This is a genomic window from Vibrio fortis, assembly GCF_024347475.1.
Taxonomy (GTDB): domain Bacteria; phylum Pseudomonadota; class Gammaproteobacteria; order Enterobacterales; family Vibrionaceae; genus Vibrio; species Vibrio fortis.
Map to the genome: position 1 here is coordinate 1,614,801 of NZ_AP025487.1, position 115,343 is coordinate 1,730,143.

The 115,343-nt window shown below is 44.1% G+C and carries 98 protein-coding genes (2 of these 98 cut by a window edge); 48 read left to right on the forward strand and 50 right to left on the reverse strand.

Annotation, left to right across the window (positions count from 1 at the left end):
- Window positions 1-1,982 carry the 5' portion of a sensor histidine kinase gene (locus OCV50_RS06940; protein WP_261904085.1) on the reverse strand. The gene continues 49 nt to the left of window position 1, outside the view, so only the first 1,982 of its 2,031 coding nucleotides appear in the window; its start codon is at window positions 1,980-1,982; its stop codon lies off the left edge, out of view.
- Entirely contained in the window at window positions 1,972-3,438 is a 1,467-nt protein-coding gene (locus OCV50_RS06945) for a sigma-54-dependent transcriptional regulator (RefSeq protein WP_261904086.1), read from the reverse strand. Before OCV50_RS06945 ends, OCV50_RS06940 begins: the two co-directional genes overlap by 11 nt.
- Before the next feature lie 291 nt (window positions 3,439-3,729).
- On the opposite strand from OCV50_RS06945, the gene OCV50_RS06950 reads away from it, so the two are divergent.
- The 5 genes from OCV50_RS06950 (at window position 3,730) to OCV50_RS06970 (ending at window position 8,469) form a co-directional block, all read left to right on the forward strand.
- On the forward strand, window positions 3,730-4,536 hold the full coding sequence (locus tag OCV50_RS06950) for a substrate-binding domain-containing protein (protein ID WP_261904087.1): 807 nt from the start codon (window positions 3,730-3,732) through the stop codon (window positions 4,534-4,536).
- Window positions 4,537-4,676: 140 nt separating this feature from the next.
- Window positions 4,677-5,375 carry an ABC transporter permease gene (locus tag OCV50_RS06955; protein ID WP_150872452.1) on the forward strand — a complete coding sequence of 233 codons (699 nt, stop codon included), beginning with the start codon at window positions 4,677-4,679 and terminating at the stop codon, window positions 5,373-5,375.
- Window positions 5,376-5,385: 10 nt separating this feature from the next.
- Window positions 5,386-6,105, forward strand: a complete 720-nt coding sequence (locus OCV50_RS06960) for an energy-coupling factor ABC transporter ATP-binding protein (protein WP_261904088.1) — start codon at window positions 5,386-5,388, stop codon at window positions 6,103-6,105.
- Window positions 6,083-6,667 carry a molybdenum cofactor guanylyltransferase MobA gene (mobA, locus tag OCV50_RS06965; protein WP_261904089.1) on the forward strand — a complete coding sequence of 195 codons (585 nt, stop codon included), beginning with the start codon at window positions 6,083-6,085 and terminating at the stop codon, window positions 6,665-6,667. Before OCV50_RS06960 ends, mobA begins: the two co-directional genes overlap by 23 nt.
- Complete coding sequence (locus tag OCV50_RS06970) at window positions 6,667-8,469, forward strand: bifunctional molybdopterin-guanine dinucleotide biosynthesis adaptor protein MobB/molybdopterin molybdotransferase MoeA (RefSeq protein ID WP_261904090.1); 1,803 nt, start codon at window positions 6,667-6,669, stop codon at window positions 8,467-8,469. Before mobA ends, OCV50_RS06970 begins: the two co-directional genes overlap by 1 nt.
- 57 nt (window positions 8,470-8,526) lie before the next feature.
- On the opposite strand, the gene OCV50_RS06975 is transcribed toward OCV50_RS06970, so the two are convergent.
- A complete protein-coding gene (locus OCV50_RS06975; RefSeq protein ID WP_261904091.1) occupies window positions 8,527-10,701 on the reverse strand; it encodes a sensor domain-containing diguanylate cyclase in 2,175 nt (724 codons plus the stop codon).
- 182 nt (window positions 10,702-10,883) lie between these two features.
- Here OCV50_RS06975 and OCV50_RS06980 point away from each other — a divergent pair, with 182 nt between their 5' ends.
- On the forward strand, window positions 10,884-11,150 hold the full coding sequence (locus OCV50_RS06980; RefSeq protein WP_239840875.1) for a DUF2960 family protein: 267 nt from the start codon (window positions 10,884-10,886) through the stop codon (window positions 11,148-11,150).
- 129 nt (window positions 11,151-11,279) lie between these two features.
- Here the strand turns inward: OCV50_RS06980 and nagK are convergent, their stop codons facing one another.
- The gene (gene nagK / locus OCV50_RS06985) at window positions 11,280-12,188 is read right to left on the reverse strand and encodes an N-acetylglucosamine kinase (RefSeq protein WP_261904092.1); all 909 of its coding nucleotides are present in this window, start codon (window positions 12,186-12,188) and stop codon (window positions 11,280-11,282) included.
- 153 nt (window positions 12,189-12,341) lie between these two features.
- On the reverse strand, window positions 12,342-13,082 hold the full coding sequence (locus OCV50_RS06990) for a tRNA-uridine aminocarboxypropyltransferase (RefSeq protein WP_261904093.1): 741 nt from the start codon (window positions 13,080-13,082) through the stop codon (window positions 12,342-12,344).
- A gap of 74 nt (window positions 13,083-13,156) precedes the next feature.
- On the opposite strand from OCV50_RS06990, the gene OCV50_RS06995 reads away from it, so the two are divergent.
- Window positions 13,157-13,948 (forward strand): sterol desaturase family protein, encoded by a 792-nt coding sequence (locus OCV50_RS06995; protein WP_261904134.1) that lies wholly within the window; start codon window positions 13,157-13,159, stop codon window positions 13,946-13,948.
- Window positions 13,949-14,029: 81 nt separating this feature from the next.
- Here OCV50_RS06995 and OCV50_RS07000 read toward each other — a convergent pair whose 3' ends face one another.
- Window positions 14,030-16,075 carry a methyl-accepting chemotaxis protein gene (locus OCV50_RS07000; RefSeq protein WP_261904094.1) on the reverse strand — a complete coding sequence of 682 codons (2,046 nt, stop codon included), beginning with the start codon at window positions 16,073-16,075 and terminating at the stop codon, window positions 14,030-14,032.
- 144 nt (window positions 16,076-16,219) lie between these two features.
- Between OCV50_RS07000 and OCV50_RS07005 the strand changes: the two genes are divergently transcribed.
- Complete coding sequence (locus OCV50_RS07005) at window positions 16,220-16,663, forward strand: C40 family peptidase (RefSeq protein ID WP_390905146.1); 444 nt, start codon at window positions 16,220-16,222, stop codon at window positions 16,661-16,663.
- Between the two features lie 101 nt (window positions 16,664-16,764).
- On the opposite strand, the gene OCV50_RS07010 is transcribed toward OCV50_RS07005, so the two are convergent.
- Window positions 16,765-17,109 carry a DUF3802 family protein gene (locus OCV50_RS07010; protein ID WP_239840879.1) on the reverse strand — a complete coding sequence of 115 codons (345 nt, stop codon included), beginning with the start codon at window positions 17,107-17,109 and terminating at the stop codon, window positions 16,765-16,767.
- 494 nt (window positions 17,110-17,603) lie between these two features.
- On the opposite strand from OCV50_RS07010, the gene OCV50_RS07015 reads away from it, so the two are divergent.
- A complete protein-coding gene (locus tag OCV50_RS07015; RefSeq protein WP_261902571.1) occupies window positions 17,604-18,470 on the forward strand; it encodes a fructosamine kinase family protein in 867 nt (288 codons plus the stop codon).
- A gap of 22 nt (window positions 18,471-18,492) precedes the next feature.
- Window positions 18,493-18,696, forward strand: coding sequence for a CPXCG motif-containing cysteine-rich protein (locus OCV50_RS07020; protein WP_239840881.1), 204 nt, complete (start codon window positions 18,493-18,495; stop codon window positions 18,694-18,696).
- 98 nt (window positions 18,697-18,794) lie between these two features.
- On the opposite strand, the gene OCV50_RS07025 is transcribed toward OCV50_RS07020, so the two are convergent.
- Window positions 18,795-19,406 carry a riboflavin synthase subunit alpha gene (locus OCV50_RS07025; protein ID WP_261902572.1) on the reverse strand — a complete coding sequence of 204 codons (612 nt, stop codon included), beginning with the start codon at window positions 19,404-19,406 and terminating at the stop codon, window positions 18,795-18,797.
- 161 nt (window positions 19,407-19,567) lie between these two features.
- Here OCV50_RS07025 and OCV50_RS07030 point away from each other — a divergent pair, with 161 nt between their 5' ends.
- Entirely contained in the window at window positions 19,568-20,938 is a 1,371-nt protein-coding gene (locus tag OCV50_RS07030; protein ID WP_261902573.1) for an MATE family efflux transporter, read from the forward strand.
- A gap of 53 nt (window positions 20,939-20,991) precedes the next feature.
- Here OCV50_RS07030 and OCV50_RS07035 read toward each other — a convergent pair whose 3' ends face one another.
- A complete protein-coding gene (locus OCV50_RS07035; protein WP_239840884.1) occupies window positions 20,992-21,834 on the reverse strand; it encodes a DNA ligase in 843 nt (280 codons plus the stop codon).
- 314 nt (window positions 21,835-22,148) lie between these two features.
- Here OCV50_RS07035 and OCV50_RS07040 point away from each other — a divergent pair, with 314 nt between their 5' ends.
- The 24 genes from OCV50_RS07040 to OCV50_RS07155 all read left to right on the forward strand — a co-directional run bounded on the left by OCV50_RS07040 (window position 22,149) and on the right by OCV50_RS07155 (window position 52,060).
- On the forward strand, window positions 22,149-22,478 hold the full coding sequence (locus OCV50_RS07040) for an STAS domain-containing protein (RefSeq protein WP_239840885.1): 330 nt from the start codon (window positions 22,149-22,151) through the stop codon (window positions 22,476-22,478).
- 56 nt (window positions 22,479-22,534) lie between these two features.
- The gene (locus tag OCV50_RS07045) at window positions 22,535-23,368 is read left to right on the forward strand and encodes an OmpA family protein (protein WP_261902574.1); all 834 of its coding nucleotides are present in this window, start codon (window positions 22,535-22,537) and stop codon (window positions 23,366-23,368) included.
- Entirely contained in the window at window positions 23,365-25,464 is a 2,100-nt protein-coding gene (locus OCV50_RS07050; RefSeq protein WP_261902575.1) for an SLBB domain-containing protein, read from the forward strand. The genes OCV50_RS07045 and OCV50_RS07050 overlap by 4 nt, the downstream gene beginning before the upstream one ends.
- Window positions 25,464-26,153, forward strand: a complete 690-nt coding sequence (locus OCV50_RS07055) for a P-loop NTPase family protein (RefSeq protein ID WP_261902576.1) — start codon at window positions 25,464-25,466, stop codon at window positions 26,151-26,153. Before OCV50_RS07050 ends, OCV50_RS07055 begins: the two co-directional genes overlap by 1 nt.
- A gap of 395 nt (window positions 26,154-26,548) precedes the next feature.
- Window positions 26,549-27,538, forward strand: a complete 990-nt coding sequence (locus OCV50_RS07060) for an ABC transporter substrate-binding protein (RefSeq protein ID WP_239840889.1) — start codon at window positions 26,549-26,551, stop codon at window positions 27,536-27,538.
- A 126-nt stretch (window positions 27,539-27,664) separates the two neighbouring features.
- Window positions 27,665-28,564 (forward strand): ABC transporter permease, encoded by a 900-nt coding sequence (locus OCV50_RS07065; protein ID WP_239840890.1) that lies wholly within the window; start codon window positions 27,665-27,667, stop codon window positions 28,562-28,564.
- Window positions 28,557-29,786, forward strand: coding sequence for a quaternary amine ABC transporter ATP-binding protein (locus OCV50_RS07070; protein WP_261902577.1), 1,230 nt, complete (start codon window positions 28,557-28,559; stop codon window positions 29,784-29,786). The genes OCV50_RS07065 and OCV50_RS07070 overlap by 8 nt, the downstream gene beginning before the upstream one ends.
- Window positions 29,787-30,049: 263 nt before the next feature.
- Window positions 30,050-30,421, forward strand: coding sequence for an Hpt domain-containing protein (locus tag OCV50_RS07075; protein WP_261902578.1), 372 nt, complete (start codon window positions 30,050-30,052; stop codon window positions 30,419-30,421).
- Between the two features lie 101 nt (window positions 30,422-30,522).
- On the forward strand, window positions 30,523-32,010 hold the full coding sequence (locus OCV50_RS07080) for a sigma-54-dependent transcriptional regulator (RefSeq protein WP_261902579.1): 1,488 nt from the start codon (window positions 30,523-30,525) through the stop codon (window positions 32,008-32,010).
- On the forward strand, window positions 31,991-33,073 hold the full coding sequence (locus OCV50_RS07085; protein ID WP_261902580.1) for a glycosyltransferase family 4 protein: 1,083 nt from the start codon (window positions 31,991-31,993) through the stop codon (window positions 33,071-33,073). The genes OCV50_RS07080 and OCV50_RS07085 overlap by 20 nt, the downstream gene beginning before the upstream one ends.
- A 257-nt stretch (window positions 33,074-33,330) precedes the next feature.
- A complete protein-coding gene (locus OCV50_RS07090) occupies window positions 33,331-34,503 on the forward strand; it encodes a glycosyltransferase (RefSeq protein ID WP_261902581.1) in 1,173 nt (390 codons plus the stop codon).
- 21 nt (window positions 34,504-34,524) lie between these two features.
- A complete protein-coding gene (locus OCV50_RS07095; protein WP_261902582.1) occupies window positions 34,525-35,754 on the forward strand; it encodes a glycosyltransferase family 4 protein in 1,230 nt (409 codons plus the stop codon).
- The gene (locus tag OCV50_RS07100) at window positions 35,747-37,204 is read left to right on the forward strand and encodes a lipopolysaccharide biosynthesis protein (protein WP_261902583.1); all 1,458 of its coding nucleotides are present in this window, start codon (window positions 35,747-35,749) and stop codon (window positions 37,202-37,204) included. Before OCV50_RS07095 ends, OCV50_RS07100 begins: the two co-directional genes overlap by 8 nt.
- A gap of 30 nt (window positions 37,205-37,234) precedes the next feature.
- Entirely contained in the window at window positions 37,235-38,623 is a 1,389-nt protein-coding gene (locus OCV50_RS07105; RefSeq protein ID WP_261902584.1) for an O-antigen ligase family protein, read from the forward strand.
- A 78-nt stretch (window positions 38,624-38,701) separates the two neighbouring features.
- Window positions 38,702-39,475, forward strand: a complete 774-nt coding sequence (locus tag OCV50_RS07110) for an acyltransferase (RefSeq protein WP_261902585.1) — start codon at window positions 38,702-38,704, stop codon at window positions 39,473-39,475.
- Window positions 39,468-40,586: a glycosyltransferase gene (locus tag OCV50_RS07115; RefSeq protein ID WP_261902586.1), complete on the forward strand. Its 1,119-nt coding sequence runs from the start codon at window positions 39,468-39,470 to the stop codon at window positions 40,584-40,586. Before OCV50_RS07110 ends, OCV50_RS07115 begins: the two co-directional genes overlap by 8 nt.
- The gene (locus OCV50_RS07120; protein ID WP_261902587.1) at window positions 40,583-42,007 is read left to right on the forward strand and encodes a GumC family protein; all 1,425 of its coding nucleotides are present in this window, start codon (window positions 40,583-40,585) and stop codon (window positions 42,005-42,007) included. Before OCV50_RS07115 ends, OCV50_RS07120 begins: the two co-directional genes overlap by 4 nt.
- Before the next feature lie 292 nt (window positions 42,008-42,299).
- Window positions 42,300-43,400: a glycosyltransferase gene (locus OCV50_RS07125; protein WP_261902588.1), complete on the forward strand. Its 1,101-nt coding sequence runs from the start codon at window positions 42,300-42,302 to the stop codon at window positions 43,398-43,400.
- On the forward strand, window positions 43,397-44,584 hold the full coding sequence (locus OCV50_RS07130) for a glycosyltransferase family 2 protein (RefSeq protein WP_261902589.1): 1,188 nt from the start codon (window positions 43,397-43,399) through the stop codon (window positions 44,582-44,584). The genes OCV50_RS07125 and OCV50_RS07130 overlap by 4 nt, the downstream gene beginning before the upstream one ends.
- Window positions 44,585-44,593: 9 nt before the next feature.
- Window positions 44,594-45,247 carry a sugar transferase gene (locus OCV50_RS07135; RefSeq protein ID WP_172974231.1) on the forward strand — a complete coding sequence of 218 codons (654 nt, stop codon included), beginning with the start codon at window positions 44,594-44,596 and terminating at the stop codon, window positions 45,245-45,247.
- Between the two features lie 148 nt (window positions 45,248-45,395).
- Entirely contained in the window at window positions 45,396-46,274 is an 879-nt protein-coding gene (locus tag OCV50_RS07140) for a LysR family transcriptional regulator (protein WP_261902590.1), read from the forward strand.
- Window positions 46,275-46,373: 99 nt separating this feature from the next.
- A complete protein-coding gene (locus OCV50_RS07145) occupies window positions 46,374-47,453 on the forward strand; it encodes an efflux RND transporter periplasmic adaptor subunit (RefSeq protein ID WP_261902591.1) in 1,080 nt (359 codons plus the stop codon).
- Window positions 47,454-47,462: 9 nt separating this feature from the next.
- Window positions 47,463-50,528, forward strand: a complete 3,066-nt coding sequence (locus OCV50_RS07150) for an efflux RND transporter permease subunit (RefSeq protein WP_261902592.1) — start codon at window positions 47,463-47,465, stop codon at window positions 50,526-50,528.
- Between the two features lie 11 nt (window positions 50,529-50,539).
- Window positions 50,540-52,060 (forward strand): efflux transporter outer membrane subunit, encoded by a 1,521-nt coding sequence (locus OCV50_RS07155; RefSeq protein ID WP_261904135.1) that lies wholly within the window; start codon window positions 50,540-50,542, stop codon window positions 52,058-52,060.
- Between the two features lie 64 nt (window positions 52,061-52,124).
- On the opposite strand, the gene OCV50_RS07160 is transcribed toward OCV50_RS07155, so the two are convergent.
- From OCV50_RS07160 to artP, 10 genes are all read right to left on the reverse strand, one after another.
- On the reverse strand, window positions 52,125-52,370 hold the full coding sequence (locus OCV50_RS07160) for a PnuC protein (protein WP_261902593.1): 246 nt from the start codon (window positions 52,368-52,370) through the stop codon (window positions 52,125-52,127).
- Window positions 52,371-52,419: 49 nt separating this feature from the next.
- Window positions 52,420-53,085, reverse strand: a complete 666-nt coding sequence (locus OCV50_RS07165; RefSeq protein WP_261902594.1) for an HAD family hydrolase — start codon at window positions 53,083-53,085, stop codon at window positions 52,420-52,422.
- A 129-nt stretch (window positions 53,086-53,214) separates the two neighbouring features.
- Window positions 53,215-53,823, reverse strand: coding sequence for a sugar O-acetyltransferase (locus OCV50_RS07170; RefSeq protein ID WP_261902595.1), 609 nt, complete (start codon window positions 53,821-53,823; stop codon window positions 53,215-53,217).
- Between the two features lie 415 nt (window positions 53,824-54,238).
- The gene (locus OCV50_RS07175; RefSeq protein WP_261902596.1) at window positions 54,239-54,733 is read right to left on the reverse strand and encodes a GNAT family N-acetyltransferase; all 495 of its coding nucleotides are present in this window, start codon (window positions 54,731-54,733) and stop codon (window positions 54,239-54,241) included.
- Between the two features lie 10 nt (window positions 54,734-54,743).
- Window positions 54,744-55,277, reverse strand: a complete 534-nt coding sequence (locus OCV50_RS07180; RefSeq protein WP_261902597.1) for a DUF6817 domain-containing protein — start codon at window positions 55,275-55,277, stop codon at window positions 54,744-54,746.
- 71 nt (window positions 55,278-55,348) lie between these two features.
- The gene (locus tag OCV50_RS07185; protein ID WP_261902598.1) at window positions 55,349-56,077 is read right to left on the reverse strand and encodes a hypothetical protein; all 729 of its coding nucleotides are present in this window, start codon (window positions 56,075-56,077) and stop codon (window positions 55,349-55,351) included.
- A 216-nt stretch (window positions 56,078-56,293) separates the two neighbouring features.
- The gene (artM, locus tag OCV50_RS07190) at window positions 56,294-56,962 is read right to left on the reverse strand and encodes an arginine ABC transporter permease ArtM (RefSeq protein ID WP_261902599.1); all 669 of its coding nucleotides are present in this window, start codon (window positions 56,960-56,962) and stop codon (window positions 56,294-56,296) included.
- A complete protein-coding gene (gene artQ, locus OCV50_RS07195; protein ID WP_032548972.1) occupies window positions 56,959-57,645 on the reverse strand; it encodes an arginine ABC transporter permease ArtQ in 687 nt (228 codons plus the stop codon). The genes artM and artQ overlap by 4 nt, the downstream gene beginning before the upstream one ends.
- A 1-nt stretch (window position 57,646) precedes the next feature.
- Entirely contained in the window at window positions 57,647-58,378 is a 732-nt protein-coding gene (locus tag OCV50_RS07200) for a lysine/arginine/ornithine ABC transporter substrate-binding protein (protein ID WP_239840914.1), read from the reverse strand.
- Between the two features lie 105 nt (window positions 58,379-58,483).
- Window positions 58,484-59,212, reverse strand: coding sequence for an arginine ABC transporter ATP-binding protein ArtP (gene artP, locus OCV50_RS07205; protein ID WP_315974596.1), 729 nt, complete (start codon window positions 59,210-59,212; stop codon window positions 58,484-58,486).
- Between the two features lie 459 nt (window positions 59,213-59,671).
- Here artP and OCV50_RS07210 point away from each other — a divergent pair, with 459 nt between their 5' ends.
- Both OCV50_RS07210 and OCV50_RS07215 read left to right on the forward strand, forming a co-directional pair.
- On the forward strand, window positions 59,672-61,477 hold the full coding sequence (locus OCV50_RS07210) for an ABC transporter ATP-binding protein/permease (RefSeq protein WP_261902601.1): 1,806 nt from the start codon (window positions 59,672-59,674) through the stop codon (window positions 61,475-61,477).
- Window positions 61,478-61,626: 149 nt separating this feature from the next.
- Window positions 61,627-62,091 carry an acyl-CoA thioesterase gene (locus tag OCV50_RS07215; protein ID WP_032548968.1) on the forward strand — a complete coding sequence of 155 codons (465 nt, stop codon included), beginning with the start codon at window positions 61,627-61,629 and terminating at the stop codon, window positions 62,089-62,091.
- 350 nt (window positions 62,092-62,441) lie between these two features.
- Here OCV50_RS07215 and OCV50_RS07220 read toward each other — a convergent pair whose 3' ends face one another.
- The gene (locus OCV50_RS07220) at window positions 62,442-64,721 is read right to left on the reverse strand and encodes a peptidase U32 family protein (protein WP_261902602.1); all 2,280 of its coding nucleotides are present in this window, start codon (window positions 64,719-64,721) and stop codon (window positions 62,442-62,444) included.
- 155 nt (window positions 64,722-64,876) lie between these two features.
- Between OCV50_RS07220 and OCV50_RS07225 the strand changes: the two genes are divergently transcribed.
- Window positions 64,877-65,479, forward strand: coding sequence for a glutathione S-transferase (locus tag OCV50_RS07225; RefSeq protein ID WP_261904136.1), 603 nt, complete (start codon window positions 64,877-64,879; stop codon window positions 65,477-65,479).
- An 81-nt stretch (window positions 65,480-65,560) separates the two neighbouring features.
- Here the strand turns inward: OCV50_RS07225 and OCV50_RS07230 are convergent, their stop codons facing one another.
- Genes OCV50_RS07230 through OCV50_RS07240 form a run of 3 tightly spaced genes read right to left on the reverse strand, consistent with a single transcriptional unit; the run spans window position 65,561 to window position 66,557 of the window.
- Entirely contained in the window at window positions 65,561-66,010 is a 450-nt protein-coding gene (locus OCV50_RS07230) for a GyrI-like domain-containing protein (RefSeq protein WP_261902603.1), read from the reverse strand.
- A 52-nt stretch (window positions 66,011-66,062) separates the two neighbouring features.
- Window positions 66,063-66,296 carry a hypothetical protein gene (locus tag OCV50_RS07235; RefSeq protein ID WP_239840919.1) on the reverse strand — a complete coding sequence of 78 codons (234 nt, stop codon included), beginning with the start codon at window positions 66,294-66,296 and terminating at the stop codon, window positions 66,063-66,065.
- A 9-nt stretch (window positions 66,297-66,305) separates the two neighbouring features.
- Window positions 66,306-66,557 carry a Rho-binding antiterminator gene (locus tag OCV50_RS07240; protein WP_239840920.1) on the reverse strand — a complete coding sequence of 84 codons (252 nt, stop codon included), beginning with the start codon at window positions 66,555-66,557 and terminating at the stop codon, window positions 66,306-66,308.
- A gap of 230 nt (window positions 66,558-66,787) precedes the next feature.
- Between OCV50_RS07240 and OCV50_RS07245 the strand changes: the two genes are divergently transcribed.
- The gene (locus tag OCV50_RS07245; protein ID WP_261902604.1) at window positions 66,788-67,966 is read left to right on the forward strand and encodes a BamA/TamA family outer membrane protein; all 1,179 of its coding nucleotides are present in this window, start codon (window positions 66,788-66,790) and stop codon (window positions 67,964-67,966) included.
- Between the two features lie 34 nt (window positions 67,967-68,000).
- On the opposite strand, the gene catB is transcribed toward OCV50_RS07245, so the two are convergent.
- From catB to OCV50_RS07260, 3 genes are all read right to left on the reverse strand, one after another.
- A complete protein-coding gene (gene catB / locus OCV50_RS07250) occupies window positions 68,001-68,627 on the reverse strand; it encodes a type B chloramphenicol O-acetyltransferase (RefSeq protein ID WP_261902605.1) in 627 nt (208 codons plus the stop codon).
- A gap of 42 nt (window positions 68,628-68,669) precedes the next feature.
- Window positions 68,670-68,831 carry a hypothetical protein gene (locus tag OCV50_RS07255; protein WP_261902606.1) on the reverse strand — a complete coding sequence of 54 codons (162 nt, stop codon included), beginning with the start codon at window positions 68,829-68,831 and terminating at the stop codon, window positions 68,670-68,672.
- 165 nt (window positions 68,832-68,996) lie between these two features.
- On the reverse strand, window positions 68,997-69,383 hold the full coding sequence (locus tag OCV50_RS07260; protein WP_261902607.1) for a SpoIIAA family protein: 387 nt from the start codon (window positions 69,381-69,383) through the stop codon (window positions 68,997-68,999).
- A 324-nt stretch (window positions 69,384-69,707) separates the two neighbouring features.
- Between OCV50_RS07260 and OCV50_RS07265 the strand changes: the two genes are divergently transcribed.
- The 4 genes from OCV50_RS07265 (at window position 69,708) to OCV50_RS07280 (ending at window position 73,941) form a co-directional block, all read left to right on the forward strand.
- Window positions 69,708-70,130: a universal stress protein gene (locus OCV50_RS07265; protein WP_239840925.1), complete on the forward strand. Its 423-nt coding sequence runs from the start codon at window positions 69,708-69,710 to the stop codon at window positions 70,128-70,130.
- Window positions 70,131-70,315: 185 nt separating this feature from the next.
- Complete coding sequence (locus OCV50_RS07270) at window positions 70,316-71,662, forward strand: DASH family cryptochrome (RefSeq protein WP_261902608.1); 1,347 nt, start codon at window positions 70,316-70,318, stop codon at window positions 71,660-71,662.
- A gap of 9 nt (window positions 71,663-71,671) precedes the next feature.
- Entirely contained in the window at window positions 71,672-73,219 is a 1,548-nt protein-coding gene (locus OCV50_RS07275; RefSeq protein ID WP_261902609.1) for a cryptochrome/photolyase family protein, read from the forward strand.
- A complete protein-coding gene (locus OCV50_RS07280) occupies window positions 73,219-73,941 on the forward strand; it encodes an SDR family oxidoreductase (protein ID WP_261902610.1) in 723 nt (240 codons plus the stop codon). Before OCV50_RS07275 ends, OCV50_RS07280 begins: the two co-directional genes overlap by 1 nt.
- Before the next feature lies 1 nt (window position 73,942).
- Here the strand turns inward: OCV50_RS07280 and OCV50_RS07285 are convergent, their stop codons facing one another.
- The 3 genes from OCV50_RS07285 to sbcD all read right to left on the reverse strand — a co-directional run bounded on the left by OCV50_RS07285 (window position 73,943) and on the right by sbcD (window position 79,207).
- Window positions 73,943-74,092 (reverse strand): DUF2256 domain-containing protein, encoded by a 150-nt coding sequence (locus OCV50_RS07285; RefSeq protein WP_261902611.1) that lies wholly within the window; start codon window positions 74,090-74,092, stop codon window positions 73,943-73,945.
- Between the two features lie 153 nt (window positions 74,093-74,245).
- On the reverse strand, window positions 74,246-77,965 hold the full coding sequence (locus OCV50_RS07290; RefSeq protein WP_261902612.1) for an SbcC/MukB-like Walker B domain-containing protein: 3,720 nt from the start codon (window positions 77,963-77,965) through the stop codon (window positions 74,246-74,248).
- 6 nt (window positions 77,966-77,971) lie between these two features.
- Window positions 77,972-79,207, reverse strand: coding sequence for an exonuclease subunit SbcD (gene sbcD, locus OCV50_RS07295; protein ID WP_261902613.1), 1,236 nt, complete (start codon window positions 79,205-79,207; stop codon window positions 77,972-77,974).
- Between the two features lie 241 nt (window positions 79,208-79,448).
- On the opposite strand from sbcD, the gene OCV50_RS07300 reads away from it, so the two are divergent.
- On the forward strand, window positions 79,449-81,209 hold the full coding sequence (locus OCV50_RS07300; protein WP_261902614.1) for a polysaccharide lyase family 7 protein: 1,761 nt from the start codon (window positions 79,449-79,451) through the stop codon (window positions 81,207-81,209).
- Between the two features lie 204 nt (window positions 81,210-81,413).
- Here OCV50_RS07300 and OCV50_RS07305 read toward each other — a convergent pair whose 3' ends face one another.
- The 5 genes from OCV50_RS07305 to OCV50_RS07325 all read right to left on the reverse strand — a co-directional run bounded on the left by OCV50_RS07305 (window position 81,414) and on the right by OCV50_RS07325 (window position 88,223).
- Complete coding sequence (locus OCV50_RS07305; RefSeq protein WP_261902615.1) at window positions 81,414-82,982, reverse strand: polysaccharide lyase family 7 protein; 1,569 nt, start codon at window positions 82,980-82,982, stop codon at window positions 81,414-81,416.
- A 385-nt stretch (window positions 82,983-83,367) separates the two neighbouring features.
- Window positions 83,368-85,227 (reverse strand): hypothetical protein, encoded by a 1,860-nt coding sequence (locus OCV50_RS07310; RefSeq protein ID WP_261902616.1) that lies wholly within the window; start codon window positions 85,225-85,227, stop codon window positions 83,368-83,370.
- 135 nt (window positions 85,228-85,362) lie between these two features.
- A complete protein-coding gene (locus OCV50_RS07315; protein ID WP_239840933.1) occupies window positions 85,363-86,229 on the reverse strand; it encodes an oligogalacturonate-specific porin KdgM family protein in 867 nt (288 codons plus the stop codon).
- Window positions 86,230-86,928: 699 nt separating this feature from the next.
- Window positions 86,929-87,249 (reverse strand): cupin domain-containing protein, encoded by a 321-nt coding sequence (locus OCV50_RS07320; RefSeq protein ID WP_239840934.1) that lies wholly within the window; start codon window positions 87,247-87,249, stop codon window positions 86,929-86,931.
- 194 nt (window positions 87,250-87,443) lie between these two features.
- Entirely contained in the window at window positions 87,444-88,223 is a 780-nt protein-coding gene (locus OCV50_RS07325) for an SDR family NAD(P)-dependent oxidoreductase (protein WP_261902617.1), read from the reverse strand.
- Window positions 88,224-88,464: 241 nt separating this feature from the next.
- Between OCV50_RS07325 and OCV50_RS07330 the strand changes: the two genes are divergently transcribed.
- Complete coding sequence (locus OCV50_RS07330; RefSeq protein ID WP_261902618.1) at window positions 88,465-90,324, forward strand: DUF294 nucleotidyltransferase-like domain-containing protein; 1,860 nt, start codon at window positions 88,465-88,467, stop codon at window positions 90,322-90,324.
- A gap of 30 nt (window positions 90,325-90,354) precedes the next feature.
- Window positions 90,355-91,035 carry a 3'-5' exonuclease gene (locus tag OCV50_RS07335; protein ID WP_239840998.1) on the forward strand — a complete coding sequence of 227 codons (681 nt, stop codon included), beginning with the start codon at window positions 90,355-90,357 and terminating at the stop codon, window positions 91,033-91,035.
- Between the two features lie 232 nt (window positions 91,036-91,267).
- Here OCV50_RS07335 and OCV50_RS07340 read toward each other — a convergent pair whose 3' ends face one another.
- Window positions 91,268-93,052, reverse strand: coding sequence for a sodium:solute symporter family transporter (locus tag OCV50_RS07340; protein WP_261902619.1), 1,785 nt, complete (start codon window positions 93,050-93,052; stop codon window positions 91,268-91,270).
- Between the two features lie 943 nt (window positions 93,053-93,995).
- Between OCV50_RS07340 and OCV50_RS07345 the strand changes: the two genes are divergently transcribed.
- Window positions 93,996-95,867, forward strand: a complete 1,872-nt coding sequence (locus OCV50_RS07345) for a methyl-accepting chemotaxis protein (protein WP_315974642.1) — start codon at window positions 93,996-93,998, stop codon at window positions 95,865-95,867.
- Between the two features lie 113 nt (window positions 95,868-95,980).
- Here OCV50_RS07345 and OCV50_RS07350 read toward each other — a convergent pair whose 3' ends face one another.
- From OCV50_RS07350 to OCV50_RS07360, 3 genes are all read right to left on the reverse strand, one after another.
- Window positions 95,981-98,707, reverse strand: coding sequence for a glycoside hydrolase family 3 protein (locus tag OCV50_RS07350; protein ID WP_390905070.1), 2,727 nt, complete (start codon window positions 98,705-98,707; stop codon window positions 95,981-95,983).
- A gap of 205 nt (window positions 98,708-98,912) precedes the next feature.
- The gene (locus OCV50_RS07355; RefSeq protein ID WP_261902620.1) at window positions 98,913-99,509 is read right to left on the reverse strand and encodes a LysE/ArgO family amino acid transporter; all 597 of its coding nucleotides are present in this window, start codon (window positions 99,507-99,509) and stop codon (window positions 98,913-98,915) included.
- Window positions 99,506-99,970, reverse strand: coding sequence for a GNAT family N-acetyltransferase (locus tag OCV50_RS07360; RefSeq protein ID WP_261902621.1), 465 nt, complete (start codon window positions 99,968-99,970; stop codon window positions 99,506-99,508). The genes OCV50_RS07355 and OCV50_RS07360 overlap by 4 nt, the downstream gene beginning before the upstream one ends.
- 296 nt (window positions 99,971-100,266) lie before the next feature.
- On the opposite strand from OCV50_RS07360, the gene OCV50_RS07365 reads away from it, so the two are divergent.
- On the forward strand, window positions 100,267-101,019 hold the full coding sequence (locus OCV50_RS07365; RefSeq protein WP_261902622.1) for a class I SAM-dependent DNA methyltransferase: 753 nt from the start codon (window positions 100,267-100,269) through the stop codon (window positions 101,017-101,019).
- Window positions 101,020-101,117: 98 nt separating this feature from the next.
- On the opposite strand, the gene OCV50_RS07370 is transcribed toward OCV50_RS07365, so the two are convergent.
- The 12 genes from OCV50_RS07370 to OCV50_RS07425 all read right to left on the reverse strand — a co-directional run.
- Window positions 101,118-103,148: a TonB-dependent receptor domain-containing protein gene (locus tag OCV50_RS07370; protein WP_261902623.1), complete on the reverse strand. Its 2,031-nt coding sequence runs from the start codon at window positions 103,146-103,148 to the stop codon at window positions 101,118-101,120.
- 191 nt (window positions 103,149-103,339) lie between these two features.
- Window positions 103,340-104,260 (reverse strand): LysR family transcriptional regulator, encoded by a 921-nt coding sequence (locus tag OCV50_RS07375; protein ID WP_239840943.1) that lies wholly within the window; start codon window positions 104,258-104,260, stop codon window positions 103,340-103,342.
- Between the two features lie 181 nt (window positions 104,261-104,441).
- The gene (locus tag OCV50_RS07380; protein WP_261902624.1) at window positions 104,442-105,695 is read right to left on the reverse strand and encodes a BatD family protein; all 1,254 of its coding nucleotides are present in this window, start codon (window positions 105,693-105,695) and stop codon (window positions 104,442-104,444) included.
- Entirely contained in the window at window positions 105,682-107,280 is a 1,599-nt protein-coding gene (locus OCV50_RS07385) for a vWA domain-containing protein (protein WP_261902625.1), read from the reverse strand. The genes OCV50_RS07380 and OCV50_RS07385 overlap by 14 nt, the downstream gene beginning before the upstream one ends.
- The gene (locus OCV50_RS07390) at window positions 107,270-108,325 is read right to left on the reverse strand and encodes a VWA domain-containing protein (RefSeq protein ID WP_261902626.1); all 1,056 of its coding nucleotides are present in this window, start codon (window positions 108,323-108,325) and stop codon (window positions 107,270-107,272) included. Before OCV50_RS07390 ends, OCV50_RS07385 begins: the two co-directional genes overlap by 11 nt.
- Entirely contained in the window at window positions 108,322-108,858 is a 537-nt protein-coding gene (locus OCV50_RS07395) for a DUF4381 domain-containing protein (RefSeq protein ID WP_239840953.1), read from the reverse strand. Before OCV50_RS07395 ends, OCV50_RS07390 begins: the two co-directional genes overlap by 4 nt.
- Complete coding sequence (locus tag OCV50_RS07400; RefSeq protein WP_261902627.1) at window positions 108,851-109,783, reverse strand: DUF58 domain-containing protein; 933 nt, start codon at window positions 109,781-109,783, stop codon at window positions 108,851-108,853. Before OCV50_RS07400 ends, OCV50_RS07395 begins: the two co-directional genes overlap by 8 nt.
- A gap of 78 nt (window positions 109,784-109,861) precedes the next feature.
- The gene (locus OCV50_RS07405; RefSeq protein ID WP_261902628.1) at window positions 109,862-110,896 is read right to left on the reverse strand and encodes an AAA family ATPase; all 1,035 of its coding nucleotides are present in this window, start codon (window positions 110,894-110,896) and stop codon (window positions 109,862-109,864) included.
- A gap of 57 nt (window positions 110,897-110,953) precedes the next feature.
- Window positions 110,954-111,988 carry a tetratricopeptide repeat protein gene (locus tag OCV50_RS07410; RefSeq protein ID WP_261902629.1) on the reverse strand — a complete coding sequence of 345 codons (1,035 nt, stop codon included), beginning with the start codon at window positions 111,986-111,988 and terminating at the stop codon, window positions 110,954-110,956.
- A complete protein-coding gene (locus OCV50_RS07415) occupies window positions 111,981-112,568 on the reverse strand; it encodes a hypothetical protein (RefSeq protein ID WP_261902630.1) in 588 nt (195 codons plus the stop codon). Before OCV50_RS07415 ends, OCV50_RS07410 begins: the two co-directional genes overlap by 8 nt.
- A 10-nt stretch (window positions 112,569-112,578) precedes the next feature.
- On the reverse strand, window positions 112,579-113,886 hold the full coding sequence (locus tag OCV50_RS07420; protein ID WP_261902631.1) for an anaerobic sulfatase maturase: 1,308 nt from the start codon (window positions 113,884-113,886) through the stop codon (window positions 112,579-112,581).
- A 262-nt stretch (window positions 113,887-114,148) separates the two neighbouring features.
- Window positions 114,149-115,343, reverse strand: the 3' portion of a protein-coding gene (locus OCV50_RS07425) for an arylsulfatase (RefSeq protein WP_390905071.1). 386 nt of this gene lie beyond the right edge of the window; the window shows 1,195 of its 1,581 coding nt (coding positions 387-1,581); the start codon falls outside the window, past its right edge; it ends in the stop codon at window positions 114,149-114,151.

The following is a 115,343-nucleotide window of genomic DNA, read 5'->3' on the forward strand; positions in this document are numbered from 1 at the left end:
TAAACACTAAAACGGCTGCCTTTACCTAGTTCAGAGGTGACACGAATTTCCCCACCAGTTTGAGAAAGAATACTCTGAGAAACTGATAACCCTAAACCTGTCCCATCCCGTTTAGTGGTGTAAAACGGTGAAAAGATACGTTGAAGTTGCTCTTCTTTAATCCCGCACCCTTCGTCTTCAACATGAATGACAGCGCCTTGAACCACATCGTCTTCAATCCAATCTTCACTTGAAATGGTTAGGTTACCTTCTCCGTCCATTGCGTGAATCGCGTTCATTTGTAGATTCACTAAGATCTGTAGTAACTGATTTCGATTCACTTCAACAGACGTTTTGGCATCGAGAGATGAGTGATAAACGATTCCTTTCTTCTTGGCACCAGTTTTCACAAGTGTAATGCTCTCATCAACGATTGGGTTGATGTGTTGCCAAGTGATCTCATCTTGGACACCACCATGGCGACTGTACTGGAGCAGACTGCGCGTGATGTTTCGAATACGATCGATCTGCTCCATGATCGCTTGGATCTCTTCATTCACTCGGTCGGTCTCTTCGCCCAGTTCAAACTTCATTAACTCGACGTTTCCAAGAATCACAGCGGTTGGGTTGTTGATTTCGTGCGCAATACCCGCCGTCAGCTCACCAAGCGCAGCTAATTTTTCATTAACCACTAGTTTGTCGCGAGCTTGATTCAACAGCGTAATATGGTGTTCAAGTTGTTCGGTCTTCTCTTTAAGGCTAGCGGTACGCGAATGAACCTTACACTCCAATTCCAGTGCAGCTTTCTGGATTTCTTGATTTCGTTCATGCAGAAGATCCAACATTTTATCGAACTGTTTCGCCAACTGCGTCAATTCATGCTGATCATCAAGACCCAGAGTACCAATACGTTTGTCTTGTCCCATCTGAACTAGTTTCACTACTTTGTGAATGCGTTCAATTGGGTTGAATAGATCGCGCGCGCCGCGGTGCACAATAAATCCAGACAGCAATAAAAGCGCGACAATGGTTACGCTGATCTCGCCAAGATTGGTTAAGTACGTCTCGATAAGTGGCCAAATCAGATAACCGGTATAGAGCATACCAATGACTTGTTCATGATGATCATGGATAGGTTGGTATGCAGTGATGTACCAAGCATCATAAACATAAGCGCGATCCAGCCACTCTTTGCCTTCGTTGAGAACTTTACTGTGCACTTCATGAGAAACACGGGTGCCGATAGCTCGGCCTTCACTGGCGTCGCTGTTGAGAGGCACATTGGTACTAACACGTAAATCATCTAGAAAGACGGTTACAGTACCAACACGACGAGAAAAACCTTCTGGTCTTGGGTAGATCAAGTTACTGATCTGATCAACAAGCTGAGAACTGTTATTCAGTAAAATTCCGCCATCAAGGAAACCGACAACGCGATTATCACCATCATAGATCGCGACGACTGTGCGACTCACCAAACCGCGAGTCTCGACCTCCGAACCATTGAGCAACGGCACTTCTGCTCTTTTAGCTAGGGTGCGATCTAGTTCATCGAGTTGACTGCGTGTTAGCACGCTAAAGAACGATTGTTTACTTGTGAGATCAAGGAGTTCTGTTGTGTCTTTCAAAGAATGGGCGTTGTACCAGCGTAAAAAATCGAGCTCATAGCGACTTTTGTTTTCAGATACCCATTGAATGAGCTGCTCTTCGGTAATATCACTCTCAAGTTTATTGCGAAAACGATAAGATTCAGAGAATGCTCTCACGTTATAGGCTTGCTGATTTTGGATAAGGTGAATGCTGTTGTCAGCAACATCCAAGCGCTCATCAACATCAATCAATGCGCCCTGCCAGGTGTAATGCACAGACCAATAGAGCGTAATTGCGATCAAGGCGCAAAGCGTTAGAATAATTGGTGCAGAGGTCAAAAACAGAAGACGATAGCGAACCATCGTCTTAAATCTAAAACGCCATTTTCCCCACCAATGACGACTAGTTGGCATATTGCGAATCCTCAGCGTTCCAATCTTTGTATTTACGCTCTAGCGTTTTACGAGCAACGCCTAAATCACGAGCGGCAGCGGATTTATTTCCATCATGATAAGAAACGACCTGTTCAATGTGGGCTTTCTCTACCTCTTTGAGTGTCCAGCTATTTGGATAGCCTTCTGCAGCGTCATTAGGATCCATCCCAGGCAGTTCTGAACCATGTGACACCGTCACTGATACGCGAGTCGGTACGTTACTCTCGCCGTTTAGCTCACGCCAATAGTGCGCTGGTGGCTTGCCCAGTAAAATACAACGCTCCATTAAGTTCTTTAGCTCACGGATGTTTCCTGGCCATTGATACTCGTTCATCGCGAGAATATCTTCATGTGCCCATGTTGGTTCAGGCATGCCGAGTTCATGAGCCAGCATGCGTGTGAAATACGGAACCAAATCCATTAAGTCTGATACACGTTCACGCAGCGGAGAGACATCGATCTTCAACACATTGAGACGATAGAAAAGATCGCGTCTGAAATTGCCTTTCTCGACCTCTTCTTGAAGATTACGGTTGGTCGCAGCGACGATGCGCACATCAACGGTTATCTCTTTTTCGCTACCTACTGGGCGAATTGTACGCTGTTCCAAAACACGCAGCAGTGCAGCCTGCATAGGTAGTGGCATTTCACCTATCTCATCAAGAAATAGAGTGCCGCTATTGGCTACACGAAACAGACCTTCACGATTCTTTTTTGCACCCGTAAACGCGCCAGACGTATGACCAAACAGTTCACTTTCCAAAAGTTCTGGTGCAATTGCGCCACAGTTAATCGGTACAAATGGTCCTGTGCGTTTGCTCGCTTCATGAACGCCACGGGCTACTAGCTCTTTACCAGTACCAGACTCGCCTTCAACCAACACAGACGCACGAGATGGAGCGAACTGAGTAATCAGCTGTTTTAGAAGTCGAGTTTTATCAGAGTTACCGATGATTTCTGTTTTGATATGACGGCTAACATCACGCTTAAGCGCATATTGCATTCGTTGTGCGAGTCGTTTGTCCATGCAGCGAAGTACGGCTTGAATCATCTGTTCGAGATTGAACGGCTTTAAGATAAAATCTGAAGCGCCAAGTTTAAGAGCTGAAATTGTCATCTCTAGGTCAGCGTAACCCGTCATAAAGATAACGTCTGAGCGTTTTTCGCTATCATTGAATGCTTCTTCCCACTCAATGCCAGAACGTCCTGGTAAATTGATATCTAACACGATCAAATCAAAGTGTTCAGCACTGCGGATTGTCTCCGCCTCTTCTACTGAACCCGCGCACATAACCTTACCAAACAGTTTGCCCAGTGCCTTTTTCAAAATTGCCTGCATTCCTATTTCATCGTCAACAACCAAAACAGAGAAAGCTTGGTATTGAGTTAAGGAGTTCAGAGTCTTGTTTGTGACATTTGAGCTGGTAAGAGACATAAAAACACACCGGTGAGGAAATTTGGGACAGAGTGTACCAACTCGCCTCAAGTACAACAGGTTCAATATGCGACATTTTGTCCTAGCTCATATTTTCTTTAAATTTAATTTCGAAAATGGTGCTATTTTGTCCGAAATAACAGACATTTAATGAACCTAGTTACCTATCCTTGTTGGCATTAAGTTTGCTTATAGGGAGAGGATAATTAATTTATACCCTTTGGCCCAGGAGCCATAAGTCGTGCATCTCTACTTATGGTGGTCTATTCATAACTCATGGACATAATAATAATGAAAGCAATTCCTTTAACTATTGCAGCACTTTCTATCGTCAGTTACTCAGCGAGCAGCGCTGAAGATACTCAACACATCAAACTCGCAACAACAACCAGTACTTATCACTCTGGCCTACTCGATTTCCTTTTGCCTGAATTTGAAAAAGACTCAGGTATCAAGGTTGACGTTATTGCAGCGGGTACGGGTAAATCACTTCGCATGGGCGAAAACGGCGATGTGGATCTCGTGATGACACACGCTCCTAAAGCGGAAGCAAACTTTGTTGAGAAAGGCTACGGCGTTCTTCCTCGCAAACTGATGTACAACGATTTCGTTATCGTGGGTCCACAAAAAGATCCTGCAAAAATCGTGTCACAAAGCAACGTTGCTGAGGTGTTCAAATCTATCGCAACCAACAATGTGACGTTCGTTTCTCGTGGTGACGACTCAGGTACACACAAAAAAGAGATGGGCATCTGGGCTCAAACTAAAATGGAACCTAACTTCGGTGGTTACCGCAGTGTAGGCCAAGGTATGGGACCAACACTGAACATGGCTTCAGAGATGCAAGGTTACACCATGACTGACCGCGGTACTTGGCTGGCTTATCAAAATAAACTTGATCTAAAAATCCTATTCCAAGGCGACAAGAACCTTTTCAACCCGTACCAAGTTATTCTTGTTAACCCAGAGCGTTACCCAAGCATTAATTATCAAGCAGCAAAAACATTCAGTGACTGGTTGGTAAATCCGAAAGGACAAAAGCTAATTAACGAGTTTAAGCTTCATGGTAAGCAGCTATTTGTCGCGAGCGCTGAATAAAATAGTCAGGTTTTCTCAGGTTGCGGTATGAGCATTTGAAAAACGCTCATATCGTAACGGGTAAATTCGCGACTGAATGTTCGCAACTGACAAAGCTATACTGAATTATACGCGGAGCCTCCGCACAAAAGAGATACATCATGACCTTATGGCAAACAACGCTTGATGCACTGAACTTACTCGTGAGCTTTGACCACGAATTGTGGCAAATTGTCGCAGTGTCATTTAGCGTTTCTCTGTCGGCAATTTCATTGGTTATTGTGCCTGCAATTGTCATGGCCTTTTTACTCGCTTATACAGAGTTCCCCGGTAAATGGGGATTGTTATCCATCATTAATACCTTGCAAGCGATCCCTACAGTCGTGATTGGTTTATTGATGTATATGATGTTATCTCGCTCTGGCCCTTTGGGTGACTGGCAAATGCTGTTCACCCAAAAGGCTATGATTCTAGGTCAGATGCTAATCTGCTTCCCTATACTTGTCTCTATGATGCATGGCGCACTTCAAGCAAGTGACCGACGTGCCGTTGAGACAGCTCGTACTCTAGGGGTTTCAACTTTCCGTATCGCGTCAACATTGATTTGGGAAACACGCTTCCCACTTCTGGCTGCGACCATTGCTGCCTTTTCACGAATCGTTACAGAGGTAGGCTGTTCTATGATGGTCGGCGGTAATATCATGGGTATGACAAGAAATATCCCAACCGCAATCGCGATGGAAAGTCATAAAGGCGCATTTGCACAAGGCGTTGCGCTGGGCATGGTGTTGCTAGCATTGGCACTGGTTTTAAACTTTTTCCTTTCGAGTGTGAGAGGAAAAGGCTACTTAAGAACATAGGAATGCTGTCATGAGTATAAAAATAACAACGCAGCAAGTTTCAATGCGCTACAAAGAGCGCGTTCTTTTTCACATTCCGGAACTGTCCATTGGGCCTAACGATGCAATCTATCTAAAAGGCGACAATGGCGTAGGTAAAACAACGCTATTAAAAATTCTATCTGGCTTGATTAAACCGACTTCAGGAAGAATCCAAACGGCTCATCACAGTTGGAAAGGTACCCTATTCCCTCGCTCAAAGTTCAAAGACATTATCTACCTACACCAAACGCCTTATCTGTTTGATGGTACTGTGTATCAAAATGTCGCTTACGGCATTCGATTTAACAAAGAGTCGCAAAAAGATAAGCGAGCTCAAATAATCAATGCGTTGAGAATGGTAGGTTTAGAGACCCTAGCGGACGAACACATCTCTGTACTGTCTGGTGGGGAGCGTCAACGAGTCGCGATGGCTAGGGCTTGGATTCTAAAACCTTCTATCCTACTTATGGACGAACCAAGTGCATCATTAGATAAAGAATCTATTGAAAGATTGGTCGTTATGGCCGAAGATCTTCTTCAGCGCGGTGCAAGTTTGGTGATAACAAGCCACCAAACCAATGCCTTAACCGATCTATGCAAAAAACAGTGGTGGATTAAAGATAACTCTTTAACTGAATCACCATTGCTGCAAATTATTAAAAAAGACAAAGCACAAGAGAATATTTATGCTGCTTCCAACGCAAACTAGTTGGGTTATCTTAGCTGGCGGACAAGCCAGCAGAATGGGTGGACGTGACAAAGGTCTCGTCGAATTGAACGGTCGTCCACTCATTCAATACGTTATCGACAAATTGTCTCAACAAAACGTATCTATCACCATTAACGCCAATCGAAACCAAGAGCGTTATCAAGATTTCGCGCCTGTGGTTTCTGACTCTTTTCCTGATTATCCAGGGCCGCTAGGCGGTATTCACGCTGGATTAAAAAATGCCGACACCGACTGGGTCGGCTTTGTTCCTTGTGACAGCCCACAAATCAACGAAGACTTAGTGGCTCGCTTTTGTGAGGCAGTAAACCCAGACAGCGATATTTTGGTTGCTCACGACGGTGAATTTAAACAGCCAGTATTTACCCTATTCCATAAGCGCGTATTACCTAGGTTAGAAGCATTTTTAGAGCGTGGCGATCGCAAGATCATTCTGCTCTACAAAGATTGCGTTACCGAGTTTGTTGATTTCAGCGACTCGCCAAACTGCTTTGTAAACCTTAATACACCAGAAGAACTCACCCAATTTGGTACGCTTCAATAATGAATGATTCAAAACAACGCCCTAACCTTCCGTTACTCGGTTTTGCTGCCTACAGCGGTACTGGAAAAACAACACTACTTGAAGCGCTGCTGCCAATGTTAACCGAGTCCGGTTTGCGCATTGGTGTACTTAAACATGCGCACCATGACTTTGACGTCGACAAGCCTGGTAAAGACAGCTACCGATTACGTAAAGCAGGTGCTGGCCAGATGCTGATTTCTTCTAGAAAGCGCTATGTGTTGATGACTGAAACACCAGAAGCTGAAGCAGACTTTGATTACTTACTGACTCGCTTTAATACTGAGAAGTTAGATCTAATTCTGGTTGAAGGGTGTAAGAATATCGCATTTCCTAAGATTGAACTGCATCGTGAAGAAATTGGTAAACCTTGGTTGTACTCTAACGACAACAACATCATTGCCATTGCTGCTGATACGCAAGTGGAGTCGGATCTTCCTCAAATGTCGATCAATGATTTGGAAGCGATTCGCGACTTTATCATCAACTACACCAAAGATTTCAAACCAACCTTCGTTAGCTGCCAATCAAAAGCAGAGAAAGCACCTGCTGTTTGCTGTGATTCCTTCTCTCCTGCTGGTCTGAGCGTAACGCAAGGTCAGGAGAAAATCTTAGAGAGCATCACTAAAGAACAGCTTGGTGAGAGCGTTGCGGTTGAGTCTGCATATGGTCGAGTGTTAGCAGAAGACATTATCTCTCCGATCAATGTTCCACAAAACACCAACTCTGCAATGGACGGTTACGCTATCCGTGGTGATGACCTTGACCAAGAGCAGTACCAAGTTGTAGCTGAAGTTCTTGCAGGACACAGCTACGACCAAGAAATCCAGAAAGGCCAAGCAGTTAAGATCATGACTGGTGCGCCAACACCAATTGGTGGTGATACCGTTATTATGCGTGAGCAAGCCGTTCAAGATGGTGAGTTTGTTCGTTTCCCTAACGCAAAAATCGATTTAGGCCAAAACGTTCGTATGGCCGGTGAAGATTTGTCAGTTGGCCAAGCTGTATTTACCCAAGGTACTCGTATTGAAGCACCTGAAATGGGTATGATGGCTTCGTTAGGTTTCGCTACTTGCCCTGTTCTTCGTAAGGTTAAGGTTGGTATCTTCTCTACTGGTGATGAAGTTCAAGCGCCGGGCACACCTCAGCAGGCGAATTCTATTTATGACTCAAACCGTTTCACTATCATTGGTATGCTCCAGAAGCTAGGGTGTGAAATTGTCGATTACGGCATTATTGAAGATGATCAGCAGAAGATGACAGAAGTTCTTCACTCTGCAGCGTTAGAGACAGACATGGTTCTGACTTCAGGTGGCGTATCGGTGGGTGACGCCGATTACATCAAGCTTGCGCTGGATGAGCTTGGTGAAATCAATTTCTGGCGAATCAACATGCGTCCTGGTCGTCCGCTTGCTTACGGTAAGATTGAGCAAACACCGTTCTTTGGGTTACCGGGTAACCCTGTGGCGGTAATGGTATCGTTCATCAACTTTGTTGAGCCTGCGATTCGCAAACTGCAAGGTCAAACAAATTGGACACCAGTTAAAGCGAATGCGATTGCGACAGAGCAACTTCGTTCTCGCCAGGGACGTACCGAATTTAGTCGTGGCGTGTTCTCTATGAATGACCAAGGTCAACTTGAAGTGCGTACAACAGGTAAACAGGGTTCTGGCATTTTACGCTCGATGAGCGAAGCAAACTGTTTGATTGAGATCTCCCCTTCCGTTGATACGGTTAAAGTGGGTGAAACCGTTACCGTTATTCCACTCCAAGGGCGCATCTAACTTTAATCATAAAAGCGAAGCTGTTTTATAGCTTCGCTTTTTTAACCTCTTTCACTGCTAATAAATCAACGCTTCTGTTGGCAGGCTATTAAGCGCTTTAAGTTTCACGTCGTTTCGACCACACGCCTTGGCAAGGTAAAGCTGTTTATCAGCTTGATCACAGATGTTCTTGAAACTTGGCTCTTGCATCGAATCACCAAACCTCATGTTTACCCCACCAATGGAGACTGTCAGTCTGTCTGCGCGTAATGCGGAAGGGTTATCTAGGTTGGCATCATTCAATGCAACTCTTAACTCGTTGACCTTTTTCTCAATGGTTTTCATCGACTGGCCGTAACACACCGCCATAAACTCATCACCACCGTACCTAAACAGTGAATCATGCTCTTCGCTAAACACGCTTTTTAAAATTTGACTGATGATACGCAGCGCTTCATCACCTTGCAGGTGACCGTGATAGTCGTTGTAGGCTTTATATTCATCCAGATCAATCATCAGTACCGCCAAGGTTTGAGCATTCAAGCTCGCTTGTCGAATAAGCGTTGGGGTGATGCTATCCAGCTGATATCGATTATACAGACCCGTCAATGGTTCAATTTTGTAGAGGTGCTCTAACTCATTGTTCGCCGTTTCTAACCTGAGACGCTGCTTTTGATTCTCTAGTGATACAGCGATGAAGCTCGCTAAGTGCTCAATCAGATATCTATGATGAGTTTGATACTGATTAGCTTGACTATGTTGAACAGAAAGCAAACCAATTACCTGGTCGTTCAGAAGTATTGGTGTCAAGATGATCGAGTTGGTGTCAGGTTTATTGTTCACGATAACCGCTTGAGTACCACCTTGTGATTGGCTTTCGATGTATGGCGCAAGTGACTCAGGCGTAACACTGTTAAGGTGCACCGTGGCACGCTGCTTAATTACATAACTGCCGACAGTGGTACTTTCTGCGCACACCACTTGCATTGGTTCAACTAACCCCATGGTATCAACGAAGTAACGGTAATCCAGTACATCGCTGACGTGATCATAGAGCGCGATACCAAACTCAAACGTGGGCAAGATACTGTTAATTTTGGTCAGTATCTCCGGTAACACGCTGTCTAAGGAATGGGTTGTCGCGATAAACTGTCCAATCTCAGTAATAGACCCCATGTGCTTTTGAATTTGGTTTAGCACATCCGCATGTTGAGTGTCTCTTACTGTGTCGACTTTTTTTACAATATCGCAGCTTTGTTTGGCCTTATGTTGTTCAAGACTCGCCTCGCCTAAAACAATATGTTGCGATTGAATATTTGCTAGTGATTGCCAATCGTTGTCGCGGCGATACAAATTAGCCCGTGTTTTCGCGTAAACACTGTAAGTCTGAAAGCTTGCCTTAATGTCGAATTCGCTTTCTAGCTTTGTGCACAACTTTTTTGATGCTTCAAGTTTCTCGACCGACTCAAGGTATTTCGCCCAGTGTGCGAGGTTTTCAACGCGGTTATGCTCGTCTACAACCTTGGTATAGTAATCTTCAGCCAGAGCAAACGCTTGAGTTACCTGTTGTTCGGTGAACCTATGATCGTTTTTTGAATCGATACATTGCACCATGATCTGTGCTTTATAGCCGTAATAGAGCGCTAAGGTTCTATCACTTTTCATTTGAATACCGATTTGCTTGGCTTGGTGCAATGCTTTGAGGCCTTTATCAAATTCACCGATGTGCGAGTAACTGAAAGCAAGGTTGAGTGAGCAAATCGCGTAGTCTAGAAAACGACTGGCATTTTGTGCCGCTTTAGCACCGAGTTTAGCGTAGAGAATGGCATCGTGATATTGACCTAGCGTGAGGTAAAGATCGCTTATATTGCAATAGATCAGTGCACTTACGTTGTCATCCACACGATGCAAGTTTCTGAGTGCTCTTTCGTAACAGTGATAACCACGTTGAAACTCTTCAAAGTCGACATAGATAGACGCCAGCAGGCCATTGATAAAGACTTCGAGTTGAACATCATCATCGCCAAGCTCTGATAGGCTCTTTTCGTATAATTCAATGGCTTTCGGTAAGTTATCCTGACGGTCAAAGGCGTAACCTTCTAGAAAGGTTTTTACTGGTGTAGGAAATTGAGCTTGATGCTGGTTACAAATGGCGCTGATCTTTGATTCGATTTCACGTAACCCTTTGAGCCCAGGATAGTTTTGGACTCGTGTAATAATGCCTAGAATTTGAGAATTAAGTGTGTTGTTCATTTAAATTATGAGCGTGCCATCGGGCAACATCGCCCGCAAGAATAGTGTACTATAAAATGATTTTTCCGCACTATATTTCGCCCAGCTTTGCTTTACTAAACAACTAATTCCGCCTTATCCTTGAGAGTAAGGCAGATTTTCTGTAGAGTTCGCGAAAATCCTAGATTCGACTGGAGAGCACCATGGCTCGTACTATTCTGTATACCTATAAAGATGAAGAAAAAGAGTTGCTGTTTTCAAAACAACAACACCGCACTATTCAAGAAGCTGTTGCCGCGGCTGAAGGTATCGACATCTCTGAGTATTTAAAAACAGAGCAACAACTTGAGTTGATTTCAGATACGAAAGCGGTTCGTAACTATCAAGATAATTACTTCCGTAAGCTTGGCTTCACAAAGCTTACATTGAAGCAAAAAGAAAACCTGGGTGTTGGTAAAAAGAAAAAGTAACCTTTCGTTTCTTTATTCTGATTGCTCGATTGAGTAACCAACACATTAAACATAAAAAAATGCCGCAACCTCTTCAGAGATTGCGGCATTTTTATCTAATTGGTGTAAATCCGCTAAGCCTAAGTTAAATTACTTAAGGTTTAGGAATGCTGCACCACGAACACCGCCTGAATCGCCGTGTTTCGCTTTAATGATCTTCGGACACTTCGCTACTGAAAGCAGGTATTTTGGAATTCGCTTTGGCATCTCTTCGTAAATAAGTTCGAAGTTTGATAGACCGCCGCCCAGTGCAACGACATGTGGATCCAAAGTAGTAAATAGGTTCGCGAAACAGATAGCCAATAGCTCCATAAAGCGCTCTACGTGCTCAACGGCTTTCTCTTCACCTTCAGCATGTGCTTTGATGATATCAATCGCTTTCTTCTTCTCACCATAGTAGTGCTCGTAGATAAGCTCAAAACCACGACCAGAAAGGTAGCTATCCAGACAACCTTTTTTACCACAACCACAACCTAATAAAGGTGCATTGTCACCTAGATGGAGCCATGCATCTAACGGTAGACGCATATGACCAACTTCACCCGCAACGTGGTTGCGACCCGAGAATACTTTGCCGTCAAAGATCAAACCGCCGCCAAAGCCTGTACCTAGAATCAGACCAGCAACTGATGGCTCATCTTGTAGTTCTTCATCCCAAGCTTCAGAAAGCGCAAAACAGTTTGCGTCGTTTTCAATCTTAACGCTACGGCCAATACGAGCTTCCAAATCTTTACGTAGTGGCTTGCCTGTTGAGGCTGGAACGTTAACAACCAACATTGTGCCGTCATCAGCGTTTTCCATACCCGGTAGACCTAGACCGATCTTACCTTCGCAAGCGAACTCGCTGTCGTATTTCTCAACAAGTCCTGCGATCGTGTTGATCAGTTGCTCATAAGAGTCAGTAGGCGTTGGTACACGCTCAGTTGCCACACGTTCTAGTTTCTCATTGAATGCACCAAATTCAATCTTAGTGCCGCCAACATCAAAGCCGTAATACATCAAATCTCTCCAATTTTTCCCTAAATCTGGGACAATATAAAAGTCACTGTGAGCCATTATCCATAACACTCCCCCTACAAACCGTGATAGATGACAAACTTATTCTCTGATTGAGTTCGTTTGAACAAGTTGTCAGCACATACGGTGTCAGGCTTAGAGCGACGTCTCACTTTCATGATAATCGATATAAGCATTTAAGCTTGGTTTTGTTTGATCGGATTTGTAGCGAGTTTTACTGAGCATGTAACTCTCTCTAAACGCTTCAAACCACATCTGAAGTGTTTTTGCCCCCTGCTCTTCACCTGCTTGCTTCAACACCAAACTTGCTACTTCAGCTGTCGACAAATGCTGCTCATTATCCGATTTACGCATCATATACTGAGACACCGACTCAGGCTCAATTGATAACACAGGTAGGTGTTGCAGATATTCTGAACGGCGGAAAATACGACGAGCTTCGCGCCAACTACCGTCAATAAAGATGAGTAACAAGGTTTTGTTTGAATCACGCATCGCTGGAAGATCTTGAACCACTCGGCTCTTATCGTCCGTATAGTCTTCAGGGAACACGATGACTGGTTGGTATTTCTCGTCTTTTAAGACAGCAAGCATCTCTGGATTTGGCTCGGTTCTGTGCCAAAGGTAGACGTGACTGTCTTTGACTGTATCTACGATCAATCGACCAGTATTGCTTGGCTTGAGAACTTCGTTATCCGATAAGATCAACATACTCGCTACATTCGTTTTAATGTCGGGTTGATGTTCGCAGATACAATGACCTTGCTCGATCTTACAATACTCGCAGCGAACCACCTTACAGCCTCGCGCTTTAAAAGGTCGAGTAGAAAGGGACAAACGATGTTGATAAAGGTGGTGAAAAGCGTGAATTCTCATGGTGTTTAACGATAGCTCTAGAAAAGTGGTGCGATTGTACTTAGAGTGAGTGGATAATGATAGAAGGAATTCCTATGCAAGACCCCTCTTTACTTCGGCTTGCCTGCTTTGTCACCGCTTTTATCGGTTGTGCTTTGTGGGAAGCGTATTCTCCGCGAAAGAAGCTGACTCAGAATAAATGGTATCGTTGGACTAACAACTTTGCTTTGGTTGCGCTCAATAGTGTGTTGCTAGCAACATTGTTTCCAATCGCCGCTTTCCAATCCGCGTTGATTGCTGAACAAAATCAATGGGGATTGTTCAATCAACTGTCGTTGCCTGTTCCCATTGTCATCATTGTGAGTGTTTTTCTGCTCGACTGCGCTATCTATCTTCAACACTTGGTGTTTCATCGAGTTCCAATACTATGGCGCTTACACCGTGTTCATCATGCCGACTTAGATATTGATGTCACCACAGGAACGAGATTCCACCCGATAGAGATGATTCTATCGATGTTGATTAAGATAGCCCTAGTAATGATGCTTGGTGTGCCTGCGATAGCTGTGGTTGTCTTCGAAATTGTATTAAATGCTAGCGCGATGTTTAATCACAGTAACGCCAAGTTGCCCCTTCAAGTAGACAAAATTTTACGTAGATGGATAGTGACACCAGATATGCATCGAGTGCACCATTCCGTGATTGTTAAAGAGACCCACTCTAATTTTGGTTTCTTTCTCTCTGTTTGGGACAGATGGTTCAAAACCTATCGTGAGCAACCAAAACTTGGCCATGACAATGTTCAAATAGGCGTTCCTGAGATTCAAGATGGCAAGGAGCAGCGACTAGATAAAATGTTGCGCCAACCCTTTATCAAACAAAGCTAACTGCTACTCATCACAATAGAAAAAGGACCGATTATCTCAGAGATTAATTGGTCCTTTTTTGCTTTATTGTCTTTGGCAGACTCAGCTTAAAACATACTTATGTAGCATCGCTTGTTGGTGGCCTGCGATATCTGCAACTTGCTCTGAGCTTTCAATCATCGACTCTAATTGCATCTTGGTGTTGTCACCCTGTTCAGATATACGTGTAATGGATTGTGACACATCAACCGTTGCCCGTGCCTGCTCTTCAGTCGCGACCATGATCTGTTCAACACGACCTTTGATGTGAGCGACAGCGACTTCGATTTTATCGAATGCTTGCTTAACATCATTACTCGTTTGAAGTGCATTCACCATTTCGTTGCGTGACTCAACAACTGACTCTTTCGAGCGGTCAGCGGCAGCGATCAGTTCCGTCATCATGTTACGTATATTGGTTGTCTGCTGAGATGTACCGCTAGCAAGTTTACGAACTTCATCGGCGACAACGGCAAAGCCTCTGCCTTGTTCACCCGCTCTTGCAGCTTCAATGGCCGCATTGAGTGCCAAAAGATTGGTATTTTCAGCAATCCCACTGATCATATCCACCATCTCTCTGATCTGTTTTACACGACCATCGAGCTCATCCATAGATTGTTCATTTACACTGAGTGTTTTCTCTAGGGCATGCAGTCGCTGTTGATTTAAACCGACTACATGGCTGCCATTCACCGATTCCGTTTCAGCTAGTAGCGCATCATCGTTTGACGCATTCGAGATTCGTGCGATTTCGCTAATAGATGCTTCAAGTTCAGTAATCGTCGTAATCATGTTTTGCAGTGATTCATTTTGTGCGTTCAAACTTTTGTTAGTTTGCTCTGCTGCGTCATGACTGACTTCCGCGGTTTGATAAAGGGTTTCACAGTTACGAGTAACTGAGCTCACTGACTCAGCTGTTGATTCCACCACTATGTTGAGTTTTGAAGTGATGACTTGGAGTTCGTATGGGCCTTTAGGCTCTGATTTTTTGGAAAAGTCATGTTCTGCGAGAAGAGCCAAATGCTGTTTAATGTTCTTAAGCCCTTTGTTGACCCAACGTTGAAGCACAAAACCAGAAATCAAGATGATCATAGTGATAACCGAACCACTGATAATCAGAACCCTGTCGATATTGCTAATGGTGTTGTTTACCACCGACTCACTTTCTTCAATCAAGCGTGAAGCCTTGTCCGATAATGTGTTAAGACTAACAATGACCCGATTAGCAGTACTCATGACTTTCGCTAACTCTTGCTTTTGCTCTTCAGTCAGCATTAGCTTAGCGAATATGTTTTTGATAATCCCCTGATCTTCAAACCCATCAGAAACCATTTGATAAGCGGCGACAAGGCTAGTGAAATCTTTGACATCTGGGTGCCACTCAGAAAAATCATCATAGGCTAAGTTCATACCCGCTAGGCGGTTACGTAACTGTCGATATTCTGATTCCGCTTTGTCTATATCTTCATACATCATCAGCATTAAGAATGAACTTTCCATCGCGCTCACACTAGAGACAAATCGATTCGCTGCGTCAGTAGATTCCGGGTTTCCTTCGGCTAAGAATGAGCTAATACGGCTCATTTCTGGCCCAGCAGAGCTCACACCGTAACGAAATGCTTCTATTTGTTTATTGATGTCACTTTGTTTTGATTGGATATCTATCTGTATCGTGAGCACATTCGATGTCAGTGTTCGCAGCCTCGTCATGTCCGCGACAAGCTGTTCTCTCTCTTGCGGCGAGATCGCATCAGGAAAGTGCTCGGTAATCACCAACAACTCTTGCAGCATTGAGTTTGATCCATCAGCAAGAGTCTGAATTGACGATTTGGTTGAATTGAGTTCTGCTAAATCAGAAGACTGAGTGCTGTAACCCAATAATTTAACTTGCTCTAGTACATTTTGAGTCAGCTTGGCATTATTAAGAGCAAGCGGTAATACTTGTTCAGAAAGCGCATCAAAATGACCGCCAACTCTGTCGACGCCTTTTATACTGACCATAGATAAAAAGACAACCAGCAGTAAGATTACACAAAAGATACTGGTTACGGTTTGTATGAGAGAAAAAGTGAAACGAGCGGGTTGATTAGTTACATTTTTATCAGGCATTGTTGTTCCGATTTAGGTACGGTGTGTGGCATCCTTTCTAAGCTCGGTATACTAAGTTTCACCTATGACACTTTTATTTCATTAATTTTTCAGAAGAGTTACAGATTGCAATTAATTCAAAGAGTTATATTAACAGTCACAATAATGGGTGTCGTTGGGTGCTCTTCGTCACCTGATTTTCAAGATTCTGCGCCCAGCAACCAAACGCTCTCCCCGTTAGAGAAGCAGACAACTCAAGCGTATATGAGCGTTTATAAAGAATGGCAAGGGGTGCCCTATCGTTTTGGCGGTACGTCTTTTAACGGTGTGGATTGTTCAGCATTTGTTCAAATTGCGGTGCTGAATGCAACACAGCAGGCGCTACCGAGAACAACGCTGGATCAAAGTAAACATGGAATCGAGATCGCTTACGAACATGCTAAAAGTGGTGATTTGGTGTTCTTCAAAACGTCACCAAAGGTTAGACACGTAGGCGTATATTTAGGCAATAAGCAATTCTTACATGCTTCGACATCAAAGGGTGTGATTATTTCTAGGCTGGATAACCCTTACTGGGCTTCAACTTTTTGGCACTTTAGAAGGATCTAACTACCCGACCAAGTTGTCAGGTATGAGTATTGGCGAATGTTAGTATAACGATTCGCCAATTACACAGAGCGAGCTGTTTCTCGCTTGAACTATCGACCTATTTAGTCGTACTTAGCAACAGCCGTATCGAACAAGTTCTTCACCAGAGCAATATACTCATCTAGAAAAACGATCTGTTCATTAGTAGCTTTTTTAGCCCAAACACCCGCTAACACTTCACCTAGGTCAGCAACAACGGCATCGGCTTCTTTAAGCAACTGAAAACGAACACTGGAATGCAATTCAGGGTTTTGTTCGAAGATCGCCATGATGTTCGTAGAAATCATGTCAGTCACGATATCTTCAACACTCTCTGTGCCTGTATCACCTTTACCACCTGTAAATACATCCAAATTAAACGACAAGTGTTCAATCAAAGCTAAATAACCATCGGTTTCTACAACCACAATACATCTCCGTTTAAGCTCAATGGTAAATTTGTCACTACAATACTAGGCGAACTCTCAGTATTGTCATTAACTAATTGTTTGATTTGCTAATAAATCGCTAGACCTTGCGTCTAACTGCTCAAAATTAACTCATAAGTCGAACTTTTATCTTACGTTGAGCTAAGCGATCGTCTGGAAGAGCAAATCAAATTTTCATTTCTTAACGTGACTTGACCCATTAGAGCAAAGTTTTTTAATTCACAAACTGATTTACAACAATATCAATTGATTAAAGCTTTAACAGTATTCTGGTTTATAGGTCGTCTCAAATGTGAGATTGATTCCATTCTCACATTTATCGAACATTGTTTAAGATCGAGGCTAAAGGTCACAATTCTCGTAATTGCTCGGCTAGAGTGCTAATAACAGCTAAGAACATTGACGCATACGCCTAAAAATAGTGGAAATTTATCCTAAACTATTGCCATACCCATGTTCTTTGAGGATTTCCTATGTGGCAGGCCATTTCTCAACAACTTTCAGACACCCTTCTTTTTAACTTCCCGATCACCGAGCGCGTTAAGTTATCAGGTGGCGATATCAATGATTGCTACATGATTACCGATGGCAACGAGCGTTACTTCGTAAAAGTGAACCAAAGAGAGTTTATTAATAAGTTCGAAATTGAAGCTGAAAACCTACGATTGTTACGAAATACTTCCACAGTATATGTCCCAGAATTGGTACTGATAGGTACGACTAAAGAGTGTTCCTTTATTATCCTCAACTACCTACCGACCAAACCATTAGATACTGGCAACAACGGCTTTGACTTTGGCGTTTCGCTGGCCAAGCTCCATCTTTGGGGAGAACAGAAAGAATTTGGCTACGATCAAGACAACTACATAGGAAGTACCCTTCAGCCCAACCCGTGGCATAAAAAGTGGGGACGTTTTTTCTCTGAGCAACGTATAGGCTTCCAACTGCAACTACTTAAAGAGAAAGGCATCGAGTTCGGTGATATTGATGAGATTGTTGATGTTGTAAACACCAAGCTGTCTGGACACAATCCAACCCCTTCTCTACTACATGGCGACCTTTGGCATGGTAACGTTGCGACTTCAGCATTCGGCCCTATCTGCTATGACCCTGCGTGTTATTGGGGCGACCGAGAGTGTGATATTGCTATGTCTGAATTGTTTGGTGGTTTTCCAAAAGAGTTCTATCAAGGCTATCAGAGCGTCGCACCGCTCGACGTCGACTATAATGTTCGAAAAGACCTTTATAACTTGTACCATCTTCTCAATCATTGCAATCAGTTTGGCGGTAGTTATCTAGAACAAACAGAAGCGCATATTCAGAAGATTCTGGCTGTTTAAGTTGCTGTGAGGAGAATTGACTATGAACAATTACACTGAAAAGCACGTGTCTTGCCCACACTGCGGACACTCTATCGGGATAACACTTGATGCTTCAAATGGAAGCCAAGACTTTTATGATGACTGCCCTGCCTGTTGCAATGCCATTCATCTAGACATGCAAGTTGATGAAGTTAGGAACACCATCAACTTGTCGATTGACGCAGATGACGAACAAGTTTTCTAGTGCAGAATCAGAGCTACTGAGCTTTCCGATATTAAAAGAGCACGTACTGACGTGCTCTTTTTGATCCTGAAATCGTTAGAGTTCTTAGAAATGCTGACTTATTTGTTTTGGCTCGCCAATACACGCTCAACCGTGTCGACGATTGCTTGTGTTTGCGGGTCGAATTCGATATTCACTTGGTCGCCCACTTCTCTTCGTCCAAATAAAGTTCGATTGAGCGTTTCTGGGATAAGATGGACTGAGAAGCGGTTGTCCACTACTTCACCAATCGTCAGTGAACACCCGTCGATGCCGATATAACCTTTGCTCAACACGTACTTCATCGATTCTTGAGGCAGTTCAAACCAAATCGTTCGGTTGTTTTCTGTTTTAATGACGTCAACGATGTTGGCCATCAGAGAGATATGTCCCGACATGCTATGTCCGCCAATTTCATCACCAAATTTTGCTGCGCGCTCAACGTTAACCAAATCACCTTCTTTCAAACGACCTAGATTTGTCAGCCTTAGTGTTGCTTGCATTAAGTCAAAAGAAATTTGTGAACCGTTTATCTCTGTTACTGTTAAACAACAACCGTTGTGAGCCACAGACGCACCAATTGCTAGGCCTTGAGCCATCTCACCGTCCAGTTCGATAACATGAGTCTGGAACATCTCTTTCTTTTTTATAGCAACCAAGGTCGCCATACCTTGCACGATACCTGTAAACATAATATTCCCGTTTTGTGCCGTCACGTCACAGTTTTTCATAGCAGTTGTAGTGACATTTCTTTATTATTCGCCCAGTGGCGCATAACGATCAGTATCTCTGATTCAGTCTGAATGTCCATCCCTAAGTATCTAATCTTATTATCTTCTAGCTGGAGTCATTTGTGCATCGTTACAAAACAGAAGCATCAAACTTAATAAAACTTGCGACACCGGTATTGATTGCCTCTGTTGCCCAAACGGGTATGGGCTTTGTCGATACCGTCATGGCCGGTGGTGTCAGTGCAATTGACATGGCTGCGGTATCTATCGCTGCAAGTATTTGGTTGCCTTCTATTCTGTTCGGTGTCGGCTTGTTGATGGCTCTAGTTCCTGTGGTTGCACAGCTGAATGGTTCTGGTCGCCAAGAGAAAATCTCATTTGAGATTCAACAAGGCGCTGTTATGGCTTTGCTTATCTCGGTGCCAATCGTTGGTGTTTTGTTTCAAACCCAAGGCATTCTTAACTTGATGGATGTTGAGCCTTTGATGGCAGCAAAAACCAACGGTTACATGCATGCAGTAATGTATGCAGTACCTGCGTTCCTGTTGTTCCAGACTCTTCGAAGCTTTACAGATGGTATGTCACTAACCAAGCCAGCGATGGTTATTGGGTTCATAGGCTTACTGCTCAACATCCCACTTAACTGGATGTTCGTGTACGGCAAATTAGGAGCACCTGCGCTTGGCGGTGTGGGTTGTGGTGTTGCAACAGCCATCGTTTACTGGGTGATGTTCGCTCTCTTACTTGGCTATGTGATGACGTCAAAACGTTTAGCTAAAATTAACTTGTTTGGTCAGTTCCATAAACCACAATTAAAAGCTCAGATACGCTTGTTTAAACTTGGCTTCCCTGTCGCAGCGGCTCTATTTTTTGAAGTGACGTTATTTGCGGTTGTTGCGCTATTGGTCGCACCGCTTGGTCCTATGATCGTTGCCGCACACCAAGTTGCTATTAACTTCTCTTCTTTAGTGTTCATGTTACCAATGAGTGTTGGCGCGGCCGTAAGTATTCGTGTTGGGCATAAGCTCGGGGAAAACAGTACCGAAGGTGCAAAAATCGCAACGCATGTTGGTATTCTAGTCGGGTTAGCGATGTCGCTTTGTACTGCATTAATAACCGTTCTATTCCGAGAGCAGATTGCTCTTCTCTACACCGAAAACCAAGCTGTAATTACTATTGCTATGCAATTACTGTTGTTTGCAGCGGTTTACCAATGTACTGATGCGATTCAAGTGATAGCAGCGGGCGCACTCCGCGGCTACAAAGACATGCGTTCGATTTTCAATCGCACTTTCATTGCTTATTGGATTTTAGGTTTACCGCTTGGTTACATTCTAGGTATGACTGATTGGATTGTTGAGCCGATGGGCGCTCACGGTTTTTGGACAGGCTTTATTGTTGGCCTCTCTTCCGCAGCCTTGTTATTAGGACTGAGACTGCGTTGGATGCACAAGCAAGAAGACAGTGTGCAAATGGCCTTTAGCGAGCGCTAAGAGCGATATTCCTAGACTTCATGACAACAAAGAGCCCTGTACCAAGGGCTCTTTTAGTATTCGTCTTTCTCTCTAACAAAGCGGGCAAATTTGGGTTTCCCATTTTGCGTGAACCCATTGTAGCGGAAAGTGATTCGACTTCCGATTTGTGGTGGATCTAACCGCATCTCATCAGTGAACCCAGTACCAATATAGAATTGCACGCCTTTCTCTGTATGAACTAACAATGAGCCCATCATTCCCGAATACTTCCCAGTACCACTCTTATAGCCAACCACAATCGCTTCTGCATCATGATGACGTTTTAGTTTGAGAAGATCGTTGCTGCGTCCGCCTTGATAGCGACTAGTAATTTTTCTCAACATAATACCCTCACCCTTTTCGTTATCGATATTATCGAGTTGGGTATACAGCGCGGCTTCGCTCTCTATTGGGTAGTGTTCGACATAATGGATGTGTTTTCGATTGATTCGTTTGACCCAATCAATGATGTTGTAATAGCGCTTCTGGTAATCGCCCGCTGCACCTGGCATATCAAACAGCATGAACTCTATCTGACCCCAAGCTTGATCAACGGGTGTCGTATCCAGAACGGTTGACTGGACAATGTGAAACCGATCCCTTCCCGCCCAAAGCTCTCCTTCCAAACGTATTGGTGGTAATGGGTCTGTAAACCAAGAAGGCGCATAGATACGATTCCCATTTCTCGTATAAAGGTGCTGACCGTCCCAAATTGCCCTGACTCCATCAAGCTTTTCACTTTGCCAATACTCATTGATGTCGATGTGTTGATCGTAATGGTTGGCCAACATCACTTGATAGGTCGGTTGGATTCCTGCACTGAGGTGGGGTGAAAGAGCAAGCAAGGTGGCGATCGTCAATTTGTTTAAAGTCATTGTCATTCCATGATTGAACGTCCTTCTCCAATTTAAGAACCCCCTGCATTAACTTTCACTGCCTGAATGGTTCCGATGCGACACACTCACCAAAACTATAATCACCGTCGTTTCATTTTCATTTTGGATGTGTTGTTGCCCCCATGAAGCCCACTCTTTTTCATTCTCATATTGAGAAAACGCCATTTCCTATTCTGAGAAATACCAAACCATACAGCTAAACTATTGAAAATAATGGGAAATAAAATTGGCACAGAGTCTGCAATGTAAGAGAAAACTAAAAAAGAAAAGTAACAGCTTCAAGGAGAGACATCATGGAACTACGTAAAATTGAGCTAAACAATTCAACTCTAACTCTTTCAATCTTTGGCGACCTAGATGCTTCTGGCAGTCGCAAAGTACAACCAGACATCGATGATGTAATTACAAACGACCTTCATCCGGAAGTAGAGATCGACTTCAGTCAAGTTCAGTTTCTTGACTCATCAGGTGTTGGCGCGATTGTTTACATGTTCAAGCGACTAACGGAACGCGAACGTAATATGCGTTTAGAAAACGTAACAGGTCAACCACTGGAAATCATGAATCTGCTTCGAATCGGTCACGCGATCCCTGTTAACTCAAAAAAGGCTGCGAATTCATAAAGTTCCACTAAGCTAAAGATAGACATAACTATAATAAAAACTCAAAGGACGTTGGCATGAATAAATGGAATTACTACATAGCCCTTCCCCTGTCTGCCCTTGTTGTGGGTTGCAGCAGCTATCCAGAACATGGCACAGGAGGCTTGGCAGAAAGTTATGACTCAATTAATTATCAAAACGCCGATTTTTCTCCAGTAATGCCCGATGAGCCACTAGGCCCAGAGCATGGTCTGAGATTCGACTGGCAGTTAGCGAAACTTCATTTAGATTCCCTCATTCAAGAAGGTGCGCGTTGGTGTTTCCCTGCAGCGGTGGTTCAAGCGATAGAAAAGCAAAACCGCATTGCACGTGAGCTTCAAGGTGGCCTTCTTCTTGATGCCGCCAATGACCTAGTGATTCAGCGCAAACGCCTAAACGACTTAGAGACTCGCTTAGATTACGTAACTTCACAAGCGCGATGTGCTCCGCCTAAAAATGAATCCCAATTCAGATTGCAACTGTCCGTTATTGAACAGCTTTACGACTTACTCAATGTAGATAATCAGTTTGCTCGTAACTCCACGGAAGTTAACCCGAAATACATAGGTCACCTAGCCGAGGCAAGTGCGATCTTAAAAGATCATCCAACGCTAGATTTAATCGTGACAGGCCATGCTGACGCGACAGGTACTGAAGAATACAACGATAAGCTGGCTTTAGGCAGAGCTCAACAAGTAGAGCGTTACCTGACCATTTTCGGATTGAGCCCAACTCGCATTAAAGCAGTCTCTGTTGGTGAGACGGTGCCATTGTTCGAGGGTCAATCTGAAGGCACTCGTCTGACTAACCGCCGTGTGAGTATTGAGGTTGTCTCTCCAGATAATGCTGAAATGATGGGAGATTCGCTATGAAAACTCTAATCACTACGCTTCTATGCTTCTTTGCTTTCATCTTTACATCTGTACACGCGGAAGAGGAGTTCAGCGACGCAGTTCAAGTTGGTGACCTCATTCAAGTTAACGTACCTGGTGAAGAGAGCTTGAACAGAGGGTTCCAAGTTGATAAACGTGGACGCATTACGCTTCCAGAAGTGGGCGCTGTGTTTGTTGCTGGCTATGACAACCAACAATTAGAGAAAGTGGTCATTGACGCTCTAAGCACAACTTATCGTGACCTTTCGACAGCGACGGTATTTATCAAAGAACAACAAATCCTAATTTCTGTGCAAGGCTATGTAGAACAGCCCGGCGAATATACATTATCGCTTGGCTCTAGCGTTCAAATGGCGTTATACGCGGCTGGCGGTTTAAGACCAGGTGCGCAGTTGGACAAATTGATTCTTAAACGTGGTGCGGATAGAAAAGAGTTTAACTATAAACGCTTTCTAGACTCGGGCGATGATTCTCAGTTACCCCAATTACAATCCCTAGATTCGATCTTCGTACCTGCGTCTCCACTCGTCGGCAACATTGAGCAAGAGTTTGATGCGGCCAAGCTTGCTAACTCTGGTGACAGTGCCGACTCTCGCAACTCAATCAAAGTGTTCGGTGAAGTAAATGCACCAGGCTCTTTTGCCTACAAAGATAATACCGATCTTGTTGATGTGATCATGCGTTCTGGCGGCGTAACTCGTTACGCGGGCGTTGAACAGATTCGAGTTATCTCAAACAACACACCCACCCTATTCAACCTAAAACAGTACTTGGATTCGGGCGATGAATCCCTGCTGCCTGTGTTACGTCCTGGTTCAACAATCTTTGTACCTAAACAAGAGGTGGAGATTAAGTCAGGCGCAAATACCGTTTACGTTATGGGTGAGGTCGCCGAGCCGGGTGCATACGACGGCAAAAAAGGCGCGACCTTCATGGACATCCTAGCTAATGCAGGTGGCCCAACTCGATTCGCCGAGTCACGCCAGATCCGCGTAATTAAAGCCAGCGGTCAAGTTCTTAAGTTCGATTTAACCGCTTACACAGAAGGTTTACTTGGAGTGAAGCCGCCAGCAATCCAACCGGGCGACGCTATCTTTGTTCCAGAAAAAACTGACATGAATGAGAAGTCTTGGCTCAAGATTTCACCAGACCGCGCTGTGAATGTGATAGGTGAAGTCGTTCGCCCAGGGCGTATTGAATGGTCTGACGAAATGGATCTTATGGATCTTCTTGCTCACGTTGGCGGTCCAACTCTTCGTGCAGACACAACGAAAATTGAAGTTGTAAACGGGCGCAAACTTACCGTTTTCGATTTAGATGCCTACATCAAAAACGGTGCACCACGTGAAGACCTGCCATTCATCCGAGCTGGGGCTATTGTGCGTATCCATGACTTACCTCAAGACCCATCCGACAACAAATCTCAGTGGGTTCGTCAAAGCTCAGACGCGTCTATTTATGTGTTTGGACAAGTAAATGCTCCGGGTCGTTACCGCTTCACCAAAGATATGCACTTTTTAGATATCTTATCGGCGGCTGATGGCCCAACCAAAGACGCTGATATTCACAACATTCGTGTCACTCACAGAGACAAACCTTATGCGAAAGTAAGCAAACTAAACCTATCGCTTTACTTTGAAACCGGTGACGAGTCTATATTACCTCGCGTGACCACGGGTGATACGATCTACATCCCTGAGAAAGACAAGAACTGGCTAGATACATCTAAAGAGTCAACGGTACGAGTATTGGGTGCAGTCAACAAGCCTGGACGTTACGTGTTTAACGACAACATGACGATTCTTGACCTATTAGCAGAAGCCGCAGGTCCAACTGAAAACGCATATCTAGAGAAAATAACCGTTGTAAATATGTCTTGTTGTCAGGGACAAGCACGTACGTTTGACCTGATTAAGTTCAGCAAAACCGCAAACATTTACCACCTACCCGTTCTGCGTGCTGGTGACACAATTTACATTCCAGATCGTAGTGAGAGCTTTATTGAGAAAGCTCGCGTTACCCTAGATGACATTCTACGTCTAACCACAACTATTGTATTAATTGGAGCGCTATAATGACTATTTCAGCCACACAAGCCGAAGTCGAAAAGCTCTATTTAACAGCAGAGCTTAATGGCTACCGTTCGACATGTATTACCGCCTGCCAAAGTGGTGACGGCGTCACCTCTATTGCTTCAGCATTTGCAGAGCGCTGTATGCTTGCCGGTCACTCAACTCTGTATGTCGACTTAAATCTATTTAACCCTGCGTTCCACGACCTTGACCTGGTTAACCTTGAACAGCAGGGCCAGTTGATTGAGCACAAAGAGTCTAAACGACTATTTGTTGGTGTACCTGCTCCGCGCGAAGCGTCTACTCAATTAGCGTTTAAAGATCCTACAACGCTAAAAAGTACGGTTGCCAAATGGTTAACGCAATACGACCGTGTAGTAATAGATACTTCGCCACTATTGCAAGTCAATAAAGGTAATATCCCTGCACAATCTGTTGCCAATGCTTGTGATTCCACCCTACTAGTGCTCGCTTATGGTGAGACAACAACCAGTCAACTGGAACAAGCGAAACAACTACTAGCCACTGATGGTATTTTACTATCTGGTGCCATCATGAATATGAAACACGCACCAAGTTTCACTCAAGAGTTGGGGCGTCAATTAAACAGAATGAAGTTTATTCCCCAAAAGTGGCGTACCAACCTTTGCAACAAACTTTCTCAAAATGAGTTCTTAAACCTCCCTATTTAGCCTTACGAAATGTAGTGATTTTATTTAAAATCAATTAATTTCGCAGAAAATCACTACATTTCAATGAAAATTCCAACAAAAACACCATACTAATCTTCGATAGTGTGACTTACATAGTTAATGCTGGAATCAAATCAGATCAAACATGGAATTTATCCAGATATTCCCTAAACTTATAAAAAGTGGTCAATTTTTGTTGATTCGTCATAAATACTGGGTACCACTCTTGCTGCATTTATCTGTTCCTTCGTAGTTCGCTAGGAACCAGCCCGTAGGACGACCAAAGGATATGACTCGTCACATCAATACCACTCAGAGTAGCTCCATGATCAAACACAGCTCTCCTGTGTTCTTGTTCTGCGAGTTACAAACTTTAATGAGAAAGGAACCTCAATATGAAATACAAGTTAAGCTCCATGTTTTTGTTAGTCGCCGCAGCCAGTAACGCTAACGCTGGTGAATGTGGCAGCGTAACAATCGCCGACATGAACTGGAACTCTGCAACACTCATCGCCAATATCGATAGGTTTATCCTAGAACATGGCTACGGTTGTGACGCGGAATTGATTCCCGGCGACACCATGCCAACTGGCACCTCCATGATTGAAAAAGGTCAACCTGATGTAGCCCCTGAACTTTGGAGCAACAGTTTGAAAACCGCGCTCGATAAAGGCGTTGAAGAAAAAAGACTCCGTTACGCGGGTAAAGCACTCGTAAACGGTGGTGAAGAGGGTTTTTGGGTACCTAAATATCTAGTGAGCCAATATCCTGAAATTGCGACCATCGAAGGGGTTCGTAAACACGCCAAATTATTCAAACATCCGGAAGATCCAGATACATCCGCATTTTACAGCTGCCCTGCAGGTTGGAACTGCCAAATCAGTGCAGGCAACCTCTTCAATGCATTAGCGCTCGAAGAGAGTGGCTTTAGCATTGTCGATCCAGGCTCTAGTGCGGGTCTCTCTGGGGCTATCGCCAAAGCTTATGAGCGTGAAGAAGCGTGGTTTGGTTATTACTGGGCACCAACAGCGGTGCTCGGTAAATATGACATGGTTAAAGTCGATTTTGGCAGTGGTGTCGATAAAGATGAGTTCGTAAATTGTACGACGCAAGAAGAGTGTGAAGATCCAAAAGCAACAATGTACCCGCCTTCTCCAGTACACACCATTACCACCGAAAGCTTTGCAAGTCGTGCGCCAGAAGCCTACGACTACTTCACTAAACGTGGGTTCACTAACGACAAGATGAATGCTCTATTAGCTTGGATGGAAGACAATCAAGCCGACGGTGAAGAAGCGATGCTGCACTTTTTAAGCGAATATCCAGACATTTGGCACCCTTGGGTATCTCAAGATGTTGCTAAGAAAGTGGAAGCAGAGCTGTAAACAGTTTATTGCTTATAAGGGTTTATAACGCAATAAAATCACACATTATAACGTCGCTATACTTGATGTTATTCAGCATTCGAAGCGGTTGAGCTCATCAACCGCTTCGGAATATAAGGATATAAAATGGCTGACAATAGCTGGTTATCCAGTTTTCCTGAAATGGAACGCTCAGATTTACGAGCAATTAAGAAAACACTAGACGGCGCCTACCGCGATTTTTCTCGTGAATATGGCGAAATGATTGAATCTTTCTTTGACCCTCTGCTCTCCTTCCTCGTCTGGTTTGAAAAACTCTTGATCTCTACCCCTTGGTTTATAGTTCTCGCTGTTTGTACCGCTCTTGTGTACGCTGCGAGCAGATCGTGGAAACTTGCATTAGGCTGTGTTGGTTCACTGCTTCTGATTGGTTACTTTGGGATGTGGGAAGACACAATGCGCACCCTCAGTATCATTACCGTGTGTACCTTAGTGTCGATATGTTTGGGTATTCCCATTGGAATTGCGATGGCACGATCTAATCGCGTCCAGTCTATGGTTACACCGCTCCTCGATATTATGCAAACCATGCCAGCGTTCGTGTATTTGATACCTGTAGTCATGCTGCTTGGTATCGGCAAGATCCCGGGGCTTATCGCGGTTGTGATTTACGCTATCCCACCTGTGATTCGTCTAACCAACCTAGGTATTCGTTTAGTTGATAAAGAAGTTCTTGAAGCAGCGACCGCGTTTGGTGCCAATAAAAAGCAACGTCTTTGGGGCGTTCAACTTCCCTTGGCTATGCCAACCATTATGGCAGGGATTAACCAGACCATCATGATGGCACTGTCGATGGTGGTAATCGCGTCTATGATTGGTGTTAAAGGGCTAGGACAACCTGTATTAAAGTCAATTACCAACCAATACTTCACCTTAGGTCTACTTAATGGTTTCGCTATCGTGGCATTAGCCATTTTATTCGACCGCGCGTCACAAGCGTACGCAAAACGAACTAACGCTCACTTAGGAGGGTTTAAACATGACTAATAAGCCTCTGATTGAAATTAGCGGACTGTATAAAGTATTCGGCCCCAAGCCAAAGTCGGTGATCGAGCGTATTCATAATGGTCAAAACAAAGACCAAATCCTTGCCGATACGGGTCATACCGTGGGTCTGAAAGAGATAAATCTAGAAATCAATCGTGGTGAGATATTCGTTATCATGGGGCTATCTGGCTCTGGTAAGTCGACATTGATTCGCCACTTCAATCGCTTGATTGAGCCAACAGAAGGCAAAATCACCGTTGAAGGCACCGACGTAATGAGCCTCAACACCAAAGAGTTGGAAGAGTTTCGTCGTCACAAGATGTCGATGGTCTTCCAACGCTTTGGATTAATGCCTCACCGTACTGTGGTTGAAAATGTCGCTTATGGGCTTGAGGTCCAAGGTATCAAAAAGGAAACGCGATTAGCCAAAGCATCCGAATGGTTAGACACGGTTGGCCTTAAGGGCTATGAAAATCAATACCCTGCTCAGTTGTCTGGTGGTCAGCAACAGCGAGTTGGTTTGTCACGCGCGCTCTGTACTAATGCGGAAATCCTATTGATGGATGAAGCATTCTCAGCTCTCGACCCACTGATTCGTAGTGAGATGCAAGATCAGCTTATCGAGCTCCAAGAGAAACTGCATAAAACCATTATCTTCATTACCCACGATTTAGACGAAGCGCTGCGACTTGGTGACCGAATAGCGATCCTGAAAGACGGTGAACTGGTTCAACAAGGCACGCCGCATGAAATCCTTTTGCATCCTGCGGATGATTACGTAGAAGCTTTCGTTAAAGACGTTAACCGTGCACGAGCATTGACCGTTGAAACAGTAATGCAACCTCCACTCTATCGCATTACTTCGGAAACAATTGAGGGCGCACTGGCTCAAATGAAGATGTTGAAGCACGATTATGCTTACCATGTTACAGATGAGGGTTATCAAGGTCTCGTGACCAAAGAGAGCTTACAAGATGCCGTTGAAGACAACAGCGTGAGTGACTTTAGTGATGATATCTATGAAGAGGTTCCAGCAGTCAACCCGGATGCTGTTATCGAAGAGATTCTGCAAGATACCATGTCTTGCGAATACTCATTGCCAGTCGTTGACGAAGAAGGCAACTTGAAAGGTGAACTCGAACGAAGTGCTGTCGCCGACATTTTTGCGGAACCTGGAGAAACTGAAACTGCCCCAAAGCCCGTGATTGATAAGGCCTCTTAGGCTCTAGTATTCAGCTTCTGAACAGCGCCCACTGTACGTTTATTAAACGGTAGTGGGCGCATTTATTATTGTTCCAATGTTACTCATACCACCCATAACCCACCTTGCTTGGCATTTTTACGATCTTCCATATTCAAGCAGTTGAAATTGTTCTAAAAAATGTCTAATACTTAAATATCTATTTGCGTTACATGCTATTCGTTGATGTTACCCCTGAGTAACCGTCGAGTGTTCACCGAAATCAATAGACGGATCTATTTACGATGACAGTTACCAATACTGAAAGCCAAGCCCTTGTTGATGAATCAGTTCTACAGCAAATGATTGTAGATACCAGCGCAGAGGTCATCCCTATTCTGATCGATCACTATGTGACCGAGTCTAAAACACGTATTGATGCTATAAAAAAAGCAGCCGAATCCCAAGATGGTGAAGCGCTTGAGTTCGAAGTACACACTTTAGGCAGTACATCACTCGCTCTAGGGAACCGCGCACTCTCTACCCTAGCTCGGGACATTGAACGTCAGTGCTTAGAGAAGCAAACCGAAATCGCTTTTACACGTGTAGATGAGTTACTCACACTTGCAGATGACTCGATACAGGCACTGATAGACCGAAAAGAGCTTGGTTTCTAAAACAAAACATCAATCTCTAGACTAAAAGATACAAAACGAAATTTAGTGATAAACGTAATTTTTGACGTTTGGTTAGGACAAGATTCAAAAGGAATAACACAATGCGCCCTAAAGTATTGTTGGTTGAAGACTCCACTTCATTAGCTGTTTTATACAAACAGTATGTAAAAGACGAGCCCTATGACATTTTCCACGTCGAAACAGGGGCGGAAGCTAAAAAATTTATTGAGCGTCATACCCCTCAACTGGTTATTCTCGACCTTAAATTGCCTGATATGTCAGGGGAAGAGGTACTGGATTGGATAACTGAAAATGAAGTCCCTACTGCTGTGGTTATTGCGACTGCTCATGGTTCGGTCGATATTGCTGTGAGCCTCATTCAGCGCGGTGCAGAAGACTTTCTCGAAAAACCAATCCAAGCAGAACGCCTAAAAACCTCAGTACAACTGCACCTTAAGCGTGCCAAGTTAGAAAACCTAGTTGAAGATATAAAAAGTAAATTCGATAGAGAATCTTTCCAAGGGTTTATTGGTTCCTGCTTACCGATGCAAGCTGTGTACAAGACCATCGATTCAGTAGCCCCTACCACTGCCAGCGTATTTATTAATGGCGAGAGTGGTACAGGTAAAGAAGTCTGTGCAGAAGCCATTCACAAAGAGAGTCAACGCCGCGATAAACCGTTTGTGGCGATTAACTGTGGCGCAATCCCTAGAGATCTGATGGAGAGTGAGATCTTTGGTCATGTTAAAGGGGCGTTTACAGGTGCAACGACCGACAGAAAAGGTGCGGCGATGCAAGCACATGGCGGTACTCTCTTTCTCGACGAGCTTTGTGAAATGGAGCTCGAAATGCAGAAGAAGCTCCTGCGATTCTTACAGACGGGTACATTTACGCCATTGGGTGCAACTCGTGAAGTCAAAGTGGATGTGCGAATCATCTGTGCAACCAACCGCGACCCGCTGCTAGAAGTTGAGGAAGGTCGCTTTAGAGAAGACCTCTATTATCGCGTTCACGTTGTCCCTATTGAGATGCCACCTCTGCGTGAGCGAGGCAGTGACATTGTCACACTTTGTAAGCACTTTCTGAAAATCTACGCTAAGCAAGATGGCAAGAAGTTTAAGTCGATCGATAAAGAAGCGCAGGTCTTGCTAAAGAACTATCCATGGCCGGGTAATGTTCGTCAGCTACAGAACATAATTCGCAATATTGTTGTTCTTAATAATGAAACCAGTGTGACCAAAGAGATGATTCCTGCCCCGATTAATGGAACCGGTGGCCGTAGCAAAGTCGTGACACCGATTAAGCGAGTAGAACCCGTTCGAGAGGTCGTAACAGAAACCGTCGCCAAACCAGCTCCATTGACTCCAGAGCAAATCGAAACACCAGCGGAAACCAGCGGCCCTGCTCTCACCGCCGCTGATGGTAGTATTCGTCCGATGTGGAAGATCGAACGAGAAGCTATCCAGAATGCAATTAACCATTGTGACGGTAACGTCTTAAATGCTGCTGTGCTATTAGAGCTTAGCCCTTCTACCGTTTATCGTAAGAAGCAGGCGTGGGAAGCGGAAGATGAGTACAACCAAGCCTAACGCAGCTCAATCACTCGAGATTGAACCTCAAGAGATTTGGCTGTTGCTCGACAGCCAAACTTTTGGGGGAATTGAAACTCATGTATTGGAGTTAGCTAAAGGGCTCAAAGCGCATCAGTACATGGTGCGCATTGTTTTGCTCACCCTTTACTCGCCAGCACCACCGATCATTGAACGTCTAGTACAAACCAAACTCAACTACTCTTTTCTCCAGGATTTGGCTTCCAATCAAGGATCACCATTAGTACAGCTCAAGCAAGCTGTTGAAACTTACCAGCCCAAGCTACTTCACTGCCACGGGTACAAATCCAGCATTATTGGTAAGCTCACCAAAACGCTCAACCCTCGCCTTTCACTTTACCAAGTATCCACCTATCACGCGGGGGAAACGCCAAAAGGTCGCGTTTGGTTATATGATGCACTCGATCGCTACACAGGTTTTCTATCTAGTCATTCGCTTGTGGTTAGCAACAAAATCAAAGATAAGATTCCCAGTACAACAACACTGCTCAATAACTTTGTTTCGATGCCAGAACGCCAGATTTCTCATGATGTTTGTTCAGAGTCATGCCGGTTTGGCTTCGTCGGTCGCTTAAGTCATGAGAAAGCTGCCGATCGATTTTTGGATTTGGCTAGCCAATTTCCCAAGCATCAGTTTCATCTATTTGGTGATGGTCCCGAGCGTGAACGGTTAGAGTTACTAAAAACGGATAACTGTACCTTTCATGGCCATCAGCAAAACATGAAACACGTTTGGCAAAGCATAGACTTGCTTGTTATCCCATCTCGTTACGAAGGTTTACCAATGTCTGCACTTGAAGCGATGTCACTCGGCATTCCTGTGATTGCGACCGCCGTTGGTAATTTGCCCCAACTTATTAATCATAATGAGAACGGTTATCTCGCCAATCAACCAGAAGAACTTACAGCGTGCGCGAACCGTTGGCTATCCCTCTCTCAGAATGAAAGAACGTTCATCAGCCAAAACGCGATTGAAACTATTCATCATACCTACTCCCCCCAAGCTGTTATCCCACAATTGCTACAGTGTTACGGGCTCTGATTCTCATATTGCAATGTTCTCTCAAGTCCATGGCATTCTGTTTCTCAAAATAGAATATTCATCTTTTATCTAAAAAATCACCCATCAAACTGATTCTCAAATTGACATCCGTTTAACGGTTAGAATTAAATTATCATAAAATCAATAAGTTAATTACCAATCCATACTGGCACTCCGCTTGCTATGTTCACTCTATACAAACAAATTATCCCAAATCGGGACAGCGTCTTTGAATTGGTAGAGAGTGAGGCTTAATCATGAACAACAAAAAGAACATACTCTTTGTGCATTACGGTGATAACTGGATTCGTGGTAGCGAAGCGTGCTTAATCAATTTAGTTGCTAGCTTGAACAAGGCAAAATTTCGACCTGTGGTTTGGAGCAATTGCGAACCGTTAGCCGAGCACTTCAAACAGCAGTCAGTACCTATCGTTCACACGCCTTTTCAATTGTTGTTTGGCTGGAATGCTCCAAGATTCAATCTTTACCAATGGGGTGTTCAATTAAAGCAAGCTACCGACCTCATCAAACAGCATAAGATTGACCTTGTTCATATCAACAGTGGCGCTCCATGCCAATGGATGTGTATCGCGGCCAAACTGTGTGGCGTGCCAGTTGTGACTCAACTTCATAGTGACTATCAACTACGAGATCGTTTTACACTCGGGCTTCACCTCTCACCGAATATCGCCTGCGTGAGTCACGATGTCAGTAAAGGCTTGCTTGATGACGGCTATCCCCAAGACCAGCTGTCTGTTATTCACAATGGTGTCGTTCAACATCGAACAACAAACAAAGACGTACGAGAAGAGCTAGATATCCCGCAATCAAGCTTCGTGTTCATTACCGTTGGCTCGTTGATAATCAGAAAAGGTGTTGATTTAATCCTTCAATCTCTGAATCGAATCCAATCTCAACAAGATGCGCACTTGATTGTCATTGGTGATGGTGAGGACAGAGGCAACCTGATCGCATTAGCGACCGACTTAGGGTTAGCGTCTAAGGTTCACTTTGTAGGAGAAAGAGAAGATGTGGCAGACTGGCTGTGTGGTAACGTCGACGCGTTTATTAGCGGCGCGAGATACGAAGCCTTTGGTTTAGTTCTTGCTGAAGCAGGACTGGCGAGGCTACCCGTCATCGCTCCTCGTGTTGGTGGTATACCCGAGTTTATCCACCATAATCGCACCGGTCTTTTATTTGACCCTAGCAATCCTATCGATGACATGTGCCATCAGATGACCCGACTTATGTCAGATGCGCATTTACGAGGCGACCTCGCGAGTCAACTTTATCACTTAACACACTCGGATCTCACCATCGAAGCAAATACTCAGCAATTTGAAAACCTATACCGCAAGGTCATCAACCAGAACGGCTCATCTTCCCTATTCAACGGCTTAAAACCGCTTGTTCGCTGGGCATTTCATTAACGTCAATCGTTGGAGAGAACTATGAATACTAAAACAGATAATACCAACGACCTCGCTACACATGGATTGGTTTATGATCCGATTCCATTTGCAGGCGGTTCTAAAATTGCAACACTTGAAATGTTGATGACCACTCACGAATCAATTAAAAATCATCCAAGCCAACGGGTGAACTTTACGATTATTACCGCTGATCCTAATTCTTGGAATTCAGCTGTCACCAATCTCAATGCGAAAGTGATTACTCTACCTAACTGGGGTTTTCTTACTGTTCCTCAGGGACTGCGTTATTGGATAGCTCAATGTATTTTAGCTTTGATGTTGCTATTTACATGTATCCGTTTACCACGTGTTGACTATGCCGTTGGTGCCTCAAACCCAGGTATTGATATGGCTCTGTATATCATCAAATGGGTGTCGAGAGTGCCTATCATACAGCTAGTTCATGGACCTGTTGGGCTTTCTCGTTCAATCGGCCATTGCTTTACACGCGCTGATTCCGTGTTCTATTTGTCTTCAAGTGTCGAGTCAATTCACGCCGCTCTAAGCTGTTATTTTTCTAAAACTCATGATGATGAGCAAGCTGAAATCATGACGCGCTCCGTGCTTGAAAACGCTAGATTTGAATCGTTTAACAACGGTTTAACTCATTCAAACTGGCCAACGCCGAGTAAAGGAACGTCCAACCAAGTTTTTTGGGCTGCTTCCCTGCTCAAATGGAAAGGGTTAGAAACACTCAACACGGCATTAGATATTGCTAACCAAACTACACCATGGGATGCCAATATTTGCTATATCACGCCGCAAAACACACATTTAGGTGTTAGCAGTCTGCCAACTGAAAACGCGCATACTAAACTGTTTCATGCGCCTACCAATCTCGATCAAATACGTGCAGATTCGGGTATTTTTGTCTCTACCAGTATCAACGAACCATTTGGGTTATCTGTTCTAGAGAGCCTAGCTGCGGGGTTGTGCGTTGTGATTCCAAATGATGGTGCTTATTGGGATCAAGTTCTTGAACACAAGGTCAACTGTCTTAAATTCACGCCACAAAACCCGCAATCTTTGTATGAGACAGTACAACAACTGATGGATGATCCGCAGCTTCGCCAACGTTTGTCACAAGCCTGTTTAGAGATGTCTAAGCAGTATCGAGCGGATCAGTGTTATACCTCTATTTGTGTCGCACTGCGTGGACAATCTCACAATGCAAAAGTGGTCAGTTCATTGGAGACTTCACATGATTAAGTCTCTACGTCAGCCGACACCATTCATGAACATGCTCACTTACGGTGTTGGCTTGGTCATAAGTAAAGGCGCAGCACTAATCATGCTGCCAATTATTGCCAACTACCTAGCGCCTTCTCAGACTGGACGTTTAGATCTACTAGCATCGATTGGAGCCGTGGCCGGTATTGTTGTCACCTTTGCTTTGCACGAAGCACTTTATCGCTTTGTTGGAGAAGAGAGTGATTCAAAAAAACGATTTCAAAAAGCCAGTGAGATATTTTCACTCACTTGCGTTGTTTCTTTAATTCTGTCTATTGTTCTATTCGGCTACATCAATATCAGTTTTAGTCATCAGTTTGCATTCGCTAGCCGCACTGAGCTTAACTTAATACTTATCTGCGCCTCCCTTGAGGGCATCATTGGGTTGTCTACAGCATGGCTGAGAATGCAGGATAAAGCCCTAACGTTTTTGACAGTCAGTGTTGCCTCGACGTTACTACAAATCAGCTTAATTCTTGGCGTGTTATTTTCAGGGCCGAGCGTTGAGAAGATTTTAATCTGCGGGGTTATTACCTACCTATTCCAAGTCGTCGCGCTACTTATTATCAATCGCTTCAAGCTTGTATTGAACACAACCCCAGCATTTCGAGACTATCTTCGTTACGGCTGGCCATTAATGCTGACTGGCCTAATAGGCTTTGGGTTAAATGGTGCGGAACGCTTCTTTGTTGCCTACTCCACGAATCTCGATACGCTTGGCCAATACGCGATTGCGATTAAATTCTCTTTTGCCATGTGTATCCTGGTTCAGCCTTTTGGTATGTGGTGGATGCCAAAACGTTTTAATACTCTAGCGGTTCAAGGTCGACATAAAACCGCACAGGTAACCCAACTTGGCATCGTCTACATCACCTTACTGACAGTGGGCGTTGCCTTCGCAGCCAAGGCCTTCATCTTGTTGGCGCTACCGGAAAGCTATCTGTTGTCAGCGCAGCTTGTACTGGGAACGCTGTTATTTTCATGGTTCAAAGAAGTCGCTGAGTTACTCAATATCGGTATTCTTCACAGAAAAGCGACCAAATTGCAGCTGTCTATCTCGGTGAGTGCCACTTTAATCGGGCTTGGCATGATGTGGCTGCTCAGCGGCTTTGGCGTCTGGGGCATTATTGGCGCGCTCTGTATTGCCCAAGCTTTTAAAGCTGTCGCTGTGTTTATCTACAGTCAAAAACTCACTCACCTTCCCTACTCGTTAGGTTTATTTGTCTTTGAGTTTAATGTGTTGGTTCTGTCCCTTTTGCTAGCGCTTTCCATGCAAAATGTTTGGTTGTGTATGGGCATGGCAGTGATTGCTCCCATCATTTGCTGTATTCCTGCATATCGTGTCGAAGCCGTAAGAGATTTGGTTCAGCAATGTGGCACTAAAGTCATTAGCAAATTCGGAACCTCATCTGGGCACAAGCCTTGCTAGGTAAGCTATATGACGCAGAGGAATTTCATTATGACAAACGCCGCTCAAAAATTACCGTCAATCGTCACAGTATCCATGCTGTGCTTTTTGATGGGTGGCGTATGGTTTCTTGCACCACACCCTGCTGTAGCGTTATGCCTCGCGTTTGTTCCACTGGGTGCTCTCTTTGTCATTAATAAAACCTATTGGTTGGTGATTCTTTTCGTCGTCTTCTCGTTTTTCCGTATTCATGAAGCCATTCCTCAACTTTATGCATTCAAATTACCACTGTTTCTGTCTCTCGGTGCTCTGTCCGCTCTGATATGGCACACACTCATTAGTAAGGAATTAAAACCCTATTGGCATCGCTCACTCTCTTGGTTGGCGCTGTTCTGGTTACTTGTGACAATTGGTCTCGTATTTGCGTCGAACCGAGGCGTTGCAATCCAAGAATTTAAAGGAATCTATTGGAAAATCATGGTGATGACACTCGCCATCGTATGGTTAGTAAATAGCATGGATAAGCTCGCAAAAACGTCTACTATCATTATCTTTTCCGGCTGCTTAATTGGCGTTATCGCTATCTCTAATTCAATTAATGGAGTTGGACTCGTCGAAGGTACTCGTGTGACCATCGGACGTGATATTGGCTCAATGTTAGGCGACCCTAACGACCTTGCTCTTGTGCTTATGTTCCCTATGGCGTTTGCAATCAGCCAAGCGACGACTAAAGGCATCCCTACGGCGCACCGTCTCGTCGGAGCTGCCGCTTGTTTAATCCTGCTCTACGCCGTTATCGCAACACAAAGCCGCGGAGGACTGTTGGGTTCTATCGCTGTACTTGGAATTTTCGCCTTGAGTATCATTCGTTCTAAAGTCACTTTAATCGGCTTGGGAGCAATCGCCGCAGTTGGGCTTTATTTTGCTGCTGGTATATCAGACCGAGCTTCAGGGGGAGCCGCTGAAGCCGGTATTGATGCCTCTGCGATGGGGCGACTTTATGCTTGGGAAGCGGCGTTTAAAATGGCTCTCGATAACCCGCTTACAGGGGTCGGCTTAAACAACTTTTATTCGAATTACTTTTTCTATAGCCCTCATTGGGATGGCCTCAACCACGCAGTGCACAGTACTTGGTTTGGGGTACTTGCCGAAACGGGCTTTGTTGGTTTAATTGTATTTATCATTTTGATTGGCTCTTTGCTCATCACTGCGCGCAAAACCTTAAAACAAATCAAAGATAAGGGTAATTCCGTCAACCCGATCCTCTACTCTTCAGCGTTCGCCGTTTATGCTGGGCTTATCGGGACAATTGTGTCTGGCACCTTCCTCACTCAAGGCTTTAACTGGCCTATCTATATCCTTTCCGCACTCACCGTTTGTGTTTCTCATATATCTCAGACTGAATGTCAAAATGAGAAACCAAATAAACCACAACCTTAAGCGCCTGAAAAATAATAATTTTTTATATGGCACGTATAATGAAAGTACTCCATTAAAACAAGAAATGGAGATTTCAAAATGACGTCAGTATCAGTACATCAATTTAAGACTTGGTTGAAGTTTCATCCTAATTCTCATATTCGTAATCTGTTTTTCATTTTGAAAGACATACGTAACGCCGAACTTCCGTTACCAAAATTCGCAAGTAAGTGCCTTTACCATGCTCACAACAGCGTCTCTGGTTTGATTTCGGGTATCACTCGTTTTTTCTATTGGACACCGGCTTTCAAAGGACGTCTGAACCAATGCGGTAAGCACCTATACCTTTATGGAGGTTTACCATTTGTAAGTGGTCCTTTAACTATTGATGTAGGTAACGAGTGTCGTATTTCAGGTCACACTACTTTTTCTGGCTGCACGCAGCCTACGGCAGATGGCAGTCAGCCTTCGTTAGAAATCGGCGATAACGTTGATGTCGGTTGGCAGTCCACCATTGCAGTCGGTAGACGAGTTGTCCTGTCAGACAATGTGCGGATCGCTAGTGGTGCATTCCTATTTGGTTATTCTGGGCATCCTCTCGATGCACGTCGACGCGCCCTTGGTGAAGGTGACGACCCTGAACAAATTGGCGATATCATTCTTGAACAAGACGTTTGGCTTGGTACCAATGTCACCGTAAAAGGTGGTGTCACTATTGGTGAAGGCAGTGTTGTTGCAGCAGGAAGCGTGGTGACAAAGAGTGTGCCTCCATTTTCAATTGTCGCGGGTAATCCAGCGCGCATTGTTGGAAACATCCCGAATCAATCAAGTATGTTCGATAGTGAACAATCTAAAGGAGGTCATCATGCGTGATCTCATTGTTTTCGGAGAAGACTTCGGTGGGCTACCTTCATCGACACAACACCTGATTCGTCACTTGGCGAAGCAGCACAAGGTGTTATGGGTAAACTCGATTGGTTTGAGACAGCCAAAGCTGAATCTCAAAGACGCAACTCGTGCATTAAACAAACTCATTGGAAGAAGTAACGCACAAACGCAAAACATGTTGCCTAACCAGCAATTCGACAATATAACTGTGGTGAATCTTAAAACCATACCAGCACCACGCTCTTCGATTGCGAGAAAGCTTGCTAAAAAGCTTATGCTGACTCAACTAAAGCCGGTTATTAAACAGTTAGGAATGAACAACCCAGTACTTTGGACTTCATTACCAACGGCAGCTGACCTTTGTGGTTGTTTGGGAGAAAGTCATGTTGTTTACTACTGTGGTGACGACTTTGCTGCATTGGCTGGCGTTGACCACCAGTGTGTTGCTCAGCATGAACAGGACTTGATCCAAAAGGCGGATGTGATCTTTGCTGTCAGTGACAAGTTGATGAACAAATTTCCTCACGGCAAAGCGCACTTGTTGCCACACGGTGTCGATTTTTCTCTATTTTCGACACCCTCTGAACGTGCGTTAGACCTACCTAGCAACCACCGCCCTATTGCAGGTTTTTACGGCAGTTTATCTCAATGGCTGGATTATGATTTGATTGAGAGAACGGCATTAGCACGCTCAGATTGGGACTTTGTTTTCATCGGACCAAATGAATTAGACGAGCTCGCACTGCCAACACTGAGTAATGTTTTCTATCTAGGCCCAAGAGCGCACCATGAATTGCCACGTTATTCTCAACACTGGGATGTAAGTTGGTTGCCATTTGTCGACAACGAACAAATTAGAGCTTGTAGCCCATTAAAACTCATGGAATATCTTGCGGCTGGCACCCCTGTCGTTTCTACTCCTTTCCCGGCACTCAAGCCTTATCAAGAGTATGTGACAACCGCTCATAACGCTGAACAGACATCACAAGCCTTAACTCATGCTCGCCAATCACGCGCTGTTTCACCAACGATTGTTGAAAAAGAGAGTTGGAAGAGTCGCGGTGAGATTGTTCACTCTATTTTGGAGTCGCTATGAATAATCTAAAAACTCGTTTATTGCACATACTGTATGGTGCGTGGCGACAACGCTACGTGATTATTATCCCAATGTTGATATTGCCTGTCATTGGCCTGTTAGTAGCGAACCTAACGCCTAAAAAGTACGATTCGCATACCAGCATGCTGATTCAAGAAACGGCTAAGATGAACCCGTTCTTAGAAGACATTGCCGTATCAACCATGCTTAAAGATCGCATCAACGCGCTTAAGACACTGCTTCACAGTCGTCATGTTCTTTACTCGGTTGCCAAAGAGCTAGAACTGATTGATTCAAGCATGTCTAGCATCGAGCAAGAGCAGATCATTAATGACCTTTCACAACGACTAATGGTTACACAACTGGGTAAAGATTTTCTAAAAATCAGTCTGACTAGCGACACGCCTGACAGAATGGAAGAGACACTCACATCCGTCAGCGAGCACTTTATTGCTCAGTTGCTTGCGCCCGAGCGTTCTTCAATTGAAGACTCTAGTAACTTTCTCGCAATCCACATAGAAAAACGCCGTGAAGCATTAGACGAAGCGGAACAAGCGTTGGCGCTTTATCGCAACAATAACATTGAGTCGACTCCAGAGATTCAAAGCCAGAGCCTCAACCGCTTAGCGGCTCTCAAACAGAGCCTGTCGGAAAAAGAAGCAGAGATGGCAGGCGTTAAGAAAAGCCTAGGTTCAATGGATCAACAACTCTCTCGAACTAACCCAGTTATCGGGAAAATAGAAGATCAGATCATTGATATCCGTAGTGAACTTACATTGCTACAAGCGAAATACACAAACAAGCACAGTGCCGTTCAAGCCAAACTTCGAGAGTTAGAAAGACTAGAAAGCGAACGCAAAACTTTGCTCGAAATGAAGCAACCTAACTTGAATAGCGATCAATTATGGGACATCGCCAGCAGCAATACCTTTAATGATGTATCTGAACTACAGCCGTTATTGGTAACCCAACTGCACAGCTTACAACTTGTCCGTGCACGTTTTGAATCACTGAAAGAGGAGACCAAAAGCCTCAAAACCATGATCTTTGAACTTGAAAACAAAGCCAACAACTTTGGCCAAAATGCGAAAGAGATGTACCGGTTGCAGCGTGATGTTCAAATCAAACGCCAACTCTATGATGAATTGGTTGAACGTTATGAAATGGCTCAACTTACTGGATCTCTTGGGGTGTTTGAGCAAAACAAGCGTGTCAAAATCATCGACCTACCTTACACACCAAGCATTCCGTCTAACATGCCTTCATTTATCTTTGTAATTGCTGGTTTGATTGCTGGGATAGGATTTGGGATAGGTTTAGCTATACTGTTTGAACTGTTCGATTCATCAGTGAAAGGAAGTGCACAAGTTGAAGAAGTCTTAGGTGTTCCTGTTGTTACCGTGATTCCTAGAATGAACTAACTTTTCCGATGATTATTGCGCCTGAACCACCAGCTCTGTCTGGTGGTTTTTTTATTTTGTCAACTTATACGTTTCTTACCAATCCGTTTTTCAATAGGCGTTTTGATTTTCAATTTGAGAATGAGATTTCAAAACCTCCCAAATTCGAATAAGCCACTGTATTTATTGCTTAATTTTCTTGGCACGGCACCTGCTAGGTAGAGGTATAGCTGAATAAAGGACCGAGAATATTCAGAAAATCTCAAAAGGCTTATTCACCCACTAACCAACAACATTTACAGCGGAGTTCCACATGAAAATACAAGGAAAGAAAATAATTCATGTCGTTCAGCACCTCGCACCCGGTGGGCTGGAAACATTGACTCTCGACCTACTTCGTCTGGCTGACCCAAAGGATCAAGTTTTGATCGTTAGTTTAGAGGGGCAACGAGACGCTTCCATCGCGAATTGGCCAAAGTTGGAACAATACCGTTCCCAAATCGTGTTCCTCGACAAAAAACCAGGCGTGCAATTTAACGTTCTGCTTTCACTTATCAAAGCATTCAGCAGCATCAAGCCAGATGTGGTTCATACACACCACATTGGCCCGCTCCTTTACGCTGGTTACGCTGCCCGCCTATGCAGTGTTCCATATCGAATTCATACGGAACATGACGCATGGCACCTTAAGAACGCGAAAAGAAGACGCCTACAGGCACTCGCTCTTCAATTCGCAAAACCTATGCTAGTCGCTGATGCAGCAAAGGTTTATAACCAGCTGTGTTCTGCCTTTTCTTATAAAAACATCACGACAATTCGAAATGGCATTGATTGCGAAAAATTCCGCCCAACGTCAAAGGCTTCGGCTCGACGTCTATTTAACCTCGGTCAGGATGATTTCATCATTGGCTGTGCAGGTCGTTTGGAAGAGGTGAAAGGTCAAGATCAACTTATCAAAGCGCTGCCTCTAATTCCGAAACGCATTAAAGTCGTCATTGCCGGAGATGGCTCACAAAGAGACGCACTTGAGCAACTGGCGAAAAAACTGAATGTTTTAGATCGCGTGATATTTCTTGGACTTGTCGAAGAAATGGTCTCTTTCTATAACGCGTTAGATGTATTTTGCCTTCCGTCACGTTCAGAGGGTCTCCCCCTTTCTTCACTAGAAGCTCAAGCCTGCAACATCCCAACAGTTGCCATGGATGTTGGTGCGGTCAAAGAAACGCTTTGTCCAGCCACGGGGCATTTAGTGAAGGCAGATAATGTGCCTCACCTAGCCTATTCGCTATTCAAAACGTCGCAAAACGAAACCTTAGAGAATTTCTCTAACCCTCGTCGCTATGTGCTTGAGAACTTTAATATTAGCGATATGGTCGAGTCTTACAACAAGCTATCAGAGGAGAGTTATGTATGATTGACATAGTACTCGCTACTCTATGCTTATTTGCTGGTGTGCTCATTGTGTATCACCACGCTGGTTACCCAATATTGCTTCGCTGGTATGCGAAACGTCACCCTAAGACGCCAGTGCATGAAAACCAACGTGCATACAAAGCTGAAGAACAGGACTGTAAGCTGCCGACAGTGACAATTTTGGTTCCAGCGTTCAACGAACAAGCTTGGATAGCAGACAAAATTCGTAATCTCGCTTCTCTAGATTATCCAAAGAACAAGCTTAAAGTCGTCATCGCGTGTGATGGTTGTACAGACAAAACCGTTGATAACGCGCAAATGGCAATCCAAGAAGCGATTTGTAGTGACATCTACTTCGAGATTCATGACCATCAGCTTAATCGTGGCAAAGTCGCAACGGTTAACGAAGAGTTAGCCCATATAGACTCAGATATTACTGCGCTTAGCGATGTTTCAGCATTGATTTCATTAGACGCACTACTCATTGCCGGAGAGCACTTTAAAAACCCTAAAGTAGGTGTCGTCAATGCGACTTATCAACTCTGCCCTACGGGTAATGAAGGAGAAGACGCCTACTGGAAGTACCAAACAGCCGTTAAAGAACGCGAAGCGTCACTGGGATCAAGTCTGGGGTCACACGGTGCATTCTATCTATTCAGAACTCACCTATTTAGCCCACTGCCAAGCAATACAATTAATGATGATTTCATCTTACCAATGCAGATCGTCAAACAAGGTTACATTGCTGAGTATGAAACGCGCATGGTGGCACTGGAACTAGAAGAAACTAACACCAAAGCTGACTTCAAAAGAAGACTACGAATTTCAGCAGGTAATATGCAGCAAGCTATCGAGTTGTTTAGTCTATTTAGCCCAAAATTCAAAGGTATCGCGTTCGCCTTCTTTTCTGGCAAGGGATTAAGGCTGCTTACACCGTATTTAATGATTGTTAGCTTGGTATGCTCATTTTTCTTGCGTGATTACCTGCTATTTAACTTTCTATTCTGGGCACAAATCGCCGTGTATACGCTGGGTATCATTGGGTATCTATTACCTAAGAAACTGAGCATCAAACCTATTTCGTTAATTTCTTATCTTGTAGTGGGTCATTACGCCAATTTAGTCGGCGGTATCCGTTACCTGATGGGATTAGAGAATACCCCTTGGACACGAGTCAATCGTTAAGGATCAACTATGTTTACTCAAGACCATCAACAAATGCTTTACCAAAACAAGATTTCTCGCGCTAAACGTAGCTTCGACTTCTTTGCGTCTATGTTTGCAATCATCTTGTTCTCTCCGGTGTTCCCTATCATCGCTTTGGCAATTGTGATGACATCGAAAGGCCCCGTATTCTATCGCCAACTGCGTGTTGGTAAGTCGACACCAGAAAAGATGGAGATTTTCGAAATCCTTAAGTTCCGTAGTATGTATGAAGATGCAGAACAACGATCTGGTGCTGTATGGGCGACGAAAAATGACCCGCGAATTACGCCAGTCGGTCGCTTTTTAAGAAAAACACGTCTTGATGAGCTGCCACAACTGTTTAACGTAATCAAAGGCGATATGTCATTGATTGGCCCTCGCCCTGAGCGCCCGACTTTCTACAACAAATTAGAAACTGAAATTCCTTACTTTGCCGATCGTACATATGGCGTGATGCCCGGTATTACAGGTTTAGCTCAAGTCAATCAAGGATACGATACTTGCATTGAAGACGTAAGACGCAAAGTCGGCTTCGATCATAGCTACGCACTGAGCTTATGTTCCATGAAGTCCTGGATCATTGCTGACCTATCTATTATCAGCAAAACCATTATCGTTATGGTTGATGGCCGCGGTCGCTAATTCTTCGTGTAATGATCTCTTAGATTTGTAAACTCAAAGCCTAACGTGTCGTCGCGTTAGGCTTTGAACATATATGAACTTTATTCACAAAAATCAAAATAGAAACGGTGTACCATAATAGAAGACTTTGGCAGCCTCCCTTTTACAAATGAAAATTGAAGACCTAAAACTATTCACTACCGTCGTTGAGCTCGGAAGCTTTACCGCTGCAGCTAACGCTTTAGACCTCCCACGAGGGAATGTAAGCCGGCGAATCAGCGACCTCGAAAAATCTTTGGGAATTCAACTGTTCTTAAGAACGACTCGCAGTTTATCTTTAACTCAATCTGGCGAGCTTTATTATAAAGAACTCCTTGTCGCACTCGGAGCATTAGAGAAAGCAAACCATGTTGCCTCTAACCTATCTGTGCTACCTCACGGCAAAATTAAGATAGGCCTACTCCCAGAGACTAGCGATATTTTGCAATCTACCCTATTCCGCTTTCAGGATTTATATCCGGAGGTTGAGTTGGATATTCGAAGTATTAACAATGGTTTCGTTGATATGCATCGCCAAGGTCTCGATATCGCAATGCATGGCGGTCGGTTAAGTGATGCCAATTTGGTGGCTAGGAAAGTGATGGATTTGCAGCGCGTGTTTGTCGCTAGCCCAGACTTTATCGCTAAAGAAGGCCAGCCAACGTCAGTTCACGAGCTGTCTCACTATCCATTTGTTTGCTTTCGTTGGCCAACGGGCGATATCGACCAACAGTGGGACATCACCAATATCAACGTGACGGTAGAACCTTCAATCGTGAGCGATAGCATCGGTTTTGTGAAAGGTGGCGCAATTCGCCACAGAGGGATTGCTCTATTACCTGAACTATTGGTTCGCCAAGAGATCAGCGAGGGTACTTTGGTTGACCTATTCCCTAATGATAGGCTTCAACAAGAGGAAGCCTGGCTTTTGTATCCGCAGCGAAAAGCGCTCAGTCATGCGTCTCAGCTTTTGGTCGACTTTTTATTACAAGAACTGCCTAAACTATAACCATTGTCTCATTTGGTGTGACAGTGTTTCACGCTGTCACTGGATTATCTAATGAAAATAGATAGATAGAATTGCCCTATATATTAATAGGAGCAATCCATGAACACTATCTTTCGTCATTCCATCATCGCAGCCTGCTTACTTCCATTACTTGGTTGCAATGAATCACAAGCCGTGGCACCAATTAAAGAACCTCGTCCAATACAAGTTATTAAAATTAAAGCCGCTGAAGAACAAGCGGCCAAACACTTTACGGGTACCCTGCAGTCTGCTGAAAGTGCAGCTGTCGCATTTCGAGTCCCAGGAACAATTCAAAAAGTATTGGTGAAAACTGGCGATTACGTTGAGAAAGGCCAACCGCTCGCATCACTCGACCCACATGACTACCAAGTCGCATTGGAAGAACTTCAAGCTCGCGCTCTTGAAGCCAAATCTGCCCATAAGCTTGCAAAAGCAGAGCTCGCTCGCGTAAAACAGGCGATTGCTGATGATGCCATTGCTAATGTAAACCTAGATCGCGCTATCAGTGGTTATGAGCGTAGTGAAGCAGCAGTAAAAGTAGTCGAGCAAAATATTCGCCGCGCAAAAGACACCTTGCGTTACACCGAACTACGCGCTCCATTCTCAGGAGTGGTCGCCGCATCTAACTTTGACCAATATGAGCAAGTACTTCCTGGTATCTCCGTGTTCACCCTACATAAGCCTGACCAGCTTGAAGTGGAGATCGACGTTCCGGAAAACTTGATCCATCAATTCAAACCACAGCAATCTGCAGCAATCTCTTGGTATGGCGAAGCACGATCTGTTGCTGGACAAGTCACTGAGATTTCGACGCTACCTGATCCAATTAAGCAAACCTATACCGTGACTTACCAACTGGATGGACTCAACCAAGCGCTTCTACCCGGAAAAGCCGTAACACTCACAACACACCTCGGCAGTACACAGTCGACTTTGTGTGTCCCTTATTCCGCGATTGTAAAACCACTGGAACAAGATCTGGTATTCGCGATTCACGATCAAACAGCCCATGCTGTGCCAGTTTCGGTTCGCTCTTTCAACCAAGAAAACGTTTGTGTTCAATCAGAACTGAATGAAGGCGATTATGTTGTGGTTAGTGGTGCGCAATACGTTCAGGAAGGTCAGCACTTCCCATCAATTCAAGTCAAAGAGCTGTAGGTAACTGTCATGAATTTAGCGGATTTCGCGATAAAGCAACGCACCTTTGTGCTTTTTTTCACTGCGCTTAGCGTGATTGCTGGGCTCTACTCATATTTCGACCTTGGGAAACTCGAAGACCCAAGTTTTACCGTTAAAACTGCGGTCGTTGTTACCCTGTATCCTGGCGCTTCTGCCGAAGAAGTCGAACAGCAAGTCACCGATACGGTTGAGACGAAACTACAGGAAATGGCCACACTCAATCGACTGCGTTCACTTTCTCGCCCAGGCATGTCGATGGTGTTTGTCGACCTTAAAGAGTCATTGAATTCAGACGCTCTACCGCAAGAGTGGGATCTACTGAGACGCAAAGTGTCTGACATGAAACTCTTGTTGCCTTCCACAGCGCAAATCAGTGTGGTTCAGGACGAGTTCTCTGAAGTCTATGGCATGTTGTTTTCCATTTACAGCCAAGATGCAACACCAAACGAGCTACGTCAGTACGCAGAAGAACTACAGCGTCGAATCAAAACCGTTGACGGTATTAAGAAGGTTGAACTTCATGGTGTACAACCGCGTGTTGTATACATCGATATCCCAGATGAGCGCTTAGCTCAATATGGTTTATCCATCTCCCAAGTGTGGAATCAACTTAATACACAAAATACGACCTTCGATGCAGGAAGATTTGCGACCACCAACGAGCGAATTCGTATCGAGCAGTCTACTGAATTTGGCTCTATTGATGACATCAAAAATCTGATGCTCAAAGGCGGAATCAGTGAATTAGGTACAGGGCTTATTCGACTGGGTGACATTGCAGACATTACGATGGGTTATCAAGAACCTGCGATGACGGAGAACCGCTACAATGGTTCACCTGCCGTCACGCTTGCGATGAGTCCGGTGTCTGGTGTTAACGTTGTTTCTCTGGGTGACGATATCAACAGAATCGTATCAGATTTCCAAGATTCATTGCCTCTTGGTGTGGAAATCGCGACGGTTGCCAACCAACCTGATGAAGTACAAAAATCGATCGACAACTTCGTTAACAACCTCCTTGAGAGTGTTGCGATTGTATTCATCGTACTCACTGTTTTCATGGGGATTAAGAGTGCGACAATTGTTGGTTCGAGTTTGCTTCTTACCATCTTACTCACCCTTATCTATATGAATTTGGCAAGTATCGATTTACATCGTGTATCACTGGGTACCTTCATTCTTGCGCTAGGTATGCTGGTTGATAATGCGATTGTGATTACCGATATGATGATCGTGAAAATCAACCGTGGCATTGATAGAACCCAAGCTGCCGTTGAATCCTTTAAAGAGACAGCCACACCACTGCTTGGTGCTACCGTGATTGCAATTATGGGTGCCAGCCCGGTGATATTCTCAAAAACAGACGCAGCCGAGTTTGCGGGTTCTGTATTCCTGATCATTGCCTCTTCATTGCTACTGTCTTGGTTCGTTGCCATGACCTTCACCGCGTTAATGTGTTGGATGTTCATTAAACCAAGTAAGAAACAACAACAAACCAAAGAGAGCTTGTATCGCAAGAGTGTCAATTGGACGGTAGATAACCCGATTAAAGCGCTAAGTGCACTACTGCCTTTGATTGCCGTGACTGCACTTGCAATTCCTAACATTGCGATCAATTTCATCCCACAAGCAGACCGCCCTATTCTGTTCTTAGATTACTGGCTGCCAAATGGTGCGAAGATTGAACAAACCTCAGAGGATATGAAAAAAATTGAGTCTTGGTTACTCGAACAACCTGAAGTCGTCGATCTCTCTACGTACGTTGGCGCAGGTGCACCTCGATTCTCGGTGACGATAGAACCTGAACCGTTCGACCCTGCTTACGGTCAGATTCTGATTAATGCCAAAGATTACGAGTCACTTAACCAACTCATTGCTCGCGGTGATAAGTGGCTTGCCACAACATTTCCAGAAGCAGACCCAAGGTTCCGTGGTTTGAAATTGGCAACCGCAGACAAATTCAGTGTCGAAGCGCGTTTTTCGGGGCCTGATGTCGATGTACTACATAACCTATCAAACCAAGCAAAAGCCATCTTAGAAGCTCATCCTGATACCAAGTATGTGCGTGATGATTGGCGACAACAAAGCAAGGTACTGCAACCTATCATCAATCAAGAGAAAAGCCGCCAAGCCGGCATCAACCGTGCAGACATTGCGTTCGCACTCAAGCGCGCTTCAGAGGGAATGCCAATTGGTCGCATGAACCTAAACGATGAACTCGTGACAATTCAAGTCCGAGGCGTAGATCGTTCTCTTGATTCATTGGAGACGCTACCTGTTAACTCCCTACTTGGGTTGCATAGTGTGCCGTTAGGTCAAGTCATTGATGGTTTTGAGATGACCAGTGAAGAGACCATGATTTGGCGTCGTGACCGTGTTAAAACCATTACAGCTCAGGCAGGCGTTGGTCGTTACACAACTCCAGCAGCCGTGAGAAATGACGTGAAAGCGCAAATTGAAGCCATCGAATTACCAGCAGGCTACCAGCTTGAATGGGGTGGAGAATACTATGATGAACACAAAGCAGTCAGTGACATCTTAAAACAGCTTCCAAAAGCGATGCTACTGATGGTGATCATCTTGGTTGCGATGTTTAACGGCTTCAAACAGCCGGTGATTATTCTCACCACCCTGCCTTTAGCGGCCACAGGTGCAACTTTCAGTTTGTTGCTTCTCGATAAGCCATTCGGCTTCATGGCACTGATTGGGGCGGTCACTCTTACGGGGATGATCATTAAAAACGGCATCGTACTCATGGACCAAATCGAACTAGAACGCAGCAATGGCCGTTCATTATCAGATTCCATTAAAGAAGCAACGGTAAATCGTACTATGGCGATATCAATGGGTGCTCTTACCACTGCACTTGGCATGATTCCACTACTCACTGACTTACTGTTTGACCAAATGGCGGCGACCATCATTGGCGGCCTTGCTGCAGCAACAGTACTTTCACTGTTTGTGATGCCAGCGCTGTACAAGATCTTTTATCGAACTCAAGAGACACGCACTTCGATAGAAGAGAATGCAACTCTCACCGAATCAACGCAATAAGGAGCGCCATGATGTCTTTTATTTCACAAAAACCATGGACACTAGCACCAATCGCTCTCTCTCTGTTGTTAGCTGGTTGTGCATTAGGCCCTGACTATCAAGCACCACAAACGACAATGGCTGAAACGTTTCTCTATTCAGAAGATAACCAACAAGCCACGCAATCACACTGGTGGCTGCAGCTGAATGATCCAGTTCTAAACCAACTAGTGACTCAGCTACAGACTGACAACACCACGCTTAAAGTCGCTTCTGAGCGCATCAAAATGGCTAACTCATACAAGACCGTGGTGGAGTCATTCAAAGTGCCTACCGTTAACATCGGAGCGGGTTATTACAACTATCAACTCAGTGAAAACGACTCTCTGTTAGGCCCTGTTTTTGGTGCATCAGACGCCGTTGAATCTGCGACAGGGATGTCACTACTTGAAGCACAGCATGATGGCGGATTTCTTGGTGCTAGCATCGCATGGGAAGCGGACCTCTTCGGACGAATAGATCGCCAAGCTGAAGCGGCAGCTATTCGAGTAGAACAAGCTGAGATATTGCAATCAGGCTTAAATACACTGCTTACCGCCGACCTTATTCATAACTACTTGCAATACCGAGGTGCTCAAGAACGTAAAACAATCGCGTTAGAGAACATTGAGGATCAAAAACAAACCTTGAACCTAGTTGAGAAAGTCGTTCGTAGTGGTTACGGTTCTGAACTCGACTTAGCTCAAGCAAAAGCGATGCTCGCAGCGACCCAATCGATCACGCCTCAGCTAGAGATTGCAGAACAAGTACACAAACACAGAATGGCAGTGCTACTAGGCACTTCCCTATCTGAATTAGAGGTTCAACTTGAAGGCGACTACACCTTACCAAGACTTAAAGGCGTTATCCCTACTGGGCTTCCATCTGACTTGCTGACACGACGTCCGGATATAAAAATCGCCGAACGTGAAATGGCCGCAGTTAATGAAGAGCTGGGTGCGAGCATCGCGAACCGCTATCCAAAATTCTTCCTTACTGGTACGCCAGGCGTTACCGCTGGAAGTTTCGACGACCTATTTAGCAGTGACTCCTTTGGATGGGCTGCATCTGCAGGGATAAGCTGGAATGTGTTCGATGGTGGACGCGGTGAAGCGCTGGTAGAAATGAACGAAGCACGCTTTAAATCTGCCGCACTAAACTATCAACACGCCGTAGATAGTGCTTTTGTCGAAGTAGACTCAACACTGTTCGCTTACGGAAGAAGCCAGCAAAATCAGCAGCGTATTGACGAAGCAACCCTCGCTGTTGATAAAGCGGTAAGTAAGGCGAAGTCGTTATACAAAGCAGGCCTTGTTGACTACTTAGCGGTACTCGACGCGGAGCGCCAACAAAAAATGATGCAAGACCGACAAGTCGCCGCCAAACTACAAACGGCGAATACCGCGATTGCTGTCTACAAGTCACTTGGGGGCGATTGGAAAGTCGAAACTGAACAACCAAACTCTGAGACTCAACCAGCTACTGGTGCAATAGAACTCGCAGCGAACAATTAATCGCAATTCAACAAAAATACCGCCTAAAAGTAGGCGGTATTTTTATAATTATCGCATTCTTCAATCATTCTAAAGCAGATGTTTTTGACGCCGACCATTTGATGATGGCTCTCATATTCATCGAAAAGAAGATAATGTTAGCAATAATCATCGCAACGCTTTCAGTCAAGTAACCGACCGCCACCCAACTTGTGTTGCCGCACATCATCAACACAAATCCGATCCTATTTTTATTTCCTATCTGCCAAATTGCGAGAAAGGTAAGCACCATGGCAACCCAATCGATCCCGTAATATTGAAAGTAGTCCATCTATCTACCCTGTTTGTTATCCTCAATAGCCCAATACAGCACAGCTAAACTAACTCAGAACCATCAACTGTCCATACAGCTCATCGTATGATTGGATATTGGCGATAGCACCACTAAGATCGTTCTTGCCATTAAAGCTGTGTTCAATAGCGATAACGTCGCAACCACTGCCTTTACCTGCGATGACACCTGCATTTGAATCTTCAAAAATAACGGTTTGCTCTGGAGAGGCATTAAGCTTATCAAGTGCAAGAATATAGGCTTCAGGATCAGGTTTATGCTTGGTAACATGTTCTTGGGTAATCACTAAATCAAAAAGAGTCTCTAGCTGCAAAGACGCCAAGATATTCTCCACCATCCAAGTAGCTGCTGAGCTCACGACGCCACAGGTTTTACCTGACTTCTTCAACGCCTCCACATACTCTTTTGCTCCGGAATTCAATTCAAGGCTCACTCTTAGTAATTCTTCATAGTGCGCTCGGAAATAGCGATTAAATTCCGTGAGTTCCGGTGAAATTTGAGCATGGTGAAAGAAGTGACCTGTGACAACTTGCCAGCTTTCACCCATCACATCTTTGTAAATATTGTGGTCCACGATCGAGCCGTAGTCAGCGCAAGCCATTGCAAGCGCCTGACCTTTCAATGGTTCTGAATTAACCAATGTTCCGTCCAAGTCGAAAAGGTACACTGTGTAATCTTTCACTGTTGTCTCCATTTGTTATCTAGTGTGTGGTGACTATTCCATGACTTAACACTTAACTTAAATGCCATATGTATTGATTCATTTTTATAATGAAGATACGGCTTTAGTTAGTTAACGCCACCGCATCTTTGTGTCTTTGCTCTACTTTAATTCTTCAGGAATACGACGCCCTTGATAGTAGTACTTACGATCATCTTCATTGATTTCTCGTAACACTCGACAAGGATTACCGACCGCAACAACATTAGCTGGAATATCTTTTGTTACGATACTGCCAGCGCCAATTACAGAATTCTCACCAATCGTCACGCCCGGTAGCACAACCGTATGTGCGCCAAGCCATACGTTATTGCAGATACGAACTGGAACATTGAACTGTGCTGCTTTGAGCCTCAGTTCAGGACTAATAGGGTGTGTGCCTGCTGCAATGGTTACATTAGGCGCAATCATCACGTTGTCACCTATAAATATGTCGGTGTCATCCACAAGCGTTAGGTTGAAATTCGCATATACATTGTTGCCGAGATGCGTATGGCGCCCCCAGTTCGCGTGCAGTGGCGGTTCGATGTAACAATCCGTCCCTACTTCCGCGAACAGCTGCTTCATAATCTGTTGTCGTTTGTCGCCTTCACTCGGGCGTGTGTGGTTAAAATCGTAAAGCACTTCTAAACATTGTGTTTGTTCGGCAACCAGATCGACGTCATCACAGTAATAGACCTCTTGGCTGTGCATTTTTGCCTTTATATCCATGTTTCAACCTATTTGATAGTGACCTAAAGCGGTATAAATATATCGATATATGAATAGTTTAAAGCGTTGCATGAGCATCAAAACGAACCTCGAGGTAACATCATTATGTTCCATCAGGTATTTATTTAGATGCCAAATACAAAACAAAAACACTTCAAACTTCGCCACTACATTAGAATTTTGCTAACGCCGATACCAACTTTTTACGCCATCAACGACCAAATTCATCATCGATTTGTGACACTACACGGGTTCGTAATAAGCTTGTAAATCGATTGAGACTCGTTTGTAGAAAGCTACGTTTATTACAAGATTTCACTATTGCCTGTATAAATGTTTTGATGCATGAGTCCACAAAAACATATCGGACACAAAGTTAAACGCCAAGACTATTGCATCAGTTTAACTAAAGAAACTAAGCTCGATTGATACGATAGCGTCTAACCGTTCCTTCTATCTCAGCGGTATAACTGCCAAGATATTCGCCACCACACTTCTCAATCACTTTTTGAGAAGCTGGGTTGTCAACTGAGCACGTGACTATCGCCGATTCCGTAATTGCGTTGTCTCTAACCCACGCCAATAGAAACGGAGCCACTCCTTTTCCTCGAGCTGTAGGCCTTGTTTCGTAGCCAATATGCCCAATTACGTTTTCTACATAATCATTGGTACCTTGTCTGACTCGAATCGCACCCAAGATTTGATTATCTGATACGCAGTAGTAGGTTTTACTGAGTAGATAGCCTTCTGGCAATCCAGTGGTGTCTTTTTCACGTCTGATGATGTCAGAAAGATGTCCTTCTGGATCCTTTTCTACATCTTGGTATCTGGGAATTCCCGATTCAGAACACTCCTTGGCATAGCTTTCCATCAATGGCGCTAAACCAATGCTCGCTTCTACTACTTCCATGTAATTATCCTTATGCAAAACTCGACAAAGCTGATTTATATGCTTTTCTAGCTTCAGCGCTTAAGTAACTATCCATACCTTGGAACAATTCCAACAACTCAGCACCGTATTTCGATTTAAAATCATCACTGCCATATACAAGCTCGAGCTCATTAGCGACGGTCAGCTCACAAAATAGCTTCGCTGTCTCAGGTTCAAGTTGAAAGGCCGAGTCGGTAAACCTGTCTTTAAATTGAACTGTTGGCACTTTGCCAAATTGCGGAAAAACATAATCTCTATCGCAAGAGCAGTATAGATATACCAAAGCCTCTTCTTCGCTACCGATAACACGAGCTATCTCTTGGCGTTGGCTTAAGGAGACCATATTTTCATCGAAACCCGCAGTGCCGTAAGCGGCATGAAATAGACCTGCGGTTTGAAGTAGTTCGCTACTGCCCCAATTTCTCAGAATCTCTTCAGTTCCTTTTAAATGTGCTTCTAATGATCCATTGAGATGCTGAAAATCACCCGCTCCCAACATCTGAAGCATCTTGAATTTATCCATAAGCCTAAAACCCTTCGGGTTAGTCAAAAGTTCATTCCAAGTCGAATTAGCATTCTAACTCTGGTACAAATTTAGATTTCACATGCAAACCAATTAGCTGGCCAATCCCAAAAGTAATTAGAGCCTACAAGAACCTTTATCTTTCTCCCTGTTGATTCTTCCGTAAAACCAACAACTTGGTTATCCAAACTAACAGCACAAATACGTGTACCTATCATCAAAACTTCTTCTCTTGTTTCCAAGCTCTTTAGTTTGAGTGACTCTAGTGCAGCTGTTCTCTTCAATTCTCGCTCTAACGCAGACTTCTCTAACTCACGTCGTGCTTCCAATTGTTTGGCGGCGCGATCTGAATAGTTAGGATATAACGGCATAGCATTTGGTTGATGTAACTCATGATAAACTAATAACCACCCAGTAAAAGATTGCTTTTCTAAAGCACCATACCTTACTTCATACAAAAAAATTCTATCATCTCGATCTTTACTGTTCTCGCAAACGTAGACATCCTTCATTTCTTGATACGCGTGTAAAACTCCGTCCATTGAAGAACATCGTTTTTCCATCACATTGCGGATAAACCCTGTCTTTTCTTTTGTTAGATAAATACGGTATGTGTCCTTTTCTACACCTTGTTCAAAAGAATCAATATAGTCACCACTGGCTAGAACCAAAGCACTAGAACCGAGATCTACATGATAGGTTGCGATGTCTCTAAACAAACTATCAAGCTCGTCGTTATCAAACTCTGAAGTCGTTTTACAACCGTGTAATAGGAGTAATAAAACTAAAAGATATTTCATCTTAAAAATGTCCTTTCCAATAAAACCCGTTTCATAATTCACAACACCTTATCATCAATAGTTATTTATTTTCAGTAATTTATAAATTTACATGACTATTGAGTTCACAAAATTAACTTCCCAACGGCTTTATCTTTGAGCACTGCTAAACAAAAAGCCCGCAATCCTTCTCAGGATCGCGGGCTTAATAATTGGTATCTATTGTAGTGAGCCGTGTTAAGCAGCTTCGAATGCGAGGGCTTTCTTTTCAACTTGGCGGAAAATCAGTGTAAGTAGTCCATTTACGCCTAGGTAGAATGCACCAGCGATGCCGAAAACCGTTAGAGTATCGTAGGTTTGACCGTTGATACGCTGTGCGTAGCCCATCAAATCCATGATGGTGATGGTGCTCGCGAGTGAGGTACCTTTGAATACCAAGATCACTTCGTTTGAGTAGGCTGGAACCGCGCGGCGCAGTGCATAAGGAAGTAGCACTTTAAGTGTTGCCACTTTGTCCATACCTAGTGCGCGACACGCTTCCCACTGCCCTGCTGGAATCGCGTTAAATGCGCCCTTAAATAGCAGTGTGCTATATGCCGCAGTGTTTAGTGCTAAGGCTAACATTGCACAGAACCATGGCTGACTTAACCAAGTCCACATAAAGCTTTCACGAATCCAATCGAACTGCCCTGGGCCGTAATACACCAAGAAGATTTGAACCAAAAGCGGTGTACCTGTGAATAACGTAATAATACCACGAGTCAGCCAGTGTATAGCTGGAAGCCTTAACACCAAAGTCACAGTCATTAATAGCGATAAGATACAGCCGACAAGCAGTGATGCACCTGTAAGTTGAACACTGGTCACTAGGCCTTCAAGCATTTGAGAGAAGTACTGTTCATTCATGCCATCGCTCCTTTTGCACCTAAGCCTTGGATTGAGTATTTCGCGTCAATCACTTTTACTGCTCTTTGCGTCACCAAGGTGATCACTAAGTAAATAGCGGCTGCTGTTGCGTACCATGTGAATGCTTCGTGTGTTGCCGCAGAAGTCAGTTGTGCTTGCTTTAGTAAATCAGTCACACCAATTAACGATACCAATGCTGTGTCTTTCAGAAGAACCAGCCACTGGTTAGTTAAACCAGGCAGTGCGTGTCTTACTGCTTGCGGGAGAACAATCTTGAAGAAAGCGTGCGATTGGGGAATACCCAGTGCGCTTGCTGCTTCTCTTTGTCCTTTACTGACGGCTTTTAAAGCGCCGCGCAAAGTCTGCGAAGCGTAAGACGCGAAAATAAGTGACAGTGCAACAACACCAGATAAAAACGGGCTCACTTCAACGAAATCACCAGTGATCATAAACAGCACTTGAGTCGAGCCAAAGTAGATAAACAAGACTACTAAGATCTCTGGTAAACCACGAACCATAGTTACAAACGCCGTGGTTGGCCATTTAATCGCGATACGTCGAGACATCTCTCCACTTGCAAACAGTACAGCTAAAACTAATCCGACTAATAGGCTGACAAATGCAAGCTGAATGGTCATCCAGCTTGCTTCGACGAGCCCTAGAGAGTAACCCGTTAATTCCATATTACTTACCGAAGTACTTGTTGAAGATCTCGTCGTATTCGCCGTTCGCTTTCACAGCCGCTAGCGCCACGTTCAATTGGTCAACTAGCTCTTGGTTGCTCTTGTTTACCGCGATACCAAAGCCATTACCGAAATATTCTTGGTTAGTTACTTGATCACCAACGTACGTTAGGTTGTCTTGCTTTTTAAACCACTCAGCTACTACCGCTGTGTCACCGAATACTGAATCGATACGACCGTTTTTCATGTCGATGAACGCATCTTGGTAGCTTGAGTAAGGTACTGCTGTTACGCCAGTCATCTGCTCTAGTAGGTAGCTTTGGTGTGTTGAACCGTTTTGAACACCGACACGCTTGCCTTCTAGTGCGGCTTGGTCTGCGACTTTGCCTTCAATAGAAATGAATGCAGCCGAGTTATCGTAGTAAGCGTTAGAGAAGTTCACTTGCTTTAGACGGGCATCAGTAATATCCATTGCCGAAATTGCAGCATCGTAACGTTTAAATTTAAGCGCTGGGATTAAGCTATCGAACGCTTGGTTATGGAAAGTACACTTTGCTTTCATCTCTTCACACAACGCGTTTGCTAGATCAACATCGAAACCTTGGATTTGATTGTTTTCATCCATGAACTCGAATGGTGCGTATGTCGCTTCCATTGCGAACTTGATTTCTTGTTGTGCCGTTGCGTTAAAAGAAGCAAGGCCGATAAGTGAAGCTAGCAGAATCTTTTTCATTTTTTTACTCCGAATACAGTGTAATAGCGGCCTGTGGCCATTCTTATAATTTGATTGGTTTTAGTTGATGTTGTGTTTTTACTAAATCTGGTTCTTTGAGTAGAGCTAGTGCATCAGGTATTCAGCAAACTGAGGAGTCTGCGGATTGATAAACGCATCGCTCGTACCGTGCTCTACGATGTACCCTTTTTCTAGGTAGAGAACATGGCTAGCAATCTTTTTCGCGAAATCGACTTCATGAGTCACCACCACTTGAGTGATGCCGGTTCCGCTTAACTCTTTAATAATGCTGACAACTTGGTTAGTGATTTCAGGGTCTAGCGCGGCGGTTGGTTCATCAAACAGCAACACATCTGGTTTCATCATCAAAGCACGTGCAATCGCGACACGTTGTTGCTGACCACCGGAAAGTTTTAGCGGCCACGCATCGGCTTTATCAGCTAATTGCAGTGTTTCTAGAACTTTCTTCGCTTGAGCAATCGCCTCTTGCTTGTCCATTCCGGCAACTTTTACTGGCGCTTCAATCAGGTTTTCAATCACCGTCATGTGTGGCCAAAGGTTGTACTGTTGAAAAACCATTCCAACTTTACGACGAAGTTGTAGGCCCTGTTTCTCTGGGATTGAGCTTGAAAAATCAAACGACTCACTAGCAATCTCTAGCTGGCCATCGTCTGCAATTTCCAACAGGTTTAATACACGAAGCAACGAGCTCTTACCGGCACCACTTGGGCCAAGTAAAACCAGTGTTTCACCGCTTTCGCAATTAAACGAAATGTCGTGAAGAACTTGGATGTCGCCATACGATTTGTTGATGCTCTTTACTTGAATACTCATGCCAAAATACTGCATTAATTGTCATTTGTTGGTTATTCTATTCATTTAGACCTTTTATGCAAGAAAAATGTATAAAAATTTACTTTGTTGAATTTTTGTAACAGATATTGCGCAAAATGTAGGCTATTTGTCTGGTCGTATAAGTTCTACATCTATCTTATTGAATTACAAGAAAGGCGTATTAATTAGCAAACGTTTCACCTCTGTTTTATAAAACAAGCATTGGACAGCGCTACATTTTAAGTTAACAAATATCGAGATATTCGGTGAATAAGTATTGGTAGAGTGAGTTTGAAGATAGTTATGTGCAACCGCTTAATCCGGTGTGAAGTGGTTTAAAATAAGCTCAGTGAGTCATATAGTTAGAATAATAACCATCTCCAAGATCATTCGGTATCGCACATTTTGGCCAGCGATAACATGCTCTAATGAGTTATCAACCAACATAAAGGTAGTCTAATGTCCGACTCTGCTTCTACGCTTGAAGAGCAAATCACACAACCGCCCGAGAATACGAAAAAGAGCCTGAAGATCTTACTTGAGCTCTTTCAGTTCATTAAGCCGTATCGAACCAAAGTCGCTATCGCGTTAATAGCGCTTATTTTCACCGCGAGTCTGACGCTTACCGTCGGTCATGGTGTACGAATCTTGATTGACCAAGGCTTTACCCAGCGTTCAACCGGTGAACTGGGCAATGCGATTCAATTTATGTTGGTGATCATTGGTTTAATCTCAGTCGGGACTTTCTTCCGCTTTTACTTGGTGTCATCAGTCGGAGAACGGGTCAGTGCCGATATACGTTTAGCGGTGTTCAAACATGTGGTCTCCCTGCATCCGAGTTATTTTGAAACCAACGGCAGTGGTGACATTATGTCACGTATCACTACTGACACTACCCTGCTACAGAGCATTATTGGCTCATCGTTCTCAATGGCGATGCGTAGTGCATTGATGTGTATCGGCGCTGTGATCATGCTGTTCGCGACCAATATCAAACTTACCCTAATCGTTTTGGCATCCGTTCCCTTCGTTCTGGTTCCGATTCTAGTTTATGGTCGACGTGTAAGGACGCTTTCTCGTCAGAGCCAAGATTCAATGGCCGATGTCGGTTCTTATGCTGGCGAAGCAATAGAGCACATCAAAACCGTACAGAGCTATAGTCACGAACAACAAGAGATCGCTTCATTTGGTAAAGAGGTAGAAAAGGCTTACGAGATTGGGCGTCAACGCGTTAAACAGCGTGCGATTCTAATCTCTGGCGTAATTCTGATCGTGTTCAGCGCTATCTCCGGGATGCTGTGGGTCGGTGGTAGTGACGTGATTAGTGGCACTATGTCGGCAGGTGATCTGGGCGCATTTGTATTTTACGCAATTATGGTCGCCTCATCGCTTGGCACTATTTCAGAGGTAATGGGTGAACTTCAACGTGCAGCAGGTGCAACTGAGAGGTTGATAGAGATTTTACACGTTGAGAGTCATATTGTTGCTCCAGTTGACCACCCTCAACCCATCGACGGGTTATCGGCAGAGGTTGCCTTCAATGATGTCACCTTTAGCTACCCTTCTCGCCCAGATGATCCAGCAACGACGGCTCTCACTATGACAGCCGAAGAAGGGAAGGTATTGGCGCTCGTTGGGCCGTCTGGCGCCGGTAAAACAACGCTATTCGAACTCCTGCAACGCTTCTATGACCCGCAACTTGGTAGCGTTACACTTGGCGGCGTTCCGCTTCATCAGTTTGATCCTAACGAATTGCGCTCGCAAATGGCGTTGGTGCCACAACAACCCGCTCTGTTTAGTCACGATGTGTTCCACAATATTCGTTACGGGAATCCAAATGCCACTGATGAAGAAGTCATTGCAGCAGCAAAAAAAGCGCATGCTCACGACTTTATTATGTCGCTACCTGAAGGCTACAACAGCTTCTTAGGCGAGCGAGGTGTTCGCTTATCTGGGGGACAACGTCAACGTATCGCGATTGCCCGCGCGATCTTAAAAGATCCAAACATTCTGTTATTAGACGAAGCCACCAGCGCGCTCGATAGTGAAAGCGAACACCATGTCCAACAAGCCCTGGAAGAGCTCATGAAAGGACGAACAACTCTCATCATTGCCCACCGACTTTCGACCATCAAACACGCCGATCAAATTGCCGTGCTTGACCAAGGAAAACTGGTGGATTTAGGGAATCACGACTCGCTCATGAAAAGCTGCGACCTTTACCAGCGACTGGTAGAACTGCAGTTTAAACACGTACGTGGCTAGTCAACGAAATTGATGAGTATTTGCTCATTGGTCACAAGTCACAGCTCGCCATTTTCTATGTTGCAGCAATGTTAAAATGGCGATAGTGTTTTTATTCCAATAACTCATGATTTCTCAAAGATCATTCTAACCACAATAAGAGAGTCTGCATGGAAGCACTATTATCTGAATATCCTGTAATCACAGAAATCCCCGTGGCTTGGGGAGAGATGGACGCACTCAACCACGTAAACAACGCGGTCTACTTTCGCTATTTTGAAACCGCTCGCTTAGACTTTTTCAAGCACGTTGAGCTTATGGAAGAGATGGCTGTCACCAAAGTTGGCCCAGTGCTCGGTGATACTTACTGCAAATACTTCCGCCCAGTCACCTACCCTGACACATTGTTAGTAGGTTCTAAAGTGACAGAAGTTCAAGACGACCGCTTTACCATGGAATACGCTATCGTCAGTAAGGCACAACAAAAAGTCACCACTATCGGTACAGCAACGATTGTGATGTTTGACTTTGCATCTAACCAGAAAGCGCTACTCTCTGTCCGATTGCTAAATGAAATTCAAAACATGAGCACGCTAAAAAGCCCATGCTTTAAGCAAGAAACAGTCGCTGAGTAACTAGGGCGTGTTGACCTTTCGTGGTTAAATTTTGTTCGGATGGGAACGCCTAGTCAAAAGCGTTTTAATCGCGGCGAGGGAGAAGTAACCTAGTCATTCTAAGCAAATCTCCCTCAACAAAGAGTAAAACGCTTTTAGACGAACCCTTCGGGCAGCGTTTGCTGGTCATTTCTACTGCGTTATCGGCTTCTCATGTAGGCTAGCTACACATCAAAGCCTCTGCCTTGTATAAATACCCAGCAACTCGCTGCAAAAACCAACTCGAAAGATCAACACGCCCTAGATATATTTATTAGAATTAAGAAGGCCACTCGATTGAGTGGCCTTTGTTTTTTTATGAGTGTGTCTGATTACAAACCTTGAACGTATTGGTTGTTGGTTCTGATCTGCACTAAGTGGTTTAGGTTATCCGTTGCGGTTTGATCACCCTTCAAAAGCGCTTCAAACTGTTTAATCAACTCAACCTTGTCTGCTTTCTCTTTTGAACCAGAACCGATATCAGTAAGGTCGATAAAGAACTCATCAAACAGATTTGAAAGGTCTGCCACCGCATCTTGGTTTAAGAATTGCTCATGGTTGTAAATACTTGGGTAACCGCCCTTCTGCTTATCTACCGCAAATGAAGTGCCTTTCACATTGGTGATGGTCGTTGCTTTCTCACATCGCAGCATACAACCGTCTTCAATAGCAGGCTTGTTACAGCCAACTGTTCTTTGGAAGAAACATTGGCGGCTGGTCATCATTAGGATTGGGTGATAAATGCTGTAGTAAAGCTTAAAGCCTTCAGGACGACGAACATGGCGCAGTTGACCTTTGTTCAGTTCGTTTGAAAGAAAAGCACCTGAACAGTTCAACTGCTCTTTTAGCGTGTACAAAGCGTGTGAATTGGTCGTATTCATGAATGGACCCGCCACCCATTCGATTCCCATCTCATACGCCTTGTAAGCAATACCAGTATTGTTAGTAACGATACGCTTTGGTTTAACCGTTTCAAGAATACGTACCGCTTCAACGTAATCTTTACCAATTAAGACAGCAGGGAACCAAGGGATCAAGCGCGGGTTTTCAGAGAGAATATCAATGTACTTATTATTGCGCTTTTTGTAGCTCTCAGGCAGCTTGAAGTAGATGTCCGCGTCCGTTACATCACAAAGGTGCAGATCGGCAGTGTCAGCAATCAACAAAGACAGTGTCGGTGTCTCGTTCACTTTGCCAAACTTCGGTAGCGCGGGAACATCAACATTCTTCACAACGTCCACAGAACCATTCAAGATAAAGTCGATCTCTTCTTTTAGCTGAGTTAGCTCTTTCAAAGAGACAAATAGACCTTCGTTGAACTGTGTAAAATCATGACCTTCGAGTGAGTGAATCCCGCTGCGAAGTGATTTGAAGCGTTTCTCTAGTACCTCTTGGGTCAATGGCTTTTCACCATCGGCGATCAGTACTGACTTTGACTTCACTTCAAAGTTATCTTTGTCAGAAATCACTGATACCACCAATGGCTGCCCCTCACAGGCGTTGAAAGCGAGCTTGATTGGTGTCTTACGAATATCCAGATACTGAATTTTGCTGCGCATCTCATCGCCTAGCACATCTTTCGCAGCATGAAGATCTTTGCTGACATCTTCGATCTGAACCACAGAAATCGCGTCGTCTGCATTTGGATCAAACTGTTGAACTTGCTTAGCCGCCTGCTCTACCGCGTAGTTTTTACTGTTGTCACGCGGGTTATCGATGAACATCTCTTTCGTTAGGTTGCCCTTTAAGAAAGAGTTGGTGAAGTCGCGGTTGAATACCTTGTGAAGATTTGAATCATCATCAATCAGATCGCCACTTTCAATGAAACTATCGATCTGTTTACGCCACGTATCAATCACGGTGTAAACATAGTGAGCGCCCTTGATACGGCCTTCTACTTTGAGTGAATCGACCTGAGCATCTACCAGTTCTGGCAAATCGTAGTAAGCGGAATTGTCTTTCAAATTAAGTGGGTAGCGGTTACCTGCATCAGTAATCTCATATTCATCACGACACGCCTGTGAACAGCGACCGCGGTTACCTGAGTTACCGACACTCACTGAGCTTGAGTAACACTGGCCAGAAAACGCGATACACAAAGCGCCATGAACAAAGACTTCTGTTAGAACATCGTGGTCATGCGCAACTTGAGTCAGCTCTTTAATCTCAGGCAGGTTTAACTCACGCGATAAGTTCACGCGTGACGCACCGATCTTAGCTAAGAACTTGATTTGGCCTTCGTTGTGCGTAGTTAGCTGGGTAGAAGCGTGAACATCAATCGTTGGAAAGTATTTCTTCACCAGATCAAACAGACCCAAGTCTTGGACAATGATGCCATCAACCTTGGTGTTCACAAGCTGGTTTAGAAGCTTACTGATGTTCTTGATTTCGCTCTCAAGTAACACGACATTCAGGGTCAGAAAGATCTGACAACCGTACTCATGAGCAAGACGAATAATGCCGTTCAGTTCGTCTAAAGATAAATTCGAGGCGCGGTTACGGGCGTTGAATGTACCCAGTCCACAATAGACCGCATTAGCACCTGCAACGATAGCTGCTTTGATCGCCTCTACATCGCCACCTGGGGCTAATAACTCAATTTTTCTGCTCATTTTTGAAGTCGCTCACTTACTTATAATTTTTAAGCCGCGTATTCTACCCACATCACCAACCCTTTACCACCGCACAGCAACTTTTAAACCTAATGACAACAAAGACTCCTCAAGACTTGCCTATCCTTTATTCACTCCGTCGCTGCCCTTATGCAATGCGTGGACGATTAGGAATTCTCCTTGCAAATCAACAAGTCTTAATCCGTGAAATTGTCACTAAGGATAAGCCAGAGCAACTGCTTGAGTGCTCGCCAAAAGGTACAGTCCCAGTATTATTATTACCCGATGGAGAGGTTATTGAGCAGAGTTTAGATGTGATGATGTGGGCGCTTCAACAAAACGATCCTCAAGATCTTCTTCGTTCGGGTAATCCTTCACTTAGTGACCAAATCCACCAGCTCATCCAACACAATGACAATAAGTTTATTGGTCACTTAGAAAAGTATCGCGCTTCAGTCCGCTATCGAAATGACGACATCGAGCAGCGTAGAAACTTGTGTGAAGCCTTTATCACTGAGCTTGAACGAAAACTGGCCCAGCACGACTATTTGTTTGGAGATTCACCTAGCCTAGCCGACTTTGCCGTTATGCCTTTCGTTAGCCAGTTTGTAAGAGTGGAAAAGAAATGGTTTGTGCAGTCTGAATACCAGAATGTAGGACGTTGGTTACGAACTCACCTGGAAAGTAAGCTCTATACCCAAGTAATGAAACAGTACCCATTGTGGAATGACACTAAACAAGATTGTCTTTTTGGATAAGACCAAACAGCAAAAGAGCCACTCATACCGAACGGCTCTTTTATTTCATTAACTTTTACGCGAAATATCCGCGCTCAAAGATTATTGAATCGCAATTGAAATCTCGACTTCAGTTTCACCTTTATACAACTCAAAGTCTGTTGTGTAGGTTCGCGTATGTGGACAATCTGGCGCGTTAAAATACGCCCAAACTTCTCCCCATAGATCGATCACCGCTTGTGGCAACTCGCCTTCTGCTGAGAAAGTAAGATATTTTCCTGCTTTGATTTTTGTTTCGACCAATTGGTCAATGGTGTTATCAGTGAGAGCATTGGTACATGCAATCACATCAAAATCACCGGTAAAATCCGACTCATAATTGGTGTAAACGCCGTAAACCTTTGAGTCCGGAGTTAGCTTAGGAAAAGCTTGTTCGAAAAAGCCTTGCCACAACTCACCAATTTTCGCCTTAGCTTGGTCAACTTCATCAGTATTATTCGTTCTTACCGCAAAGCCATACGCTTTTACTGCCTCTAATGTTTGTTCTTTCACTCTTCTATTCCCTGAGCCATGTTAACGTATCAATCGTTAAGCCGAGTCAATTCTAATCTTGAATCTCTTTATGTCCGCACTTTTCACAAACAACATGGCGAGAAAATTCATCCATCGCAGCGATAAAACCGCCTAAAAACCAGCCTTTGACCAGACCGGAAATAAACTCAAGCCGCTTTTGATTTGGTTTACCCGCGAATTCACTCTCCTTTCTCACCAAAACAACAACATGTTGCGTACGCTCACGACAAGATGTGCAGTAGCAATGCTCTATCGAAGTATTCATATGTCACCCCTACAAGGTTTTAAAAAATTTTTGCTTAAAATGGGGGTTATCGACACACACTTCTAATTCAGCAATCCCTGTCAATACAACAAGTTGTTCTTGTCCAGCGACACTTAACTTAATACATTCATCTTTGTCTTGGTTGCGTTGGGTATCTAAAGCAACACCCTCGACCTGTTCACCGGAGTGTAAAGTGAGTTTAACTGGGTACCTGTGCATACACACAATTTCAATATAATCGTAATCACTGCAACTAATCATAATGCCTCCCAATCTTTCACCACGTTAATGCGGCATGCCGTTCTATGCAAACTGTTTATAATCAATCATTCACTCAAATCACATTGAAACAACACATACTTAAGGTATTCCAAATTTTAATCATAGATCCACCTTTAAACACCTAACTTACTTAATAACGTTCGTTTTATTGCGCTATCTATTTGTTTGATTACACTGAAGTTATTGGACAGTGAATAATACGGAACGTTATGAACTTAAAACCCCTAGCCGCGAGCACGCTCGTACTGTTCTCTGCAACAGCAGGTGCAGTGAGTTTTATCGACCAAATCGATGGTCACTTAGACATGGGTGAATACCTAGCTGAAAATGCCTATGGCTTTTTGCCTGTCCCGATTCTAATTACGGAGCCAGCCGTTGGCTATGGTGGTGGTTTCACCGGTATCTTTCTTCATGAATCAGAAGAGCAGAAAAACACACGCAAAGCACTGGCGGAGAAGTCCCTTGATGGAGGTGTACAACTCTTAACACCAGCAATCACCGCAGTCGGTGGCTTTGCGACAGAAAATGGCACTTGGATGGCATTTATTGGTCACAAGCGAAGCTGGAAAGAAGATTCAATACGCTACCTTGGTGGTTTGGGTTATGGCGATATCAATATGACTTTCTACCGACAAAGCTCATCAGATGCTCTTTCACCCCTCGCTCCAAACGAAGGTATCGAGCTCGGCTTAAAAGGCATGGGAGGAATACAAAAGCTTCAGTTTCGAATCCAAGATACACCATGGCTAGTCGGTTTATCGCAGCAATTTTTTGCGCCTAACTTATCGTTAAATAACCATCCAAAAGCACAAGAGATCCTAAATAATATTGGAAATACCTCGCCTACTTCATCAGGCTTGGGTTTAATCGTTGAGTACGACAGTAAAAACAGCTTTCTAAATCCAACTCAAGGCTATAACTATGTCGCTGAGTATCTATGGTTTGGTGATGGACTTGGCAGTGATTACAACTATCAAACGTTCAATCTAGAGGGATTGAATTATTGGGAGATCAACAAGGAATGGAATCTCGCGTTGCGGGGCCAATATAAATCCCTGTCGACTGATGAACGCTTTCTATCGCCTCAATACTATCCAGACATTCAGTTAAGGGGTATTGCGAGAAACCGCTATCAAGGAGAGCATACCTTTGCGGCAGAGGTGCAAGTAAGCAAACAATGGACGCCCCGTTGGTCAACAGGTGTGTTTACTGGGATTGGCTATGCTGGCGACAGTGACAGCGATATGTTCGACCAAAGCTCACACTCAGCGTATGGCGTTGGCTTCCGATACCTTATCGCGAGACGGTATGGCCTAATTTCGGGGATTGATATTGCGTTTAGCGAAGAAGATACCGCGCTCTACTTTCAAGTCGGAGCCGGCATCTAGCTAAATCACGATTCAATTTACCAAGCAGAAGGTACTAAGCAAAGGTCTTCCAATACTGGTACAAGCCATCGATATCAGAAGAGCACATCAAGGACATTGCACCTTTGAGTTGCTCTTCATTCCATTCCCACCATTTCATTTCTAGCAACTGTGTAATTTCAGTTTCGCTAAAACGATAGCGGATATGACGAGCCGGATTAGAGCCGACAATTGAGTACGGCTCAACGTCTTTGGTTACCACTGCGCGGCTGGCGATAATGGCACCGTCTCCAACCTTTACGCCACTCATGATCATCGCCTCTGAGCCAACCCAGACATCATTACCAATCACAGTGTCTCCAGAACGTTCGAAGCCATCGATCGCTCCTTCAAATTTTTCATCGTCTTGGTAGAAGAAAGGAAAGGTACTGACCCAATCATGCTGATGTCCTTGGTTTCCCGCCATCATAAACACGGCACCAGAGCCAATCGAGCAATAGCTGCCAATGATTAATTTATCGACATCATCTCTGTCTGGTGCAAGATAACGAGCACAATCGTCAAAGCTATGGTTATGGTAATAGCCGGAATAGTAGCTATGCTCACCAACAATGATGTTCGGGTTGGTGACTTGCTCTTTAAGAGACTTGCCCGCAAAGGGACTTTCAAAATAGTTGTTCACAGTAAACGTCTACATTTAGGAAGGTTGAGTTGTAAATCAGCGTTACGAGTCATCGCCGCAACTGTCACACGCTTGGTAAGTTCTATCGCCTTCACTGATGACAATAAAAGAGGACACACACTGTTCACACAGCACTCGTTTTGGATAGGCATCTTTTTGCTTCTTGGCGTTAATATCGCCTTCAACAACGTAGGCTTTTCTCATGGTAATGCTCGGCAAGATACAAATACGCCCTATGGTGTCTCAACAGGGGTTCGTATCCAGTTATAGGTTCGCATTTGGATAGATAATCAAATGCATGCGTTGCCCAAATTGTATGCCGAAAATCGAGACAACGCATTGAAAATCAAAAGAGGTCGAATAGATTGATTACGTTGCCGCTGTTACCCAATCGATAGCATCATCATATTCAGTGAACTGTTTGACCTCACCAGCGATAAACAAACTGCCTACTTTAGACGCTAGCTCCTGCCAGCCTTTATCACCGTAAATAGCGACTTTGCCTAAATTGGTTCTCAGCTTAATCCCCAGTTTTAAGTCGTCCCACGCGGCTCTGATATCCCAACCGTTGAGCTCTTTTATATCCGCAACCATTTTAATGTTTTCAGAACCGACCGTTTTCAGTGCCGATTCGAGTTTAGGGGTTAAGGCGAGATAATCTTGGTGGGTTAAGTGCCCTGTCGCTTTGAACATTAGTACATATTCATGGTCGATTCGCTCTACTCCAACGGATATTCCATGGCGATCATTAGTCATAATGCATTCCTCTCTCGTTAGTCTTCAAAATCTATTCATAGATTACGACATCAGTTGAATACGTATTGAGAGCCAATGGCAAAATTTCAGAGATCGCTCGGTTTTTGTTCTCATATTTACAAGAATTTTAAGCGCTTATATAAATCGGTGTAATTCTTAGTTCAAAGTTATTCAGGTAATGCTGAGGGAACTATCAGTGTAATAGAAACTTCCTCCTTTAGAACAAATAGATATGAGCATTTTGTTTAATATGAGATCCGTTCGAAGGAATTTTACTGGCGAAATTCTATGCTATTTATAGACCCTAGATAAGAGAGGTGAGCTATGGACTACAAACACATACTCGTCGCGATAGAGCTGTCTCAAGACACAAATATCTTAATTGATAGAGCGACATTTTTTGCCAACAAACTCGATGCCGATCTTTCTTTCGTTTATATCGATGGTACGCATGGTGAGATATACCCTGAGTTGGTGGACATTAAACAGCACAGCGGTGAACTCCCATTCAATGAAGATGCAGTTAAACAGCTAAGAGATTTCGAATCCTACTCAGAACACAATATTAAGCACCTATTCATGGGAACGGGTGATTTGACGGAAAAGCTCAAAGAAACCGTTGCGGCTAACCAAGTCGATTTTCTGATTTGCGGCCATCACCATGACTTTTGGAGCAAGATTATCTCGCATTCCAAACAGCTTATTGATAAGTCACCTGTCGATATTTTAGTGGTACCCATTGAATAGTCGGATATTTGAAACCTTGCCGAGCATCGCGCTTATTTTTTCAATCTACGTGATGCTCGGTAGTCACGCTTCCTCTTTGATTTTTCTACCCATTCTTACTGCTCTCACCTGATCTAAAAGCGCAACTGGATCGTAACTATTACTGGTTATCAACTTACGCGATTCGTATCAAGAGAAGCACAAAGATGAAAAAAATTGGCCTTTACTTTTTTACTAACGACCTACGCTTTTTGCACAATGAACTTCTGTCAGCTGCATGCAACCAAGTTGACGAATTGATAGGCGTCGTTATGCCTATTCACATCTCTCCATTCGTTCAACAACATTCTGTTGAAAAGCAAATTGGACAGCAGAGATTAACGTTCTGGCAACAATCTCTTGAAGATCTCGCTCAACACTTCGACGCGCAAAATCAACGCCTATATACATTAAAAAACATCAAAGCTGATGACCTAATTCAACTAATCGAAACGTGCCAAGTAAGTTATGTTTACTACAACCAACACCCCGGTAGTGATGAACGTGACTTAATCATAAAGGTGCAACGCTCATTGCCTAACATCGAATTTATCACCACTAGTAACAACACTTTGCTCGACATTGAACAGCTACCATTTGAAATGAGCAAGCTTCCGAGTTCCTTTACGCGTTTTCGAAAAACTGTCGAGGCTGAGAGTGACCTTTTAAATAGTACTCCACAAAATCCAGTTCCAAGACTTCCTGAAGTTTCAGGTTCGCTGAACGATGCTCTCCAGAGTAATCCCAGTGTTTCGCCAGTCAAATTTTCAAATGCAGCCCCTACTCCACGCACAATAATTCCAACAAGCTTTACTCTATTTGAAGGAGGAGAAAGTGCCGGGCTTACACATTTAAAAAACTATTTCCAACACTCTTATGCCAGCCATTACAAACAAACCCGAAACGCATTTGATGGTATGAGTCACTCCACCAAGCTTTCGCCATGGTTAGCAGTGGGTTGTTTGTCACCAAAGACTATAGTCAGCACGCTTCATCAATACGAAGATCTGCATGGATCGAACGAATCAACTTACTGGATTAAATTCGAACTGCTTTGGCGTGAATATTTTTATTGGAGTGCGCGCGTTGCAGGACATGCTCTCTTTTCAAAACCTGTGATTAAAAAACCTCACATTGGTGATTCACCAAACTCTGAAGCTTTAAAGGCTTTCTCCCTATGGAAAACGGGCAATACCAACTACCCGATTGTTAACGCGTGCATGCGCGAGTTGAACGCAACTGGTTACATGTCTAACCGTGGCAGGCAATTGGCTGCAAGCTGTCTTGTTTACGAGCTAGGTTGTGACTGGCGTTGGGGAGCAGCTTACTTTGAAACTCAATTGGTCGATTACGATGTCGCGTCTAACTGGGGTAACTGGTCCTATATTGCTGGCATGAACGGACAACAGGCTCGCCACTTTGATCTTGATAAGCAGACTCAAATGTACGACCCACAACATGACTTTATTCGCCGATGGGTCACCACTGACAAACAGCACCAGATAGCCGAATAGGAATAGAGAATGAATTTCAAAACTGTACGCTTAATACTGGGTGATCAACTCAATATTCAACACTCTTGGTTCTCTAACCGTGATTCTAGTGTCCTGTACATCATTGCCGAGCTCCACCAAGAGACTGGCTACGTCAAACACCACAGTCAAAAAGTCGCGGCATTTTTTAGCGCAATGGCGGCTTTCGCTTCCGAACTGAAAGATGAAGGTCATGAGGTGCTGCACCTGACACTGGACGACACTCAACAGTTTCCAACACTGAATGATTTGATCGTGCACTACACGACAGAGTTTGAGGCGGAAAAGTTTGAGTACCTACGCCCTGATGAGTACAGACTGTTAAGTCAGCTAGCTCAACTCAAGCTACCGAAAGCAGTAAAACTCTGCACCTGCACCGAACATTTCCTTCTGCCATTTGACGAGATTGAGCCTCAATTCCCAGCGGGCAAGCACATCATGATGGAACATTTCTATCGTAGAATGCGCAAGCGCTTCGCAATATTGATGGACGACGGCAAACCTGTGGGCGGAAAGTGGAACTACGATGGCAACAACCGAAACAAGCTCAAGCCAAAAGATATTGAAGCGCTACCCTCGCCTTTGATGTTTGCTAACGATGTAAGCGACATTGTTGAACGCATGGAAAGGCATGTTATTGCAACCATTGGTGATATCGATAAGACGAGACTTCTATGGCCGATTAATCGTTCACAAAGCTTGTCGCTGCTCGCACACTTTTGCCATACCTGCCTGCCCTTATTTGGTCGTTTTCAAGATGCCATGACCAAAGGTCATAGTTCTCGTTGGAGCTTATACCATAGTCGTTTGTCATTCAGCTTAAACAGCAAACTCATTACTCCCCAAGAAACAATCGATGCGGCGCTTGCTGCTTACCACAGTAACGCAAACATCGATATTTCTCAGGTTGAGGGGTTCGTACGTCAAATCCTAGGTTGGCGGGAGTACATTCGAGCCGTTTATTGGGCCAATATGCCGCGCTACAAAACCATTAATCACTTTCAAGCATCACGTCCACTACCTCACTATTTTTGGGATAGTGAAACCAAAATGCAGTGTATGAAACAAGCCATCAAGCAGTCACACGAATTTGCTTATGCCCATCATATTCAGAGACTGATGGTGACTGGAAACTTCAGTTTGATCGCCGAGCTAAATCCAAACCAAGTTGATGAATGGTACCTTGGCATTTATATCGACGCTGTAGAGTGGGTTGAAATGCCGAATACACGTGGTATGGCTCTGTTTGCTGATGGTGGGATTGTTGGCACCAAGCCCTATGCTGCGAGTGGTGCTTACATCAATAAGATGAGTGATTACTGTAAGGGTTGCCACTACAACGTGAAGTCGAGAAGCGATGAAGATGCTTGTCCGTTCAATAGCCTGTACTGGCGTTTCATGACAAAGCACCGCGAACAACTCACTCGAAACCCAAGAATGGGAATGATCTATCGCTCTTGGGACAATATGGACGAACAGGAGCAAGAAAAGACGCTAAAACGTGCTGAAACTTACCTCGAACATTTGGAGGATTTGTAATGGAAAACGCGATAAAGACGGTGTTAGTGATTGGAGGCTCTGGCGGTATAGGTAAAGCCATTGTTAAACAGTTGCAAACAATAGATCCCGCAGCCAACATCCATACGACGTTCTGCAATGGCAAGCCAGACTTCTCTATCGATAATGTCACATGGCATAAGGTCGACATCACTAAAGAATCAGATGTACAACAACTCGCATCCCACTTCACTTCGTTGGATTGGGTGATCAATTGTGTTGGGATACTTCACACAACGACTCATAAGCCAGAAAAGAGCCTAAACACCGTCGACTCAGAGTTTTTCTTAGAGAACATGACGACTAACGCGCTTCCGACTCTACTTCTTGCAAAGCATTTTACCTCTTTATTGAAACGTTCTCCCTCAGGTAAGCTTGCAACCATTTCAGCCAAGGTTGGAAGCATCAGTGATAACCGTTTGGGCGGTTGGTACAGCTATCGCTCCTCTAAAGCGGCACTCAATATGCTGATTAAATCTATCTCTATCGAGTGGAGCCGTATTGCCAAGAAAGCAACGATCCTCTCTTTGCATCCAGGAACGACCGATACCCCGCTCTCCAAGCCCTTTCAGACCAATGTTCCTGAAGGAAAACTGTTCGATGCAGACGATGTAGCCCGTCAATTATTGAGTATTATTGAAAGATCAACGCCAGAAGAGAGTGGTCGCTTCTTTGCGTACGATGGTGAAGAGCTGCCTTGGTAACTTACTGCTTGTGGATACTGCCTTTGTTTCGGCGACAACGTTCTGAGCAATATTGCACCTCGTCCCAACACTTTTGCCACTTCTTGCGCCACGTGAATGGGCGAAAACACACTGGACAGAGTTTAGTGGGAAGGTCGCGTTTCTTTCGCATCGTGTTTCTCTAACTTAAGGATGATAGAGACTATACGCGTCAAAACAGCTAAGGGTTCGAAATGCTGATGGAATGACAAAGCCAACAACCGAAAAAAGGGGCAGATTCACTGCCCCTTTGTACTTGTTAGTTGGTAATAGTCACGGTTTAGGTTTAGGCGACTTTAAACTCTTTACTCATCTCACTAACACCCAAACCAGAATGTTTTGTGATTTTAAGCTGGACTGGCACTCGCTCTTTTAGTGCCTCGACGTGACTGATCACACCTATCATCTTGCCAGATGCATTCAAGTTATCGAGCGCGTTTAGGGCAATATCTAATGTGTCGCTGTCAAGAGTACCGAAGCCTTCATCGAGGAACAGCGAATCAATACTGGTTTTATGGCTCACCAAATCAGACAGCGCTAATGCCAAAGCCAGACTCACCAAAAAGCTTTCGCCCCCAGAGAGTGTTTTGGTGTCGCGAACCACATCACCCTGCCACGTATCTAACACTTGCAGCTCTAGCCCATCTTCCGCTTTACGCTTTAACTCATAGCGACCATGTAGGCGTTGCAACTGTTTGTTGGCAAGATAAACAAGGTTTTCAAGGGTTAGTCCTTGTGCAAACTTCCTAAACTTGTCGCCGTTCTTTGAACCAATCAATGAATTCAGCTGCGAGATATCATCAAACGCTTGTTGCTTCTCATCAATCTCTTTAAACAAGTGCTGTTGGTTCTCTCGGTTCTTCCTGTCCATTTCGAGATTTGCGTTAATGGCACCGATTTGACTAGCGGTCGCTTGTTGCTGTTGTTGGCAATCAGCGACTTGTTGCTCTACTTCTTCAATTTCAATCTGTTGCCATTGCTCTGCATTTGCGTTTTCAAGCAACTCTTCGACACTTTGCTTCGCAGCTTTGAGCTTTGCAGAGCTGCTCACTATTGCGTTATCGAGCTTTTGTTTGAGTTCAACAAGACCAATTCGCACCTGCTCATCCAATAGTGCTTGCTCAAATTCACCTTCTGTTTCAAAAGGACTTGCCGTAAGCGACGCAATCCAAGATTCATTTGCTTGAGTTAGCTCGACTTGCTTAGCATCAAGCTCGTGCATGAACGCTGACTGTTTGGTTTGCCATTCACGCAGCGTTAGCTCGCATTGGTTAAATACGCCTTTCAAGGTTTCAAGCTGTTTTGACGACTCTTCCAATCGCGCATTCATTAACTGCTCTTGCTGTTGAATTTGCTTATCGCCAAATAGTACCTGACGCTCCTGCTGGATCTTAGCAAGATCATCCGAAGTCAAAGCCAGGTCTTTCTCAAGCTGTGTAAGCTTATTCGTTTGTTCAGCTAATGACGCAGCCAAAGACTGATGCTTCTCTTGTTGGGCAATCAATGTTTTATCCAGTTCGGCTTTTTGTTGATAATTGGTTTGCCACTCTTGCGACGCCGAACTCTTCGATTCTAGCCATTGATCAATGTGTTCCAACTCAGGTGCACTGTTGCCTGTCTCAGAAATACTATTTTGTAATGCCACCCATTGTGATGATTGAGTCTGTTTTAATTGATCTGCCTGCTCTTGTGCATCAACGCGCTGTTTTTGCAAATCCGCAACGCGTGTAGACAGTGCTTCGACCTTATTGAGCGCGTCTTTCAACGCTAATTCCATATTAATACGCTGCTTCTCTGCGGACTGGTAGTCGACTTTCGCTTGCGCTTGCTGCTGTTGGCGCTGAGTAACTTGATTCAGTTCCTGCTCACAACGGTCAACAAATATCGCGACAACATCTTTGTCGGCAATCTGATCATGAGTAACAACCCACTCCATCATTTGAGTCTGGTTGTCGGAATTCTCTTCACCGATTTGAGTAAGCTTTTCAACCAGTGCCGACCAAGATTGCTTAGCTTGCTCTGCATCCGTGGTTAAGTTCTTAATCTCACCTTCAAGGTGGCTCAAAATCGGGCTCAGAGAGTCTAATTTCTGGCGAAGATCCTGCCCCTCTTTTTTAACCAACGCCAACGCTTCAGACTCTTGGTTTTGTTGCTGAAGTAACGCATTCATATCTTGAGATTGTTCAACTGAGTGATCCGTTGAGCCACACAATGGACATTCAGAGCCCGGCGCTAACATTGCGCGATACTTAGCGAGTTCACCCTCTTGAGCAATCAAGGCCTTCAAACGCTCTAGCGACTGCTCTTTCTCTTTGTAACGCTCCACCAAGACTTCACGTTGCTTTGTCAGCTCAGTGTTTTCATTGGTTTTGTTGTGTAAATCAACACGTTTAGCTTGGAGCTGTTCGGTCGCCATCAAGTAACGACGTTGAATATCCGTTAATGCATGAGTTTGTCGGTTCCACGCTTCAAGAGCTTGTTTTAAGCCATTTAACTGTTCTTCACCATGTGCCTGCTGAGATTGCTCCCATATTACTTTGGCAGTTTGCTCTGCTGTCTTCAGTGCTGATAACTCTTGAGTGTTCTTTTGTTGCTCTTGAGTTAATTGTTGAGCTTGTTGCTGTTGGGCACTGATTTCATTAGAAAGACGCTCTACGCGCTTTTGCTGATCCGTTTGCTGTTGTTCGAGTGTTCGGATCTGAGCAACATTGGTTTGCCACTGCCCTAAATAACGGTCAAGAGATTTGCTGCTTTCATTGGCCGATAAGTACTCGGCCAATGTTTTCTCTGTGTGCTTTAACTCTTCAAGCGACTTGGCAGCGCTTTGAATCAAAGACTGTTTAGTCTCTTGTTCTGCCTTGAGTGCTGACTGAGATTGCTGCAGCGTTGTTCGTTTTTCATTAAGCAAAGCAATTTGCTGATCAAGTGGACGTACTTTTTCGATAGTAGCGATAAGATCCGCTTGCTCTTTGCGAAGTTGGTTTGTTGTCTCTGCTTGTGTGTTTAACGCCGCTTCCGTTTCAAGCTTCTTTTGATTGCCTACTTCAAGCTGCTTGTTTGCATCCGCCAATTGAGCAGTTAACGCCGTCACTTCTTGTTGAACGCGATTACGCTCTTTATGCAGTGGACGCAGTTTTTCAGCAGGTTCACTTTTCGCTAACTGTTCCAGCGATTGACTGTTGGCTTCCATCTCCGCTTGTGCAGATTTGAGCTCACTTTCACTGTTCTCAAGAGATAGCTTGGCTTTATTGAGCTCTCGCCACCAAGCCAAATGTTCTGACCAGCTTTTCAGCTCTTGGTCGAACTGCTTTAATCCGACCTCTAAGTTTGTTTTGTTTTGAGAAAGCTCTTCGACTTGTTCAGCCGTTAGAAGGTTAACGCCTTCAGCTTTCGCTTTGAGTTGGTTTAGCCCTTCTTCACTGGATTTGTAATGCTCGTAAATGCGCTCAGAGATCAAACTGTAGATCTCTGTACCGGTAAGTTCCTCAAGCAGCTCTGCTCGGTCGTTAGCATTAGCATTCAAGAATGCAGCGAATTCACCCTGTGAAAGCAGAATAGACTTAGTAAAGCGTGAAAAATCGAGACCTGTTGTTGATTCCACCAGCTTAATCTTTTTGCTCAGTTGAGTTTCAAGCACTTTATTGGTGTCGGCATCCGAAAATTCACAGGTCGGTGTTTGCAGTGCGCCATCGTGTTTGTTACGAGCGCGTTTTTGGTGGAAGTTAGAACGGTAAGTTTTACCCTTCACTTCAAACTCGATCTCAGCAAAACACTCACCCGTGCCGCGGGTCATGATCTCGTTGTTGCCTTTCGCAATACTTTTTAGACGAGGCGTTCGGTGGAATAAAGCCAAACAGATCGCATCCAAAATCGTGGTTTTACCTGCCCCCGTTGGCCCGGTGATCGCGAACAAACCATTTTCAGCGAACGGAGATTGAGTAAAATCTAGCTTCCAGCGACCTTTGAGTGAGTTTAGGTTTTCAAATTCTAATGATAAAATTTTCATAGCGGATTATTCAGCCTCTCCGTCTGTCACTTCGGTCATCACTTGTTTAAATGTCACTGTCATACGTTCTAAGCGCGCTTTTTCAGTATCGCTTTCGAAGTCTTCAAGTGCGATACGCTTTTCAAACACTTCCATTGGGCTAAGTTCTGATAGCGTCTCTGCAGACTCTTGATTCAATGTCTGATTTCGCTTTTCTCGCGCTCTTCTTAATTGCAGAACTTCTACATTGAGATCTTGGGTCAATCGAGAGATACGCTCTTGAAGATCAGATAGGTAATCTTGCGCTTGTACTTCTATCGACAACCACACACTCTGGTCAGCGTCTAATCCAATATACTGATTGAGTTGAGTCTCAATGCTGCTTAGGTCACCTTTGATTTCAGCAAGAGGTTGAAATGTCGGCACGTTAAGCTGAGAAATTGTGCGTTTGCCTTGTTCAAATTCAACAATACATACCTGCTTTGTAGACTTAAGCTCATCAAAACTAAGAGGGATTGGCGAACCGCAATAGCGAATATGTTCTTGTTTAGCCACCACTTGTGGTCTGTGAATATGGCCAAGCGCAATATAGTCCGCTGGTGGAAAGCCATCCGCAGCAAAACCATCTAGATTACCAACGTAAATATCACGCACGGAATCAGACTGCTGCACGCCCATCGCAGTTAAGTGTCCCGTTGCAATAATAGGAATGTCAGTCGAATTCTCGTAGTTCTCTCGCTCAGCAACAGCAGCTTGATATACACTCGCATAGTGGTGCTTGATTGCATCACCTAGTTGTTTTTGACGATCCACACCAGAAACACCAGCTTGACTGGTCAGGACATCACGAGGGCGGATAAATGGAATCGCGCATACCAAGGCTTCAACGTGTCCCGACTTGCCTTTCAGCGGAAGCACTTGACTTGCATAATCTTCATTGGTGTTTGGGATTACGTCTGTACCCATGTATTTCAGTAGTTGTTGCGTCTCTTTTAATACTGAAACTGAATCGTGATTTCCGCCCAACATCACCAATTGGCAACTTAACTTGCTGCAATCCACCACAAATTTATTGTACATCTCACGTGCGTAGCTTGGCGGTGTACTGGTATCAAAGATGTCCCCCGCTACGATGATGGCGTCAACACTTTGTTCGTCAACTTGTTGAAGCAACCAATCTAAAAACTGTTGGTGTTCGTTTTTACGACTCTTGTTATAGAAATTTTGGCCAAGATGCCAATCTGACGTGTGAAGGATTTTCATGGTGTCTCGCTACGGGGATCGAATGTTCTTAATCTATCAAAATCGCTCCGGCATATCTCTTTAATAAGCTTATGAAAAAGCAACTATTCATCGATATCTGACTGTTCGACCGCAATTTAACCAAAGTACGCTATGGAAGAAGAAAATAGACTCACATTGAGTCACAAAACCAAAACAGCTCATTTGAGTTAAAATAATACAAATGTAATTATTGGTTTTTTCCATAATAAGAATAATCAGTATGATCAAATTAAAACCAATCACAGCAGCCGTTATAACTGTGCTCTTAGCAGGTTGTGGTGGTAGCTCTTCCTCCTCATCTCCTAGCGAGCCCAATCAACCAACCGATCCAACAGACCCAATCAGTAAAACTGTTGCGCCCTATAGCATTGGTAAATACCAAGCCATACTCGACAACTCTGATCTACAGGTATCGGATCCGAATGGCAGTGAAGGCAACAAAACCTCTGAAGTCAAAGGTGGCGCATTTGAGGGGTATCAAAGTGAGTACTTCTATGCCGAGGAGGAAACTGAGCACCTTGTATTCAAGATGTCGAACTACAAGATGCGTTCTGAAGTTCGAGAGCTAGAGAACTTTGATGTCAGCGAAACTGGCGTTAAACGCACTTTCTACGCAGAAGTTAAGCTACCTGACATCGACCTCGCAATGGCTAACTCACCTGCAGACCATGATGAAGTCACGTTTTTGCAGATCCACAATAAAGGTACTAGCTCTGATGGAACAGGTTACATCCCTCACCCGCTGGTTCGTATTGTTTGGGAGCAAGAGCGAAACGGCCTAACAGGACACTATTGGGCGGTTCTCAAAAATAATGCGTTAGACTGCAGTTCAAATTCAAATGCCGCAGGATGTAATGACTCTTATGACCGATATGATTTAGGTGCAGCGAACCTAGATGACTTTACCCGTTTTGAAATATCTATATTTGAAAACACGCTGTCCATCGAAGTCAACGACGAGTCCAAAGCGCAAATAGATATATCCTACTGGTCACATCTTTTGAGCTATTTTAAAGCCGGTATCTATAACCAATTCGAAAATGGAGAAGGTGAAGCCAAGTTTAGTCAACTCACCTACGAAAAGGAGAATACTGATACTTCGGCGAAGTGGAACATAGATGATTGGAAGATCACCATTCCACCTAGCAAAGATGATTGGTATGGCAGTGGCGGAACCAGTGCTGCAGAGCTTGAACCCGAGCGGTGTAATTCAAGTAAAGATGTATTGTCGAACGACAGTAATGTTTATGACAACGACTTAGGATTGTCCTACTTCAATGTCATTGACGGTGAGATGCACCTTCGAGCTGACATGGGTTACGGCACTTCAACCACAAATTCTAGCTATATTCGCTCAGAGCTAAGAGAACTTTACATTAGCACTGAATCCCCAGATTGCAGTACCAGCGATGAGGATACCAGTTGGTACCTTAATGACGCGCGTACTAATGCGAAGAGTCACACGTTAGAAGCTCAACTTAGAATCGATGAATATCCGAATATTGATTTTAGTGAACAGCGCCCTAAGGTCGTGCTAGGTCAAATCCATGGTTGGAAGATCAGCCAAGCGCTAGTTAAATTACTTTGGGAAGGCGACGATAAACCAGTACGAGTGATTCTTAACGATAGCTTTGAACGCAATAATCAAGACTGTGATTCCTGCGAACCATTCAGCGTAACCTTAGGCCAATACTCAGCGAATGAAGATTGGCGCTACATTATTCGAGCAACGCAGGATGGATTGTTTCTAGCAACCACGGACGTTAATGGCAGTAACCTTGTTTCTCACCAAATTGACTGGGGAGCGAACTACACAGACATGAATGGAGACACCGTCACATTAAGCAGTGACTGGGCAAGCGATGACATCGCCTTTTACTTTAAAGCCGGTATCTACCCTCAATTCAAACCTGATGATAAATACCGTGGCGAGATCTTTGATGTCAGCTTCAGTGAAATTTTGACAGAACACGAGGAGTAACTTCCCCTTTTCCATGAGTAAAAAGCCCATTAAGCCTACCACTAGATAACCACAAACCAAGCCATAGACTCTTTATAGAGTTCTGTGGCTTTTTTGTATGTAATCGAAAAGTTCGTACGCCATTGATAAATCTATACGCACACGAAAAAGCCAGCAGCGAATGCTACTGGCTTAAGTATCTTACTTAGGGAATTTAAAGGTTAATTAACCTTGGAACTCACCGTACGTTGCGTCTAGTTTGTAGAACGTCGCTTGTACGTAATCATCTGGCTCACCGTACATGTTTTGGTTGTAAACACCCGCTTTGAAGTACATGTAACGACCACCTTCATCGTAACCACTGTCGCTCATATCAACTACTTGAACGGCGTCTTCTTTGCCTTCACGTGTTAGGGTTACTGTCATGATGTTGCCTTTAACATCGATCTCGTAGCTGAACATCTCGCCTAGTGCGATACCGTCTTCGCCGATTTCACCCGTCATGTCACCAACTAGGTTATAGTAGTCTTCTGTGCCCGTCTTGGTTTTTTCGTGAGCAAAGTAAACAGTACCCGTTGCTTGATCTGGAAGCTTACGGTAGTAAAGACGGATTGGCTCGTCATCTTTGTCGTGAATTTGACCAATGATGAAACGACCGACTTCATGAGATTGACCCGTTGTTGTTGCGTGATCAATCTTCAATGTTGCTTTTAGTGTGCCATCAACACCACCAGCCGCTTGTTGATCTTCAATCGGAGCAGAACTGAATACCCAGTTATTCGGGTTCACACCTTTAGTTTTGTGAGACTTCTCACCCGCACGCAACATTGAACGGAATTCAGTACGAGCGTATTTGGTATTCTTAGACGTACGTGAGCCTTTCACGTAAGTTTTAAATACCATGCCGCCATCTTCTGCTGTGTAGAAAATATCTTCATTCTGGAAGCCATGAGCTAGATCCCACTCATCGATGTCATCTGCACGACCATCACCATCATGATCATAAGGTGTTGTCAGTTTCCAACGAGTTAGGTCGAAATTCTCACCCGGTGCATTAGTGGCTAGTAGAGTTGCAGGCAGCGTTGGTGTTGGCATAGGTTGTGAAAGGTCACACTCAACCGTTGTTTCGCATGGGCGTACTAGTGGCGCACCGAAATCCCCTTTACGGTTTTTCTTCAGAAGCTCTTTCTGTGCTTTCTGCTCAGCTTTCATTTGCGCGATCATATCTGCTTCTGCAGCTACAACAGCATCAGTAATTAGGTGAGTTGAAGGACATGCGTTGATACCACAGTTCACAGCCGCAAGCTCAGTTACTGAGTTCCATTGGTTCTTAGTATTACCGTAACCTACGTAACGTACATAACGCGCTTTTACAGCAGGCTCAAATTGAAAACGCTCCAAGCCCAGTGCGCGGCCAGAACTCTTCTGATCTTTAAGTACAGTCACCCAGTTCTCGCCATCTTCACTCATTTGAATGTCAAACGAAGTCACACGCTCGTTACCTTTACTAAACGACGCTTGAACTGCATCAAACTCGTGAACTGAACCGTAATCCAACGTTGCATGTTCACCATTACCGTTTGCAGCCCAACGCGTCATAATGTTGCCATCAATAAGTTGACTAGGTGTATTACCGTCGTGGCTACTCGCTGTAACCGCTACAGGCGTTAGAAGCGGCTCACCAGTTTCTTTGTTGTTTGGAAACTGCTCTACTACAGGTGCTGAAGTACTCGCACAACCAACGGCTAGAACAATCGAAGAAGCAAGCAAGCTTTTTAGATAGATACTTTTCATTAGACCTTTCACCTTTAATGCTTAAGTTTGAATTATTTGTATTATAAGACGAGGACAAGATACCCTATTGATATGAAACTCAAGCACTAGGCTACGTTCCATGTACCGTATTAGCTATGTCCTTCACGCTAATGACACAAGTATAAACATAATAAAGTAATACAAATACCCCTAAAAAGTCATAAATGAGATCGGGCTCTTATACATCAACATCGAATCATAAATAAATGAGATCAGAGTCTTGTTGAGGCAAATTTGCAGGCCAAATCTTCTTGTTTTGTGTTCTGTTTTTGCTTTCAAGATAGGCTTAAGTGACGTTGAATTGGTCGGTAAAAACCAAAAAAAGAGGCCTAAATGGCCTCTTTAAAACTAAATGATTTATGATTTAGAATAATTCAGAATCTAAGTCGTCGAAGTAGCTGTAAGTACCGCTAGAGCCATTATCCCCCACATAAAGGGCGAATAATGTTGGCGCAGATTCAGAAGCATTTTCAGCAACCAAAGGATAAGTGACATCACCATCTTGGTATGATGTGTAATCCTGACCGTCAAGTGTGATTGTCACGTCATAACCAGAGCTGTCTGAATTTGGCTCCCATGCTACCGTTACATCTACCCAGGTATCTTGCGAGTAGCTTGCTAGGTCCTTCTGGCTACCACTCTCGTTTCTGAATTTAACCGCTGAGCTACCAAATACCAGCTCCGTGAATCGGCTGCTTGATGACCCCGAGTTCGAATCGCCTAAGTAGAGGTATGTTGATTTAACATAGCCATCTGCAGGAACATAAACTTTAGTAGAAACCGAACCTGACTCCGCACCTTCCTTAAAAGTACGCGACACTACTGGCTTACCTAGTCCTGAATTGTCATGCAACAGTAGTGAATTATCACCTGAGCTAGCTTGTTCCGTGCTCACTTCAGCTACAATCGTTGTTTCGTCATCGCCGTCTTTGTCGCCTTTGATTGCATAAACACTGTTCGCAGCATCAATACGAGCACCCGCAGTGTAGCTATCAAAATCATCCGTTACCTCACCCGGCTCTGGCTCAGGATCGGTTGGGTCAGTAGGTGCGTCACCTTCAGTAACAACGGTCGCTTCAGCACTATTGTTATTGTAAGGATCTGAACCACCTAACGTTGCGCCATTTGCATAGCTGTCAAAGTTATCCTCAAATACAACTTGGTCGTCTGATTCGTCGTTTGAGTACACCATGAAGTTATCAGCAATCAGCTCATAGTGAGTGGTATTTGATGTATCACCCAACTTCAATGAAATAACGGTTACTGCTGATTTATCGAATGATTCAAAACCATTACCACTGTTGTCATAAACTGTATCATTCACAGTAAATGTGTAGTAACCATTTGCCCAACTCACTTCAACAGCAAGGTCTTCACCTAATTCATAAGTACCCACTGGCTCTTCAGAGATTTGTGGTTTACCGCCACTAGTCACTGTAGAGCGATAGAAAATCTCACCAGCATTGAAGATCACTTCGCCATGTAGGTTCGTGTTTGAAGTGCCTGCACCATATAGAGAAATGTACGCGTTATTGCCGCTATCGTTTGCTTCTTCGTTAGTGTCAGAATCGACTTGGTAGATAAGGTCTACTGAAAGTTTACCTGATGAAATGCTAGAAACTGTTGCAGATTCAGACAGTTTTAGGCGTAGTTCACCTACGTCATTTTTTGTGCCGCCAAAGTTCGTATCTAGGATTTGAACGACATTGTTGATTCCGCTGTCTTCATTTGCTTCAACAACGGCGTCTTTTACTGACTCTGTATCCGTTTCGTCAGAACCTGATAGGTCTACCCCTTTGTCTTCATCAACAAATGTCATTGACGCAGGTGTATCACCTGATGCTTCTGTCAGCGTGAATTCACCTGACACCTCCATTGATGTGCCACTATCGTAGAGCATGAATGAAATGGTGCCAGCATCTTCGTCGTAATCATTTGATGATGCTGATGCGTCCTTGATGACGTAAGTACCAGGTGTCGCGTCATCATCGTAGTACTTGTGATTGCCATCTTCACTAAATACATAAACGTTAGGAAGATCTGCGCTGCTTGTTGAAAAGCTAGTCGCTGACGGCGCAGTGCCTAACTGCCAATAACCGCTGGTAATTTTTAATTCCGGAGCTGGAGCAACTGGATCTGTCGGTACAGGTAAACCATCACTATTACAGCCAAAAAGCAAACCTGTGGAAACTGCGACAGCCATTGCGACTTTAGAAATCTGCATAATAAACTCTCTTGTTCGTTATAACTTTTATTTATTTTTAGACAAAAGGTTTTTCTCATCCGTATTGAGGATATGACAGAAAAACATAGCCCCACTCGACGCGGAGCTAATCAAAAACTATTGCCTCTTTACGTATTAGAATGAGTAAGCAATACCCACACGGTACTTCGCTTCACGGTCGCTTGAACGAGAGCTAATGTCTGATGACCATAGTTCGCCAAATGGTTTCCATGAACCAAACTTGTAGCTCACCTTGATACCCGCATCCCATTCCCAATCATTGTTGTCGTAAAGAAGTACGTTATCTAAAGACTTCACATAGTTAGCTTCGTAAGACAGACCCAACTTAGGTAGAGATTCAACCTTGTATGAACCCGTTAGTGTGATTTTAGATTTCTGTGCAGATTCTAGTTTCTCACCAGTTTCATTGTCCGTATCACCAAAACGTGTGTGGTTACGGAAATCTGAGTACTCGTGACGGTAGCGAATAGCGGTGGTTAGGCCCATGTCCGCTTTGTAGCCAACACGGAATTGAGGTTTGAAAGTGACCTTTTTCATTTTCCAGTCACCATCATTGTAGTTTGGCTCATCCCAATCCCACGCGATTGGCATACCCATTTGTAGATACCAATTGCTGTTTACTTTGTAAGTCGCAGTGTTATCTAACTCCATGTTGTAGATATACCAGTTACCGTTGTAGAAACTTTTACTGTTGGCATTCTTAACACTGCCAGAGTCAGCATCGTAGTAAGAATCATCGGTATGGAATTTGATTTCTAAGCTTGACGAGTGCTTCCACTTATCATCAAGCTTAAAGCTGTCACCCAATTTCACACGATGTTGGTGGCGAGCGTCGACGTGGCGCGTTTCACTTGTTCCATCTTTTTCATAGGTGTAATCGGTAGCAGCGCGATATTCGTAACGGTAATCAATTGACGCGGCCGATGCCATGCCGGCAAATAATGTTGTAACCACTGCAATAGCCACTTTAGAATTTTTCATATTCCCTTCTCTTCTTTTGTTACGCAATTGGATTAAGTCTTATTGTTAGACAAATAAGGCAAAGCTTCAAATAGTGCATACCGATAGAATGAGCTCTCTCACAATAACCACGATGATTAAGTCGAAACTAAAACATAAGTCACAGAAGCGACGCTAATATTGCGCCCAACATAAACATTTATTCATACAAATAAATAAACATCATTGAGAAAAAACAGAAGAAAAAGGGACGAAAAGCGCCAATTTACAAGAGATGAAGACAAAATAAATAAAGATAAACAGAATCTAAACAACATCAAACTGAGACATTAAAGCATACAAATATAAGCATTTAGAATGAATAATCCGGAAGACATAAGTCCAAACTGAATCAAGTACTCTAAATGAAATGTCCCCACTCAATTCGTATACAAGCTAAAAATGAGAACATAAGATATGACATATGTGGAATATCAATCTTGTCAATTACGTCTCCAAATTTTTTTGGAGGAAGTTGGATCACATAAAGTTTATCGGAGCTGAGTATGAGGAATAGTAGGAAGAAAACTTAAGTCAGCCGAAACTTCGTACCCAGAAAGACACAATGAACGGCTAACTATGTATATTCGTTTAAGTGACTACTTGAGGTGACGTTTCGTTAGCCTAAACATCATCGCGCTGGAGAATTGGGGAGTTAGATTTTTTGCTATTTTCAATATGTCAGTAATTTGGGTTTACCAAGTCCAGCAACACACTGTCATGCTCTAGGGATTTTGCACCGTTCTCAAGGTGTTGTTGCGACATGAAAGCATCACCTGCTCTAAGGGTTTGTTTTATACCATTCACTTCTACTTCAAAGCTTCCTTTTACAACATAGCCAATCTGCTCTTGAATGGTGTGATTGTGAATAGCGCCCACCGCCCCCTTTTCAAAGCAAACATGGATAGCCATCAGGTCTTTAGACAGTGATACAACTTTACGTTTGAGTCCTTCGCCAATATGTTCCCATGGGTGCTCATCGGCTTCATAGAATAGGTTCATAGTAACTTCCTTGTTGGATTTGCTTTAGTGCGGACTTTAGATGATTGACACATCTTATCATACAAATAACACAAATTAATGTGACTACAATCACTTCTTTTATTGATTTAACCAATTTTCTCAAACGTATAGGATCAAAAAAGCCAGCATAATGCTGACTCTTCTGAGATTTTTTACATTAGAAAGATAAATACCTATGGTGCCATTTGACCTCCGTTTACATCGAGTATCTGACCTGTGATATAACCAGCACAAGCGTGAGATGCGAAAAACGCAAAACTTGGTGCGACTTCTTCGATCCGCCCAAAACGCCCCATCGGAATTGTTCCCGCAATCGTTGATTTTAGGTCATCAGATTTGCCATCGTGGAATGCGGTATCAATTGTGCCAGGCGCTACAATGTTGAAGCGTATGCGGTCTTTGGTGAACTCCTTGACCCAGTTGCGATGAATATCATGTAACCATGCTTTAGACGCGGCGTATATTCCTGCGCCTACACCGCCTCCTTCACGAGCGGCAATAGAGCCGGTACTGATTACACATGCCGTCTCACCAGACTCTAAGGCTGATGCACGAAGATAAGGGATAGAATACTTAGTCATCATTAAGGCTGAGCGCGCATTCAGATCCATTACTCGGTCAAAGAACGCATCGTCAATGTCTTCAAGGTTTTCACGTCCCCCTAGCCCACCAGCATTGTTAATAAGCACGTCCAAGCCACCAAAACGCTCGGTAAATGCAGTAACCAATGCTTCACAGCCTGCTGATTCAACCAAATTGGCTTGAAAAAACTCCGCTTCACCACCCGTTTCACGCAATTCATCAAGTATGGTTTCAATCTCTGGTGACTTCGGGCTTCGTCCATTTAAACCCACCTTTGCACCACATTGTGCAAAAAACCTAGCGGTCGCAAGTCCCATTCCAGATGTAGAGCCCGTAATCAGAACGCGCTTGCCTTTTAGATCATTAAACATCAACAGCCACCTTTGTACTTCGAAGTATCCTTAATTAATTAAATCATACAATACCACTTTAAATCTCACAATCTACAAAGCTGATAACGAGAGCTACAACTCATATTTTCGTGAAGCGGGATTACACTCGCTCCTTTTCAAACATAGTGTTATAGAAAGATTCTCTTGACTAATTATTCTAGTTTTAGAATGTTAGAAATCACGATATAATCATACAAATATATCTCAATGAGCAATAACCATGTCTGATACCCTTTTACCTAACATACTGCAGTTTATTGATAAAATTGATCCCTTTGACAAAGTGCCAAAAGAGGCACTAAGAGAGCTCGCCTCTCATATTCAGATAAGCTATGTCGGTAAAGGGGAAGTAATAGACCTATGTGCCAATCGAGGTGAAAAGTCCCTCTACATTGTCCGTACAGGTTCATTGGAACAACGTAAATCAGACGGCGTGCTTAGAGCGAAACTAGGTCCTGAAGATTTATTTGGCTTCACCTTCCTTGGTCAGCAGCAAGAAAGCAGTGAAATATACCGAGCTATTGCGATTGAGAATTCGCTAATCTACTTGGTTCCTCATTCGGCACTCAAAGTACTATTTACTAAACACCCAGAATCGGCTGAACATTTCGCATCGCAAGCACAAGTGCGTCTCAAGTCAGCATTAGATGTCGTTTGGTCAAACAAAGAAAAAGGTTTGTTCATTCGACGTGTTGGAGATGTTGCTAGCGGTCGTGTGGCTGTTGTCACCGCTAACCAGCCGATTAAAGACGTCGCCAAAGAGATGTTAATTCAACGCTCACCTTGCGCAGTGGTCTATGAAGCAGGTGAAATTGTTGGGCTTATCACCGATCGCGATATGACCAAACGAGTTATCGCGAAAGATGTCAGCACCTGTCGCCCTATTTCTGAAGTCATGACACTGTCACCTTTGACCATCTCTCCGGATGATCTCGTTCTGCAGGCTGCATCGATGATGATGCAGTTCAATATTCGCAACTTACCTGTAGTACAAGATAACAAAGTGGTTGGCTTGCTGACCACCACTCACTTGGTTCAAAACCACCGTGTTCAAGCGATTTTCCTAATCGAGAAGATCAAATACGCAGGCAGTGTCTCGTCACTCGCGAAATTTACTCCTGAGCGACAGGCAATTTTTGAAGCTCTTGTCGAAGGGAAAGTGAGCCCAGAAGTGGTCGGCAAAGTGATGACCATGATTATGGATGCTTATACTCGCCGATTGATTCAAATTGCTATCGATAAACTTGGTCCTCCACCCTGCGATTTCTCATGGATTGTGGCTGGCTCTCACGCTCGAAATGAAGTTCATATGCTGTCAGATCAAGATAGCGCGATTGTGCTTTCCGATGATGCAACCGAAAACGACAAGATTTACTTTAAGCACCTCGCTATGATCGTGACAAAAGGTTTGGAAAGCTGTCACTACCCGTTGTGTCCAGGTAAGTATATGGCCGCAACACCAAAATGGTGCCAACCACTTTCAGTATGGAAACAGTACTATAAAAAGTGGGTTGACAATCCAGAGTATGAGCGTTTACTCAATATCAGTGTCTTCTTAGAAATTCGCTCAGTTTACGGCAACAGTGATTTCGAAAAGATTCTGCGTGATGAGCTACACCAAAACATTCAAAGTAATCGAAGTTTCTTAACGATGTTGGTCAATGATGCAGTAACAACCAACCCGCCTCTAGGTATCTTCAACAGCCTTGTTCTTGAAAAGAGCGGTGAAAATAAGCAGACGCTCAACATTAAGAAATACGCAATCAACCTGATCATCGACCTCGCTCGTATCTACGGTTTGGCTGTTTCTTGTGACCTCTCTGCGACTGACGAACGCTTCAGAACCGCATTTGAAAAAGGATCTCTGAGCGAAGATTCGTATAAGAACATCATCAACGCCTATCGCTTCATTCTGTCATTTCGCTTCAGCCATCAGCTTGAAGCACTTAAGCACGGCGGGGAACCAAACAACCATATTAATCCCAACAGTTTTGGTAGTTTTGAACGTAAGCACTTAAAAGATGCATTTAGAATCATTGCTGAGTTACAAGACGCAGCAAAAGTGAAGTTTGGAGGGTAAGTCTTGGTTTTTAAACGCTTTCATCCTCTGATGCGTCTAAATAAACGACGCGAACAATTTCTTGAACGCGACAACGTGGCGCAAGAGCTTATCAACCTTATACTTGAGCCATATTGCACGCTTGCCACCACATCTCAGCAGGTCGATTACATTGTACTTGACCTGGAGACAACAGGGCTAAGTGTCGAGCAAGACTTAATTTTATCTATGGGCTGGGTTGAGGTCATCGATCAAAAGATCGACCTAAGATCGGCGTCGCATCTCTACATCAATGACCAATCATCAGTGGTACCTGAAACGGCGGTGATCAATCACATCACACCGCAAATGCTTGAAAAAGGCGTCTCGCTGCAGAGTGCGATGTCGACCTTCTTTGAAGCTGCGGCTGGTAAAGTGGTCATTGCTCATGCGTGTAGCGTTGAAAAGGTATTCATCGACAACTACGTCGACAGCCAATTTCAAATCGCAGATCTCCCTATCATTTGGTTAGACACATTGGTCATCGAAAAAAACATGGCTAAGGCACGAAATGCTCACGACCTTGATTTTTCACTCTCTTCAACTCGTGAACGCTACGGCCTACCGGAATACAATAACCACAATGCATTAATAGATGCTGTCTCGACTGCGGAACTGTTCTTGGCCCAAACTAAGCGCCTTTCGCCTTCTGCACCAATTACCATTGGTAAGCTTTACCACTTAAGTCATTAATTAAACAATACTTATCGGTCGCGTTTGTACTGCCTTACTTGCACCTTCTAATAAAAAGCAATGCTTATAGAAAAGCCCCTTAGTTAATAAACCAAGGGGCTTTTTCATACGTCTACATACTGTGTTTCATCTACTCTACTGAGAATGAGTTTAACGCTCCAATACAGTAATACGTCAGATACAAAAAAGCGGCTGAACAATCAGCCGCTTTTCCTTTAATCAAACTCAGCCATTATGACGTTTGCTCTGTCACAGACTTGTTCTCTTCGACGCTGCCGTCTACCGCTTTAACGAGTAGTAGACCAACACCACCTACAATCGAACCACACAGGATGAACACCATACGTCCCCACATTGGGTTAGGTAGAAGAGCCATTAGCATGACACCAACACCTGCTACTGCGATGAGTTTACCCAACATTTGACGTTGCTTGTTATCCAGTTTCTTCTGTGCTGTAGATTCAGACACTAGAGGAGTTTCTAAGTTATTAAAGAACTTGTCGACATCAGCTTGACGCTCTTCACGCAGTGGTTTGTAGAACAGCGTAGACGCGACGAAGAAACCACCTGTTAATGTGATGTGGCCGATTAGACCAATCGCAACCTTAACATCAGACCATTCACGCTTAGTTAGCTCTTCTAGACCAAATGCTGCTGACACCATTTCTGCGTTGATAACAAAACCAACAATGTAAGATACGATACCACCAACAATTAGCGTACCCCAACCTGCCCAGTCTGGAGTCTTCTTAATGAAGAAGCCAAGGAATGCTGGGATTGTCATTGGGAAGCCGATTAAAGCACCCACATACATCATCGTATCGAACAAGCTCAGACCTTTCAGGGAGTTAATGAACTGTGCGATTAGGATGATTGCGATACCAAATACAGTAGAAGTAATCTTAGATACTGTTACTAGCTCTTTCTCAGAAGCTTGGCCTTTACGAACAACTGGTTCGTAGAAGTTTTTAACGAAGATACCTGAGTTACGGTTTAGACCAGAGTCCATTGAAGACATTGTTGCCGCAAACATTGCCGCGACAAGGAGACCCACCATACCAGCAGGCATGTACTCTTGAACAAAGTATAGGTAAGCGAAGTCGCCCGCTTTAGAACCTGCATCAGGGTATGCTGCAGATAGGTCTACACCTTGACCAGCAATGAACCAAGAAGGCATGAACCAAATGAATACACCACCAAGCATCAGCACACATGCAAGAAGTGCTGCTTTTTTAGCATTCTTAGAGTCTTTTGCCGCTAGGTAACGGTACGAGTTAAGCATGTTGTTAGTAATTGAGAATTGCTTAACAAAGATGAAGAATGCCCAAATGCTGAAGATGCTTAGGTAGTTAAGGTTGTTACCCGCTACGAAAGAACCTGTGTCGCCTACTGGGAAGTTATTGACGATTTCACCAACACCACCGCCTTGAACAACAGCGACAACCGCACAAGTGACAGTTACTGCCATGATGATAACCATCTGCATGAAGTCAGACGCGATTACCGCCCATGAACCACCTGTTACTGACATGGCCAGTACAACCAGACCTGTGATCCAGATCGTCATGGTCATGTCGAATCCGAAGATACCAGAAGCAATGATGGCTAGTGCGTTCAACCAAACACCTGCTGATACAACAGAGTTAGGCATTGAAGACCAAGTGAATACTTGCTCATTCGCCGCACCAAAGCGCATACGAATAGCTTCAATTACTGTAACAACGCGAAGTTGGCGGAACTTTGGAGCAAAATATGCAAAGTTCATGAAGTAGCCAAATGCGTTTGCTAAGAAGATGACGGCTACTGCGAAACCATCGTTATATGCCTTACCCGCTGCACCGGTAAAAGTCCAAGCAGAGAATTGCGTCATAAATGCAGTAGCACCTACCATCCACCAGAGCATGTTACCGCCCCCACGGAAGTAATCACTGGTGGTACTAGTAAACGTTCTGAACATCCATCCTATCGCGATAAGAAATAAGAAATAGATGCCTACAATAGCTGTATTGAGTTCCATTCTAATAGACCTTTTGTTTTTCTATAATTAGTTTCGACCTGTACATCATAGCTATAAACCCACCATATTGTACTACAATAAGTCAAAAGTGTGATTAATGGCAGATTAATATTATTTTTGTGAATTGGTCGATCCTAACGATTTTTTAGTGTCATTTGAGGCGTTCAACCCTTTTAGAGAAAGGGATTAGGCCATTTTTTCGTTCATCTGTAGGGTCTTTACGATTCCATTGTTATTACTACAGATAAAACCAGAGCCTTGTCATACATATAAAAGAGCCCACGTTCGAGAACGAAACGTGGGCTAAACGGATAATCCGCCTGAACAAAAGCAGAAAGAAGGATAGACAGAAAGCCGAACGATACCCCCACGGAATTCTACGTTCACCTTGTAATTACTGACATTTCCTTAAATCAAAGCTCTTTCGAGCCATCTGCTGTGTCCAGAAAATATGGGAACATAACTCATTTGTAACCTCTAGAATCCAGCAAAATGCCAATTCAAAAGTAACAAAAACTAAGGAGCCTAATAACAACATATAAGGCCTCCAGACCCCTTAATCAGCATTATTGTATTACTAATATGAATAAATGGTTAGTTCCCAAGTCCAAAATAGAGAGCTAAGTCAATAAAATCCGATTTACTTATTGATCAAATGTATTGCTACTTGTGGCATAAAGTTCAGTAGTTGGGAGCGATATCTCGACATTTTGTAAATTCTAGTTAAGTCACATACTTGACTATTATTTCAATTTACAGATGAATTTTGCTCACAGATTGCATAAGCTAAAAATAATACAATAACATAACCAATTGGTTAATTATGCTGTACCGTTTCAGCACAACAGAACCAATATCTCAACTCACTGGTCTATTCGCGTGAACTAATATGAAAAGTATAAAAACGTTATTTCCACTAGGTTTTAAAGGCAAACTTATCCTCATGGTCACCGCAGTGACCACGATTTCACTACTCGCTTCCAACTGGTTTTCATTTGACCTCGCAAAACAACAAGTCGAAGAAAGAATCTACGAAGAGATCGACCGCTCTCTTTCGGTAGAAATTAATCAAATCGAACAAGATGTTGAGCGCACTATTGCTGCCGTCAACGCAACTGCTGCCGAGATGAGAGCTGCCAACTTTGACATACCAAATCAGGCGTTGATGCACTATGCGGCCAAGTTAGGTGGTATCGATAAGATGGTGGTTGGGTTTGATGACGGCCGTTCTTTTACCTCTCGCCCTTCTGAGTCTTTCCCAAATGGAGTCGGTATTCCTGAGAAATACAACCCGACTACGCGACCTTGGTACAAACAAGCCAAAACACGCTCTGGTCTATCATTAAGTGACCTGTTTTTCACCAAAAGTACTCAAACACCGATGGTTGGCGTGATGTACTCGTTCAAAGATAGTGTATTGATGGCGGATTTAAGGTTTGATGATCTTGAAGATAAGCTCTTAGAATTAGAAAAGATCTACCAAGCACGCGGCCTTATCGTTGACAACGACGGTATGGTGATCGCATCGACTATCGAAAGTATCTTGCCCCAAAGCACCCTTGGCTCGCTGCCACAGTCAACTCAGATCGCCGTCGCCACCAGCAAACCAGAACAGTTCATTCGCGGTACTATTGATCAAAGAGAGATGATGTTGATGGCAAAAGTGGTCAACATTGGTGACTCTACGCAGTGGCATATGATTTCGGTTATCGACCCTAAAATTGCAATGAAAACACTCGACAGTGTTGTCTTTAACGCTCAACTCTTAATTGTTGGCGCTGTGTTGGGTTCAATTGTTGTAATGACGCTTCTACTCAACATGCTGTACCACCCTATCATTTCGCTACGCAACATTGTCCACGATCTGTCACAAGGCAACGGTGACCTCACCCAACGTCTAGAAGAAAAGACCAATGATGACCTAGGTAAAATTGCTCGTGACATCAATATCTTCATCACTGGCTTGCAAGCGATGATCACCGATATCAAACAGAAGAATGTAGTACTTGAAGGCAAAGTCGGCAGTATCGAAGGTTGCTGCCAAGAGACCAATAGCGTATTGCAAGTTCACACCAATGAAACCAGCCAAGTGGTCACTGCCATTGATAGTCTTTCTCACGCTTCCGTTGAAGTGGAAAAGAACTCTCAATCGGCCGCAGAAGCAGCCCACAATGCGGCAACATTTAGCGATGAGACCAAACAGATTAATGTACTAACAGAGTCCTACATCAACGCACTCGAAGAACAAGTCGATAGCACGTCAAACGACATCATTGCGATGGCAAATGAATCGCAGAGTATTCAATCTATCGTTACTGTAATTGGCGGGATCGCAGAGCAAACCAACCTGCTGGCGCTTAATGCATCTATTGAGGCTGCACGCGCAGGAGAACATGGTCGTGGCTTCGCAGTAGTAGCAGATGAAGTACGAGCCTTGGCGAATCGCACTCAAGAGAGTACTTCTGAAATCGAAAAAGCACTGTCTAACCTTCAAGGTCAGTCTGAAGGCTTAGTTACGTCGATTGAACAAACCAAGTCGAACTGTGAGAAAACACGTAATCAAGTCGTTCAGGCCGTGGATATGCTGTCTAAGCTGAGTGAAAAAATGGAAATCGTGCGTCGTTTTAATAGTGATATCTCAAGCGCGTCTGCCGAGCAGAATGCAGTGACACAAAGCATCACTAAGAGCGTTCATGAGATCGATCAAATCGTTCTCGAGCTCAATAAATTGAGTGTTAACCAAGTAAACGAGTCTGTTGAAATTAAACAGCTCAACCATAGCGTCAGTACCTTAATGAGTCGTTTCAAGGTTTAATGTTGACGTAATTCTCAGACACATACCCAGAAATAATAAGCCGCTCTGTATTGAGCGGCTTTGTTATTTCTGGCACTTAGTTTTGATACGTATACAGCGATACGTTTTCCTCGTTATTTAATCTTATCAAACAGAAGACATGACAAGGTCAACGCGCTTTGATCATCCGTTTGTAGGCGCTCTGGCACATAACGTACCTCACCGATATCAAAATCGAATGGTTCATCTGTGTAGAGTAAAAATGGTGTATTCAAGTCTGAAAAATCAACGCCATTCTCAGCTAAGCAACTCAGCGGGACTTTAACCGTTAACCATGGTTCATCTCGGTTCAATAAGGCTTTAGATAGTTCTTTTCCTATCGAGGCAATAGCGCCGCATGGATATACACAATGACTCGCGAGCTTTAGAGATTGAGGAACCGAACCAAAGACTACGATATCAAACTCCAAATCAGATCCTGCGAATAAGTAATCCGTGAGATCTACGCCCTTCTTATCGGGTGTTTGCAAATAAAACTGCATAGGTAGTGACTGCCCTAGGCTGACAGACAGTGCATCTTGTTGGTGTTTGTAGTTAATTGGCGTGGTATGCGCGGTACCTATCTCCGTCACTTTAGATCGAGAGATAAATGTTCCTTTCCACTGCGTTACTTGACCACTGACTTTGGGAACAAATTGGTCACTGGCGAGTCGTCCAAAAATCTCAAAACTGTGTGTTGCTTTAGTCGTTTGAATATCTGTACCGCAGCCAATCTTTTTCGTCTCTATATCAATCTCATCGAGTTGATTGGCCTTTTGATAATTCAAACCATAACCATATTCAAATAACGGAGGGCTATCTTGAGGAGAGCGCTCGTTTTCTGGAACGGCATAATCGGGTATGCGAGATTCTAGGCGGCTCACATTACTTACGCACTTGTCACTTGGCCAACTAAAAGACAATCGTCCAGTGAAATCTTTCCCATTCACACCAAACAACACGTCGGTGATGCCGATTGCTTCGGTTCCTGGAAGCCAACCCGCGACAAAGGCATCAGACAAATTCAGTTCCGGCGTTATGTATAACGGTCTACCAGAGAAAAACAGAGTAACCACTTCAAAGCCTTGTCGCTTTAATTGTTCCAGCAAACGTAAATCCCGCTTGTAACTGGCTTTAAGTTCTGAGTAAGCGATGCTTTGGTGCTGCTTAATATCACCAAACATCTCCGCGTATGGATCTTCTCCCATAACCACTATCGCGATCGCATCCATCGGAGCGGTCGCAGGGTCGGTAAATACTCTTTTCTCCCCGACGTGTTCTATGAAAGCCTCTAATACCGTCTCTCCGTATAAGTAATCTGTACGTCGATTCTCATTTCCTTGCCAGGTTAACGTCCAACCACCAGTCTGCTTCTGCATATCATTTGAAGCGCTCCCGACCACAAGGTAAGTCTGATTGTTTGAGTTAAGCGGTAAGACTTGATTGTTGTTTTTGAGCAACACTAACGATTCGCTGACCGCTTGCCTTGCTACCATACGATGCTTCTCTGCGCCGAGTAGAGATTCATCCCCCGCATAGAGTCGATAAGAAGGCCTCGGTTTAAACCATAACCCCGCTCTCATTTTTACTCGCAGTATTCGAGTCACCGCATCATCGATTCGAGACATTGGGATTTCACCACTGCGCACCTGCTTTATGACATTGCGATAAAAGCCTTTCCAATCTTTATTGTCGGTTACCATAAACAGATCATTGCCCGCCAGAACAGCTTGTGGGCAGTTAGCATTAGTGCACCCTTTTACTTCCCCGTGCCCATTCCAGTCTGTTACCACGATGCCATCAAATCCTAGCTTTTCTTTAAGTATATCCGTGACAAGATAACGACTACCATGCAGTTTACCGCTGTGATTTTCGTCATCGCCAGAGTCGTCGTATCCATCAATTTCTTGCCAAGAATTAAACGACGTCATGACGACTTGTGCGCCGGCCTCAATGGCAGAAAAATAACCAAGCGCATGAATATTACGTAACTGATCTTCAGTAGAGTTATTCACTCCTCGGTCTACACCATGGTGGGTTCCACCATCACCGAGCCAGTGCTTTACGGTAGCAATGACCTTTGATTCGGTTTGCAGCTGTTGCTGGTTACCTTGTAGCCCTTCCACAATGGCGGGCGCGTATTGGTATGTGATGTCTGGAGACTCTGAATAACCCTCATAGACTCGTCCCCAACGATAATCTCTTGGCACCGCCACTGTAGGTGCAAAGGTTAAATCGATGCCTGTCGCTGCGACTTCTATAGCAGTCACTTCACCAATCTGACGAAGCAAGTCAGGGTTATTGGCTGCTCCAAGTCCAATATTGTGGGGAAACAGAGTAGCCCCATACACATTGTTGTGGCCATGAACGGCATCTGTCGCCCACATAAATGGAATTCGGAATCCTCGACCAGCATAGGCCTCATCCAGTGCTAACCAGTAACTGTCTGCTTGTTTCGCCCACTCTTGTGCGGTTGCGTATTTATCTTCATTCGGCCAACCACCACCGCCATTAAGCACGGAACCGATTTTGTATTGCTTCGCTTCTGAGGGTGTCACTTGTCGATATTCAGGCATGATCATCTGCCCGACTTTCTCACCGAGCGTCATCCGACTTAAGATTTCTGCAATACGAGCTTCGATCTGAGGATCTTTTTTTATCGCACTCTCTAAAGATGGCCACTCAGAGTAATAAGGGACTGTTGAGACCTTTGCTTCGCTTACTACACTTACCTCAACTGGAAGAGCGGCAATAGCGCAAGGCATCAATACTAAGCCTGCAGCAACACCTCCTAACAAAGCCATATAATTTTGTATTATCACTTTGTAATTCCTAGCTAACTGACGATATTCAATAGCTTAAGTGTAGGACAAAAAACAGAATCATAGACACCTAGAGGCATATTGATCTTTGTAAAACAACCAACGTCTAAAGAGCCAGATAAACACGACGTAACTTGGGGAAACAAAAAGCCCACCAATCATAAGATTCAGTGGGCTTAAGTCGTTTTGTTCAAACTGGTAGTGATTAAAGTACGAGGCTAATCGCGATCGTTGCCATCATAATCCCGACTAAAAATTCTAATATTTTCCATGACCTAGGACGACTGAATAGTGGCGAAAAAAAGCGTGCCCCGAACCCCAAAGAGAAAAAGAACACAAATGATGCCGTAATCGCGCCAATGGCGAACTGCATCTGATTGGGTTGATACTGGGTTGAAATCGATCCAAGCAACACAACCGTGTCTAAATACACATGGGGATTTAACCAAGTAAACGCCAGACACACCGATACCACTTTAAACAAAGAGCCTTTACTTTGAACATGGGTTTCCAATACATGATTCTCTGTCAAGGCAGAACGAAAGCTCAATAGAGAATACACAGCCAAAAACAGCGCCCCCCCAAATCGAGCGATCTGTTCAATTTGTGGAAACTTCTCAACAATAGCGCCAAACCCAGCCACACCAAAGCTTATCAAGAGTGCGTCCGACACCGCACAAACTAAACAGACAATGAATACATGCTGATTTTTCAAACCTTGTTTTAATACGAAGGCGTTTTGAGAACCAATCGCTAAGATCAGCGACAGACCAAGAGAGAAGCCAGATAAATACGTGGTCATATTGTCTGAATATCTATGGTCATAAACTGGCTGTGAGGATCAAGCTTGTAGTCTGCAAAAGGCTCACAATAGCGAAATCCAAATTTCTCATAGAGGTTTCGAGCGGGTTTAAAGTACTCTTCCGAGCCAGTCTCTAGACTGAGGGTTTGATATTGACGTGAAGAAGAGACCTCGAGCACGTGTTGCAACAGTTTACTGGCGACACCGCCCTGCCTTGCATGGCGAGACGTTCGCATCGATTTAAGCTCGGCGTGTTGAGGCTCAAGTTCCTTAATAGCAACACACCCAAGCAGAACATCGGCCTTCCAGGCACTGAAAAACGTAATGTCTGACGCCTTTAGTGCGCCAACATCCAGCGCATGAACACTTTCGGCTGGAGAGGTAGCGTACATATCTGCCAAGTGCTCTTCGAGGAGCGCTATCACATCACCACCCGACAAATCATCCTTTCTAATTTCCATTGAATCCATTCCTTTGCTTTGTGCTTTTCCAATTATTGTTTCGATTAATAACTAGAACGAACCACTGAGCATAACTGAACACTTATTTATAATTCAAGACCCGGGATAAGCCTTTCATAGCAGAGACTTACCCGCTAAAAAATCCCACTACTTGCCCATAAGCTGAACCTATGGCTATCAAACTGACACAGAAAAATTGTTGGTCGTAACGATAAATCCTTTTTGTTTCTCTTTCTAAAATGCGTCCCTTACGATGCGCCACTTCCTCAATGTTAAGCAAATCACTACAGGTCAATATGCGTACTAATGCCCTCTATACCGATCTTTCTGGTTACTACGATTTAATGTGTCTCGATATCGACTATAAGTCGCAAAGTAATTGCGTACGTCGATTACACCAGATCTTCGGCAATACGGGTCGTACTCACCTCGACCTAGCTTGTGGGACTGGTCCGCACGTTCGTCACTTCATCGATTACGGCTATACCAGCAGTGGGCTCGATTTGAATCAACCTATGCTCGATATCGCTATGACACGCTGTCCTGAAGCTCAGTTTTCGCAACAAAACATGAGCTACTTTAAAGTCGATGAGCCTGTTGATTTGATCACTTGCTTCCTTTATTCGATTCATTACAACGACGGTATCGAGAATCTCAAAGCTTGTATTGAGAGTGTTCATGCGGCATTGAAGCCAGATGGCATCTTCTGCTTTAATGTTGTCGATAAAGCCAAGATTAATAACAACCTGTTTGTGCGTCATACTAGCAACTTAGAACAAGATGCATTTACCTTCCGTTCAGGTTGGTTCTATTCGGGTAGCGGCGATCGACAAGCGCTCAAACTAAGTATCGAAAAAACAACAGGTAGTGAGACGCAAATTTGGAACGATGAACATCCCATGGTTGCATTTACGTTTGCAGAAATCGTTCAATTATTAGAACCGTATTTCGATGTTCACTTGTTCGAACACGACTATGAAAAACTGACGCCTTGGGATCAAAATTCAGGGAACGCGATCATCACATGTGTGAAAAAAGCGAGCCACTAACGTCAAAGTTGTTTTCATAAAGAACAAAACAAAAAAACGCAGGTCCTCAAGACCTGCGTTTCTGTTTTAATACGGCGGTAGTTCTTAGAAATTGGATCTTAAAAGTCCGCAGTCATCCCGACGTAGTAAGTGCGCGGCTCCTCAACATACCCTAAGTACTCTAGTTCTTGAGAAACGGCTTCATCCGTTAAGTTAGTGATACCCGCTCGAATACGAACAGAATCATTCACATTGTATACCGTGCCGATATTCAGTGTTGTGTAGGCATCTTGTGTTAAATCCGTTTCAATCTGGCGTTCACCACGGTATCTCGCACTCACAAACGCCATTAGATCGTAAGTAGGACTCCAGTTCAATTTCACCAAGCCAGAATGCTTATAACGCTCCAGCAACTGTTCACCGGTGGACTTATCTTCCGTATCTAAATACGTATAGTTACCCGACACATCCCATTGTTCTGAGATCTGGAAACCACCCGCTAGTTCAACACCTTGGATGATTGCTTCAGATACATTTTGATAAGTCTTAGCACCAAGGTTACCCGTTGGGTTGCCATTTGAATCTTCACACTGACGTGCACTTTCGTTCCAATCACCACCATCTGGACAATAGCCTTCGGTACGTTCGATCAGGTCATTGATCTCGTTGCGGAATAAGGCCGCTTCAACGTTCCAACGTGGCTGAGTATAAACTGTAGCTAGCTCGTAGTTTAGGCTGGTCTCTGGTTTTAGGTCTTCATTACCGACCAACACACAGCCGCCTTTACAGCTCGATACTTGGTAGTCTGACTGGTTCTGAGTAAGTGTAGGCGCTTTAAAAGCTTTGCCCACACCACCTTTGATAATCAGATCATCAGTCGTTTGATGAACCATGTAAACTCGTGGGCTAAACTCTTCACCGTAAAGCTCATGTTTATCTAAACGGCCACCAATCGTAGCAGTTAATTGCTCGGTCATTTCCCATTGGTCTTGTACAAACAACGCACCTTGATACGCCTCAGAAGCACCGCTCACTAAGTTCTCTTTGTTGGTAAGCTTACTCAGTTGGTAATCCATACCAAAAGTCAGTGTGTGACTATCACCTAGATAAGTCGTTGCTGATGCCTCTACAATCTGAGTCAGCTCTTCGATGTCGCTGCTAAAATTGTTTCCTAGGTCAGCTGCATCATTGTCAGTTACATTTTCACGAGAATAGCGAACTTGAGTATCACCCCAACCCCAGAATCCACTATGCGTAATGGCTTGGCTATGTCTGACAACGCGCGTGTCAGATTCAATGACAGAACTTGAACTCTCAGCAGCAGATTCACGCTCATCATCGCTATAACCTAAATCAATATCAATGGTCTGGTTGTCGGTTGCATACCAGGTTAGATTCGCTAACAAGCTTAGTGTGTCACGACCTTCCAGCGCGGTAATATCTTCTCTGTCGTAACCCGAGCTATGAGTTCCAGAATAAGGCTGCCACGCATCACGACTGGTTTGGTTTACAGAAAAGCGAGCAAACAACTCATCTTCAATTAATGCGCCTGATGTAGTTAGGCCGACAGAATGCTCTTGGCCACCGTTACCATCCATCGGCGATGAAGTGTCCATGCTCAATGTTGAGCTCCAATCATTCTCCGGTGCTTTAGTGATGATATTGATCGTACCGCCCATGCCGTCTGAACCATACAGTGCCGACATAGGGCCACGGATAATTTCTACACGCTCAATTGATTCTGTTGGGATCGTTGATAAGTCAAAGTCATTACCACGAATGATCGCACTCGCAGAACTCAAGCGACGACCGTTTACCATGATCAAGGTGTAATCCGAATCCATACCACGAATCGAGATCATCTGACGCCCTGCTCGTGTGCTATCGAAGTCGGATTCCACGCTGGTTGAATCCGCTACGATGTCGGCTAGCGTGATACCTGGATTGTTCTCAATGTCCTCTGCCGTTATCACAGACATAGAAGCAGGTGCTTGATTTAGTAACGTTTCTGTTCGCGTTGCGGTTACAACCATTTGCTCGTCTGTCTCTGCTGACTCGTTGTTAGCAAAAGAGACGGTTGGAACCGATGAACAAATAAAAGCGACTGCGATAGCTAAAGGCTTAGCAGAAAAAAGGGAACGATCTGTCATAGTATGATGTCTTTATTTACAAATGATAATGGTTTGCATTAGACATTCGGTTACTATTTTCATCAACGAAAGTTTCATCCCCTATCGTAATTCTGACTATTTATTTTTCAAATACAGATCCTCTTCCATATCCATATATTGATTAATACATACGTTTACATTAGTGGTAACTATCGTAGATGTGATGGCATTTAACCGTATAACTCTTTGAAAATACGTCGAATCCACTGGCACATCGGATCATTATGAAAACGCTTATGCCAATATAGATAAACATCTTCTGATGGATGGCGCAGAGCTTTTGGCACTCTTTTACAAACCAAGTCTCGCTGTTTTGCAGCTTGCTGAGCGAAAGGCGTTGGTAAATGGAAAATGATATCGGTCGTTTCTGCAATATCAGGAGCCACATTGAAATTAGAGAGTTGAACAGGAATTGATAACTTACGCTGCTTATCGATTAACCCAAGATCTTTAAATCGACTTTCGATAGAGAGTTTTTTATCACCTTGAAGTGAAATCTGACCTAACTGACTATTCAGGAGGTCATCAACCGTGATCTCTTTATCCGCTAGCGGGTGATCTTTACTCATCAACAAACGATAATCGCGACTGGTGACAAAGGTACGATACAAGTTCTGATCTGAACTAGACGGTTCATGGGTAGAAAGAACAAAGTGTGCATCTCCTGAAACCAAGCTCTCAAAGTGGCGCTTAGGAATAGAATCAATATCCACAATCATGTTCGGTGCTTGACGGCGGATTTCCGCCATCACTTTAGGCATCAGGTGTGAAATTTGTGGAACTAGACCAAAGAATCGAACCGTTGCATCACTACTCTGGGGCTCAAAAACGTCCCCTGCTACAAGCTTTTCCAAGCGACCCAACACTGATGTGAGATCTTGTTTAATCGACTCAGCTTTCGGTGTCAGCTCATAACCATAAGTTCCGCGAACCAACAGCTCATCATTGAAGACTGTGCGAAGCTTTTGTAGCGAACGACTGATCGTTGGCTGACTCATGTCGAGTGCCAATGCGGTGTTCGATACATGCTTCTCTTCTAACAAGTGCTTGAGGATGACTAATAAGTTAAGGTCGACTTGAGCCAGATTCATAAAGTAGATACTTAAGTATGGAAAATTCAGATAGAGAATAGTGCAGTGTGGCCGAAATTAACACAACGACAGAGTACAGTTGTCCCAATCGCAATGTGTAACAATTTGTTACATGAACGCTTGATGGACTCAACTATCAAACTCCACAAAGTTCCTATATCAAGAAACCTCCTCCTAAGAATTAGTGCGGCAGAACCAATAGAACTGACAACTTAACAAGAGCGAGTCGCGATATATTACCTATCACAAACGTCCCTAGTTTTTGATGGACCCGATACCTCAATTGAATGTTATCTAGTTCTGTATACGTCTCTTTTCCCCTTACTAACGTGCGACGTTGGTCTTTGCGGAGCAAAATGCGATACATTGACGTCTCATATAATGGGATGTCTCGCCTCTTTATCGAAACAGCTAGTGTCCACCAAGCGTTACTAGATTGGTTTTGTAAGTAGTGGTAGAGCCGCATTAAACCGAAAATAACAGTGAGTGCTGCAGCTAATGTAAGCAGTATAACTCTACTGTACATGTCCCAAAACGAAGCCAGTGTATGACTCACTTGCCATGTCTTCTCTGGCAATTTCAGCACCTGCATTGACTGTTTATGTGTATCCCACCACATTAGCGTAATTGCAGGCAAAGTGACTTGACCGGCTTGTTTTACCACATAAGTTGCCGTTTGCGTTTTGGTGGCGAGCCTTAAACCTCGAACGATCTCATCTTGTGTCTTATCGAGAATAGGGAAGCTGATGAAATCCGCATTGTTTTCGCTTAATGCTTTAACAACAGAAGGCAATAACATACTTACCGTATCTTCGGCTGATAGGGTCACCTTACGCTCTATTGAATCTCCAATTTGAAGGTCTGTATTTTGCTCTGCACTTTGCTTTGTAATCGTCCACTCCTCCAAAAGCTGGGCATTGTGTCCTACCAGCGTAGAGCCGGGTTGGAGAGATGAGTGTTCAAGCTTCAAAAGAGCGTTGTTTGTTTCAACCTCAAAAACCAACGCATCTGTCATTAACGTCTGTGGCAATGATCCTCGTTCACCTTTTGTCACAACATCAATCGTGATTGAGGGGACTTTGAACATACCACCTTTCAATGGATATACTTCCACTTGCCAATGCTGTGTCGAATACACTTTTCCGTTTAGGCGTTCCGTTGAGTTCATCGTCGACATGCTGTTGGTCAACACCATCGCGTTATCTATCTCAAAGCGATGTATTCGCGTTCCTTTGGTAAACCAAGTATCTGTCATCACAGTGATGTTAACCAAAACTTGCTCATGGGCAACCGGCCTGTTCGATACATGGCTTATCCAAGTTTTTACTATGATGTGTGAGTCACTTGTTGGTGTACTGTGTTCCTGAGCACAAAGTGTAGCGGAAAAGAAAAGAAGCCAAACCAAGAGATACTGAACCCAATTATTCTTCTCCATCGCGCCACTCCGTTGTTGTTGCTTGCCCATGCTGATACTGGAGCGAAAACTTCTTAGCCAGATAAATAGATAGATCACTCTGCACGCGCTTCATCCACTTTTCGTTGGCGTTCGGGTCATTTAAAATTTCTTCTGCAGACAGGTGTTCCTCAATGATCTGATCTTTTTCAACTTCTTGTTTAACGCCATCGGCTCGCTGTGGTTTGTCTCCATTCTCTCTACTGACTTGTCGCTCATTGCTTTTTGATTGTTGCTCAGTGAACTTATCAATATATGCGATAACAGCTTCAACCACCTTTAAGTTATGCTGCGCCTCATGATTGCTAGGATAGCGATTAACAATATCCCGATAATGTTCTCTCGCAGCGACGAACTCTTTTTGTTGAGCAAGGCAGGCGGCCACTCCTAAGTGACCTTGTAACGTATCACTTCGCATATAAAATTGCTGAGCCGTTTCATAATCCCCCGCCTGATAGTAAGCGCCTGCTTTTAAAAGTTCAGTTTGAAAATCCTTAGCGGCTTCTAAGTACTCTTGCTGTTGATAATGCAAAGCCCCTTGTTGGTTCTTAGTTAACCATAGATCGGTCATCGAAAACTCTGAGGCAGAGAGTTGAGGGCTATAAGTAGAACATGCCAAAGCCAGGCCAAACACACTCCACTGCACGAGCCAACCTTTTCTAAACCACAATAAATAAGGAATCACCAATACCCAAACCAACGGATAACTCGCATCAAACCAAGGCTCTGCCTGATTGGACGATAGCTCAGCGTAAGCAGTAACCTTATCGCTCAGGCGCAAGATATCTTGATCATCAGGCGTGAATAGAACTAGCTCCCCATTGGCAGCTTCGGCAAGCATCGACAGCTTTTCGGTTTCAACTGGTAGAACACTCTCAACATTTGGGTTACCAATCCCATAAACGAGAAGTTGGTACCCTCTCGCGTTAAAGTAATCATGATACTCAGACAGCGCCCTCTGATTTAACGCATCAGTAACCAACAACACCGTTGCTGCAACGCTATCTCTTGGAATGATCTGATCGACAATGGGTAATGTGTATTGAGCAAATTTTCCCTCACGTGGCATCACTTCAGGTTTAATCGCTTGCAATAGCGGCTTAAAGACTTCGATATCTTGAGTCAACGGCATCGCTAAATGCGCACTCCCTGAATAGGCAATCAACGCTGTTTTTCCCTTTCCCTGCAACTCAATCAGAGATGAAATTTTCTGTTTAGCTCTGTATAAACGGCTTGGAGCGAGATCGTTTTGCATCATTGAATCAGACACATCAAGTACCACCACCAACGGTGTTGTATCTTCAGCGAATGGGGAGGCTTGCCGGTACCAACTTGGTCCCGCAGCAACAATAATAGCGACCAAACCAAGAACCCCAAGAAGTTGAATTGGTAGGTTCTTTCCGCGACTCTTCTGCCCAACCAATAACACATCCGACAGGTGCTTTGGTATGTGTGTCACCCACTCTTTGTTCTTGTAATTATTCTTCCAGTTAACGAAAACTACAGCGATGAAAGGAATCAGTAGGCTCAACCATAATGGGCGTATGAAGTGAAAATTATCCATCATGCTGCACCTCTTTATTTGTCACACTGTTTAAGGTTGTCACGCTGGCCAAGGCTGAATATTTAACAACGCGATATAGCATGAACAACATGTGGTAGAGAAAAGCCATCAAAATTGGAACATAGTGCAGGCTCTGCTTTGGTTGGTATCGATAACTATCAAAAACACTCGGCTCCATCCTGTTAATGGTGTCGTAAATCGCTGTCAGCTCTTTCGTAGACATGGCGAGGAAATCTTCTCCTCCGGTTATCGTGGCCATCTGCTTGATTGTCTCCATATCAACAGCCTGCTCCCCTCTAGTTTCAGGGTTACCCATCGCCACAATATGTATTTTAATTCCATTCGCCGCCGCAACTTTCGCTGCATCGATAGGTGGAACTAGGCTGTCCGTGTCGTTACCGTCTGTCAACACAACCATGAGATGCTCACGCGTGGGTAACGTCTCTTTATCTTGGTTTTTGACCTCGGAAATAAAGGTCTTAATCCCTAGACCAATGGCATCACCAAGGTGTGTACTCTGGCCTGCCATAGCAGGTTGCGTTTCATTCAATAACCTAAGCCATGCAGCGTGGTCGATAGTGAACGGCGATTGCAAAAATGCTGAGTCTCCAAAGATGATTAAACCAAAGCGATCAGCTTCTCTTTGTTCAACAAACGACTTTAATACGCTTTTTGATGCAGACAATCGACTCTGCTCTGCTTTATTAGAATCAACAAAATCTCGCGTTGCCATCGAACCTGATAAATCCAATACAATCATAATGTCGCGCCCCGCAAGTTCCCTTGTTTCTTCAGGCCCAAGCCATACCGGTTTCGCCGCCGCGAGAACTAAAAGTAACCACCCAAGAAACAACGATGACCGTTGCCATGCTCCGGCACTCAGCGCGTTTGTACCTCGCTCACCATTGACACCTAAATAGCGCACCAAAGTATTAAAGAATGGAACCTTAATGGCCTTTTGTGGGGTTTTATAAATAGGGAGCGATAGGTAAATAATCACTGGTAGAGGCAGAAGTCCAAACGCCCACATATGTTCAAATTCAATCATTGAACCTCTCCGGGGTGGTATTTAATCCAAGCTTTTACGAATTGACGAATTTGTTTGAGTTGCGCCTCTGTCCAATCATGTGTCGAGGTTGACGTATACAAATTTTGTTGCCAAGCCAGTAACACACCACCCTGATTGTTTTTGAATGGTGCTGCGTGGCCTACTCTTTGCGATAACTCAGATACATTCGTGAGGAAATCACACCATTTGGCTCCAAACAACATAGCCACATCAGAGTTTGGATAAGCATGACACGCAACGGCTTTAAGAATCCGATTTGATTGGTACAACTCTTGGTCGACATCGATGATGCCGTTTCGTCTATCACGAGTTAATTGATTCAATTTTTCCAATGCGTCGCGACGATATTGATTTGCTTTGAAACAGCGATAGCGATGAACTAACTTCCAAAAAAGCCAAACCACCAATATCGTATAAAGAATCTTCCAACCCAATGTGGTCGGTGCCCAACTGACATCCACAATCACCGTTGGGTCAATAAAGTCTTTTAACAGCACACGATTGTCAGACACTTCGACCTCCGTTTACTTGGCTAATGAACGACGCAATATGATTACCCGATGTATTCAGACGAATCACATCCAAAGAACCAGTTCGAAGTAAATCATAAACCTCTCTATAGGCGCGCTTGACCTCCTGGTTATAGTTGACGAGTTGACTGTTTAACGACCTATCAACAGGCAGCTGTAGCGAGCCATCACTGATGGTTAGAGGTTCTGAAATGGTCAACTCCGTTTCCATAGGATCGTTGATCGCAACCGCCATCACATCATTATGTCTTTTCAACCATTGAATTCTCTGTACATCCGTTTCAGTAATACCATTGAAATCGGAAATAAACAGCATCAGACAGCCTTTAAGCTTGAGCTTGGCGAGTTTATTAAGCGCAGATGAAAGACCCACTCCAGACTGGCTAGTATGACTCTCCAACAACAGTTGATTCGTTTGTGCTAAAGATTGAAGAATACGCGCGACATGACTTGCTTGACGCTGCGGTTTGTACCATTGAAGTTGATGATCAGAAAAGATGAGCGCCGCAACTCGATCGCCATCTTTAGATATTTTCCAACCACAACAACTAGCTACTTGCGCCGCCACAACCGACTTCATAGTATCGACCGAAGAGAAAAACATGCTACTACGCTGGTCAACGACTAATACGATAGGCAGATCTTTCTCTTCACTCTGAACTCGTATATACGCCTCTCCCATCCTTTGCGTTACGTTCCAATCAATACTGCGAATATCATCACCCATTTGATAATGCCTAAACTCTTCAAAATTTAGACCTCGACCACGATAACTGGATACATGACTTCCCGCTTGACGGCTACGACTCTTGGACAACGGTGGAAGTGAGAACCCGGTGGATTGCGGTCTGAGTGCCATTAATGATTCAAATGACGCCGCGACTCTAGAATCGAATGACTGAGCCATAACGCTCTCCTACTATTTTTCGGAACTTAACTAATTTTCTGGACTTATCTAAAGTTGGAATTCGGGACAATGGCCCGGTTAAGTGATAGCGACATTCATCAACAGTTCGTCGACGATCTGCTCAGAACTGATTGACTGGGATAAAGCTTCAAAGCTCGGTGTAATTCGATGCCCCAGCACCGACACGACAACAGATCGAACATCGTCTGGCGTCACATAGTCACGTCCTGATAACCAAGCATGTGCTCTGCTGCATTTATCTAATGCGATCGATGCTCGAGGACTTACACCCACTTCAATCCACTGTTCTAAACGAGAGTCTGGATACAGATGTGGGAAACGCGTTGCCATCACAAGGTCAACAATATACTGTTTGATGGATTGAGAACTATGCACTCGTTTAACGGCTTCTTTACCCGCAGTTATGTGTTCAATACGCCCCATAAATGCCGAATGTGATGAATCAATTTCAGAAGCTTTATCTTTGGCGCTTTGGCTTTCGCTCTCTAAATTAGAGGTGTTTTCACTGATACACAGCTCTTCTTCTCGGACCAAATCAATGATCGCCATTTCAGCCTCATTGTCGGGGTAATCGACTCGCACTTTCATCATAAAACGATCCAGTTGCGCTTCTGGTAATGGGTACGTCCCTTCTTGCTCTATAGGGTTCTGTGTCGCAATTACAAGGAAAGGTTCTGGCAATACGCGAGTCTCACCCGCTACCGTCACGGTTCCCTCGGCCATCGCTTCCAGCAGTGCCGCTTGTACTTTAGCGGGTGCACGATTTATCTCGTCTGCCAAAACCATTGAGCTAAAAATAGGACCGGGTTTAAACGCTAAACTGCCTCGTTCTTGATGATACATTTGCGTACCGGTAACGTCTGAAGGTAACAAATCCGGTGTAAATTGAACTCGGCTAAAGTCCATATTGATAAGCTCTGACAACACTTTAGCGGCGCGAGTCTTTGCCGTACCAGGGAGCCCCTCTAAGAGAATATGACCGCCTGTAAGCAATGCGATCATCATCGATTTCGTTACATGTTGTTGGCCGATGATCGACTGGTTAGTCCGTTCAATCACATCGTGAATCACTGTATACGTCTCTGTAGACATCACATTACCTTATAAAACTGATGAAGTTGCTCAGCGCTGAAGCGACTAAAGCGAACGTTATTTGGATTGAGATAGATTCTTCAGCTGAGAAACCACGTCTGATGGCGCTACACTTTGTAATTCGTTCAGACAGAGGGTCGCATCCTGACCATCAAGCAACAGCGTTTCACACAGCGCATAAAGATATGCTGGCTGAGCTCGGTGTTGATAGATAGAGCGGTATATTGAAGCTGCCGCTTTAGGATCTTCATCGCGAATCAACGTGGCATAAATGTAACCATACGAGCCTCGATTTGGTTCCAATTCATAGGCACTGCGTAATTCCACTAGAGCCTCGTGGCGCTTGTCAGCCCTTAAATAGGCAAGCCCAAGGCTATAATGAAGCGCAGCGGAATCAGGGAATTCTATAAGGGCTTGGTTGAGCACGCATATTACCTCGCTCTCTTTGCCAGACTTCTTCAAAAAATCGGCATAAACAATTGAGACTCGAGGATCGTGATATCGGTTTTGCATTGCGAAATAGAGGTCTGTCGCTTTCTGGCGCTCATTTCGGATGTTGTAGATCCAAGCTCGTTCCAAATCTCCATCAATATCCATAGGCAAACGACTGAGGTGTCGCTCTACAGCAGAAGTCAAGATGTCTAAATAGTCACCTTTAAGTTCGGGCCACAATACAATCAGTGTTCTTACCGCTTCTTTCTGTACCAGAACGTTATCGTCATTGAGCAACGGAGCAACTACGTCCCACTTCGCTTTACCTTGCCACTGATCAGCGGCTTGTATTGCCGCTAAACGCATTTCAACATCCGTCGATCGAGATGCACGCGCAACAGCGATGATCGCATTCGGGCCGTAATGCATCCCTAAGTTGACAGTCGCTGCTGCACGCTGTTCTAACTCTAAGGTTTCATCTTGCGAATATTCTGCTAATAGTTGTTCACGATGACCGGATGCGGCGCTCGCCTGATTACTATAGTTCTGACTCGAAGCGGAGCTTGCAGCAACCACTACCTGCGAAGTAAAACAAGCAACTATTCCTACAATGCAGCAAACACCCTTTGCCCAACTATGGCGGTGTTTTCCTCTAGCCATAATTAGACTCGCTTTCGACGTTTGATAATGCCGAACTACTTTGAGCTGAGTGCTGTTCAATGAGCTGCTTTGACAACTCGTCTGTTCTCACAAGTAACGCGTGCATGAAGTAAATCTGCTCCGTTTTCGAGAAGTTATGTGCTTCAAGCCAGCGGTTTAATGCAACCATCACCTGTTCGTGCTTAGCGTTTTTCGCACTCGACTCAACAGATAAATACCCCAATGCTTTGAGTGCATGAACAAGCTCAGGATAGTTTGATGCAGGCATTAGCAGACCAATAAACTCAGGGTCCTGCGCCATTATCAATACATCGTGATTGGCTTTTGCAACTTCGTAATTCTCGCGCTTTACGTTGTACTCTTTACCGCATTTGTCATCGTTTGGCAGTTTCTGGCAGTAATTAAACAAGGTCGCAAATTCAGTATAACGTTCACTTTTTGTCTGAGAGGCGACTTCGAGCATCGCGTCTAGTGATGTACGTGCAAACAGTGATTCAATAGTAGCTGCAACATCTTGTTGAGCATGGGTGACTTGAGTTAGCAGTGCCAAAGATAATAGTAATGTTTGCTTTAATTTCATGGGTACCGCCCTACTTGTTAAATTGAATCTTGATTGCGTCGTGATTGATTCCCTTGTTAACGGGATATCCCATCGTCGCTACGATCATTGAGATGTAAGGATCTATATGTGAGAAGAATCGCTTCCAACCAGCACACAGGTAGTTCAACCCTGATTCACCATCCAATGTTTTGATAAAACGATTTTTGGGACATTCACCAAAACAGGCGAATTGGTATGTACACGCTCGACATTGATTTGGAAGTGACGCCTCTTTTGCACGCCCAAACTCTTCTTGGCCTTGGGAGAATTGCATCTCTTCTAACTGCGCATCATTGATGTTTCCAAGCTTATACTCTGGGTATACGTAATGATCACAAGCAAACACGTCACCATTGTGCTCGATAGCCAAACCCTTTCCACACATAGGAGCAAGAGTACAAAGAGGATTAACTCGACCCATCCATGTTTCAACACATGCTTCAAAATACGGCACATGTACTTTACCGATATCGTTTTCTAACCACTCATCGAAGATGGTGCATAGAAACTCACCCCATTGATGGTCCGATACGCACCACGATTCAACAATTGAGTTCGGGTGATTAGGCTCAGTTTCTGGCATCCCTTGAAAAATAACGTCTTCATCTGACCACTTCTGTGGTGCGGTATCACGAAATGATTTTGGTTCGACAATTGGAATAAACTGCATCTGTGGTGAACGAACTTCATCACGCAAAAAACGGTAAACATCTAGAGGGTTAGAGCCAGTAAGGTTGTTCACACAAGTCAAGGTCGCAAAATTAACCTTGTGTTTATGGAGAATCTCGACACCTTTCATTGTTTGCTTGAAAGTGCCACGACCCGCGCGGTTGGTGCGATACGCATTATGGACCATTTCCGGCCCATCAATACTCAAACCTACTAGGAAGTTGTTTTTACTTAAAAACTTACCCCATTCGTCATTGAGTAATGTGCCGTTGGTTTGAATGTTATTCTCTATTTTGACGCCCTTTGGGCAGTACTTTTTTTGAAGGCTTACAACATCACGAAAATAGTTAACACCGAGTAAAGTTGGCTCGCCGCCTTGCCAGTGAAATACTATTTCTGGGTAGTTATGCTGTTCAATGTATGTGCGAATATAGGTTTCGAGCATCTCTTTGCTCATTTGTGTGGCACAGCCCTGCTCATGCCCAAGTAATTCTTCCTTGCTCAAGTAGTAGCAGTAAGTACAGTCAATATTACATGCAGCCCCAATAGGCTTAGTCATGATGTTCATTCGCTGTGCTGGTGCTGCTTTCGGCAACACAAGGGTATCGAGTTGAGCTGATTGAGCCATTGTTATTCCTCTTATCGTTCAATCACATTCACTGTGCAACAACTTCCCTAACACCGACCTATATCGGTTATCTGCATCCATTATTCATCAAGCTACTCATTTGGTAATCAGTAGTATTACGGTATCTGCTTACTGCCAGACAACGAAAAAGAGCGACCACATTGGCCGCTCTCTCCTGTTCCCGATGAGCAATTTAAGTTCAAATAAATCTATGTCTTATAGACTGTATTGCTTTGAAAATGCTCGTTGTTGTAACGCAACTCTATTGATACTGAGCACGTTGCCAGATGTTCATCTTCTCAACAATCTGGTCGATTGAGAAAGAGCCCGGCACTTGACGTGGTGGGAATTCTTGGAACGTTTGCAAGAATTGGTATGTTTGAGCAGCACCAAGGTACATGTAAGGTAAATGCTCTACACGCCAGTTCTGGTAGCCCGTACTTTCATGCAGCGCGGACTCGTATGGGTCTTGGCGCAAGTTAAAGATGTATGGGAAACGCAGCTCTTCAAAGGCACATGTCCAAGTTTCAATACCGTGACATTTGTTCACCGAGAACATCACTTTCCAATCGCCAAAACGAATCGCTGAGATGTCACCGTTATCTGTCGCATAGATAAAGTTCTTACGTGGCCAATTAGGGTTATTGTCAGCTGTCGTGTTTTTGCCTTCCTTAAGCGCAGGCATCAAGTTGTAACCATCTAGGTGTACTTTGTACTCTTTGCCATTAAGTTTGGTGCCTTTCTTCAGCTTCTCTACAAGCTTTGGCTCACCCGCAGCAGCAACAAAAGTGGGAGCCCAATCTAGGTGTGATGCAATTTCATTCGCAACCGAACCAGCAGGGATCTTATTTGGCCAACGCATCATAGCTGGTACGCGGAAGCCACCCTCCCATGTTGAGTTTTTCTCACCGTAAAAACGAGATGTACCACCATCAGGCCAACCCCATTTCTCTACGCCATTATCCGTGGTGTAAGAAACAATCGTGTTGTCAGCAATTTTGAGTTCATCAAGTTTATCAAGCAGTTGGCCGACCATGTTGTCGTGCTCAACCATTCCGTCACCGTATAAGCCACCACGCTTAGAGATGCCTTTTGACTCTTCTTTTAGGTGAGTCCATACATGCATACGTGTCGAGTTGTACCATAAGAAGAATGGCTTGTTCTCTTTATGCGCACGATCGATGAAGTCCAGAGCCGCTTCTAACGTTTCTTCATCTACCGTTTCCATTCGTTTGATTGTTAACGCGCCGGTATCTTCTACACGACCATCAGCGTATGAGTGGATAACACCACGAGGACCAAACTTTTTCTTAAAGCCCGGCATTTTCGGGTAATCTGGATGCTCAGGCTCTTCCTCTGCGTTTAGGTGATATAAGTTACCGAAGAACTCATCAAAACCATGCTCTGTCGGTAGTTGAGAGTCCAAATCACCAAGGTGGTTCTTACCAAACTGGCCT

What these genes read in the sequence shown, in the direction of transcription:
- OCV50_RS06945 (WP_261904086.1), bottom strand. Translation starts at nt 3,438, where the DNA reads ATGTCTCTTACCAGCTCAAATGTCACAAACAAGACTCTGAACTCCTTA.
- OCV50_RS06950 (WP_261904087.1), top strand. Translation starts at nt 3,730, where the DNA reads ATGAAAGCAATTCCTTTAACTATTGCAGCACTTTCTATCGTCAGTTAC.
- OCV50_RS06955 (WP_150872452.1), top strand. Translation starts at nt 4,677, where the DNA reads ATGACCTTATGGCAAACAACGCTTGATGCACTGAACTTACTCGTGAGC.
- OCV50_RS06960 (WP_261904088.1), top strand. Translation starts at nt 5,386, where the DNA reads ATGAGTATAAAAATAACAACGCAGCAAGTTTCAATGCGCTACAAAGAG.
- mobA (WP_261904089.1), top strand. Translation starts at nt 6,083, where the DNA reads ATGCTGCTTCCAACGCAAACTAGTTGGGTTATCTTAGCTGGCGGACAA.
- OCV50_RS06970 (WP_261904090.1), top strand. Translation starts at nt 6,667, where the DNA reads ATGAATGATTCAAAACAACGCCCTAACCTTCCGTTACTCGGTTTTGCT.
- OCV50_RS06975 (WP_261904091.1), bottom strand. Translation starts at nt 10,701, where the DNA reads ATGAACAACACACTTAATTCTCAAATTCTAGGCATTATTACACGAGTC.
- OCV50_RS06980 (WP_239840875.1), top strand. Translation starts at nt 10,884, where the DNA reads ATGGCTCGTACTATTCTGTATACCTATAAAGATGAAGAAAAAGAGTTG.
- nagK (WP_261904092.1), bottom strand. Translation starts at nt 12,188, where the DNA reads ATGTATTACGGCTTTGATGTTGGCGGCACTAAGATTGAATTTGGTGCA.
- OCV50_RS06990 (WP_261904093.1), bottom strand. Translation starts at nt 13,082, where the DNA reads ATGAGAATTCACGCTTTTCACCACCTTTATCAACATCGTTTGTCCCTT.
- OCV50_RS06995 (WP_261904134.1), top strand. Translation starts at nt 13,157, where the DNA reads ATGCAAGACCCCTCTTTACTTCGGCTTGCCTGCTTTGTCACCGCTTTT.
- OCV50_RS07000 (WP_261904094.1), bottom strand. Translation starts at nt 16,075, where the DNA reads ATGCCTGATAAAAATGTAACTAATCAACCCGCTCGTTTCACTTTTTCT.
- OCV50_RS07005 (WP_390905146.1), top strand. Translation starts at nt 16,220, where the DNA reads ATGGGTGTCGTTGGGTGCTCTTCGTCACCTGATTTTCAAGATTCTGCG.
- OCV50_RS07015 (WP_261902571.1), top strand. Translation starts at nt 17,604, where the DNA reads ATGTGGCAGGCCATTTCTCAACAACTTTCAGACACCCTTCTTTTTAAC.
- OCV50_RS07020 (WP_239840881.1), top strand. Translation starts at nt 18,493, where the DNA reads ATGAACAATTACACTGAAAAGCACGTGTCTTGCCCACACTGCGGACAC.
- OCV50_RS07025 (WP_261902572.1), bottom strand. Translation starts at nt 19,406, where the DNA reads ATGTTTACAGGTATCGTGCAAGGTATGGCGACCTTGGTTGCTATAAAA.
- OCV50_RS07035 (WP_239840884.1), bottom strand. Translation starts at nt 21,834, where the DNA reads ATGACTTTAAACAAATTGACGATCGCCACCTTGCTTGCTCTTTCACCC.
- OCV50_RS07040 (WP_239840885.1), top strand. Translation starts at nt 22,149, where the DNA reads ATGGAACTACGTAAAATTGAGCTAAACAATTCAACTCTAACTCTTTCA.
- OCV50_RS07045 (WP_261902574.1), top strand. Translation starts at nt 22,535, where the DNA reads ATGAATAAATGGAATTACTACATAGCCCTTCCCCTGTCTGCCCTTGTT.
- OCV50_RS07050 (WP_261902575.1), top strand. Translation starts at nt 23,365, where the DNA reads ATGAAAACTCTAATCACTACGCTTCTATGCTTCTTTGCTTTCATCTTT.
- OCV50_RS07055 (WP_261902576.1), top strand. Translation starts at nt 25,464, where the DNA reads ATGACTATTTCAGCCACACAAGCCGAAGTCGAAAAGCTCTATTTAACA.
- OCV50_RS07060 (WP_239840889.1), top strand. Translation starts at nt 26,549, where the DNA reads ATGAAATACAAGTTAAGCTCCATGTTTTTGTTAGTCGCCGCAGCCAGT.
- OCV50_RS07065 (WP_239840890.1), top strand. Translation starts at nt 27,665, where the DNA reads ATGGCTGACAATAGCTGGTTATCCAGTTTTCCTGAAATGGAACGCTCA.
- OCV50_RS07070 (WP_261902577.1), top strand. Translation starts at nt 28,557, where the DNA reads ATGACTAATAAGCCTCTGATTGAAATTAGCGGACTGTATAAAGTATTC.
- OCV50_RS07075 (WP_261902578.1), top strand. Translation starts at nt 30,050, where the DNA reads ATGACAGTTACCAATACTGAAAGCCAAGCCCTTGTTGATGAATCAGTT.
- OCV50_RS07080 (WP_261902579.1), top strand. Translation starts at nt 30,523, where the DNA reads ATGCGCCCTAAAGTATTGTTGGTTGAAGACTCCACTTCATTAGCTGTT.
- OCV50_RS07085 (WP_261902580.1), top strand. Translation starts at nt 31,991, where the DNA reads ATGAGTACAACCAAGCCTAACGCAGCTCAATCACTCGAGATTGAACCT.
- OCV50_RS07090 (WP_261902581.1), top strand. Translation starts at nt 33,331, where the DNA reads ATGAACAACAAAAAGAACATACTCTTTGTGCATTACGGTGATAACTGG.
- OCV50_RS07095 (WP_261902582.1), top strand. Translation starts at nt 34,525, where the DNA reads ATGAATACTAAAACAGATAATACCAACGACCTCGCTACACATGGATTG.
- OCV50_RS07100 (WP_261902583.1), top strand. Translation starts at nt 35,747, where the DNA reads ATGATTAAGTCTCTACGTCAGCCGACACCATTCATGAACATGCTCACT.
- OCV50_RS07105 (WP_261902584.1), top strand. Translation starts at nt 37,235, where the DNA reads ATGACAAACGCCGCTCAAAAATTACCGTCAATCGTCACAGTATCCATG.
- OCV50_RS07110 (WP_261902585.1), top strand. Translation starts at nt 38,702, where the DNA reads ATGACGTCAGTATCAGTACATCAATTTAAGACTTGGTTGAAGTTTCAT.
- OCV50_RS07115 (WP_261902586.1), top strand. Translation starts at nt 39,468, where the DNA reads ATGCGTGATCTCATTGTTTTCGGAGAAGACTTCGGTGGGCTACCTTCA.
- OCV50_RS07120 (WP_261902587.1), top strand. Translation starts at nt 40,583, where the DNA reads ATGAATAATCTAAAAACTCGTTTATTGCACATACTGTATGGTGCGTGG.
- OCV50_RS07125 (WP_261902588.1), top strand. Translation starts at nt 42,300, where the DNA reads ATGAAAATACAAGGAAAGAAAATAATTCATGTCGTTCAGCACCTCGCA.
- OCV50_RS07130 (WP_261902589.1), top strand. Translation starts at nt 43,397, where the DNA reads ATGATTGACATAGTACTCGCTACTCTATGCTTATTTGCTGGTGTGCTC.
- OCV50_RS07135 (WP_172974231.1), top strand. Translation starts at nt 44,594, where the DNA reads ATGTTTACTCAAGACCATCAACAAATGCTTTACCAAAACAAGATTTCT.
- OCV50_RS07140 (WP_261902590.1), top strand. Translation starts at nt 45,396, where the DNA reads ATGAAAATTGAAGACCTAAAACTATTCACTACCGTCGTTGAGCTCGGA.
- OCV50_RS07145 (WP_261902591.1), top strand. Translation starts at nt 46,374, where the DNA reads ATGAACACTATCTTTCGTCATTCCATCATCGCAGCCTGCTTACTTCCA.
- OCV50_RS07150 (WP_261902592.1), top strand. Translation starts at nt 47,463, where the DNA reads ATGAATTTAGCGGATTTCGCGATAAAGCAACGCACCTTTGTGCTTTTT.
- OCV50_RS07155 (WP_261904135.1), top strand. Translation starts at nt 50,540, where the DNA reads ATGTCTTTTATTTCACAAAAACCATGGACACTAGCACCAATCGCTCTC.
- OCV50_RS07160 (WP_261902593.1), bottom strand. Translation starts at nt 52,370, where the DNA reads ATGGACTACTTTCAATATTACGGGATCGATTGGGTTGCCATGGTGCTT.
- OCV50_RS07165 (WP_261902594.1), bottom strand. Translation starts at nt 53,085, where the DNA reads ATGGAGACAACAGTGAAAGATTACACAGTGTACCTTTTCGACTTGGAC.
- OCV50_RS07170 (WP_261902595.1), bottom strand. Translation starts at nt 53,823, where the DNA reads ATGGATATAAAGGCAAAAATGCACAGCCAAGAGGTCTATTACTGTGAT.
- OCV50_RS07175 (WP_261902596.1), bottom strand. Translation starts at nt 54,733, where the DNA reads ATGGAAGTAGTAGAAGCGAGCATTGGTTTAGCGCCATTGATGGAAAGC.
- OCV50_RS07180 (WP_261902597.1), bottom strand. Translation starts at nt 55,277, where the DNA reads ATGGATAAATTCAAGATGCTTCAGATGTTGGGAGCGGGTGATTTTCAG.
- OCV50_RS07185 (WP_261902598.1), bottom strand. Translation starts at nt 56,077, where the DNA reads ATGAAATATCTTTTAGTTTTATTACTCCTATTACACGGTTGTAAAACG.
- artM (WP_261902599.1), bottom strand. Translation starts at nt 56,962, where the DNA reads ATGAATGAACAGTACTTCTCTCAAATGCTTGAAGGCCTAGTGACCAGT.
- artQ (WP_032548972.1), bottom strand. Translation starts at nt 57,645, where the DNA reads ATGGAATTAACGGGTTACTCTCTAGGGCTCGTCGAAGCAAGCTGGATG.
- OCV50_RS07200 (WP_239840914.1), bottom strand. Translation starts at nt 58,378, where the DNA reads ATGAAAAAGATTCTGCTAGCTTCACTTATCGGCCTTGCTTCTTTTAAC.
- artP (WP_315974596.1), bottom strand. Translation starts at nt 59,212, where the DNA reads ATGAGTATTCAAGTAAAGAGCATCAACAAATCGTATGGCGACATCCAA.
- OCV50_RS07210 (WP_261902601.1), top strand. Translation starts at nt 59,672, where the DNA reads ATGTCCGACTCTGCTTCTACGCTTGAAGAGCAAATCACACAACCGCCC.
- OCV50_RS07215 (WP_032548968.1), top strand. Translation starts at nt 61,627, where the DNA reads ATGGAAGCACTATTATCTGAATATCCTGTAATCACAGAAATCCCCGTG.
- OCV50_RS07220 (WP_261902602.1), bottom strand. Translation starts at nt 64,721, where the DNA reads ATGAGCAGAAAAATTGAGTTATTAGCCCCAGGTGGCGATGTAGAGGCG.
- OCV50_RS07225 (WP_261904136.1), top strand. Translation starts at nt 64,877, where the DNA reads ATGCGTGGACGATTAGGAATTCTCCTTGCAAATCAACAAGTCTTAATC.
- OCV50_RS07235 (WP_239840919.1), bottom strand. Translation starts at nt 66,296, where the DNA reads ATGAATACTTCGATAGAGCATTGCTACTGCACATCTTGTCGTGAGCGT.
- OCV50_RS07240 (WP_239840920.1), bottom strand. Translation starts at nt 66,557, where the DNA reads ATGATTAGTTGCAGTGATTACGATTATATTGAAATTGTGTGTATGCAC.
- OCV50_RS07245 (WP_261902604.1), top strand. Translation starts at nt 66,788, where the DNA reads ATGAACTTAAAACCCCTAGCCGCGAGCACGCTCGTACTGTTCTCTGCA.
- OCV50_RS07255 (WP_261902606.1), bottom strand. Translation starts at nt 68,831, where the DNA reads ATGAGAAAAGCCTACGTTGTTGAAGGCGATATTAACGCCAAGAAGCAA.
- OCV50_RS07260 (WP_261902607.1), bottom strand. Translation starts at nt 69,383, where the DNA reads ATGACTAATGATCGCCATGGAATATCCGTTGGAGTAGAGCGAATCGAC.
- OCV50_RS07265 (WP_239840925.1), top strand. Translation starts at nt 69,708, where the DNA reads ATGGACTACAAACACATACTCGTCGCGATAGAGCTGTCTCAAGACACA.
- OCV50_RS07270 (WP_261902608.1), top strand. Translation starts at nt 70,316, where the DNA reads ATGAAAAAAATTGGCCTTTACTTTTTTACTAACGACCTACGCTTTTTG.
- OCV50_RS07275 (WP_261902609.1), top strand. Translation starts at nt 71,672, where the DNA reads ATGAATTTCAAAACTGTACGCTTAATACTGGGTGATCAACTCAATATT.
- OCV50_RS07280 (WP_261902610.1), top strand. Translation starts at nt 73,219, where the DNA reads ATGGAAAACGCGATAAAGACGGTGTTAGTGATTGGAGGCTCTGGCGGT.
- OCV50_RS07285 (WP_261902611.1), bottom strand. Translation starts at nt 74,092, where the DNA reads ATGCGAAAGAAACGCGACCTTCCCACTAAACTCTGTCCAGTGTGTTTT.
- OCV50_RS07290 (WP_261902612.1), bottom strand. Translation starts at nt 77,965, where the DNA reads ATGAAAATTTTATCATTAGAATTTGAAAACCTAAACTCACTCAAAGGT.
- sbcD (WP_261902613.1), bottom strand. Translation starts at nt 79,207, where the DNA reads ATGAAAATCCTTCACACGTCAGATTGGCATCTTGGCCAAAATTTCTAT.
- OCV50_RS07300 (WP_261902614.1), top strand. Translation starts at nt 79,449, where the DNA reads ATGATCAAATTAAAACCAATCACAGCAGCCGTTATAACTGTGCTCTTA.
- OCV50_RS07305 (WP_261902615.1), bottom strand. Translation starts at nt 82,982, where the DNA reads ATGAAAAGTATCTATCTAAAAAGCTTGCTTGCTTCTTCGATTGTTCTA.
- OCV50_RS07310 (WP_261902616.1), bottom strand. Translation starts at nt 85,227, where the DNA reads ATGCAGATTTCTAAAGTCGCAATGGCTGTCGCAGTTTCCACAGGTTTG.
- OCV50_RS07315 (WP_239840933.1), bottom strand. Translation starts at nt 86,229, where the DNA reads ATGAAAAATTCTAAAGTGGCTATTGCAGTGGTTACAACATTATTTGCC.
- OCV50_RS07320 (WP_239840934.1), bottom strand. Translation starts at nt 87,249, where the DNA reads ATGAACCTATTCTATGAAGCCGATGAGCACCCATGGGAACATATTGGC.
- OCV50_RS07325 (WP_261902617.1), bottom strand. Translation starts at nt 88,223, where the DNA reads ATGTTTAATGATCTAAAAGGCAAGCGCGTTCTGATTACGGGCTCTACA.
- OCV50_RS07330 (WP_261902618.1), top strand. Translation starts at nt 88,465, where the DNA reads ATGTCTGATACCCTTTTACCTAACATACTGCAGTTTATTGATAAAATT.
- OCV50_RS07335 (WP_239840998.1), top strand. Translation starts at nt 90,355, where the DNA reads ATGCGTCTAAATAAACGACGCGAACAATTTCTTGAACGCGACAACGTG.
- OCV50_RS07340 (WP_261902619.1), bottom strand. Translation starts at nt 93,052, where the DNA reads ATGGAACTCAATACAGCTATTGTAGGCATCTATTTCTTATTTCTTATC.
- OCV50_RS07345 (WP_315974642.1), top strand. Translation starts at nt 93,996, where the DNA reads ATGGTCACCGCAGTGACCACGATTTCACTACTCGCTTCCAACTGGTTT.
- OCV50_RS07355 (WP_261902620.1), bottom strand. Translation starts at nt 99,509, where the DNA reads ATGACCACGTATTTATCTGGCTTCTCTCTTGGTCTGTCGCTGATCTTA.
- OCV50_RS07360 (WP_261902621.1), bottom strand. Translation starts at nt 99,970, where the DNA reads ATGGAAATTAGAAAGGATGATTTGTCGGGTGGTGATGTGATAGCGCTC.
- OCV50_RS07365 (WP_261902622.1), top strand. Translation starts at nt 100,267, where the DNA reads ATGCGTACTAATGCCCTCTATACCGATCTTTCTGGTTACTACGATTTA.
- OCV50_RS07370 (WP_261902623.1), bottom strand. Translation starts at nt 103,148, where the DNA reads ATGACAGATCGTTCCCTTTTTTCTGCTAAGCCTTTAGCTATCGCAGTC.
- OCV50_RS07375 (WP_239840943.1), bottom strand. Translation starts at nt 104,260, where the DNA reads ATGAATCTGGCTCAAGTCGACCTTAACTTATTAGTCATCCTCAAGCAC.
- OCV50_RS07380 (WP_261902624.1), bottom strand. Translation starts at nt 105,695, where the DNA reads ATGGAGAAGAATAATTGGGTTCAGTATCTCTTGGTTTGGCTTCTTTTC.
- OCV50_RS07385 (WP_261902625.1), bottom strand. Translation starts at nt 107,280, where the DNA reads ATGATGGATAATTTTCACTTCATACGCCCATTATGGTTGAGCCTACTG.
- OCV50_RS07390 (WP_261902626.1), bottom strand. Translation starts at nt 108,325, where the DNA reads ATGATTGAATTTGAACATATGTGGGCGTTTGGACTTCTGCCTCTACCA.
- OCV50_RS07400 (WP_261902627.1), bottom strand. Translation starts at nt 109,783, where the DNA reads ATGGCTCAGTCATTCGATTCTAGAGTCGCGGCGTCATTTGAATCATTA.
- OCV50_RS07405 (WP_261902628.1), bottom strand. Translation starts at nt 110,896, where the DNA reads ATGTCTACAGAGACGTATACAGTGATTCACGATGTGATTGAACGGACT.
- OCV50_RS07410 (WP_261902629.1), bottom strand. Translation starts at nt 111,988, where the DNA reads ATGGCTAGAGGAAAACACCGCCATAGTTGGGCAAAGGGTGTTTGCTGC.
- OCV50_RS07415 (WP_261902630.1), bottom strand. Translation starts at nt 112,568, where the DNA reads ATGAAATTAAAGCAAACATTACTATTATCTTTGGCACTGCTAACTCAA.
- OCV50_RS07420 (WP_261902631.1), bottom strand. Translation starts at nt 113,886, where the DNA reads ATGGCTCAATCAGCTCAACTCGATACCCTTGTGTTGCCGAAAGCAGCA.